Origin of the sequence: Chryseobacterium gleum (assembly GCF_900636535.1) — a bacterium.
In the GTDB taxonomy this organism is placed as follows: Bacteria; Bacteroidota; Bacteroidia; order Flavobacteriales; family Weeksellaceae; genus Chryseobacterium; species Chryseobacterium gleum.
Genome location: NZ_LR134289.1, coordinates 1,326,445 through 1,441,787, shown reverse-complemented (window position 1 = coordinate 1,441,787; position 115,343 = coordinate 1,326,445). Strand labels below are relative to the sequence as shown.

The 115,343-nt window shown below is 36.1% G+C and carries 120 protein-coding genes (1 of these 120 running past the window's edge); 73 read left to right on the top strand and 47 right to left on the bottom strand.

Annotation, left to right across the window (positions count from 1 at the left end; genetic code table 11):
* The 4 genes from EL165_RS06565 to EL165_RS06550 all read left to right on the top strand — a co-directional run.
* Nucleotides 1–204 carry the final stretch of a cation efflux transmembrane domain-containing protein gene (locus EL165_RS06565; RefSeq protein WP_002978521.1) on the top strand. Its footprint begins 591 nt before the window's first position, so only the last 204 of its 795 coding nucleotides appear in the window; its start codon lies off the left edge, out of view; it ends in the stop codon at nucleotides 202–204.
* 160 nt (nucleotides 205–364) lie between these two features.
* A complete protein-coding gene (locus EL165_RS06560; RefSeq protein WP_002978523.1) occupies nucleotides 365–676 on the top strand; it encodes a helix-turn-helix domain-containing protein in 312 nt (103 codons plus the stop codon).
* The gene (locus tag EL165_RS06555) at nucleotides 657–956 is read left to right on the top strand and encodes a helix-turn-helix domain-containing protein (RefSeq protein ID WP_002978525.1); all 300 of its coding nucleotides are present in this window, start codon (nucleotides 657–659) and stop codon (nucleotides 954–956) included. The genes EL165_RS06560 and EL165_RS06555 overlap by 20 nt, the downstream gene beginning before the upstream one ends.
* Before the next feature lie 274 nt (nucleotides 957–1,230).
* A complete protein-coding gene (locus EL165_RS06550) occupies nucleotides 1,231–1,680 on the top strand; it encodes an ANTAR domain-containing protein (protein WP_034722103.1) in 450 nt (149 codons plus the stop codon).
* Here the strand turns inward: EL165_RS06550 and EL165_RS06545 are convergent.
* The 8 genes from EL165_RS06545 to EL165_RS06510 all read right to left on the bottom strand — a co-directional run bounded on the left by EL165_RS06545 (nucleotide 1,677) and on the right by EL165_RS06510 (nucleotide 8,859).
* A complete protein-coding gene (locus EL165_RS06545) occupies nucleotides 1,677–2,657 on the bottom strand; it encodes a bacteriophage abortive infection AbiH family protein (RefSeq protein ID WP_002978529.1) in 981 nt (326 codons plus the stop codon). The genes EL165_RS06550 and EL165_RS06545 overlap by 4 nt on opposite strands.
* 29 nt (nucleotides 2,658–2,686) lie before the next feature.
* Nucleotides 2,687–3,262, bottom strand: a complete 576-nt coding sequence (locus EL165_RS06540; RefSeq protein ID WP_002978531.1) for a hypothetical protein — start codon at nucleotides 3,260–3,262, stop codon at nucleotides 2,687–2,689.
* Nucleotides 3,262–4,413, bottom strand: a complete 1,152-nt coding sequence (locus tag EL165_RS06535) for a HEPN-associated N-terminal domain-containing protein (protein ID WP_002978533.1) — start codon at nucleotides 4,411–4,413, stop codon at nucleotides 3,262–3,264. The genes EL165_RS06540 and EL165_RS06535 overlap by 1 nt, the downstream gene beginning before the upstream one ends.
* Before the next feature lie 402 nt (nucleotides 4,414–4,815).
* Complete coding sequence (locus tag EL165_RS06530; protein ID WP_002978537.1) at nucleotides 4,816–5,010, bottom strand: hypothetical protein; 195 nt, start codon at nucleotides 5,008–5,010, stop codon at nucleotides 4,816–4,818.
* Nucleotides 5,000–5,497 (bottom strand): DUF1281 family ferredoxin-like fold protein, encoded by a 498-nt coding sequence (locus EL165_RS06525; protein WP_002978538.1) that lies wholly within the window; start codon nucleotides 5,495–5,497, stop codon nucleotides 5,000–5,002. Before EL165_RS06525 ends, EL165_RS06530 begins: the two co-directional genes overlap by 11 nt.
* A 2-nt stretch (nucleotides 5,498–5,499) precedes the next feature.
* Nucleotides 5,500–5,907 (bottom strand): hypothetical protein, encoded by a 408-nt coding sequence (locus EL165_RS06520; protein ID WP_002978541.1) that lies wholly within the window; start codon nucleotides 5,905–5,907, stop codon nucleotides 5,500–5,502.
* Nucleotides 5,908–5,958: 51 nt separating this feature from the next.
* Nucleotides 5,959–7,032, bottom strand: a complete 1,074-nt coding sequence (locus EL165_RS06515; protein ID WP_002978543.1) for a DUF932 domain-containing protein — start codon at nucleotides 7,030–7,032, stop codon at nucleotides 5,959–5,961.
* A gap of 576 nt (nucleotides 7,033–7,608) precedes the next feature.
* The gene (locus tag EL165_RS06510; RefSeq protein WP_002978546.1) at nucleotides 7,609–8,859 is read right to left on the bottom strand and encodes a site-specific integrase; all 1,251 of its coding nucleotides are present in this window, start codon (nucleotides 8,857–8,859) and stop codon (nucleotides 7,609–7,611) included.
* Between the two features lie 572 nt (nucleotides 8,860–9,431).
* Between EL165_RS06510 and EL165_RS06505 the strand changes: the two genes are divergently transcribed.
* The 4 genes from EL165_RS06505 (at nucleotide 9,432) to EL165_RS06490 (ending at nucleotide 13,131) form a co-directional block, all read left to right on the top strand.
* Entirely contained in the window at nucleotides 9,432–10,262 is an 831-nt protein-coding gene (locus tag EL165_RS06505; RefSeq protein ID WP_002978549.1) for a GLPGLI family protein, read from the top strand.
* Nucleotides 10,263–10,302: 40 nt separating this feature from the next.
* Nucleotides 10,303–10,974, top strand: a complete 672-nt coding sequence (locus EL165_RS06500; protein ID WP_002978551.1) for a serine hydrolase domain-containing protein — start codon at nucleotides 10,303–10,305, stop codon at nucleotides 10,972–10,974.
* On the top strand, nucleotides 10,947–11,426 hold the full coding sequence (locus EL165_RS06495; RefSeq protein ID WP_002978553.1) for a hypothetical protein: 480 nt from the start codon (nucleotides 10,947–10,949) through the stop codon (nucleotides 11,424–11,426). Before EL165_RS06500 ends, EL165_RS06495 begins: the two co-directional genes overlap by 28 nt.
* Before the next feature lie 70 nt (nucleotides 11,427–11,496).
* Entirely contained in the window at nucleotides 11,497–13,131 is a 1,635-nt protein-coding gene (locus EL165_RS06490) for a M1 family metallopeptidase (RefSeq protein WP_002978554.1), read from the top strand.
* A gap of 258 nt (nucleotides 13,132–13,389) precedes the next feature.
* Here EL165_RS06490 and EL165_RS26255 read toward each other — a convergent pair whose 3' ends face one another.
* Nucleotides 13,390–13,968, bottom strand: coding sequence for an ImmA/IrrE family metallo-endopeptidase (locus EL165_RS26255; RefSeq protein ID WP_232529168.1), 579 nt, complete (start codon nucleotides 13,966–13,968; stop codon nucleotides 13,390–13,392).
* A gap of 241 nt (nucleotides 13,969–14,209) precedes the next feature.
* Nucleotides 14,210–14,413 carry a helix-turn-helix domain-containing protein gene (locus EL165_RS26250; protein ID WP_228370517.1) on the bottom strand — a complete coding sequence of 68 codons (204 nt, stop codon included), beginning with the start codon at nucleotides 14,411–14,413 and terminating at the stop codon, nucleotides 14,210–14,212.
* A gap of 127 nt (nucleotides 14,414–14,540) precedes the next feature.
* On the opposite strand from EL165_RS26250, the gene aceB reads away from it, so the two are divergent.
* The 6 genes from aceB to EL165_RS26565 all read left to right on the top strand — a co-directional run bounded on the left by aceB (nucleotide 14,541) and on the right by EL165_RS26565 (nucleotide 22,857).
* Nucleotides 14,541–16,115, top strand: a complete 1,575-nt coding sequence (gene aceB, locus EL165_RS06480; RefSeq protein WP_002978556.1) for a malate synthase A — start codon at nucleotides 14,541–14,543, stop codon at nucleotides 16,113–16,115.
* Nucleotides 16,116–16,239: 124 nt separating this feature from the next.
* Nucleotides 16,240–17,520: an isocitrate lyase gene (gene aceA, locus EL165_RS06475; RefSeq protein WP_002978557.1), complete on the top strand. Its 1,281-nt coding sequence runs from the start codon at nucleotides 16,240–16,242 to the stop codon at nucleotides 17,518–17,520.
* 407 nt (nucleotides 17,521–17,927) lie between these two features.
* Nucleotides 17,928–18,479, top strand: coding sequence for a hypothetical protein (locus tag EL165_RS06470; protein WP_002978558.1), 552 nt, complete (start codon nucleotides 17,928–17,930; stop codon nucleotides 18,477–18,479).
* Nucleotides 18,480–18,482: 3 nt separating this feature from the next.
* Nucleotides 18,483–19,841 carry a Dyp-type peroxidase gene (locus EL165_RS06465; RefSeq protein WP_002978559.1) on the top strand — a complete coding sequence of 453 codons (1,359 nt, stop codon included), beginning with the start codon at nucleotides 18,483–18,485 and terminating at the stop codon, nucleotides 19,839–19,841.
* A 10-nt stretch (nucleotides 19,842–19,851) separates the two neighbouring features.
* A complete protein-coding gene (locus EL165_RS06460) occupies nucleotides 19,852–20,988 on the top strand; it encodes a catalase family protein (RefSeq protein ID WP_002978560.1) in 1,137 nt (378 codons plus the stop codon).
* Nucleotides 20,989–21,051: 63 nt separating this feature from the next.
* Complete coding sequence (locus tag EL165_RS26565; RefSeq protein WP_002978561.1) at nucleotides 21,052–22,857, top strand: 3-hydroxyacyl-CoA dehydrogenase; 1,806 nt, start codon at nucleotides 21,052–21,054, stop codon at nucleotides 22,855–22,857.
* Nucleotides 22,858–22,964: 107 nt separating this feature from the next.
* On the opposite strand, the gene EL165_RS06450 is transcribed toward EL165_RS26565, so the two are convergent.
* The 15 genes from EL165_RS06450 to EL165_RS06380 form a co-directional block, all read right to left on the bottom strand.
* Nucleotides 22,965–24,734, bottom strand: a complete 1,770-nt coding sequence (locus EL165_RS06450) for an oleate hydratase (RefSeq protein WP_002978562.1) — start codon at nucleotides 24,732–24,734, stop codon at nucleotides 22,965–22,967.
* Nucleotides 24,735–24,860: 126 nt separating this feature from the next.
* On the bottom strand, nucleotides 24,861–25,859 hold the full coding sequence (locus tag EL165_RS06445; RefSeq protein WP_002978563.1) for an MlaD family protein: 999 nt from the start codon (nucleotides 25,857–25,859) through the stop codon (nucleotides 24,861–24,863).
* Nucleotides 25,860–25,862: 3 nt separating this feature from the next.
* Nucleotides 25,863–26,630: an ABC transporter ATP-binding protein gene (locus tag EL165_RS06440; RefSeq protein ID WP_002978564.1), complete on the bottom strand. Its 768-nt coding sequence runs from the start codon at nucleotides 26,628–26,630 to the stop codon at nucleotides 25,863–25,865.
* A 9-nt stretch (nucleotides 26,631–26,639) separates the two neighbouring features.
* Nucleotides 26,640–27,401 carry an MlaE family ABC transporter permease gene (locus EL165_RS06435; RefSeq protein WP_002978565.1) on the bottom strand — a complete coding sequence of 254 codons (762 nt, stop codon included), beginning with the start codon at nucleotides 27,399–27,401 and terminating at the stop codon, nucleotides 26,640–26,642.
* Between the two features lie 36 nt (nucleotides 27,402–27,437).
* Entirely contained in the window at nucleotides 27,438–28,397 is a 960-nt protein-coding gene (locus tag EL165_RS06430) for an alpha/beta fold hydrolase (RefSeq protein WP_002978566.1), read from the bottom strand.
* A 170-nt stretch (nucleotides 28,398–28,567) separates the two neighbouring features.
* The gene (locus tag EL165_RS06425) at nucleotides 28,568–30,157 is read right to left on the bottom strand and encodes an oleate hydratase (RefSeq protein WP_002978567.1); all 1,590 of its coding nucleotides are present in this window, start codon (nucleotides 30,155–30,157) and stop codon (nucleotides 28,568–28,570) included.
* 99 nt (nucleotides 30,158–30,256) lie between these two features.
* The gene (locus EL165_RS06420; RefSeq protein ID WP_002978568.1) at nucleotides 30,257–31,132 is read right to left on the bottom strand and encodes a helix-turn-helix domain-containing protein; all 876 of its coding nucleotides are present in this window, start codon (nucleotides 31,130–31,132) and stop codon (nucleotides 30,257–30,259) included.
* Nucleotides 31,133–31,192: 60 nt separating this feature from the next.
* Nucleotides 31,193–32,353 carry an ABC transporter permease gene (locus EL165_RS06415; protein ID WP_002978569.1) on the bottom strand — a complete coding sequence of 387 codons (1,161 nt, stop codon included), beginning with the start codon at nucleotides 32,351–32,353 and terminating at the stop codon, nucleotides 31,193–31,195.
* 2 nt (nucleotides 32,354–32,355) lie between these two features.
* Complete coding sequence (locus tag EL165_RS06410; RefSeq protein ID WP_002978570.1) at nucleotides 32,356–33,312, bottom strand: HlyD family secretion protein; 957 nt, start codon at nucleotides 33,310–33,312, stop codon at nucleotides 32,356–32,358.
* Nucleotides 33,313–33,317: 5 nt separating this feature from the next.
* On the bottom strand, nucleotides 33,318–34,526 hold the full coding sequence (locus tag EL165_RS06405) for a TolC family protein (RefSeq protein ID WP_488154037.1): 1,209 nt from the start codon (nucleotides 34,524–34,526) through the stop codon (nucleotides 33,318–33,320).
* 171 nt (nucleotides 34,527–34,697) lie between these two features.
* Nucleotides 34,698–35,153 (bottom strand): MarR family winged helix-turn-helix transcriptional regulator, encoded by a 456-nt coding sequence (locus tag EL165_RS06400; protein WP_002978572.1) that lies wholly within the window; start codon nucleotides 35,151–35,153, stop codon nucleotides 34,698–34,700.
* A gap of 227 nt (nucleotides 35,154–35,380) precedes the next feature.
* On the bottom strand, nucleotides 35,381–36,208 hold the full coding sequence (locus EL165_RS06395) for a hypothetical protein (RefSeq protein WP_002978573.1): 828 nt from the start codon (nucleotides 36,206–36,208) through the stop codon (nucleotides 35,381–35,383).
* 21 nt (nucleotides 36,209–36,229) lie between these two features.
* A complete protein-coding gene (locus EL165_RS06390) occupies nucleotides 36,230–36,946 on the bottom strand; it encodes an MIP/aquaporin family protein (protein ID WP_002978574.1) in 717 nt (238 codons plus the stop codon).
* Between the two features lie 86 nt (nucleotides 36,947–37,032).
* Nucleotides 37,033–38,544 carry a glycerol kinase GlpK gene (gene glpK / locus EL165_RS06385; RefSeq protein ID WP_002978575.1) on the bottom strand — a complete coding sequence of 504 codons (1,512 nt, stop codon included), beginning with the start codon at nucleotides 38,542–38,544 and terminating at the stop codon, nucleotides 37,033–37,035.
* Between the two features lie 19 nt (nucleotides 38,545–38,563).
* A complete protein-coding gene (locus EL165_RS06380) occupies nucleotides 38,564–39,100 on the bottom strand; it encodes a glycerol-3-phosphate dehydrogenase C-terminal domain-containing protein (protein ID WP_002978576.1) in 537 nt (178 codons plus the stop codon).
* Between the two features lie 125 nt (nucleotides 39,101–39,225).
* On the opposite strand from EL165_RS06380, the gene EL165_RS06375 reads away from it, so the two are divergent.
* Nucleotides 39,226–39,945, top strand: coding sequence for an IS1 family transposase (locus EL165_RS06375; RefSeq protein ID WP_002978577.1), 720 nt, complete (start codon nucleotides 39,226–39,228; stop codon nucleotides 39,943–39,945).
* 39 nt (nucleotides 39,946–39,984) lie between these two features.
* On the opposite strand, the gene EL165_RS06370 is transcribed toward EL165_RS06375, so the two are convergent.
* Complete coding sequence (locus EL165_RS06370; RefSeq protein WP_002978578.1) at nucleotides 39,985–40,341, bottom strand: winged helix-turn-helix transcriptional regulator; 357 nt, start codon at nucleotides 40,339–40,341, stop codon at nucleotides 39,985–39,987.
* Between the two features lie 109 nt (nucleotides 40,342–40,450).
* Here EL165_RS06370 and EL165_RS26095 point away from each other — a divergent pair, with 109 nt between their 5' ends.
* Both EL165_RS26095 and EL165_RS26090 read left to right on the top strand, forming a co-directional pair.
* On the top strand, nucleotides 40,451–41,017 hold the full coding sequence (locus EL165_RS26095; RefSeq protein WP_002978579.1) for an alcohol dehydrogenase catalytic domain-containing protein: 567 nt from the start codon (nucleotides 40,451–40,453) through the stop codon (nucleotides 41,015–41,017).
* On the top strand, nucleotides 40,989–41,375 hold the full coding sequence (locus EL165_RS26090) for an MDR/zinc-dependent alcohol dehydrogenase-like family protein (protein ID WP_002978580.1): 387 nt from the start codon (nucleotides 40,989–40,991) through the stop codon (nucleotides 41,373–41,375). Before EL165_RS26095 ends, EL165_RS26090 begins: the two co-directional genes overlap by 29 nt.
* Before the next feature lie 205 nt (nucleotides 41,376–41,580).
* On the opposite strand, the gene EL165_RS06360 is transcribed toward EL165_RS26090, so the two are convergent.
* From EL165_RS06360 to EL165_RS06340, 5 genes are all read right to left on the bottom strand, one after another.
* Nucleotides 41,581–42,876, bottom strand: coding sequence for an NRAMP family divalent metal transporter (locus tag EL165_RS06360; protein WP_002978581.1), 1,296 nt, complete (start codon nucleotides 42,874–42,876; stop codon nucleotides 41,581–41,583).
* Between the two features lie 158 nt (nucleotides 42,877–43,034).
* A complete protein-coding gene (locus EL165_RS06355) occupies nucleotides 43,035–44,114 on the bottom strand; it encodes an alpha/beta hydrolase (RefSeq protein WP_002978582.1) in 1,080 nt (359 codons plus the stop codon).
* On the bottom strand, nucleotides 44,111–44,494 hold the full coding sequence (locus EL165_RS06350; RefSeq protein WP_041461718.1) for a DUF4890 domain-containing protein: 384 nt from the start codon (nucleotides 44,492–44,494) through the stop codon (nucleotides 44,111–44,113). Before EL165_RS06350 ends, EL165_RS06355 begins: the two co-directional genes overlap by 4 nt.
* 98 nt (nucleotides 44,495–44,592) lie before the next feature.
* Nucleotides 44,593–45,372, bottom strand: a complete 780-nt coding sequence (locus EL165_RS06345) for a LytR/AlgR family response regulator transcription factor (RefSeq protein ID WP_002978584.1) — start codon at nucleotides 45,370–45,372, stop codon at nucleotides 44,593–44,595.
* Nucleotides 45,369–46,388, bottom strand: coding sequence for a sensor histidine kinase (locus EL165_RS06340; RefSeq protein WP_002978585.1), 1,020 nt, complete (start codon nucleotides 46,386–46,388; stop codon nucleotides 45,369–45,371). The genes EL165_RS06345 and EL165_RS06340 overlap by 4 nt, the downstream gene beginning before the upstream one ends.
* 327 nt (nucleotides 46,389–46,715) lie before the next feature.
* On the opposite strand from EL165_RS06340, the gene EL165_RS06335 reads away from it, so the two are divergent.
* From EL165_RS06335 to EL165_RS06275, 13 genes are all read left to right on the top strand, one after another.
* Nucleotides 46,716–47,102 carry a hypothetical protein gene (locus tag EL165_RS06335; protein ID WP_041461445.1) on the top strand — a complete coding sequence of 129 codons (387 nt, stop codon included), beginning with the start codon at nucleotides 46,716–46,718 and terminating at the stop codon, nucleotides 47,100–47,102.
* Between the two features lie 139 nt (nucleotides 47,103–47,241).
* Entirely contained in the window at nucleotides 47,242–51,585 is a 4,344-nt protein-coding gene (locus tag EL165_RS06330) for a CusA/CzcA family heavy metal efflux RND transporter (RefSeq protein WP_002978587.1), read from the top strand.
* 2 nt (nucleotides 51,586–51,587) lie between these two features.
* Nucleotides 51,588–52,742: an efflux RND transporter periplasmic adaptor subunit gene (locus tag EL165_RS06325; RefSeq protein ID WP_002978588.1), complete on the top strand. Its 1,155-nt coding sequence runs from the start codon at nucleotides 51,588–51,590 to the stop codon at nucleotides 52,740–52,742.
* 28 nt (nucleotides 52,743–52,770) lie between these two features.
* Entirely contained in the window at nucleotides 52,771–53,235 is a 465-nt protein-coding gene (locus EL165_RS06320) for a heme-binding domain-containing protein (RefSeq protein WP_002978589.1), read from the top strand.
* A gap of 71 nt (nucleotides 53,236–53,306) precedes the next feature.
* A complete protein-coding gene (locus EL165_RS06315; protein ID WP_002978590.1) occupies nucleotides 53,307–55,814 on the top strand; it encodes a cation-translocating P-type ATPase in 2,508 nt (835 codons plus the stop codon).
* A 41-nt stretch (nucleotides 55,815–55,855) separates the two neighbouring features.
* A complete protein-coding gene (locus EL165_RS06310; RefSeq protein WP_002978591.1) occupies nucleotides 55,856–56,245 on the top strand; it encodes a hypothetical protein in 390 nt (129 codons plus the stop codon).
* 66 nt (nucleotides 56,246–56,311) lie between these two features.
* Nucleotides 56,312–56,758 carry a thioredoxin family protein gene (locus EL165_RS06305; RefSeq protein WP_002978592.1) on the top strand — a complete coding sequence of 149 codons (447 nt, stop codon included), beginning with the start codon at nucleotides 56,312–56,314 and terminating at the stop codon, nucleotides 56,756–56,758.
* A 6-nt stretch (nucleotides 56,759–56,764) separates the two neighbouring features.
* A complete protein-coding gene (locus EL165_RS06300) occupies nucleotides 56,765–57,691 on the top strand; it encodes an FAD:protein FMN transferase (RefSeq protein WP_002978593.1) in 927 nt (308 codons plus the stop codon).
* A complete protein-coding gene (locus EL165_RS26615; RefSeq protein ID WP_002978594.1) occupies nucleotides 57,688–58,044 on the top strand; it encodes a DUF4266 domain-containing protein in 357 nt (118 codons plus the stop codon). The genes EL165_RS06300 and EL165_RS26615 overlap by 4 nt, the downstream gene beginning before the upstream one ends.
* A 35-nt stretch (nucleotides 58,045–58,079) precedes the next feature.
* Complete coding sequence (locus EL165_RS06290; RefSeq protein ID WP_002978595.1) at nucleotides 58,080–59,270, top strand: DUF3570 domain-containing protein; 1,191 nt, start codon at nucleotides 58,080–58,082, stop codon at nucleotides 59,268–59,270.
* 67 nt (nucleotides 59,271–59,337) lie between these two features.
* Entirely contained in the window at nucleotides 59,338–60,033 is a 696-nt protein-coding gene (locus EL165_RS06285) for a VIT1/CCC1 transporter family protein (RefSeq protein ID WP_002978596.1), read from the top strand.
* A gap of 644 nt (nucleotides 60,034–60,677) precedes the next feature.
* On the top strand, nucleotides 60,678–60,968 hold the full coding sequence (locus EL165_RS06280) for a helix-turn-helix domain-containing protein (protein ID WP_002978597.1): 291 nt from the start codon (nucleotides 60,678–60,680) through the stop codon (nucleotides 60,966–60,968).
* Nucleotides 60,969–61,009: 41 nt separating this feature from the next.
* A complete protein-coding gene (locus EL165_RS06275) occupies nucleotides 61,010–62,194 on the top strand; it encodes a type II toxin-antitoxin system HipA family toxin (protein WP_228370518.1) in 1,185 nt (394 codons plus the stop codon).
* Between the two features lie 550 nt (nucleotides 62,195–62,744).
* Here the strand turns inward: EL165_RS06275 and EL165_RS06270 are convergent.
* The 7 genes from EL165_RS06270 to EL165_RS25770 form a co-directional block, all read right to left on the bottom strand.
* Complete coding sequence (locus tag EL165_RS06270; RefSeq protein ID WP_002978600.1) at nucleotides 62,745–63,026, bottom strand: hypothetical protein; 282 nt, start codon at nucleotides 63,024–63,026, stop codon at nucleotides 62,745–62,747.
* 204 nt (nucleotides 63,027–63,230) lie between these two features.
* A complete protein-coding gene (locus tag EL165_RS26085) occupies nucleotides 63,231–63,773 on the bottom strand; it encodes an MFS transporter (protein ID WP_198418454.1) in 543 nt (180 codons plus the stop codon).
* Nucleotides 63,774–63,784: 11 nt separating this feature from the next.
* Nucleotides 63,785–64,162 carry an MFS transporter gene (locus EL165_RS26560; RefSeq protein WP_237730167.1) on the bottom strand — a complete coding sequence of 126 codons (378 nt, stop codon included), beginning with the start codon at nucleotides 64,160–64,162 and terminating at the stop codon, nucleotides 63,785–63,787.
* Nucleotides 64,047–64,424, bottom strand: coding sequence for an MFS transporter (locus EL165_RS26460; protein WP_002978603.1), 378 nt, complete (start codon nucleotides 64,422–64,424; stop codon nucleotides 64,047–64,049). Before EL165_RS26460 ends, EL165_RS26560 begins: the two co-directional genes overlap by 116 nt.
* A 27-nt stretch (nucleotides 64,425–64,451) precedes the next feature.
* Nucleotides 64,452–65,534 (bottom strand): FAD-dependent oxidoreductase, encoded by a 1,083-nt coding sequence (locus EL165_RS06260; RefSeq protein WP_002978604.1) that lies wholly within the window; start codon nucleotides 65,532–65,534, stop codon nucleotides 64,452–64,454.
* Nucleotides 65,535–65,565: 31 nt separating this feature from the next.
* On the bottom strand, nucleotides 65,566–66,318 hold the full coding sequence (locus EL165_RS06255; RefSeq protein WP_002978605.1) for a helix-turn-helix domain-containing protein: 753 nt from the start codon (nucleotides 66,316–66,318) through the stop codon (nucleotides 65,566–65,568).
* Between the two features lie 1,221 nt (nucleotides 66,319–67,539).
* Nucleotides 67,540–67,710, bottom strand: a complete 171-nt coding sequence (locus EL165_RS25770; protein ID WP_002978607.1) for a hypothetical protein — start codon at nucleotides 67,708–67,710, stop codon at nucleotides 67,540–67,542.
* A gap of 444 nt (nucleotides 67,711–68,154) precedes the next feature.
* On the opposite strand from EL165_RS25770, the gene EL165_RS06245 reads away from it, so the two are divergent.
* From EL165_RS06245 to EL165_RS06220, 6 genes are all read left to right on the top strand, one after another.
* Complete coding sequence (locus EL165_RS06245) at nucleotides 68,155–69,198, top strand: hypothetical protein (RefSeq protein WP_002978608.1); 1,044 nt, start codon at nucleotides 68,155–68,157, stop codon at nucleotides 69,196–69,198.
* Between the two features lie 60 nt (nucleotides 69,199–69,258).
* Nucleotides 69,259–70,353: a putative phage abortive infection protein gene (locus EL165_RS06240; RefSeq protein ID WP_002978609.1), complete on the top strand. Its 1,095-nt coding sequence runs from the start codon at nucleotides 69,259–69,261 to the stop codon at nucleotides 70,351–70,353.
* 149 nt (nucleotides 70,354–70,502) lie between these two features.
* On the top strand, nucleotides 70,503–73,730 hold the full coding sequence (locus EL165_RS06235) for an NACHT domain-containing protein (protein WP_002978610.1): 3,228 nt from the start codon (nucleotides 70,503–70,505) through the stop codon (nucleotides 73,728–73,730).
* Nucleotides 73,731–73,930: 200 nt separating this feature from the next.
* A complete protein-coding gene (locus tag EL165_RS06230; RefSeq protein WP_002978611.1) occupies nucleotides 73,931–74,767 on the top strand; it encodes a hypothetical protein in 837 nt (278 codons plus the stop codon).
* A gap of 122 nt (nucleotides 74,768–74,889) precedes the next feature.
* On the top strand, nucleotides 74,890–76,431 hold the full coding sequence (locus EL165_RS06225) for a hypothetical protein (protein WP_126358598.1): 1,542 nt from the start codon (nucleotides 74,890–74,892) through the stop codon (nucleotides 76,429–76,431).
* A 640-nt stretch (nucleotides 76,432–77,071) separates the two neighbouring features.
* On the top strand, nucleotides 77,072–77,293 hold the full coding sequence (locus EL165_RS06220; RefSeq protein ID WP_002978614.1) for a hypothetical protein: 222 nt from the start codon (nucleotides 77,072–77,074) through the stop codon (nucleotides 77,291–77,293).
* 225 nt (nucleotides 77,294–77,518) lie between these two features.
* On the opposite strand, the gene EL165_RS06215 is transcribed toward EL165_RS06220, so the two are convergent.
* Nucleotides 77,519–78,097, bottom strand: a complete 579-nt coding sequence (locus EL165_RS06215) for a hypothetical protein (RefSeq protein WP_002978616.1) — start codon at nucleotides 78,095–78,097, stop codon at nucleotides 77,519–77,521.
* Nucleotides 78,098–78,632: 535 nt separating this feature from the next.
* Here EL165_RS06215 and EL165_RS06210 point away from each other — a divergent pair.
* The 36 genes from EL165_RS06210 (at nucleotide 78,633) to EL165_RS06040 (ending at nucleotide 106,874) form a co-directional block, all read left to right on the top strand.
* Entirely contained in the window at nucleotides 78,633–79,013 is a 381-nt protein-coding gene (locus tag EL165_RS06210; protein WP_126358597.1) for a Crp/Fnr family transcriptional regulator, read from the top strand.
* 41 nt (nucleotides 79,014–79,054) lie between these two features.
* Entirely contained in the window at nucleotides 79,055–79,312 is a 258-nt protein-coding gene (locus EL165_RS06205) for a helix-turn-helix domain-containing protein (RefSeq protein WP_164720328.1), read from the top strand.
* A 278-nt stretch (nucleotides 79,313–79,590) separates the two neighbouring features.
* A complete protein-coding gene (locus EL165_RS06200) occupies nucleotides 79,591–80,646 on the top strand; it encodes a hypothetical protein (protein WP_029292686.1) in 1,056 nt (351 codons plus the stop codon).
* Between the two features lie 13 nt (nucleotides 80,647–80,659).
* Nucleotides 80,660–82,891, top strand: a complete 2,232-nt coding sequence (locus tag EL165_RS06195; RefSeq protein ID WP_002978623.1) for a molybdopterin oxidoreductase family protein — start codon at nucleotides 80,660–80,662, stop codon at nucleotides 82,889–82,891.
* Between the two features lie 13 nt (nucleotides 82,892–82,904).
* Nucleotides 82,905–83,480: a 4Fe-4S dicluster domain-containing protein gene (locus EL165_RS06190; protein WP_002978625.1), complete on the top strand. Its 576-nt coding sequence runs from the start codon at nucleotides 82,905–82,907 to the stop codon at nucleotides 83,478–83,480.
* A 10-nt stretch (nucleotides 83,481–83,490) separates the two neighbouring features.
* Nucleotides 83,491–84,018 (top strand): QcrA and Rieske domain-containing protein, encoded by a 528-nt coding sequence (locus EL165_RS06185; protein ID WP_002978627.1) that lies wholly within the window; start codon nucleotides 83,491–83,493, stop codon nucleotides 84,016–84,018.
* A gap of 166 nt (nucleotides 84,019–84,184) precedes the next feature.
* Nucleotides 84,185–84,469, top strand: a complete 285-nt coding sequence (locus tag EL165_RS06180; RefSeq protein ID WP_002978629.1) for a DUF6755 family protein — start codon at nucleotides 84,185–84,187, stop codon at nucleotides 84,467–84,469.
* Complete coding sequence (gene moaA, locus EL165_RS06175; protein WP_041461448.1) at nucleotides 84,453–85,451, top strand: GTP 3',8-cyclase MoaA; 999 nt, start codon at nucleotides 84,453–84,455, stop codon at nucleotides 85,449–85,451. Before EL165_RS06180 ends, moaA begins: the two co-directional genes overlap by 17 nt.
* A gap of 70 nt (nucleotides 85,452–85,521) precedes the next feature.
* Entirely contained in the window at nucleotides 85,522–86,130 is a 609-nt protein-coding gene (locus EL165_RS06170; protein ID WP_002978633.1) for a molybdopterin-dependent oxidoreductase, read from the top strand.
* Between the two features lie 71 nt (nucleotides 86,131–86,201).
* Nucleotides 86,202–87,398 (top strand): molybdopterin molybdotransferase MoeA, encoded by a 1,197-nt coding sequence (locus EL165_RS06165; protein ID WP_002978635.1) that lies wholly within the window; start codon nucleotides 86,202–86,204, stop codon nucleotides 87,396–87,398.
* Nucleotides 87,386–87,520: a hypothetical protein gene (locus EL165_RS26455; protein WP_002978637.1), complete on the top strand. Its 135-nt coding sequence runs from the start codon at nucleotides 87,386–87,388 to the stop codon at nucleotides 87,518–87,520. The genes EL165_RS06165 and EL165_RS26455 overlap by 13 nt, the downstream gene beginning before the upstream one ends.
* Before the next feature lie 27 nt (nucleotides 87,521–87,547).
* The gene (locus EL165_RS26230; protein WP_002978639.1) at nucleotides 87,548–87,712 is read left to right on the top strand and encodes a hypothetical protein; all 165 of its coding nucleotides are present in this window, start codon (nucleotides 87,548–87,550) and stop codon (nucleotides 87,710–87,712) included.
* 30 nt (nucleotides 87,713–87,742) lie between these two features.
* Nucleotides 87,743–88,306: a molybdenum cofactor guanylyltransferase gene (locus EL165_RS06155; RefSeq protein ID WP_002978641.1), complete on the top strand. Its 564-nt coding sequence runs from the start codon at nucleotides 87,743–87,745 to the stop codon at nucleotides 88,304–88,306.
* A 2-nt stretch (nucleotides 88,307–88,308) separates the two neighbouring features.
* Nucleotides 88,309–88,794 (top strand): Plug domain-containing protein, encoded by a 486-nt coding sequence (locus EL165_RS26225; RefSeq protein ID WP_002978642.1) that lies wholly within the window; start codon nucleotides 88,309–88,311, stop codon nucleotides 88,792–88,794.
* Nucleotides 88,751–89,173: a TonB-dependent receptor gene (locus EL165_RS26220; RefSeq protein WP_164465341.1), complete on the top strand. Its 423-nt coding sequence runs from the start codon at nucleotides 88,751–88,753 to the stop codon at nucleotides 89,171–89,173. Before EL165_RS26225 ends, EL165_RS26220 begins: the two co-directional genes overlap by 44 nt.
* Before the next feature lie 11 nt (nucleotides 89,174–89,184).
* A complete protein-coding gene (locus tag EL165_RS06140; protein ID WP_002978646.1) occupies nucleotides 89,185–89,418 on the top strand; it encodes a MoaD/ThiS family protein in 234 nt (77 codons plus the stop codon).
* 12 nt (nucleotides 89,419–89,430) lie between these two features.
* Nucleotides 89,431–90,516: a HesA/MoeB/ThiF family protein gene (locus EL165_RS06135; RefSeq protein ID WP_002978648.1), complete on the top strand. Its 1,086-nt coding sequence runs from the start codon at nucleotides 89,431–89,433 to the stop codon at nucleotides 90,514–90,516.
* Entirely contained in the window at nucleotides 90,513–90,953 is a 441-nt protein-coding gene (locus tag EL165_RS06130) for a molybdenum cofactor biosynthesis protein MoaE (protein ID WP_002978650.1), read from the top strand. Before EL165_RS06135 ends, EL165_RS06130 begins: the two co-directional genes overlap by 4 nt.
* A 4-nt stretch (nucleotides 90,954–90,957) precedes the next feature.
* Nucleotides 90,958–91,863 (top strand): bifunctional molybdenum cofactor biosynthesis protein MoaC/MoaB, encoded by a 906-nt coding sequence (gene moaCB / locus EL165_RS06125; protein ID WP_002978652.1) that lies wholly within the window; start codon nucleotides 90,958–90,960, stop codon nucleotides 91,861–91,863.
* A 168-nt stretch (nucleotides 91,864–92,031) separates the two neighbouring features.
* Nucleotides 92,032–92,988: a DUF438 domain-containing protein gene (locus tag EL165_RS06120; RefSeq protein WP_002978654.1), complete on the top strand. Its 957-nt coding sequence runs from the start codon at nucleotides 92,032–92,034 to the stop codon at nucleotides 92,986–92,988.
* Nucleotides 92,989–93,066: 78 nt separating this feature from the next.
* Nucleotides 93,067–93,498 (top strand): RrF2 family transcriptional regulator, encoded by a 432-nt coding sequence (locus EL165_RS06115; protein WP_002978656.1) that lies wholly within the window; start codon nucleotides 93,067–93,069, stop codon nucleotides 93,496–93,498.
* Nucleotides 93,499–93,581: 83 nt separating this feature from the next.
* Entirely contained in the window at nucleotides 93,582–94,619 is a 1,038-nt protein-coding gene (gene nirK / locus EL165_RS06110; protein WP_002978658.1) for a copper-containing nitrite reductase, read from the top strand.
* A 41-nt stretch (nucleotides 94,620–94,660) separates the two neighbouring features.
* Entirely contained in the window at nucleotides 94,661–95,497 is an 837-nt protein-coding gene (locus tag EL165_RS06105) for a formylglycine-generating enzyme family protein (protein WP_002978660.1), read from the top strand.
* Nucleotides 95,498–95,502: 5 nt separating this feature from the next.
* Nucleotides 95,503–96,066, top strand: coding sequence for an SCO family protein (locus tag EL165_RS06100; RefSeq protein WP_002978662.1), 564 nt, complete (start codon nucleotides 95,503–95,505; stop codon nucleotides 96,064–96,066).
* A gap of 19 nt (nucleotides 96,067–96,085) precedes the next feature.
* The gene (locus tag EL165_RS06095; RefSeq protein WP_002978663.1) at nucleotides 96,086–96,511 is read left to right on the top strand and encodes a c-type cytochrome; all 426 of its coding nucleotides are present in this window, start codon (nucleotides 96,086–96,088) and stop codon (nucleotides 96,509–96,511) included.
* Nucleotides 96,512–96,762: 251 nt separating this feature from the next.
* Nucleotides 96,763–97,488: an iron-sulfur cluster repair di-iron protein gene (gene ric / locus EL165_RS06090; protein WP_002978664.1), complete on the top strand. Its 726-nt coding sequence runs from the start codon at nucleotides 96,763–96,765 to the stop codon at nucleotides 97,486–97,488.
* A gap of 18 nt (nucleotides 97,489–97,506) precedes the next feature.
* Nucleotides 97,507–99,756: a nitric-oxide reductase large subunit gene (locus EL165_RS06085; RefSeq protein WP_002978665.1), complete on the top strand. Its 2,250-nt coding sequence runs from the start codon at nucleotides 97,507–97,509 to the stop codon at nucleotides 99,754–99,756.
* A gap of 141 nt (nucleotides 99,757–99,897) precedes the next feature.
* Entirely contained in the window at nucleotides 99,898–100,299 is a 402-nt protein-coding gene (locus EL165_RS06080; protein WP_164720327.1) for a hemerythrin domain-containing protein, read from the top strand.
* A gap of 24 nt (nucleotides 100,300–100,323) precedes the next feature.
* Nucleotides 100,324–100,692 carry a DUF488 domain-containing protein gene (locus EL165_RS06075; RefSeq protein WP_002978667.1) on the top strand — a complete coding sequence of 123 codons (369 nt, stop codon included), beginning with the start codon at nucleotides 100,324–100,326 and terminating at the stop codon, nucleotides 100,690–100,692.
* Between the two features lie 51 nt (nucleotides 100,693–100,743).
* A complete protein-coding gene (locus tag EL165_RS06070; RefSeq protein WP_002978668.1) occupies nucleotides 100,744–100,956 on the top strand; it encodes a hypothetical protein in 213 nt (70 codons plus the stop codon).
* A gap of 120 nt (nucleotides 100,957–101,076) precedes the next feature.
* Nucleotides 101,077–101,844, top strand: a complete 768-nt coding sequence (modA, locus tag EL165_RS06065) for a molybdate ABC transporter substrate-binding protein (protein ID WP_123899438.1) — start codon at nucleotides 101,077–101,079, stop codon at nucleotides 101,842–101,844.
* An 18-nt stretch (nucleotides 101,845–101,862) separates the two neighbouring features.
* On the top strand, nucleotides 101,863–102,546 hold the full coding sequence (gene modB, locus EL165_RS06060) for a molybdate ABC transporter permease subunit (RefSeq protein ID WP_002978670.1): 684 nt from the start codon (nucleotides 101,863–101,865) through the stop codon (nucleotides 102,544–102,546).
* Nucleotides 102,543–103,166: an ATP-binding cassette domain-containing protein gene (locus tag EL165_RS06055; protein ID WP_002978671.1), complete on the top strand. Its 624-nt coding sequence runs from the start codon at nucleotides 102,543–102,545 to the stop codon at nucleotides 103,164–103,166. The genes modB and EL165_RS06055 overlap by 4 nt, the downstream gene beginning before the upstream one ends.
* 169 nt (nucleotides 103,167–103,335) lie before the next feature.
* The gene (locus EL165_RS06050; RefSeq protein WP_047096971.1) at nucleotides 103,336–103,602 is read left to right on the top strand and encodes a hypothetical protein; all 267 of its coding nucleotides are present in this window, start codon (nucleotides 103,336–103,338) and stop codon (nucleotides 103,600–103,602) included.
* 87 nt (nucleotides 103,603–103,689) lie between these two features.
* Nucleotides 103,690–104,811, top strand: a complete 1,122-nt coding sequence (locus EL165_RS06045) for a hypothetical protein (protein ID WP_041461449.1) — start codon at nucleotides 103,690–103,692, stop codon at nucleotides 104,809–104,811.
* Between the two features lie 260 nt (nucleotides 104,812–105,071).
* Entirely contained in the window at nucleotides 105,072–106,874 is a 1,803-nt protein-coding gene (locus EL165_RS06040) for a hypothetical protein (protein ID WP_002978674.1), read from the top strand.
* Nucleotides 106,875–106,883: 9 nt separating this feature from the next.
* Here the strand turns inward: EL165_RS06040 and EL165_RS06035 are convergent, their stop codons facing one another.
* The 6 genes from EL165_RS06035 to EL165_RS06010 all read right to left on the bottom strand — a co-directional run bounded on the left by EL165_RS06035 (nucleotide 106,884) and on the right by EL165_RS06010 (nucleotide 112,264).
* Nucleotides 106,884–107,321 carry an RrF2 family transcriptional regulator gene (locus EL165_RS06035; protein ID WP_002978675.1) on the bottom strand — a complete coding sequence of 146 codons (438 nt, stop codon included), beginning with the start codon at nucleotides 107,319–107,321 and terminating at the stop codon, nucleotides 106,884–106,886.
* Nucleotides 107,322–107,618: 297 nt separating this feature from the next.
* Entirely contained in the window at nucleotides 107,619–108,080 is a 462-nt protein-coding gene (locus tag EL165_RS06030) for a hypothetical protein (RefSeq protein WP_126358593.1), read from the bottom strand.
* 38 nt (nucleotides 108,081–108,118) lie between these two features.
* On the bottom strand, nucleotides 108,119–108,904 hold the full coding sequence (locus EL165_RS06025) for an alginate export family protein (RefSeq protein WP_126358592.1): 786 nt from the start codon (nucleotides 108,902–108,904) through the stop codon (nucleotides 108,119–108,121).
* Between the two features lie 7 nt (nucleotides 108,905–108,911).
* On the bottom strand, nucleotides 108,912–109,376 hold the full coding sequence (locus tag EL165_RS06020) for a hypothetical protein (RefSeq protein ID WP_002978677.1): 465 nt from the start codon (nucleotides 109,374–109,376) through the stop codon (nucleotides 108,912–108,914).
* A 39-nt stretch (nucleotides 109,377–109,415) separates the two neighbouring features.
* Complete coding sequence (locus EL165_RS06015) at nucleotides 109,416–110,747, bottom strand: MFS transporter (RefSeq protein WP_002978678.1); 1,332 nt, start codon at nucleotides 110,745–110,747, stop codon at nucleotides 109,416–109,418.
* Between the two features lie 29 nt (nucleotides 110,748–110,776).
* Complete coding sequence (locus EL165_RS06010) at nucleotides 110,777–112,264, bottom strand: MFS transporter (protein WP_002978679.1); 1,488 nt, start codon at nucleotides 112,262–112,264, stop codon at nucleotides 110,777–110,779.
* Nucleotides 112,265–112,445: 181 nt separating this feature from the next.
* Between EL165_RS06010 and EL165_RS26215 the strand changes: the two genes are divergently transcribed.
* A complete protein-coding gene (locus EL165_RS26215) occupies nucleotides 112,446–113,129 on the top strand; it encodes an SMODS-associated NUDIX domain-containing protein (RefSeq protein WP_002978680.1) in 684 nt (227 codons plus the stop codon).
* Between the two features lie 549 nt (nucleotides 113,130–113,678).
* Here EL165_RS26215 and EL165_RS05995 read toward each other — a convergent pair.
* Both EL165_RS05995 and EL165_RS05990 read right to left on the bottom strand, forming a co-directional pair.
* Nucleotides 113,679–113,861, bottom strand: a complete 183-nt coding sequence (locus tag EL165_RS05995; RefSeq protein ID WP_002978681.1) for a hypothetical protein — start codon at nucleotides 113,859–113,861, stop codon at nucleotides 113,679–113,681.
* Complete coding sequence (locus tag EL165_RS05990) at nucleotides 113,848–115,335, bottom strand: recombinase family protein (protein WP_002978682.1); 1,488 nt, start codon at nucleotides 115,333–115,335, stop codon at nucleotides 113,848–113,850. The genes EL165_RS05995 and EL165_RS05990 overlap by 14 nt, the downstream gene beginning before the upstream one ends.
* Nucleotides 115,336–115,343 lie beyond the last annotated feature (8 nt).

The following is a 115,343-nucleotide window of genomic DNA, read 5'->3' as shown; positions in this document are numbered from 1 at the left end:
TTGCAAAAGAACAAAAGCAAAGAAGCACATATGCAGGCTTCGATGATTTTCACGTCAAACGATGTTATAATCAATTCGGGAGTTATCGTTGCAGGTTTTTTGGTTCATTGGCTTAATTCAAACTATCCCGATTTGATTATCGGAGCTATTGTATTTGTGGTTGTGGCAAGGGGAGCGTATAGAATATTGAAATTGGCGAAGTAGAACCGCAATAAATCACAGCCTCGGTTTTTTCGGGGCTTTTTTATACCAATCCCTACTATACAATGCCAAATACTGCCTTTCAAAGCCAATCAATACCACATTTTCCAACCTTGCAATATGCCTTTATAAATTCGACTTCCACAGAAAAATTGAGCAGACTATGGAAGTTATCGCTATACAAAAATCCGCATTGGACGGAATGAAGAATGAGCTAAGGGAACTTTTGGAAATGACCGAAAATGCCACGAGGAAATACACGCCGATTTTCAAAAAGGAGAAATGGCTCGATAACCAGGAAGTGTGTTTGATGATGAACATTACCAAACGGACTTTGCAGACCTATAAGGACAAAGGCTTATTGCCTTATTCCAAACTGAACCGTAAAAATTATTATAAACTCTCGGACATACAGGCTTTGCTCAAAGCCGGGCAGCCCTACAATACAAACGACAATGGACTTATTAACGAATGACACCGAAGAAATCATCGCCCATCAGGAGATGATAATGCAGTTGCGAAACCGTATCGAAGAAATATTAAAAAACTATCGTCCTGTAATGAACGGAGAAATTTATTTGTCGGGCGAAGATGTGTGCGAACTGCTCCATATCAGCAAACGGACTTTACAGCAATACCGTGATGATAATATCCTGCCTTATATACAGATAGGGGGCAAAATAATTTATAAGGAGAGTGATATTCTGACAATCCTGGAACGGAACTATATCTCCAATAATACAAATAACAAATAGCCAATTTTAGTACAGATTAATACTTTCGTATCAGAACGAGTTTAGTATCTTTGCTTTTGAAAATATAGAAATACTTAAAGTGTTTTTGCTTTAAGTCCCACATTGAAAACTGGTAATTTTTAAGACAACGGGACAGATAAGTAGGAACGCTCACGTTATAGGCGTGGGCGCTCGCTTATTCGTTGTCGGGTATACCAGTGCCTCAATGTCGGTAAGTGTGGTTGCCTGCGCTTTCTTTTTTGTGCAGGGCTACACTAACATTAAAACTGGTAGTATGGAAACTGTAAATACCCCTAAAGCAATCGGCATTGCATTTATCAACGATAAACGCCTAATAGTTGATTTAGCCTATAACGACCTTGTCACTTCAGGAATTGACGTATTGTTCCGTTCGGAAGACATTAAAGACGGAATATCTCAACTGTCTGCATTAAAGGAACTTCCCCAAATTTGTATTATTGACCTTGATTTTTACGATAAGAATGTGCTGGCACAGCTTCAAGAACTAAGGACACTATACCCAATCATTAAACTGATTGGGCATAGTGATATTGATGCTGAAAAAGTCGTAAAATCTCTTTTGGAAATGGGTTTTATGGGCTATTTGCTTATTGGTAGCGATGTGTATGATTTTAAGAAAGCCATTGAGGTTGTTACTAATGGTGGTAAATATTTTAGTGTGGGAATAGCAAAATTTGCACAGGAATACTTTACTAATAACTAAGATTGCTTTTTTAAATCTGTAATTTTTATTTGGACAATATTGTTGTTATTTATTCCAAGTTGCAATAGTGTTTCTTTATGTGCTTGCTTCTCAAGCTCACTGTAATACGAAACATTCCAAATTACATTTTCATTTAGTTTGGCTTTTAATACCTCAAAATATTTTAAATCTACTTCTGAAATAGAATGCCCTAAGACAATAACTTTTTCAACTTCAGTAAGATTGGTAAAAAAAACAATATTGTTTTCGATAATTGAAGCCGTATTTTTAAATGCCTTTGTATAATAAGATAGTATTTCTTGTTTGGCACTTTCATAAGAATAGTCATATTCATCAGCCTTTTGCTCACGCCATTCGTATAATTCTTCTTCGCTTAATCCTTGTGGCGGTTCTTCTTCTTTCTCATCAAAATTTGCAGGGTCAGTTCCGTGTCCTAAAATAAGAGTACAATTGTCTATATCTGCTCTGTTATGAATATAGGTTATTCGTTCTTCGGGAATGCCGTAGCTTTCCTGTAGTGTTTTAGTATAATTGAAATTTAAAAAATGGCTATCGTCTTCTAAGTCAATTAGCACATCATCAGAAATACTTTCGTATTTGACTTCAAGAATAAACTTATTAAAGTCGCTAATTAGAGTGGTCGTTAAATCCTTAATGATTTCTTCCATCTCTATCTGATAACTATGCCAATCTCTATCTCGAAAATCTTCAGCACCAGGGCGAGCAATTAAGTCGGAATTATCGTCCAATACCGATAAATAATCCAAGTCAGCTAAGGCTTGCTCAAATCTTGACCATAACGCATACTCTTCATCTGTCAATTCAGGATTTGTAATATCAGGAAGTCCATAATAATTTAATAAGAGTTCATAAACCTCACTATCATTTTCAGCCAAGTAGTTTGCAAAACTTTGATACCTTGTGTCTAATTTATGATGGATGTCAAATCCATTACCAATAACGTATAATGTTTTCATTAATTCAGTTGTTTAATCTATTTTTTGGGTTATAAACCACTTCGTTTTCCAAATATCGGGCTTAACTTATCCCAAAATTGCTGTTCAAGAATTTCGACAATGAAACGTTCAATAATTTCATTGCTTTCTGAAATGACTTCGTATGCAAAAATATTCAAATCGTATTCTAAACAATTGTCCCACTTGCATAAATGCAAACTATAAACCCGATTTCCTTCTGTGCCAAGATGGTTCTTAATTCTTGTCTTGAAATCAGTCGTTGAGCTTCCAACATATAATATATCTGATGAAGTCTTGTTGTACCGGGAAAGGTTAACACGGTCTTTATTCTTTACTTTTAGCTTATTTGCTGATTGATAATCTTCAAAATAATCAATCAGCGTGCTTAAAATTTTCGGGGATTTAATCTGAATAATATAAATGAGTGGATTGTCGCTTTTAGGAATTTTATGCAAATAATTTGAGAGCGTTTTCCTATCTCTATATTCCGATGAATGAAAGGAAATTTCACAGAACGGTCTAACTGTTATTTTTGAAATTTGCTTGGCTATATTCAATGCAAACTCTTCAGATTGCTTTACAATATGTTCACTGTCAATTTTCATTAAATAATTTTCTTTCTTTTTAAGGTGTTCAATTTTACTTTTTCTCTACTTAATTCGTCATCCCAAAAAAACACTGCCGATTGATGATTTCTATTTTGCGATGAGGGATAAATAATCCCCGATATTTTATTCTTCCTATTTTTATTGAATGGATACCTTAAAAATTCAGTCACAACTTGAGTTGGAACGTATTCGGTATGTTCTTTACCATCCTTAATAATTTGTTGCGTTATATCCCTTACAAATGAGTATAGAAATAAAATAAGGTAATATCGTTTCTTGTCCTTAATGCCGAAAATACTTGGAATTTTTGGGAGCTTATTAAAATCAACAACAACCTGATTTTCTAAGGTTTCAAATTCCGCAATCGTTACATACCTTTTGTATTTATCTGTCCTGCTTATTGTTTCTAAAATTGCTGTATCATCATCAAAAGCGGAATAAAACATTGATATTCCTGAAGGGCTAAACCTATTTGGATAAATTGCTTTTTTGTTAGGGGGAGCAGTGATTTCGTTAAAATCTATAATTTTTGTTTTGAAGTCGTGTTGTCTACAACGATAAAGTTTTGTTCCTGCCGGGATAATCCTGATTATATTTAATTTTGATATAAGTTTACCAACCTCTTGTAGTATTTGCAAGGCTTTAGGAAGGCTGCTGTCTGCTGATGAAAAAAGGTAGCGGGATTTATGTTTGATGATTTCTTTAAAGTAATTCCACTGAAATTCTAAATCATCTTTAATATTGTCGTAATACAGGTCAGGTTGAGCCCAAGCAATATCTTCAATTGAATTAACAATATCTTCAATAACCTCAAAAGGTTCAGCATTTAACTCTATGTGTTCTTGTATAAGTTCGTCAGGGGTATAGATTTCTCCAAGATAACCTCCCTCTCTTGAATTGTAACTCATAAAGTTGGCGGCATCTTCATAGAAATTTGAAATACCATCCATAATAAATTCCATTAAATCTTCAAGAGAAACTACTTTTAGTTCCTTAGCGCAATAATCACAATAACCATCGTGATAGTTTTGCCTAATAAAGCGATTAATGCTTTTATCATCAAAATGTTTGATACAAATATTCTTATCTGGAATATTGCTTAAATTTCTACTTTCTAATTCAAGCCATCTCTGTTTAACTCCTCCCATATATTAATTTGCAGTTTTTGCTATAAAACAAATTTAGCAAATTTAAAAAAGTGCATTAACCCAGATTTATGAAAATTCAAAATCAATTAGTCAGTGTCTTTTCTTTGTTCGCTGATTAAGAAAGGAAGTTATTATTATTATTATTATTATTATTATTATTATTATTATTATTATTATTATTATTATTATTATTATTATTATTATTATTATTAACCAATCATTGGGATAATGAATATCCCAAACAATAACGCTGCAACCTGTTTGGTAAAATGGAGAAGAAAAAGGAATTGTGTAGTGGTGCATTTTACTAAAGGGGATTGCTCCCATTTAAAGCAAAAAGACTGCCCGACCATCGGGAGGATCTGTCTTTTTGCCGCCCGACTTTTTGGGTCGTACGGTGTTTTAATTTTTCGGCTTGTTTAACTGTTCTCTTAAAGCTATTAATTTCTTGTGCATATCTGTCCAATATGCCTGCCTTTCCTTGTCGCTTTTCACAGGTGGATTATGCGGATATTCTTTATACCACCCAGTTTGTTGAATAGCTTTTTTAAGGTCAGTAACCTCAATCCAGTTCCCGTTTTTATCTCTAATTTTCATTGTGCTGAATTTTAGCATTAGCCATTTTACGCTCTAACAATGTGTCGAGAATTTCCCACTCGCTGTCATACTCCTTGCCCTCAAAATGGTAGGTATCTGTTTCCTCGTCTAATTCGTAACTGTCAAAGTCCTGGCTATCTAAGCAGGTGTCGTTTAGTATGCCGTTTTCAAATATTGCCTGACCATATACTAAGCATCCTAATTCCTCATAGTCCTGTGTGAAATTCACTTTGAAATGTTCGGCTATCTGCTTTACCGCTTCCGTGTTTGGCGACCATTTTGTTTCATACTGAAACACGCCCGCACTTTCATTATCCTGACTGATATTGTAGAAATAATCTCCGTGCGTGTCCTGTACGAAATCGGGTAATTGCCCGCAGTCGTCTTTATGTTCCTGTTCAGCCATTGATTTGAATAGCTGTGTTATCTGTTCGATTGCTTCGGGTGTTCCCTCAAAAATAACCCAGTTGTTGCACCAATTAGCCATAATTATTTATCGTTTAAGGTTATCTGTAAAAATTTGTCGCTCCCGAAAAGCAGGTGTATCGCCTGTTTTAATTGCGGGTCGCATTGTGCATCATCTGTATATTCAATCAGGCAGTGAATAGCGAAAATTGAATTGTGTCCGTCAAAAAAATGGTCTGTAAACCAGTTCGGGCGTTTCCAAAGAGGTTCATTTTGGGCTGTTCCTTTTTGTGCATTCTGCACAAGCCTGTACCAAAATTCAGCGGTGAAAAATCCCTTTTGATACCAACCCTCACGGAATGCTGTTTCATTTTGCAGGAAGTAGTCGCATTGCGTTTTTATAGCGTTTTGCAGGTTCTCCAGTTCTGCGGGAAAAAGTTTGCACAACAAGCCCGCTTTATCGAGGTTGTCCATTTTATCTAATGCTTTCATATCTTTTATTTTTAGTAGGCGACCACCTTTGCAGGCAGTCGCCTTTGATGATTAATTGAAGTTGAAAATCTCTGCTCCTGAATAGGCAAAGTCTGTACACAGTTCAAAGGCTTTTTGTGTCTTTAGCTGTGCTGTACCGCCCATTACAATGGATTGTAGTTTGGCTTCGCCATCCCTGTAATTGCGTACATTCTGAAAGTAACCTGTAACGGCATTGTAAGTCCCGAATAATGTGCCTTTGGTAGTTGCCATTTGTTGGGTGTCGCTTATCATAGCGTATTCAAAGGCATCATCTACGGTGTTTTTGAACACGGTGGAAACTTCATCTTCCGCACCTTTTTTGAGCAGGTTAAACGTTTCTTTGTTCGGGCAAAGTGCCAACTGGATTAGCTTTCTTACTTCTCGGTCTGTTACCCTTACTTTAGCCCAGTCATTAAAAATGTTCTCTAACTGTGTGCTTAGGGTGTTGGCAAGTCCCATAACCTTGTGAGCGTTTTCAAGGCGTTGTTTTGCTCCTGACGTGTGTTTGATACGCACTACGTTGGTCATACTCCGCAATGAAGCGTTAAGGGTGTTTTGGCATACGATACGGATAGGGGTAAATGCTGCGGTAATACTTCCGCTACCGTCGTGGCTTGTGGTTAAGAAAATGTACTTTTCTGTTACGTCGTCGCCGTTACCTACACGGATATAGTCGGGTAGCTTGGCAGTGATAAAAATGCGTTCCCCGTTGCCCAATGCCCCTGCGGTTTCGTACAATATTCCCTCGCCTCCACCTACAATAGCATCAAAGAAATTAAATGCCTCACGGTTTTGTACGATATGGTAGTCTTTGCCTACTACGCCTAACGGTGTATTGGTGTCGGTGCGAAGTGTGGCGAAACTGTTAGGTACTAAGATGTCGTTGGCTTCAATCAGTTCTCCGCTGTCGCCTATGCTCATTGTTCTGCCCTGTGTAAACAGTGGGGATTTGATAACCTCGTAATCTAAACCTGCGTGTACTATTGCTTCCTCGCTTGTTGGGTACTGCTCTACGATTTGCCCCAAACCGTGCCACGCTTTTTGTTGAACGCTGAAGAATGAATGACGTCCTGTTTGCTCGTTGAAATTGATGTTGTGTGCCATAATGCTAAAATTTTGATGTTTGAAAAATGTTATTTACTCACTCGCTTTCCTCGTTTCCCGCTTCCTGTTGTGGTTTGCTCCGCTTCGCTTCGCATAAATTTTTCCAAAAGAAAAACCGGAAAAAAGAAAGCAGATAATCCAAGCGGGCTAAGCGGAAAACCAAAAGGAAACGGAATAAGTCCCGGAGGGTGGCAAGGCAACACACAGCAATTCGGCGAAGCCAGCATTTTGCCTTGCCATTATGCCGTAGTCTTTTGGTTGGGCGTGTGGGGTGGCTGCCCGCTATAACTTAGCTGCCTTTTTACCGGTTGATTGTGGAAATTTTCTGTTCTAAATTTTTATAGCATTAATGACCAGGCTATGATAGCCTGTAATAGAGATTTGAAAAATGGAATAGCAGGGAGCGTTAGATAAGGGTTTCGTTTTTCAATTTTCTATTTCTGAAGTAGGTAATAAGCTCTTTTACAGCGTTGGATTGCGTAGAGGAAAGTAAATGTGCTTTACCTACACAAAAAGTATAGGCATAAAAAAAGCAGAACCGTTAAGTTCTGCTCATTGTGATTAACTAAAAGCTGATTAGATTGCCATCATAAACGCTTCTTCCATCGCCTTAAATTTAGGGGTAACTAAATCCATATCCTTACTGATTTTTTGGCTTGTGATTTTAGCATAAATCTGTGTAGTGGAAATATTTTTATGCCCCATCATTTTGCTAAGGCTTTCAAGCGGTACGCCCTCGGTCAAAAACATTGTTCCGAAAGTATGCCTTGCTGTGTGAAAGGTTACTTTTTGCTCCGTAATGATTTCTGCTTTTTCAACCAGTTTACCTATGTGCGTATTGCAGGTTGCATTGGTCGGAACTGGAAAGATAAATTCATTCCTTGTCGTACCCTGATATTTCTCAATGATACGTTTAGGTATTTCCATTAACCGAACATTGGAAGCAATATCTGATTTTTTTCTTCTGCTGATAATCCACTGATGACCGTCAAAAAAAGATTGAATGTTGTTCCTTGTCAGTTTCTTAATATCCGCATAAGCAAGTCCTGTAAAGCAACTGAAAATGAATAGGTCTTTTACAAGTTCATATCGTGGGTGCGATGGTGCGCACATCATCAACCTTTCTACATCTTCTTTAAGGATATAACCCCGGTCGGTTTCTTCCATATTGATTTCGTAATCCTGAAACGGATTATCACGTATCAAGCCTTTTTTAATAGCCAGTTCCACCAGACTTAATACAGGCATAGTGTAAACCCAAACCGTATTATGGGAAGATTGTAAATCGTACCGGAGGTAAAAATCAAACTCACGGATAAAATCGGCAGTCAATTCCCGAAAAGCCATATCATCACGATGATAGCGTTCTTTTATAAACGTGGTAAGATGATTGTAAACCGTGATATACTTGTTGTAGGTGCTTTGTGAGCGTTCTGCCTTTTCGACCAATTTTTTAAAACCCTCATTTTGGTCGCTGAAAACTTTAAGAATTGCATCATCCATTACACCTACACCCAAAAACGATAGCTTTACTTTTTGGGCGGTCGCAAAGCCCTCGTGCTTCAGCATATCTTCATAAATCTTGTCGATGCGCCCACGTATATTATCCAGTTTTTTATTGATGCTTAATGCCTGCGCACTTTTTCCCTGAACTCTTCCGTGTTTTAAATCCCAGTTATTGGGGTTTATTTCTAACTTTGTTCCGAAAGTTTTAGGGGTTCCGTCAATGGTAATACGTGCCATAATCGGGGCATTACCGTTCTTTTTCAGTTCGTTCTTTTTCAGGTAGAAAAGTAGTTTGAACGTGGATTTTTTTGTCTGTTCCATAACTCAAATATTTAACGTTTAAAATTAAATTACATTGAGTTACAAGGGAATGTAGAAAAGGGTGCAAAAAGCTGAAATATAATCAGTTAAGCTATGTAGTTACCTTTATCAATCGGTAACGAATTAGTAACTTAACCTTGTCATTTTAAGCCCAAAACCTATCAGACACCGACTTCCGAACTAAGACTACTATTTTTATAAAGCCTTGTATAGCAACGGTTTTAACCGTTTTGCTTATTTTTGCTTTTTACTAATCTTTTTTACTTAAAAAGACTATTCTCAAACACGTTTATTTTATTACTTTATATTTTCTCCTATAAATTCGCAATCGGTTCCTAGTAGATTTTAAATTGCAGCTTGTTGCTGGATGGACAAATTATGGGAAAAGTTTGTTGCTGTAGCAGTTTTACAATAAACGGTCTTTTTTGTTAGTAATAAGCATTTTACTAAAAATAATCGATTGAGTAAGAAATTGACGATGGGTAATTTCGTACGCGTCAAAGCACTTTTTCCTTATTCGGCTTTCTTTAAATAATTATATTTGAATTTGAAACCTTCAAAAACAAATAATTATGAAAATAATCATGTTATTTTGCCTGCTTATCGGAAGTTTTTTCCAGGCTCAAACACACAGGTATATTTATGAATTACAATTGAAAATGGATTCAACTGAAAACGAACATCAGAAATTCTATATGATATTGGATGTTAATAAAAATGAAACCAAATTTTATGGGAGAAATCTATTAATTGCGGATTCTATAAATAAAAAATTTGGAAACATGGATAATAAACATGTTGATATGACGGGACAGATTGTCAAGAGGAGAAACGATTCGTCTGAAAACGAAAATTTCATCAATATCAAATTCGGCTATTATTCTTTCAAAACTAACGATATCATTAATTGGAAAATTGAAAGTGATACAAAAAAATACAATGAATATGATCTTCAGAAAGCAACCGCTGATTTTGGAGGACGGCATTGGATAGCCTGGTTCAACAAGGATATTCCTTTTAATGAAGGTCCGTATAAATTTCGTGGATTACCGGGTTTGATTTTTGAGATTCAGGATGATAAAAATAACTTTATCTATAAGCTCATTAAAAATCAAAACTTTCCCGACAATTTCGCAACAGATGATTTTCTGGAATCAAATTTTGGAAACAAGGCTGTTGTTATCAATGAAAAACAGAAGAAAAAGTTACTAATGGATTTTTACAATGATCCTTTTTCTTTCGAAAGAACCAATTTGAAAAGCAGTCCCAACCTGAATATTAATATCGGAGGAAAACAAATCAGCAATATCGAAGAACTGAATGCACAGGTAAAAAATCTGCAGTCCATTATAAGAAAATATAATAATCCTGTTGAAGTTGATAAAGCTATAAAGTATAATTAATATTGTCAATAAGCTTTAGAACTTTAGTGATACCGTAGACATGATAGAAAGAATATTAAATAGTATTTCCTTCTTTAACACAAATTGCATTTTTAAGCAAATGAAAGTAAAACTTCAATTCATTTTGACCTTCCTGATAGCCTATAGTTTAATTGCCCAAACTATTTCAGATAAGATTGACAGTATCAGAATTAGATACCAAATTCCGGCTTTAGAAATTGCCGTAATATCTTCTGATTCAATCTTAATGAAAGCTTTAGGAACAAATAAAGTTAATTCTAATGTGCAGGTTACTCTACAAAATAGATTTCATCTGGGTTCAAATACTAAGGCAATTACATCATTTATTGCTGCTGATTTGGTATCACAAGGAAAAATTAACTGGAATACTGATTTTTTTCATTTATTTCCGGAATTAAAGGCAAAGCAAAATCAAAGTAAGAGTCTAACATTAATTAATCTTCTGAATTTTAAAGCGCCACTAGCTCCGTTTTCTTATGATACATATATCCCGGAATCTGTGGTAATAACAGGAACAAACCAAGAACAACGATACAATATTGCGAAATACTTACTCACTCAAAAAGCGGTAAAGAAAAATAACGATGATTTGTACTTAACAAACCTTGGCTACGTTTTAGCGGGACTTATGTTAGAAAAAGTTAGCAATAAAATTATTATGAATTGGTCAACGATCTCAAAAAAAAATTAAATATTGATTTCAGATTTGGTAGTCCAAATACCCAAGATGAACAACAGACTTACGGCCATTATGAACAACTAGTCCCACTTATAGAAGAGAATATAAAATTAAATTGGTTGCTGTCAGCGGGTAATATAAACACCACTTTACCCGATTATTCATTATATATTCAAAATTATTTAAAAGGATTAGAAGGAAAAGGAATACCATTTAAGAAAGAAACTTTTGAACAGCTTCTATTTCAATTCCCCATTTTTTCTTTTGGTTGGTTCAAAAAAACAGGAAAAGATGGAAAAAGTTATATTAATAATTTTGGAAATGCCAACGGTTTTATGTCCTCCGTATCAATATTTAAAGAGAAAAAAATTGCTATCATTATTTTCGGCAATTTATCTTCAGAGTCAGCAAATGAAGGAATAGACCTGGTCCTTGAAATGTTAGCGGAAAAATATTGCACTTAGCGTATTATTCTAAAATGTATTGCTATTTAGCTATGTACCTGACTTAATTAATAATCAGATCTGTTCTGATATGAATGTACTAAGATTTATTTTTATATTGTTTGTATCCAACTGGGCTGCTGCACAACAGCCATCTAAAGAAGATTCTTTGGTAGGCTCTTTAACACCGGAGAAAAGATGGTGGGACTTAATGTCATATAACATTACCATTAAACCCGATTACCATACAAAAACGATTACAGGAAATAATAAAATCAGATATAAAGTAATTTCAGAGCAACCATCTGAATTGATGCAGATCGACTTTGTAAAACCATTGATCATTGACAGTGTTACTCAAAATGGTAAAAAGCTAAGCTTTCAAAATAAAGGAAATATCTGGTATGTTTCAGGAGTCAGAAAACATAAAAATAGGAAATACAACATCGCTGTTTATTATTCGGGTAAACCTGTAGAATCTCAATCCCCACCATGGGACGGAGGTTTTGTATGGGGCAAAGATTCTTTAAACCGTCCCTGGATTTCAGTGGCCTGTCAGTACAAAGGAGCCAGCTTATGGTATCCATGCAAAAATATGCTGTATGATGAACCAGATGAGGGTGCTTCTATTTCAATAATTACGCCTGCATCTCTAAATGCGATAGGTAACGGATGTCTGGTAAAACAGCAACGGACATCTGATGGTGACATGCAATATACATGGAAAGTCGTTAATCCGATCAATCATTATGGCATCTCTTTCTACATGGGCAACTACGTTAATATCAAAAAGAATTATACCGGAATCATAGGGAAACTAAGCATGGATTATTGGGTTCTCGACTATAATAAACAAAAGGCTGAAAATCATTTAATACCTGAATCCATTCAGGCAATGAAGTCACTGGAACATTGGTTTGGTCCATATCCGTTCTATGAAGACGGATTTAAGATTGTAGAAGCACCTTATATCGGAATGGAACATCAGAGTGCGATTGCATATGGTAATAATTTTACAAAAGGGACATACAAAGGAAATGATGTGTCAAAAACAGGCTGGGGTAAAAAAACAGACAGAATCGTTATTCATGAGATGTCACATGAATGGTTCGGAAATAGTATTACCGCCGGCGATATTGCTGACCGATGGATCCAGGAAGGATTTGCAGGTCTGGCTGAAGAGCTTGTACTTTCGGATCTGTTTGGAAAAAAAGCAGAGGAGGAGTTTCTTTCAGGCAGATACAGAACCATTGAAAATGATAAACCTATTATTGGCAGATACGGTATTAATGAAGATGGAAGCTCAGACGGATATGTAAAAGGATGGGCGGTCATTCACATGATCAAGACTGTCATCGATAATGACGAAAAATTTTTGCAAATACTACGTGGGCTTAATAAACAGTTCTATCACAAGGTTGTCACAACAAAAGAAATTGAAAATTACATTAATATTCAGTCAGGAATAAACTTTAATGCTGTGTATGATCAGTATCTGAGAACCTCTCAGGTTCCAGTATTGGAATATTTTATAACAGATCATAAACTACAGTATCGATTTACAAACTGTATCAATAATTTTACAATGCCGATTAAGATCATTGGTATTGAAGACTGGATTTCTCCAACTACTTCCTGGCAATCCTATGATCTGAAAAATAATTTTATTAATCAGGTTGATATTGATCCTAATTTTTACATAAAAAGTTATAAAAGCAAAGAATAAATTGGGAAATGTATGGTACTTATTTTAACGTTAAAAATGAAAATTGGGGGGTGTAATGGCAAAATGTAGTAATTATTATAGTTGCAATCGGGAATTGTTAATATGTTGATTTACATTGAAATATAAGGCTGGAGGTGTACAAAAGTAGTATAATTGTACATTTAAATTTATCGTCAAATATTGTAAAATATTAGTTCACAAGTGTTTAATGTGACGAGATGCGTTCGGAAAAGTAGAAAAAAAAGATGTTACAGCATCTTAATTCTGTACCACTTTTGTACACCTTGTATTGAGTAAACTACCATTAATAAACACTTCTTTAGATACTGTTAGGTGATAAAAAGTTTCCGGTGAATTGGTGAATTTCTCAATCAGACTTTCAAAATTTTGGGGGTTCCATTCATTCTGAAAGAAAAATTCTGAAGTTTTTCTAATGATTTTTTGTTTTGAAATCAATAATGCTCCGGCAAAATAAGAAGCATAAAAATTATTTAAAATTTCCTCAAAACTTCCAAAATCCAGCCAGGAGTATGTATTTGGACGATTTTTTAATTCCAAAACATTGAAGCCGATTTCTTTTGATAGAATAAATGTTTTTTGATCCCGTTCCAATTTTTTATTTAAAAGCAATAGTTTTTTTTCAGGAATAAAAAGCGAACGGAGATTGTCTAAAGTTCCATATTCTTCAAAATTTTCTGACTGAATTTTATAATTAAATTTTTCAGATAAGATATTTTCTAAAATATCCGACTGTAGATTTTTATCAATCTCTAATTTATTTTCTTGCGCAAACTGTAATGCTTTATCTTCAATTTCAGGGAAATAATTGTCATACAATTCCTGAAACGAACGAAGAACAGCGAAGTAAAATCGTTCTTTTCCTAAATTATAATTCTGAGAAATTTCGATCAAAGCATTAATGAACGCAGTTACTTTTTTTGGTGCATCGCTGATAATACTTATCAAATTATTTTTATTGATTCCGAAAAGTTCCAAAGGGATTTCTTTGAAAAAATCCGATTGTAAAATTTCATTAAATGGAGCTAAACTTTTATCCAGTTTTGTCGAGACTAAATCATCAAAAGTGCAGTTCAGTGATTCTGAAAGCTGAATAATTTTTATCGTGCTTCGGATATTTTTTGCCATTTTCAATTTCATTGAGGTAAGATTTAGACAATCCGGTCTTTGTAGCGAGATCCTGCAAAGACCAGTTTTTCTTTTGTCTTTGCTGTTTCAGTTTTAGCCCGAAAACCGTCTTGATATAGTCACTTTCAGAATTCATAAGTCAAAGATAAATATTTGGAAGGGTTTTTTCGCATAATAAATTTTAAAATAAATTCGGCGAACGTTCGCTGCATGTGAAAATTTTTATTTAGGTTTGTAATGTTGAATCAGAAAATCAATTGATTATGGAAACAAAGACTCAATTAAGAATTAAAGCTCAGCAACAGTTTGAAGAAATTTTTACTAATGATTTAGTTGATTTTTTGGTTGAGCTTCATCAGAACTTTAATGCTAAAAGATTAGAGCTTTTAGATGAAAGAGAAATTACACAGAAAGATTTCGATAAAGGAATTCTTCCAAAATTTCTTCCAGAAACCGAAGAAATCAGAACAGGAAATTGGGTTTGCAATCCACTTCCTGAAGATTTGCTGGATCGAAGAGTGGAAATTACTGGGCCAGTTGATCGAAAAATGATTATTAATGCTTTGAATTGTGGTGCTTCAACTTTTATGGCGGATTTTGAAGACAGCAATTCTCCAACCTGGAAAAACTGTATGGAAGGTCAAATCAATCTTTCGGATGCAATCAATAGAAGAATTGATTTTACAAATGAGCAGGGAAAATCATACCAATTAAATGAAGAAATGGCTGTTCTGCTAGTTCGTCCAAGAGGTTTGCATTTGAATGAAAAACATATTGAAATCAATGATGAACAAACTTCTGCTTCATTAATAGATTTTGGAATTTATTTTTTCAGAAACATAAAACAATTGATAGAAAACGGAAGTGCAACTTATTTTTATCTCCCCAAATTAGAACATTACAAAGAAGCACGCTGGTGGAATGACGTCTTTGTTTTTGCTCAAAACTATCTCGGAATTCCTCAGGGAACAATTAAAGCAACAGTTTTAATTGAAACTATTACTGCATCTTTTCAAATCGATGAAATTTTATTCGAATTAAAAGAACATAGTTCCGGTTTGAATTGTGGTCGATGGGATTATATTTTTTCATTCATTAAAAAATTCAGAAATCTTCCAGAATTTATTCTCCCTGATCGTGATCAGGTAACAATGACTTCACCTTTTATGAATGCATACTCAAAAAGAGTGATTGAAGTTTGTCATAAAAGAAATGTTCACGCGATTGGTGGAATGGCGGCGCAGATTCCTATTAAAAATGATTATGAAGCCAACAGTCAGGCTTTTGGAAAGGTCAGAAATGATAAAGAGCGTGAAGTGAAAAATGGTCACGATGGAACTTGGGTTGCACATCCCGATTTGGTTTCTGTGGCGAAAGATATTTTCGACCAGTTTATGCCTGAGAAAAATCAAATCGATAAAAAGTTTGATTATCAAATTACAGAAAATGATTTACTGGAAATTCCAAAAGGAGAAATTACCGAACAGGGTGTCCGAAAAAATATCAACGTCGGAATTCTGTATATCGAATCTTGGTTAATGGGAGTAGGTGCAGCTGCGATTTATAATCTGATGGAAGATGCGGCAACTGCTGAAATTTCAAGGACTCAAGTTTGGCAATGGCTGAAAAATGAAGCATTTCTAAATGATGAAAGAAAACTGACCAGGGAAATGATTCTTCAATGGGAATTTGAGGAACTGGAAAGAATTGAAAAATATGTCGGTGAAGAACGTTTCAAAAACGGAAAATTTACTCTGGCAAAAGAACTTTTTAACGAATTGATTTTCTGTGAAAACTTTGTTGAATTTTTAACATTGAAAGCGTATCCGTTTATTTAAAATAGAATTAGAAATTTTTAATAAGAAAAGTTCTCGCACAAAATTTTTCCACATTTCAATTCGAATAGTTTCACTTGAAATCTCAGATCTCGCAACTTGAAGAAAATTTTAAACTCTAAATATTATGAAAACAAAACAGGAAAAAATTCAGGAATTAGAAAAAGACTGGCTGGATAATCCACGTTGGAATAGCGTGAAAAGACCTTACACAGCCGAAGATGTACTGAAACTTCGAGGTTCTTACCAATTAGATTATACGATTGCTACCGAAATGTCAAAGAAATTCTGGACAAAACTCAATTCTCAGGATTTTGTTGCCGGATTAGGAGCTTTAACTGGAAATCAAGCGGTTCAGGAAGTTGATGCGGGACTGGAAGCAATTTATCTTTCAGGTTGGCAAGTTGCAGCAGATGCTAATTTGTCTGGTGAAATGTATCCCGATCAATCTTTGTACCCAGCGAATTCAGTACCTTCTGTTGTGAAGAAAATTAATAATGCATTATTAAGGGCAGATCAAATTCAATCCGTAAACGGAGGTGGAGAAAAAGAATATTTAGTTCCAATAATCGCCGATGCAGAAGCAGGTTTTGGCGGAAATTTAAATGCTTATGAATTAATGAAGCAAATGATTGAGGCGGGAGCGGCAGCAGTACATTTTGAAGATCAGTTATCTTCTGCGAAAAAATGTGGGCATTTGGGTGGAAAAGTTTTGGTTCCGACTCAAGAAGCGGTTAATAAGCTAATATCGGCTCGTTTAGCAGCAGATGTTTTGGGAGTACCGACTGTAATTATTGCTAGAACAGATGCAGATGCGGCAGATTTGTTGACTTCAGATATTGATGACAGGGATAAAAAGTTTGTGACAGGGAAAAGAACTTCCGAAGGTTTCTATGTTGTGAAAAATGGTGTAGAGCAGGGAATTGACAGAGGTTTATCTTATGCTCCTTATGCCGATTTGATCTGGATGGAAACGTCAAATCCGGATCTGAAGATGGCAAGAAAATTTGCAGAAGGAATTCGTACAAAATTTCCAGATAAAATGTTGGCTTATAACTGTTCACCTTCTTTTAATTGGGCTGCAAAATTAAGTGTCGATGAAATGCTGAATTTCCGAGAAGAATTGGGAAAAATGGGTTACAAATTCCAGTTTATTACATTGGCTGGTTTTCATGCTTTGAATACTGCGATGTTTGAATTAGCTTTGGCATATAAAGAAAAAGGAATGGCAGGTTATTCTGAATTGCAGGAACGCGAATTTGCTTTGCAGAAGCAGGGTTTCAGAGCGGTAAAACATCAGTCTTTTGTTGGGACAGGATATTTTGATGAAATTCAAAATATTGTAACCAATGGTTCGGCAGCAACAGTGGCGATGAGAGATTCGACAGAAACAGCACAGTTTCATTAAAAATTTAATATTGGCAAATTTCATTGTATTTTTGCGTTTAACTATTCTTACAAAAAATCCATTATAATTAAATTTAATTGTTGCAATCTTCCTGTTTTGAGGAAGGTTTTTGTTTTGAATGTTCTATTGAGTAAATATTGAGAAATCTCAATTATAAAGATTGATTTTTTATAGTTAAATAGGTTTTATTCTCTCAAAATTACAACAAGATTAAAGATAAGATATTTCCTTTTATCAATTGAAGCTTTTAAAGCAAATAGGTCGGATTAGGGAGTTTCAGTATATAAAATACGAATTTCGGTACATTACGATAGATTGCTATGGCTTTAAATTTGTAATAAACTCTTTAAGATTATTGTTTCATCTTGAAAAATAATGTGAATTAGTATTAATCAAAAATCTTAATTATGAGTTTCATAGACAAAGTAAAATTGGCTGCCGAGCTAGCAAAGGCGAATTTCAGTGAAGGTATTGATGATGGTTATGACCATTCCACTACATCTGCCGGAAGAAAAGGGTTAAGATCCGGCCGTGTATCTGAGTTAACTGCGATGGCAGACCTAAAACCCGGAGGTGCAGAAAATCTCAGAACCATAATGGAAATTGCAGGTGGGGATCTGAAAGGCGCAACCAAAGTAGGAACCCTGCATGACCTTCGTATAGTTTTGTTTGATAACGATACCAAGATTCTTTTCTGCACGGCTTACGATGGCGACTGGGATGCTTATATTGATGATTTCGCCACAAAAATTCCGCAGCTGATGGACATCATTTTTGGGAATGTAGAAGGCTGGCCAGGCATAAAAAACCCGAGCGTAAAACAGTTTATTCTAGACCATCAGATTACCGCGACAGGTTGGTATGTAGGTGTTCCGCATCTTACGGTGAATGATATAAGGAGAAATGATAAAATCATTAAAGGACTGAATAAGGCAATTGACGAAGCAAATAAAATCTAACCTATGGCATTGGAATTTTTAAAGCGGATTTTTAATCCCAATAAAGTAGAAATTGAGCTGAACGAAATACAGGCCTTAATTCTCAGAAGCCGACCTATACCATATTTCGGAACAGTGGCTATTATTGAAATCAAAGATGCTGTGGCAGCCAGACAAATGCTCCAAAAACTTTTGCCGATTGTGAGTTCTGCGGAAGACTGGCATAAGAATGAAGGCGCATCGGTTACTTTAACATTCACTTATAAAGGTCTGGAAAAAATCGGTGTCCCTCAAGAGTCACTCGATACTTTTCCCGAATCCTTCAAGGAGGGAATGGCAGAACGTTCCCGGTTTCTGTATGACATTGGAGTTAATGACCCTAAAAACTGGGAAAAGGTTTTTAAAAGATCACATATTCACATCGCAGCGGCAATTATCGCCAACAATGAAGAGGCGTGGAAAAGCCAGCTGGAGGAATTTCGTTCTAAATTGACGAATAACAGCGGCGTAGAAGTAATAATGAGCCACGATTTCGCCGTATCTGAAGAGGTTAAAAATGTATTCGGATTCAGGGATGGCATCAGCAATCCGGAGATTGAAGGCAGTGGGATAGATTTGCCGCCCGGATTTGACCGTCCGATTAAAGCAGGCGAATTTATAATGGGCTATCCTGGAGAAGCAGGCATCGTAAAGCCATTTCCACAACCTGAAGTTTTAGGAAAGAACGGTTCTTTTATGGTTTTCAGAAAGTACCAAAGTCAGGTAGCAGAATTTAATCAATTCATTAAGGAAAATTCTTCTTCACCGGAAGAGGGAGAACTGTTGGCTGCCAAAATGGTAGGTCGCTGGCGAAGTGGTGCACCTTTGGTTTTAGCTCCCGAAAAAGATGATAAAGCGCTAGGAGATGATATGCAAAAGAACAATGATTTTTCTTTCAAGAATGATGAGTACGGTAAAAAGTGTCCGTTCAGTTCGCATATCCGCAGGATGAACCCAAGAGATTCCAAATCTTTTGTTTTGGAGGATGAACGTTTGCACAGGATCATCAGAAAAAGTGTAACTTTTGGCGACATCGTTCCGCCGGAGGTAACTAAAAATGACGGTAAGGAACGTGGACAGTACTTTATTGGCATTAGTGCCGATGCAATGGGAACACTGGAATTTCTGCAAAAACAATGGGCAAACGATGGTAACGCCCAAAATCTGGGAATAGAAAAAGATCCTATGATCGGTGTCCAGGACGAAGACGCACTGTTTTCTGCACCGGGAGAACCCCTCATCAAAAGATACCGTGGTTTGCAGACCTACAACATTGTGAAAGGCGGCGAATATTGTTTTATACCAAGCATTTCTGCTTTAAAATGGATTAGCGAATTAAAATAAAAAAAGCACTATGGAAGATTACATCAAGTATAGTTACGAAGTGGAAGAAATTCCCGAAAATTTCGATGAGTATATTACCACCATTAATAACGATATCCGCGAATACATCAAAAATACGCCAAAACTAAGCAGGGCGACCCATCATACAAGAGATGCGCACGCCAATGGCTATGCAGTGCTGAAAGCAGAGGTTGAAATTTTGGATAATCTGTCCGAAGAACTGGCGCAGGGCATTTATGCGAAACCCGGAAAACACCAGGCAGCAGTTCGCTTTTCCAATGGTTCTTCCAGAGTTTTACCAGATAAACTTAGCGGTAACGCACAAGGATTTGCTTTAAAGATTTTTGGGATAGATGGCAAAAAATTATCTCCCGGAGAGGAAGATTCTCCCAATGTTGATTTTAACCTGATTAATAATCCGGTGTTTTTCTGTAACTCGGCAGAACATTATGTTTTCATTTCAAAGCTGTTTTTAAAACTAAATGATTTCTTTGAAAAGGGAGCCTTGGGAAAATTGGAATTTGCCACACTTTGGGTCACCGAAAATAAAAAAGCATTTCCAAATTTTGAGGCTTTGAAGGAATTGGGCGCTCTTAAAACTTTTGAAAAAATCCCTTCCATCAACAGTTTTCTTTATGAATTTTACAGTATGGGAGCAGTTCGCCACGGTGATTATATCGCCAAAGTAAGAGTGATCCCAACTGAGCAGACCAAGAACGCCATCACTGAAAAAAATATTGATCTAGACAGCGCAGAATGGCCGTACAGAAAAGGAATTATCAAAGAAATAGCTCAAAAAGACCTTACGTTTGAGTTGCAAATACAACTTTGCAAAGACCTGAAAGAAATGCCTGTGAATGACCTTACAAAAGAATGGTCACAGGAATTATCACCATTCCGTACGGTGGCAAAAATCACAATACCAAAACAAACGGTTCCTGAGGATGGTAATTTTGAAATTATGGAAAATCTGTCGTTTACACCGTTCAGAACCATCGAAGAGAATTCACCGATCGGGAATTTACAGCGTTCACGGCAGTCAGCGTATGTAACATCTTCAACCTCAAGACACGAGCTAAATCAGAAAAAACGTAAAGAACCAAAGAATTTGGAGGAAGCATTCAGTCCAGAGTTTTATCAGTTATAATTGAAAATGAAGATTGCTGAGTCCTAGTTCCGTAAAGTTTATTACCAAAAATCAACCAAAATTATGAGCAAAATAAAAAATGTAACGGTAGCTGGAAGTGGTGTTTTAGGATTCCAAATTGCTTTTCAAACAGCAATTCACGGATTTGAAACCACGGTTTACGATATCAGCGATGAGGTGCTGGAAAAGGCGAAAGCAAAGTTCGAGGGCTTGGCCGAAAGTCATAAAAAGGATCTTGGCGCCACCGAAGAACAAATTACAAAAGCCAGGGAAAGACTGCACTATTCATCTGATTTGGCATTTGCTGTGAAAGATGCCGATCTTTTGATAGAAGCAGTGCCAGAAGATATTAAAATAAAAACGGAATTTTATAAACAACTCTCCGCAATTGCACCGGAGAAAACCATTTTTGTAAGTAATTCATCCACCTTGTTGCCAAGTCAGTTTGCTGAGGTGACAGGAAGGCCGGCTCAATACCTTAACCTGCATTTTGCCAATCAAATATGGTTGCGAAATACGGCGGAAATTATGCCACATCCAGGAACCGACGAAAAAATAACCGAGGAAATAGTCGATTTTTCCAAGGCGATAGGGATGGTGCCTGTTTTGGTAAAAAAAGAAGTTCCAGGATATGTGCTCAATTCTTTATTAAATCCATTTCTGAATGCCGGAATGCAGCTTTGGATTGGCGATTATGCTACGCCAGAAACCATAGACAAAACCTGGATGCTGGGAACTGGTTCGCCTTACGGACCAATGGCTTTGTATGATATTATCGGATTGACGACACCATACAACATTTACAAACTGCAAGTAGAAAAGGGCAAAACAGATGATAAGATTGTGCTGAATAAACTTAAATCAACCTTCATTGACCAAAATAAACTGGGAATTTCTACTGGCGAAGGCTTTTACAAATATCCAAATCCTTCGTGGCAAAGTCCAGATTTTTTGAAAGTGCCGGAAGCCGATTTAACTAAAATCAGTATTAAAAATGTTGTGGTGGCTGGAAGTGGCGTTCTCGGTTTTCAGATTGCGGTGCAGTGCGCTTATTTCGGCTATGAAGTCACGGTTTATGATGTTAATGATGAAGCTTTAAATAAGGCAAAAAACCGTTTTGATGTCTTGGCTGAAGAATATAAGAACTATCTGAAAGCTGATGAAGAAAAAATCGAAAATACCAAAAATAATCTCACTTATTCGACAGATTTGAAAGCTTCTTTACAAGATGCTGATTTATTGATAGAAGCCGTACCGGAAAGCATCGATATCAAAAAAGATTTCTGGGAAAAAGCTTCTGAGCACGCGCCGGAAAAAACCATTTTTGCGAGCAACTCATCCACACTTTTGCCGAGCAGATTAAGCACATTTACCGATCGTCCGGAAAAATTCATCCATCTACATTTTGCCAATCATATAATGGTTCGTAATACGGCAGAAATAATGGGTTCTGATCAAACCGACCCAATGGTTTATAACGAGATTGTAGAGTTTGCAAAATCCATTGCTATGCTGCCCGTGGAACTGAAGAAGGAAAAATCGGGCTACGTTCTCGATTCTTTGTTAATTCCGCTTTTGGTGGCTGGCCTTGCACTGTGGGCGAATGACGTTGCCGATCCTGCAACCATTGATAAAACCTGGAGAATAGCAACAGGTGCTCCTTTTGGACCAATGGCTATTTTAGATTTGAATGGGATGAACACCAATTACAACATCTTAAAAGAAATCCCGGGAGAACTAACACAGAAAATAGCAGAAAAGCTAAAAGCCGAACTTATCGACAAAGGAAAACTTGGTCAGCAATCCGGCGAAGGTTTTTACAAATATCCTAATCCGGAATGGCAAAGCAAGGATTTTTTGAAAGCTTAAAGTATCCTGAATTCTCATCGAAAACAGTGAAAGAAGCCATAAATATAAATACCATAAAAAACTCAGGATTTTTAAAATCCTGAGTTTTTCAAGTATAAAACAACCTCTTATAACAACTTAGCTTCTTTTAAAATCTCTTCAACATAAGTACCTTCTATTTTCTTGACACCATATTTTTCAAGGATTGAAATCAACCAAGGAAATTCAATTTCATTTAGGTTTTTATTGTCATTAAGGTGATAGATGGATTTCAGCAGTACCCTGATGTCATATGAAGAAGCAAAAACTTCTGGGACACCTCTGTCTACATCCAAAAGGGTGTAAACTGCCTCCATTGCTGTACGCACGGAATATTCGGTCGTGAATACGGTGTCTTTTCCAGTTTCGGCAAAATTACCGATAAAAGCAAGGTTCACAGAACCCTCTGGAACCACCAATGGGCGGTCTCCCAATGCACGAGGCATAAAGTAAGATGTGATATAAGGCATACGGCAAGGGATGCTGTTGGCAGCTTGTGCAATTTCTGCAATTTCATTTTCAGGAACACCAATATGGTATAAAAATTCTTTGCAAAGCTCTATCCCCGTGGCTTCCGTAATTTTCTTTTGGATATAATTTCCTGGTTTATGAGAATACAACCCATAAACCCAAACAATTACTTCATTTTTTTTCTGAGCCTTGAAGTGGGGCTGTCTGCTGATGGAAAAGCCATACCACCAGTTAGAATCGTTTATTGTGACAGGTCCGCTAGTCACTATAGAACCGCTTCTTGGGTCTTTTTTTGTTATTTTTTCTATATACGGAATCACTTTTTCGTCGAAGAAGGTAATGCTTCCGGAGATTACCCAGTTGGCTTCGGGAATGTTTTTGTAGAACTTTTCGGGTTTTCCAAAGGCATCATCCTGGTCTGCCAGATTCTGCCAAAGTTGCCAACTTCCGCCAATGCCGTCAGCAACAGGAGCAGGGTTATGATTGTCACCGTATGTACTGCTTTCGGTAATGGAGCCGTTGGTAACAAACACCAGGTCGTTTTCGGTCAGGCTGATGCTTTCTGCATTGCCATCCTTAATATATTCGATTTTCTTCGCTACTTTTTTGCCGTTTTCATTTTCTACAAGTATGTTCTGAACCTGGCTATTATACTGGAAGGTAACACCGTGGGACTCAAGGTAGCTTACCAACGGACGAATCAGTGATTCATATTGGTTGTATTTCGTGAAGCGTAATGAGGACATATCTGCTACGCTGCCAACGTGATGGATGAAACGAAGAACATATCGGCGCATTTCCATCGCACTTGCCCAAGGTTCGAATGCGAACATCGTAGCCCAGTATGTCCAAAAGTTGGATTGGAAAAATTCTTCTGTAAATACCTGGTCTATCTGTACATCCTGTAGTTTTTCTTCAGGAAGAAGAACCAGCGCTATAAGTTCGTGGATGGCTTTCTGGGACAGGGTAAGCTTACCATCCGTGGGCAGTCTTTCTCCACGGTTTTCGATAACACGGGCGTGGGAAAAGCTAGGGTCTTCTTTATTGAGCCAATAATATTCGTCCAGTACGGAAACGCCTTCCGTTTCTAATGAGGGTATCGAGCGGAACAAATCCCAAAGGGTTTCGAAATGTGTTTCCATTTCCCGTCCGCCTCGTATGATGTAGCCTTTCTGCTCATTCCAGATGCCGTCCATACTGCCACCGGGTAAAGCTAATTCTTCCAGAATACGGATTTTGTTTCCTTCCATTTGCGCATCGCGTATCAAAAAAGCTGCAGCAGCCAATGAAGCTAATCCCGAACCGATAAGAACGGCAGATTTCTGTTCAATATTTGCCGGTTTTTTCGGGCGGGCAAATGCTTCGTAATTTCCATTACTGTAATACATAATTAGAATTTTTTAGTTTATAATATATGATAAAATAACCTTGTTTTTATTTAATAAAGTTACACATATTGCTTTCACTTTATATATCCCAAAATTCTAATTGTATATGCTGATATTCCAATAATATTATCTTTGGAGATTCTGTTTTTCGGCTTCCTTTTTCTTTTTTTCCTGCTTGCGGAAGTAACCTCTGAAGAGAAAATTATGCTTCAGAGCCTCCATATTCTGGTTGAAGCCTTCGGTTCCCTTTTCGATATTGTAAAGGCTGTTATTGATGTTTTTTGTAAGAACGGTATCAGTGATAAGGGCATTTATCGGTCCTTTTCCATTTTCTATATTTTTACTGAATGCCTGCAGGTTTTTACCAACTATGATAAGTTCATTGCTTACTGTATTAAGATTATTGCTGGCGGCATTGACGTTATTGAAAGTCTGCTTAAGCTGGGACTCAAAATCTTTGTTGGCAAGGAGAAGCCCAGTTGCTCCTTTTCCTTGGCGTGTAGACGTAATGATGGCTTCTGCAGTACTGCTCAGGTTTTCTATATTTTCCGTGCTTTGGCGTATTTTCAGGATGGATAATTTTAAGTTTTCGGCAAACGCCTTGTCATTAATTAATTTTAAAATCTGGCTGCTGTCAATTTTATGCACAGTGTTTTTAAGAGATTTGGATATATCCTGTATATTGTTGTTGCTTGCCGATAGCGTGTTGAGTATTTCATCCACACCCGGTTTGGTATCTGCCGTGAGATATTCTTTTTCCTGCACTGGTCTGCCCGGCCTACCGTAAGGCAAAATATTGACCACCGCATTGCCGATAATGCCTTCTGTTCCAATCGAGGCTTTGGCATTATTGTCTATATGCTTTGCAATATCTTTGTCTATAAGCATAATGACCTCTATATCATCCCTTCCGGACAATTTTACTGACTTTACAGAACCTGCCTGCATCCCTGAAAATAGCACATTGCTTCCTTCTCTGAGTCCATTGGAGTTTTTGAATCTTGCCCTGAGCTCAAATTTGCTGGTAAAAATGCCTGAACCGCTGCCGATGTAAAAGAAAACAGCCATCATAAGTATAAACCCCGAAATTACAAATAAGCCGAGCTTGATATTATTTTTATTCATATTTTAATCAAAAAATTGTTTAATATTTTCGTCATCAGAACTTTCAAATTCCTGATAAGTACCTTGTGCGTAGCATTTTCCGTCAAGCAGCAAGACTACTCTGTCGGCCGTATTTTTCACACAGTTCATATCGTGTGAGATAATTATAGATGATGTTTTGTATTTTTTATGTATATCCATTATGAGGCTGTCAATTTCTTTTGCTGTTACCGTATCGAGTCCGGTGGTAGGTTCATCATAAAGGATGATTTCCGGCTTAAGGATGACAGTACGTGCCAGAGCTATTCTTTTCAGCATCCCTCCCGACAATTCGGATGGCATAAGGTCTACGGTATGTTTAAGCCCCACACTATCGAGTGCTTCTTCAACCCGTGCGTCAATTTCATCCTGCTTCAGCCGGAACCACCGTCTTCTTAAAGGGAATTCCAGATTTTCGCGGATGGTCATAGAATCATAGATGGCATTTCCCTGAAAAAGAAAACCTATTTTTGAGCGTGCCTTATCCAGCTCTTGATTTTCCAATTGCACAATATCCTGTCCGGAAATCATTATCCTACCGCTATCTGGTGTTAAAAGCCTGACGATACATTTGATAAGAACAGATTTTCCCGTGCCTGATTTTCCGAGAACTACAACATTTTCGTTCTTATTGACCGTTAGGTTAAAACCATTAAGCACTTTTTTTTCACCAAAGCTTTTATAAATATCTTCAATGACGATGGCCGGTCCATTGTCATTATTGTAGTTTGCTGCTGTTTTTGTTTCCGCCATAATGATGATTTAATTATACCCGAGAATGCCTGTTATCTGTACCGCAATCAGGTCCAAGACGAAGATAAGGATAGAGGAGAGTACGACCGCTGAATTGGCGGCGTTCCCCACGCCCCGTGTTCCTTTTACTGCATTATAGCCTTTATAGGCACCCACGATTCCCACTGCAAAACCGAAAAAAAAGCTTTTGATGAAAGCAGGGATGATGTCACTGAAATCCAAGGAGTCAAAAACCTGTGAATAGAAAAGCGACAGGCTTGTCGTCCCGCCAATGTTAACACCTATCCAGGCACCATATAGTGAAATGGCATCCGCCAGAATGATAAGTACGGGGAGCATAAATGTTGTCGCCAGGACACGTGTGGCAACAAGGTATTTAAAAGGGTGCGTACCGCTTACTTCCATCGCATCTATCTGTTCGGTAACCCGCATAGAGCCCAGCTCTGCCCCGATGCTACTTGCAATTTTACCTGCAAAGATGAGAGCGGCGATTACAGGTGCTATTTCACGGATTATGGCGATACCTACCATTACAGGCAGCTGGGATTCCACACCATAGCGTACGAGGCTTGGCCGCAACTGCATCGTAAGGACCAAACCGATAATAAAGCCTGTCATGGAAATAAGCCCCAAAGATTTGTAACCTATGAGATAGCATTGTGCAAGCAGTTCCTTTATTTCATATGGCGGGCGGAAGCCTAATAAAAAGTAATTTTTGGTAAACTGCGCGATATTGCCTGTTTCCTGTAAAAAACTACGTATTTTAATCATTAATAAATTATTTTTTAAAATTAAAATATTTTTAGTCTACTTTTCCAATTGCTGTATTTTTTTATTGAGCCAATCCCTTATATCTTCATATACATATTCTTTAATATCCTCATTAAGTATTTCGTGCCGCATGTCAAGATAGATTTTTGTTTTAACATCTGTAAAACCATCTTCTTGCATTTGCGCTACCGTTTTTTCCACACCTTTTCCGAAGTCTCCTATCGGATCATCAGCTCCGCTTACAAAAAGAAAGGGAAATTCTTTTGGTATTCTTTCTGCCCATTTTCTTTCCGTTGCCTGTTGATTTAGAGAAACTAATGCGTAAAAACCATTATTGGTAAAAGGTACTCCGCATAGGCTGTCCCTGCAAAATGATTCCCGGTTGGATTTGCTGAGGCTCAGCCAACTGGTAAGGTCGCCATCTTTCTCGCCTTTAAAATGTTGATTAATAATTTTTGAAAAAGTTCTGTTGATGAATTTGCTCCGGTGTTTTGGAGTAATAATATTGTTGATGGACAGGAAAAATTTAGCCAAACCGATTCCGTTGATTTTTCCGCCCGTTCCTACGATGACCGCTCCTTTAAAAACATCTTTCTGATTCTGAAGTAAGCATCTTGCAATGAAAGACCCCATAGAATGCCCCAGTAAAAAGTGAGAAATGTTAGGGTAGTTGTTTTCTAAAAATGCTGCCATCGTTGCGGCATCGTCTATCAGTTGCTGCTTGGGATTTTCTTTTTGAAAATAGCCAAGTTCTTCCCGATTTTCCGCCGTTTTTCCGTGTCCGAGATGGTCATATAATAGAACTGCAAAACCGTTCTTCGCCAGATATTCCGCAAAATTTTTATAACGACCGCTATGCTCCTGCATCCCGTGTAGTATAAGGAGTGTAGCCTTTGGAGGTTCATTTATTGGTTCGAATAATTCATAAAAAAGATTGTGCGTACCTGAGTTGGCAATTTTCTTCCTGTTTATATATCCTGATGTTTGTTTTGCCATAGAGTCGGTTGGTTTTGTTTAAAAATAAATATTCTGCCCTTGACAAAAGCAAGAGCAGAATAAAGTTAGATAAATTGGTTATTATAGACAATCTTTTATAGATTAAAGAGAGATATGCCTTTAGCAATAAAGAACTTCGATAAAGTGTAAAGGCAGCTCTTTTTTTATTTTTAATTTCTGTAAGAGGTGTGGATGGCTTTTGCCAACACGTCTGGTTTTTTCCAGTGTTCCGTTACTGGAGTTACTTTTTTATCGAGACCGAGTAGGGTATATACCGCGATGCGTGCTGCACGAACCGAATATTCTTCTGTGAATACCATATCTTCCGGTATTTCTACAAACTGACTAATCATTGCTAGGTTGGTGCTGCCTTCAGGAACAACTGCAGGGCGGTCTTTTTTAGCTCTTGGTTGAAACAACGCATCGATGTAAGGCATCATACACGGAATAACATTGATAACGCTATCTTTTATTTCCTGTTCGTGTTTTTCAAAATGCAAATGATGAATCAACTCTGTCAAAATTTCTTCACCCGTGCAATCAATCATCGGCTTTTTCACATAATCTCCCACTGCATCTGGATATAATCCGTAGCCCCAAAGAATGGTAGTATCATCGCCTTGCGCTTTGAAATGCGGTTGTGCAGCCACCACAATTGACATTCGCCACGATGAATCTTTAAATGTCATCAAAGCTCCGCTGCCCGGCTTGTTGCCAGTGTATTCTTCAATAAGTTTCAGAAATTTATTTCCTTTGAATGTTGGTGTGAAAGAATACCATTTTGTCTCGTCCGGTTTTGTAAAGAACGGGTCTGGGTTACCCAATTTGCCGGGTTTCTTGTTGGCAATTTTACGCCATAGTGCAAAACTTGGCGGATTTAACGGCAAATATTTTGCAGGCGTATTATAATCGCCGTTATTAGAATTGTCTGTAATACATCCGTTGGTAAAGAATACCAAATCGCCTTCCTTCACAGTTATTTTCTCTGTTTTTCCTTCTGCATTGATGCATTCTATTCCCGTTACGGTAATGCCATCATCATCGGCAAAATCCAAATCGGTAACGGTTTTTCTTAATGAAAAGTCCACTTTGTGCTGATCCAAAAATGCCTTCACCGGTAAGATAACGGATTCATATTGGTTGTATGGTGTTCTGGTAACCCCTTCGAGTGTTTCGATTCTTGAAAATTCCAACAGCATACGTTTCATATAGCGTTGAAATTCAAAAATGCTGCTCCATTCCTGCCAGGCGAAAGTGGTTTGCCACATATACCAGAAGTTGGTCGTAAAAAAATGGTCGTCAAACCAATCACGAATGGTAATGTTGTCTAAATCATTTTCATCGGCAAAAAACAATTTCACAAATTTCATCCGGTCCTGAGTGTTGAAACCCATATCCGTTACGGGTAAAATGTTTCCGTTCTTGTCAATCAACCGCGCTTTTGCATTTGTCGGATTCGCGTGGTCAAATGCCAGAATTTCGTCTTTTACGGAAATGTTCGGGACATCCAGAGAAGGAATACGGGATGTTAATTCCCAAAAGTTTTCATAGGTTTCTTCGTTGAGCATACGCCCGCCACGACAAATAAATCCTTTTTCTTTAGTTCCCGCACCATCGTTGCTACCACCCAAAATCGGCAGGGCTTCAATGATGTGAATGTTTTCGCCTTTAAAGTCTCCGTCTTCTAACAGATATACGGCACCGGCAAGACTTGCCAATCCACCTCCGATGAAATATGCATGTTTGTTCGAATTGCTCATATGATATTTTTTTTAGGTTATTTTTATATGATAAAGGTATTGATATACCTTAATTCCTTAGTATCCCTAAATTCGAAAATCATATACGGAATTTCTTTTTTAAAAATGCTGTTGTCTTCGGTACCTTTGGGGCGATATTGACGCATGCTTTTTAAAAAAACGACCGAATGCAGAGGTAGAATTAAAGCCTGTTTCAAATGCAATCTGAGAGATATTTTTTTCTGGATAGCCGAGCAGAACGCATGCTTCTTTTAATAAGGCCTCATCAATAATCTGATGTGGAGTTTTGCCAGTAGCTTTTTTTACAATCAGAATAAGATATTTGTTGGTAATGAATAGCTTGTCTGCATAGTATTGTACGTCCTTATGCTGCAAAATATTTTCTTTTACCAATTCGTTGAATTTAAAAAAAATATTATTATTATCTTTTGGAGTTAGATATGCGTTGTCTTTTCTGTCTTCATCAATTAGGACTGCAACTTCCAACAAAATATTAATAATAATAGTACGAAGAATATCTTCTGTAAAACGACCATTCCTCGTGGTCTGCTGCTGAAGATATTCCAACAAATTGATTAAGTGTTTACTACTTGCTTCGTTGGAAATAACTACATTAAAGGTAGTTTTATTGAATAGAGACAGATTCTCGATAAAAAATGGATTAGAAATGTTCTTAAGCAGGAAATTCTTTTCAAAGAATAGAACCTTCATGCGGAAATCTTTGCTGGTATTTACAAATTTTATAATTGTTGACGGAGCAGATATCAGGAATCCGTTTTGGGATATATTGTAATGGTGATTATCAATTTCTAAATCAATACTACCGGAAACACAGATGCAGAATGCATAAAAATCCATGCGGAACAGTCTTTTTGGGAATTCAAAAATGAGTTTTCCTGAAGATATATAGTAAGGTTCATCACAGTGTACCTGATAAAAAGATAATATTTCTTTAATACTTTCGTAAGCTTTCATGGTTTCTTATTTAATGGATTTATATGGGCATATATAATTTTTAGCTTATGATTTAGCTCACTACAGTTTATCCTTTTTAATTTTTCGGACTTTGTACCATAAAACGCTATAGCTGGCAATGGCGCTTACTGTTCCTATGATTATCATTTTTATAACATAAGGATAGGTGAGGTCTACAGCGCCTTTTTCTATGATAAGTATTCTAAAGGCAGGCAGGAAATGTGTAAGCGGGATGATATTTGCAATGTGCTGAACCCAAACTGGCATTTGGCTGAGCGGCCAGGTAAATCCTGACAGGATAAAGCTGGGTGTGGCAATAACCATAAGGATTTCCGTAGCTTTCAGTTGGTTCGGGACAAGGATACTTACCAAAATTCCTATAAAGCAGACCGAGATTACAAAAACACCCGCTATTAGAGTAAGCGGAAAAATGTTTTCATAAAAAGGAATTCTGAACCACTTGGTAAAACCCCAGTACATCAGCCATATCCCGAAGCTCATTATGAGATAAGGCACGATTTTAACCAATATCAGCATAAATGCAGAACGGCTTTTTTGTACCAGATATTTGAAAGTGCCGTTTTCAAACTCGGAAGCAAAAGAAAGAGCAAGCCCCAATAACAATACCTGCTGAAGCACAGTAGCCAAAACACCAGGCCACAAAAAATACATATAGTTGGTGCTTCTGTTGTTCTTTTTTATAAACGTGGTTTTAAATGGCTCATACTGACTCATTAGCAAATTTTCCGGAACTCCTTGTTTACGTAAGGTTTCGACCTGTGTTCCTGCTTTGAGGGTTCCTAAGACCAGCTGAAGTGCTGATGAAGAATAATTTGCGGTCAATACATTTGCTGTATTGATTATGGTAGTGACTTCAGGATAACGTTTTGTCAGCACATCTTTCTCAAAATCTTTTGGGATAATAACGACGCAGGTTGCATCTTTCTCAATCATCAAACGATTGAGGTTTGTCTCGTCAAACTGCAGCCTTGCAACAGACAAAACTTCGTTGTCATTCATCATTTCGATTGCTTTCCGGCTGAGTGAGCTTTGGTCATAATCTACCACGATGATTGGTAAATCTGTCACTTTCCCTTTGCTGTAAACATATCCCAACAAAACACCGTACATCAAAGGAGCCCCAATAAACAAAATTCTGAGAACCTTGTTGCTCCAGAACAAACCGAACTCCCGTTTGATCAGATTGAGAAATGTTTTCATTATTAAGGTTTTAGCGTTACTGTTGTTTTGCTTAGGATATCGTTTGCTTGTTGGATGTTAATAGGGTCTATCAATATTTCATACAAAGCGTCCTGCACTTCATAATCAGGATATGCTGTAGCAATATTAGCATAGGCGCCTATTTGTTTTATATTTCTGATTTTCCCTTTGATATCCCGATTTTTGTAAGGTATATGCACATTGATTTCTTTTCCTTGTGCATAATTTGCCAATTGGCTTTCAGGAATAGTAAAGCGGAAATATATGGAATTATTAAGAGAACCTTTGAAAAGCGTATATCCTGGTAGTGCCAGTTCCCCCAGCTTCAATGTGATCGATTCTATTTTCATATCCTGTGGTGCAATGATATACCTTTCTTTTTCGGCAACCTGTACTTCTTCCAAAGCTCCTTGAGCACGGTCTTTTTGTCCCAACGCCATTGTTTGCTGTTCTATGCGGACCCCGTTTTTAACATCGGCAATTTCTGCATCTACGGCTATCATTTGTGATTTGGCTCCCTGATACTTTGCGAATACTTCATCATATTGCTGTTGCGGAACCAATGAATCCTTTACCATTGCGTTCATTCTTGCCAGGGATTTTTTTGCAAACTCATATTGCTCTACCAAAGCGGATTTCTTGGCATAGAGCTGTGCCAACTGATTGGCAGTAGCACCGTGTACACTCATCTCATATTGTGCCTGAGCAGATTTTACCGCTCCCTGTGCCTGTGATTTTTTTGCGTCTACTTCTGGGATTTCCAATATCGCCAATGTATCTCCCTTTTTAACAAGAGCTCCCTCGCTGATCAGAATTTTATCTATTCTGCCTGCTATTTTGCCTACTACTGCAATCTCTTCCCGCTCGGTTTTTCCCTGGATGGTTTGTGATACTTTCGGTTTATTCTCACAAGAAGCTAAAATGCCTGCAATGCTTAGTATGTAAATAATTTTTTTCATTTTGCTTAGTTTTGGATTTTAATAAAGTTTGATAATTTTCCCGATGCACGGTAAACTTCAATAGCAGCATTCCGCTGTTCAATCATGGTTTCTACTTTGTTTAAGGATTCTTTGTATATATCATTTTCCGCTCCCAGGCGTTCAGTGACGTTAATAAGTCCTAATCTGTATTGCTTTGATGCTATCTCATTATTATTTTGTGCTATTTTTTCCCTTTGGATCGCAATATCTACCTTATGTAACGTGGTATTGTATTCTACCTTGTTTTTTTCCAATTCCAGGTCTACTTTTTCTTTGGTGTCAGCCAGTTTATTTTCAACCTGGGCGAGTCCTATTTTGGCTTCGTCTATTTTATGTTTACGTTCAAATCCGCTGAAGAGTTCCCATTTCACGGCCACGCCCAACATCCAGTTCGGATGTAGTGTCAATTCATTTAGTTTCAAATTGGCGGTCGTATTTAATTGTTCAATCGGCACTTTTGTATTGGCATTATATAATGATGCATAGCTATATCCCGCAAAAGCCCCAACTGTGGGAAGAAGGCTTCCTTTTTCTTTTTTAAGGGCATATTCGGAGGCTTTTTTGAAAGATTCCAGTGCTTTTACCTCATTTCGTTCGGCTGTGCTCAGGCTGTCCAAAATAATGATGGGCTCCAACTGATGATTGGTTTTAAGAATTTCTTCTTCTGAAAGATTGGTGGACTGTTTTATCTTGAGTATCAGAAGTTTTCTTTTATTTTGAACATCTGCACGTTTGGAAGCCAATTCCAGAGTGGAGAGTTTGATTTTATCGCGGTCATAAGGAATTGCCAACCCTTCGGATATCGCCCTTTCTACTCTTTCTTTTTCCTTATTTAATCTTTTTTCGCTGTTATCGATGAGTTTTTCGGCGGTTTCCAGAAGTTTGAGACGGTCAAAGCTCCCTATGATATCTTTTATCACCTCATCTTTCTGATTTTCCATCATAAACGCTGTGCCTGTATTTTTTTCTTTGAGAGCCTTGGCTCCATTTAGGATTTGTCCGCCACTGAACAATACCGCTTTTGCGGTAATACCTCCATAAAGGATATTCGCATTTGTGCTGAAATCGGAAGATCCCCCAAAAACAGGATATCCTGTGATGGGTAAATTCAGGGTAGCTAGATCTAATTTTGCATCACTGCTGATGTAAGAATATAAACCTGACGCCTCGACCTTCGGGATATATTTGGCCAATATGCTTTTGCGTTCTAATTCTAATTTTTGTAATTCAAGATCTTGATTCCTTATTTCAGTGTTTTTTTTGCAATGCCTTTCCGATAGCATAATCCAAATCCTTACTTACAAGAATCTGTGCGTTGATGATAGTGCCGAATAGGATCAATGTAATGGCTAAGTTTATTTTTTTCATACCATTTCGTTTTGAATGTTGTTTTGAATATGCTGAAAGAAGTTTTTTATCTCCATAATTTGATTTTCTGAAAGTCCTCTGGTTGCTCTTTCGGTTACATTGTTCACAATATACATTACTTTTTCCTCTATCTCCTTTCCTTTATTTGTTAAATATATTAGATTTTGCCTTCTGTCAGTAGGGTGGGACCTTCTTTCTACGTAACCTTCTTTTTCCAATTGATCAATAAGTCTAGTTATGCTGGGTTTATCCCTGTGGGTAAAATCTACTATTGCCTGCTGTGAACATCCCTGTTGTTTCCATAAAGGTACTAGCACCGACCATTGTTCCCGGGTCAAGTTAATATTATTCAATTTGAATTGCTGAACCAAAAAACGGTTGAACAGTAGAGGTACATTGCCGGTAAGCAGATTGTATCGATCTTGTTCAGTTAATATTTTTTCAGCTTTCATATAAAAATTATTATTGAACAAAGTTAATTAAACAATAGTTGTAATAACAACTATTTATGTTAAATTTTTTTTAATCTTAATATCATTGAGATGACATAAGCTTTTGATTTGATTATTGTTAAGATAATTTGTGATTATTGAAAATAAACAATGGTTAAAAATAAATAAAAGCTGTTCGGAATTTCGGACAGCTTTTTGGGGATTAATTTCTTAAAGAAAAATATTTGTCAAAATAAAGTCGTTGCAAACTGTATTCTTGCATATTTGTTGGAAGGATTCCACATAGTGGTAAAAGATAATGGAATATGGGCAGAAAAAACTTTGATGTTTTTACTTGCAGAGAATCCGATATTCACAATATCGAAATCGTTTTTGCCGTTCCCATATAGAAAAGTACCTTGTCCAAGACTTCTTTTTCCGGGATTGAAAGCAAAACCTCCACCCAGAAATCCATTAAGCTTAACAGAACCTTTTGAAATCAATGGATAACTTATCTCTATATAGGTGGAATATTTGTTGCTGTCGTATTCGCTATTTTCATTCAATTTTACTTCTCCTGCATTGGCTCCTCCATAAAGCATGACATCTGCTTCAACTCTTAAAGGGAATTTTTCAGGAAACTGATAAGATGTTCTTAAATCAATGATATGCGTTGTTTTGTCCTTAGAGTAATTAAAAATATCGTCTGATGCAATAAGTTCATTGATATTCCTGGAGTTGAACAAATCCCAGATTCCTATAGAAAATCCTTTATCTGCATATTGGATATAATAATTAATTTCTTTGTAATGGGTTTCATCACTGTCATTGGAGATAGCAGATGCACCCCAGACTCCTAACTGTAATGTTTTCGATTTGTTGAGGTCGTACCACAGTTGTCCGGAAACGATTGGTTTGTCCGTAATAATAAGTCCTCTCCACAAATGGTTTGTTTTTATCCCCGCAGAAAGGTGGAGGTTGTCATTTTCAGCAGAAGCCCCATCATCTTCAGATGTCTGTGCCAGTAATAGTGTTATTGCAAACAAGCTCGTCAGCAATGTTGATATTTTTTTCATGGTAAATTTGATGGAATAGATTTAATGTAATAGATTGAATATAAGAATTGATATTAAAGCTCCTATAACAGGTCCTATTATTGGTATCCAGGCATAACTCCAGTTACTGGAACTTTTTCCTTTTATGGGTAAAATGGCATGCATGATTCTCGGACCGAGGTCTCTTGCAGGATTGATGGCGTATCCTGTTGTTCCTCCAAGCGATAATCCGATTGCCCAAATAAGTGTGGTTATTGGCCATCTTCCTGTGCTTCCCAAGTTTACGGCAGATCCTTGGAAACTCATAGCAACATAGAGCAAAACAAATGTTCCCAATACTTCAGAAAAGAAATTGAGGGGAGTGTTCTTGATTGATGGGGATGTAGAAAAACAAGCAAGCTGTGAGTGTGGTTCTGCAGATGTCTCATCAAAATGGTCTTTATATAGTAACCATACCAAAAATGCTCCTAGCATAGCTCCTGTCAATTCGCCTCCGATGTAAGGCAATAATTGGCTGGTAGTATAAGCTCCGTTTATCCAGCCTGCAATTACAGTGGCTGGATTTAGTTCTCCAGCACTGCCTAGATTGACAGCAACTAAACCTCCGGCGAATACTGCAAATCCCCAGGCAGCTGTAATGGAAATGATACCTCCGCCATTACCTCCTGTTTTTTTGAGAAGGATATTGGCTACGACCCCGTTTCCTAAGAGAATAAGGAACATCGTTCCCATCATCTCTGCAATAAAAATAGTTGACATAATAAATAATGATATAATAGTTTAATTTTCTTAGTTATTTAATGGGCTGTTTAATAATAGCTCAGTTTTGTTGGAGATTTTTGTTTTTATTCTTCCCAGTTTTTGGATCTTCCTACTGCCTTATGCCATCCTTTAATCATTTCGTCCGCTTTTTCACGCTCCATTTTAGGGTCAAATTTTTTATCTACGCTCCATTGTGATTTGATATCGTCAATATTATCCCAGAATCCAACAGCAAGTCCGGCAAGATATGCCGCTCCAAGAGCTGTTGTTTCCAATGTTTTTGGTCTTGTAATAGAAAAACCAAACAAATCAGCTTGTATTTGCATTAATAGGTCAGATGCGGTAGCACCACCATCGACTCTCAGTTCCATGGACTGCATTCCGGAATCTGCTTCCATTGCTTTTACAATATCATATACCTGGTAAGCGATACCTTCCAAGGTTGCTCTTGCGATATGCGCATCGGTTGTTCCTCGGGTAATTCCCACAATAGCGCCACGAGCATACGGATCCCAATAAGGTGCGCCCAAACCTGTTAAGGCGGGAACGAAATATACACCTTCTGTTTCTTTTACAAGATTGGCGAGATTACTAATATCAGGTGCTGTTCTGATGAGTTTTAGCCCGTCTCTGAGCCATTGTATTGCTGCGCCTCCGACAAAAACAGAGCCTTCAAGTGCATAGGTTACTTTCCCATTGATTTTCCATGCGATAGTGGTCAGCAGGTTATTTTTCGAATAAACCGCTTTATCTCCTGTATTCATCAGAAGAAAACATCCTGTTCCATAAGTGTTTTTCACCATCCCTTCCGAGGTGCACATTTGTCCGAAAAGTGCAGCTTGTTGATCGCCAGCAATACCTGCAATAGGAATTTTTGATGCAAATAGTGTTGTAGATGTTTCTCCGTAGATCTCGGAACTTTGCTTAACTTCAGGAAGTATAGCTCTTGGAATATCGAAAAGTTGTAACAGGTCGTCGTCCCATTGCTGGGTATGGATGTTAAGAAGTAGTGTTCTGGAGGCATTGGTTACATCTGTGACGAACATTTTTCCTCTGGTCAATTTCCAAACCAGCCAAGTATCTATAGTGCCGAAACAAAGTTTTCCCTGCTCCGCTTTTTCTCTTGCACCCTCTACATTATCAAGAATCCATTTCAATTTTGTTCCTGAGAAATAGGCATCAAGGATTAGTCCAGTCTTTTCCTTGATAGTTTCTATGTACCCTTCTTTTTGCTTCAGCTCATCACAGTATTTTGCTGTTCTTCTGTCTTGCCAGACAATGGCATTGTAGATAGGCTCTGATGTTTCGCGATCCCAAACAACAGTGGTTTCTCTTTGGTTTGTAATACCTATCGCTGCGATTTCTCTACCTGATACTCCTGCTTTTGCAATGACTTCTGCCGCAACGGATATCTGTGAAGACCATATTTCATTGGGATCGTGCTCTACCCAGCCTCCTTTTGGAAATATTTGGGTGAATGATTTCTGCGATAATTCTTCAATTTCTCCATTTTGATTAAAAAGAATGGCTCTTGATGAGGTTGTCCCTTGGTCAAGGGCCAAAATAAGTTTGTTTAGTTTTTCCGCTGGTGCCATAATTTGATTCTATTAAAGTTTAATTGATAATTTGAGTTTCTTTTTTTGGGGAATGATCTTCCAGTAAGTAGCCTTTTGCAAGCTCAATAAAATTTTTAGTTTCCAGTACTGCCCATTCTTCGGATTTTCCTAATCTCTGCGCCATAAATTGGGCAACATCTTCTGCAATATCAATGGCTGCACGGGCATCCGTAAACAAGAAACGGATTCTTCTGGCCAGTACATCCTCTAGGGTTTCCGCCATTTCGCATTCTATTGCCCATAGTACTTCTGCATAAGTAGCGTCATATTTCGGATGTATTTTTTGTTTCAGTGCAGCATCGCTTTGCTGTAGTTTTTTTATTTCAGGGATGTCAGATCCATAGATGTAAAGGTGGTCGCTCTGATCTGCGTGAGAAGCTGGAATATTTCCGTGAATAGAAAAATGATGCGTTTTACAACTTACTTCTGGCAGGTCTGCAACTTTTGACGCTTCATCAACAATTTCTTCCGCCATCTCTCTATATGTGGTCCATTTTCCGCCAATAACGGTCACAAGTCCTGAATCAGATATCATTATTTTATGGCTTCGGGATACTTCCTTGGTGCTTTGTCCCTCTTTTTCGGGAGCGGCTAATGGTCTTAAACCTGCAAAAACGCTGATGGTTCAGATGTGGAGTTACTAATTTACTTTAAATCATTATGAATAAACGGCGAAATCGATGTATTCACTGTAATTACAGCTACTGTATCAAGGCAGGAATAACATCACAAAATAAGCAGCGCTATCAGTGCAAAAAATGCAAAAAGAAGTTCATTGGGAAATATTCTTATCGTGCATATCAGAAAAGTACTAATCATAATATTCAACAGCTGATAAAAGAAGGAGTTGGTATTAGAGGTATTAGCAGATTACTTAATGTCAGTAAGACGACTGTACTAAAAAAGATTTTAAAAATCGCTTCTAAAGTTGTTAAGCCACCAATCCCTCAGAATATTACAATCGAAATTGATGAATTAAAAACATACACTCAAAGTAAAACCAATGAGCGGTGGGTAGTTGCAGCGTATTGTAGAGAGACAAAGAAAGTAATTGACTATAAACTTGGGAGAAGAACGACCAAGACGCTACAATGTATTATAGATACTTTACTTTATGCAAATCCAAAAAAGATATATAGTGATCGTTTGAATATCTATCCTAAATTAATTCCTAAGCATCTTCACAGCACAAAACGAAGAGAGACCAATCATATTGAGCGGAAGTTCCTTGATCTACGAACTCATATAAAGCGATTAGGAAGGAAGAGTATTAATAAAGCTCAAAGGGATAAATATACAGATGCTATATTGAGGATTTATTTTTGGGGAATTTCTCTCACTGAAAATAAGGAGTCTAAGAGCTTGTCTTATTTGAATTAGATCATGCTTTAAATATAATAATATGTAATCCACATCAATTTAAAGATTGATTGATCCCTCTATGTGTTTATATCCCCATTTCCTCATCTCTTTGATAATTGGATAAATGGTTTCGCCATAATCGGTTAAATAATATTCCACTCTTGGAGGAACCTCTCCAAATGATTTTCGTGTAAGAATTCCGTCTTTTACTAATTCTTCTAATTGCCGAGCCAGCATTCTTTCACTGATTGTGGGAAGAGTTCGCTTTAATTCTCCGAACCTGTTTCTGCCTTTTTTTATGAGAACAATTAAGGTTGTTTTGCATTTACCTTTTATTATTTGTAAAAATACATCGGATGGACATTTATTTTCTGTTTCTCCGATTTCGTCTATTTCAATTTTTTGCAATTCCATACATTTTTTCTTCTGATAGTCAGTAAAACTGTACTTTGTTTCAGTAGCTGAATTGAATGTAAGTACTTGTTTTACAATGTAAAGTTAAATAAATTTACTCAAAAAAGTAATGGATAATACGTTTAAAGCATTAGTTATAAATGAAAGTACAATTGGGTTTACAAAAGAAATTAAGGAAAAAAACTTGTCAGAGCTTCCTAAAAATGACCTTTTGATAAAAGTGAGTTATTCATCGATTAACTTTAAAGACGCATTGTCAGCTTCAGGTAATAAAGGAGTAACTCGTAAGTTTCCGCATATTCCGGGTATTGATGCTGTGGGAACTGTTGCTGAATCTAATTCAAAAAAATTTCCAATTGGAAGTAAGGTTTTGGTTACAGGTTTTGATTTAGGGATGAACACCTGGGGTGGATTTGGTGAATATATCAGTATTCCCGAAAAATGGGCAGTTCATTTACCTGCCGAACTAACAGAGAAAGAGGCAATGAGTTATGGAACAGCAGGTTTGACAGCAGGATTATCCGTTTGTCAAATATTGCAGTCGAGCACTGTTAATTCAGAAAATGGAAAAGTTGTTGTGAGCGGAGCTACTGGAGGAGTTGGAAGTATTGCGGTGTCTATCTTGGCGAAAATAGGGTTTGACGTACTTGCAGTTTCGGGAAAAAAAGAAAAATGAGTATTTAATCAACTCTTTAGGAGCGAAAGAAGTGATCAACAGAAATGATTTCATTGAAATGTATGATAGCAAACCACTTGCTAAACCTACATTTGTTGCAGGAATTGATACCGTTGGCGGAGCGATTCTTTCGGGGATGGTAAAATCTACTCAGTATGGAGGTATTGTTACTTGTTGTGGAATGACAGGATCTACAGAAGTGAATACGTCTATATTTCCATTTATTTTAAGAGGGGTTTATTTGGCAGGAATTGATTCTGTTGAAGCATCTTTATCAGTAAGAAACTTAATTTGGGGAAAATTGTCTAATGAATGGAAACTTTCAAATTTAGAAATATTATTACAGAAATCGGATTAGAGGAATTGCCTGACAAACTAGATGAGATTCTCACAGGAAAGGCAAAAGGAAGATACGTACTTAAACATTAATGTAATTTTAAAATATTCTTACAAAAGTTCCAAATATTCATTAGAGTAATATTGCAGATGTTTTGTTTTTTGATAATCCTGAAAGCGGCAATATTAACATATACGACACAGTCTGTATTATTTTCGGATTTATTTTAGATCGTAAAAAACATTGCAATTGACGCTGTAGCCATAAATATAAAAGTTACCCATAATAAACTTTTTGAAAGCCACCTGCTTTTGAATTCTCCCATAATACTTTCACTTGCAGATATTCTGATGATAAGAAACAAGAGAGGCACAGCAGCTACGCCATTGAGAACAGCTGTGTAAACAAGAGCCTTCACAGGATTAATCCCAATAAAATTCATACACAGACCAATAAGTGTAGAGATAATAATAACCATATAAAATCCTTTTGCTCTTGCAAATTTAAGGTTTAAACTTGCATTCCAGTTGAGGGCTTCGGAAACCGCATATGATGCCGATCCTGAAAGAACGGGTACGGCAAGTAATCCCAACCCAATGATTCCTGTAGCAAATATGATTTTTGATATCAAACCTGAATTTGGAAATGATTGTACCAGGGGTTCTAAAGCTTTTGCTGCATCAGCCGCAGTATTAATATCTGTTATATGAGCGCTATGCAGAACCGTTCCTCCAACCAATATAATACACCATGTTGTAAATTCAGAGATGACCATTCCTATACTATTATCTTTTCTCATTGCATGAATATGGCGCCATCCGATGTTGGGCTTTCCGTCTTGGATAAGACCTCTTTCATTTTCTTCTTCCACTTCCTGGGAAGCCTGCCAAAAGAACATATAAGGTGTAATCGTTGTCCCAAATACTCCGGTGATTATAAAAAGAAAATTGAAAGAAAATTCAAAATGAGGAACAATAGAGGCTTTTAGTATTTCTTTCCACGGCTGATCAATAATAAAAGCTGTAAGAGGGTAGGCAAGAAGTGATAATGCCAGCCATTTAAGAACTTTTGAATATACCCGATAACTGGTGAAGACCTCTAATGTAAGTATACTAACCGTAAAAAACAGCATAAGTATAACAATATCAGCAGGAATAATTAATTGTGCGGCAGCTGCCATGGCTCCAATATCCGCTCCGATATTGATCGTATTGGCAATGACAACCAATCCGACAGAGCTATAGAGTATTTTTTTGGTGTAATGCTCTTTGATAACTCCGGTAAGTCCTTTACCAGTAACCATTCCTATTCTTGCACAGGCTTCCTGCACGGCAGTCATAAATGGGAGCATATAGAGGGCTGTCCATAATTGACCATAGCCAAACTGAGCTCCTGTCTGAGAATAGGTAGCAATGCCTGAAGGATCGTCATCAGCCGCTCCCGTTGTCAGTCCGGGACCTAAAAGACCAAAGAATTTTTTGATTTTTTTTGTTTGATTTTCGACCTGATGTTTGACAGACATTGTTAATTGTTTTTGACCACAATATACTATTAATTGATTATATTTAGAGCTGCTAAAATAAATAGTTTTTGATAATTAAAAAGACCTTCCACATAGCGGGAAACCCTTTTTAATTATTATTTTAAATGTGTTTTATTCAAAGAAAGCTGTCTTTCATATTAATTACAGAAAGAAATTCGTGGATTGGTATTGTCTCCGCATTGAAACTGATATTTGCCTTGCGGATATTTAGGAGTGGGATTATCTGTAACTTCCAATGGAACCATCGATTGTCCGTTATAAGAAGGCATGGTAACCTGAGCCGCGGAACCATTACCTAAAGCAACATTTTTGGCATTGCTGTTTCCGTTGAAGCTGTAATCAATCATGGCATCTAAAAGACGATATACACCATAATAATCTAATGCATCAAAGGCTTTTCGGGAACTTGGCATTGCGTGATCAGTTACATAATTGTATCCATTAATGGTAGATGATTTAAAGTAAATAAAATCTTTTTCAGAGTTAGAAATATTAATGTTTTTAAAAATATCAATTGCCATTCTGTGATCGTTGACATCGTCCTCATCATAGACCTGGGTGATCATTTTGGTATTGGAAGGAAAACTCTGTAATTGCTGTTGGGTAGTTAATGAACTGTTCCAATTAAAGGAATACCACGGAGCCATGGTGAAAAGAAAACGTCCGTTTTGTCCCCAACCTTTTTCCGTAAATGCTTTATAGGCAAGATCAATAGTTGCCCCACCGCCGAAAGAATGTCCCATAAATCCTACTTTCTGAGTATCAATAATATTAGGATAATCTGTGGCAGCTTTTACGAAGCCTTCCCACAGGGTTTGGTAACGGTGATCAACACTGATATCTATGGTGCGATAAGGCACAAATACTACCACATAACCTTTCTTGGCAATAAAGTTATACAGCTCTATATTGTATTCTTTATCCTCACCACCAAAGGGATGTGAAAAAAATATAGTAGGTCTGGGAGAAGTAATTCCTTTAGGATAGAAAATTGAAACCTGTGTTCCAGCGTACTGGGGGTTATTAAAATCAATTTCAGCCACTTCAAAATTTCCGTCTGCACCATATCCTGATGCCGGTTTCTGAATAGGTCCCTGAAAGCTGTTGCCAAGTTTTGGCTGAATAGGATCAGCTTCGTCAGTGTCGTTAGTGCTTTGAGAGCATGCAGAAGTGGTAATAAACAAAATCATTACCCATGGATAGAATAGTTTTTTCATTTTCTTTTGTCTTTAATATGTTGAACCATCTGATCTTTAATTTCCTCATATTTTTTGTATTGTCCTGCATCCAGAATTTGGCTCAGGGCATTGGATTTTTCTTTCTGTAAAGCTTTCAGTTTTTTGAATTTAGCGAGTTTACCTTCATTACTTTGCAGAATCGGGTCGTTCTTTTGGGCATACTGAAGATTAAGAGCAGAGACCTGCTCAACCTGCTTAGTATTTAATGCTAATTTACTTGTCATCCACTCCGTCATCATCTTTGCGCGCTGTTCGGGAGTACTGTCCTTTAACTTTTTTGCCTGTGCCGTTACATTTGCAAATGTCATACATAGAAATGCTGTCACAAGAATGGGCCATTGTTTTTGTTTTAAAATCATCTTGGAAATTTTAATTTTTGGTGAAACAAATGTATCAAGAACGATTATTTCCTTTAAGATAAAAAAGGATGAAGCTGCTAAATTCCGGGGTGAATTCATTATTGATCCAGCCACTTTCTGAAATGCATCGCTTTTGCTTTACTGACAAGGATTTGTTCCTGAGGTAGCGGATGTATTTTGACCAGCAGTCTGCCATTAAAGAAATATTCTACGGCATCTACAGCATTCTTGTTGATAATGAATTGGCGGTTAGCCCTGAAAAATAGAGTAGGATCGAGCTCATGTTCCAGCTGTTCCAGGGTAAATTCCACTACATATTGTCTGCCATCGGCCATATGTGCGTATACGATTTCATTTGCGGTATGGAACCAATTGATTTTAGCCGCGTCAACAGGGATAAGCCTGCCACAGTAATGAATAAGGAAGGATTTTTTATATTGCTTTGTTGTATGTTGTAGCTTCTTTAGCAGAGATTCTGTTTTGTCCTGTCTATTTTTTGAATCATCAGCAATAAGGGTATTGTATTTAAGTAAAGTCCGCTGTATTTCTTCTGTGTCAAAAGGTTTTAAAACATAATCAATGCCGTTGTTACGAAAGGCCTCGATAGCATAATCATTATATGCCGTAACAAAAATAACGGGCTTTCTTATGTTTACCTGTCTGAAGATTTCAAATGATAACCCATCAGAAAGCTTTATGTCCGAAAATATAAGATTATAATCACTATCGTTTAATCTGAACCAATCCATTGCTTCTGCTATACTTGGTAAAGTCTTCACAATTTGGATTGCCGGGTTGATTTCTTTCAGGATATATTCAAGATTTCTTGCGGTTGCAGCTTCATCTTCGATAATGACGATATGTAAATTTTTTTTCATAAGAAGGGAAGCTTTACGATGAAATATTCTTTTGTCTGGAAAATCTCTATTTCTTTATGGAGTTGCAGTTTGTATCTCTCATTCAGGTTGGTAAGACCAAGCCCAGTGCCTTCTGTCTCACTGATGGAGGGCTGGAGATTATTTCGGATAATAAGCCATTTGTCTTCTTCATAAATCTCTACAGTTAAAGGATGTGAAAGGGTGGCTTTGTTATGTTTAACAGCATTTTCCACCAGGGGTTGCAGTGATAAATGAAGAATTTGTTTGTTTATACAATCTTCGCTGATATTGATATGAATCTGAAATGCATTTTCCAGCCGCATTTTTACCAGCTGTATATAGGATTTCAGGTGCTCAAGCTCTTTCTCAAGACTTACCAGATTGTTACCTGAACGAACCAGCGTATATCTGAAGATTTTGGAAAGATGGAGAATATAGTTTTGAGCCAGATTTGGATTTTCCCTTACTATGGCAGAAAGGCTGCTCAATGTATTGAATAGAAAGTGCGGGTTAAGCTGTTCCTGGAGCAATTGCAGTTGTGCCTTAAGGTAAGCGGAATTGAGCTGCTCGTTGATAAGGTCCTTATTTCTGCTTTCACGCATCAGAAGAATAAGTCGGATAACGACTGCAATCATGATACTGCTGAGCAAAAACCGGACAAAATATCCTCTAATTCTTCCTCCCGTAAGTTGGGGAGTCCCAAAGAGCAAAGAATGGATCATACTTCCCAGTATAATTGCTGCCACCAACACCAAGACATTGAATATATAGAGTCTCCAGTATTGTTTGTTTTCTCTAAAGACACTCAGAAACTTACCCTGGGACAGGTTAAGATACAGTAACAAAAGGCAGAATGCCATATTATACAAAAACTGGTAGCCATATTCCCCAATATTGAACTGCCAGTAACGGGCGATAATCCCATCACTGTTAAGGGCCATCAGTTTTGCAGAATTGACCATTAGTGTGATCAAAAAGGCACTGTAAAGATATATTTTTCTTTCATTCTCATTCATTAATACAAAGAAAGCAAAATATTAAAACCGATGATATAATAAATGGTTGAAGCGGTAAAAGTTGGTGGTGAAATAATAAATTCTGAAGACCTTATCGTAAAGATTCATGGGTAGCAATAGACTTAGAATATCACATATATTGGGGAATTGCCAACATTGTTCAAACGCAATTCTTATTCATTGACTTTATAGGTATGAAATAGATTATAGAGACTTTATCAATTTGCTGATTAGAAAGAGTATTATTAAGAAAATATAATAATGAAAAACCAATGATTGGGCTTATTTAAAATCGTTCTTAATGAAATATTTCATAATTTTGTTATAGTGAAAAAGCTGATTTCCATATTGTTGTTATCCCTTTATTTGGTTTCTACAACCGAACTATATCAGCTTTTGAAAATGCCGCTTCTCATTGAGCATTATTTTCAGCACAAAAACCTTAATTCTGAAATGTCGTTTACTGCATTTCTGAAAATGCATTATGATCATCCGGTTAAAGATAATGATTATGATCAGGATCAAAAGCTACCTTTTGTTTCACACGCAAGTCCTCTTTCTGTTGCATTTACCGTTAATCCAATTTTAGATCTTCATTTTACCGAGAAGGTGTACAATTCTATTGAGATCAAAAAGACCTTTTACAAAAGTGCGCTTTACAATAAGGAAATTTTAAATTCTATCTGGGAGCCTCCAAAATTTTATCAATCTTAATCTATTTTTCTCAATCATTCTCTGATTGAGAGTATTCCGCTTTGCCATAAAGTATCTGCAAAAGATGCAGATGTATTCATAGTGTGCTTCAGAATACCTATAACTTATCTCAATAATTAAGATTAATAATCAATCATTTATGCTTACAAAAATCATTGAGTTTTCTGTAAAGAATAAACTCATTATTGCATTGTTGGTATTAGGGCTTATGGGAATTGGTTCCTATCAGGTCACTAAATTACCGATAGATGCGGTACCCGACATTACCAATAATCAGGTACAAGTCATTACGATGGCACCTTCTTTTGGTGCAACAGATATAGAACGGCTTGTTACCTTTCCTATAGAACAGGCCAACAATAATATTTCAGGATTAAAGGAAATCAGAAGCTTTTCCAGATTTGGACTATCGCTGGTTACCATTGTCTTTGAAGATGATGTTGACATCTACTGGGCCAGACAGCAGGTTGCTGAAAGGCTCCAGCAGGTACAGGCTGTTATCCCGCAGGGAATAGGAAATCCCCAACTAGGACCTATTTCTACGGGACTAGGTGAAATCTTTCAGTATGTAATAAGACCTGAAAAAGGATATGAAAAAAAATACAATATCACGGAGCTTCGTACAATTCAGGATTGGATTGTAAGGAGGCAGCTGTTAGGTGTAAAAGGGGTTGCAGAAGTCAGTAGCTTTGGAGGAAAGCTAAAACAATATGAGATTGCAGTCAATCCGGATAGGTTGAATGCTTATGGAATTACCATTAATGATGTTTTCGATGCGCTACAAGCTAATAATCAAAATACAGGAGGTGCTTATATTGAAAAGGGGCCTACGGTTTTATACATTAGAAGTGAAGGTTTGGTCGGAAACATTGAAGAAATTAAAAATATTTCTATTGCTACAAAAACAAACGATGTCCCGCTGTCTATAAGAGATATTGCAGAAGTAAAGCCGGGTTTTGCGACCCGATACGGAGCCATGACCTTTAATGATGAAGGAGAAGTCTCAGGAGCGGTCGTTATGATGCTTAAGGGTGAAAACAGTAACCAGGTGATTAAAAATGTAAAAGAGAAAATCGCTCAGGTTCAGAAGACGCTTCCAAAAGGAGTCGTGATAGAGCCTTTCCTGGATCGAACCAAAATGGTGAATAATGCTATTGGTACTGTTGAAAAAAATCTTACAGAAGGAGCATTGATTGTGGTTTTTGTTCTTGTATTATTCCTTGGGAATATAAGAGCCGGTTTATTGGTGGCTTCAGTGATTCCTCTTGCTATGTTATTTGCAATTTGTATGATGAACCTTTTTGGAGTCAGCGGGAACCTTATGAGCCTTGGGGCTTTGGATTTCGGGCTTATTATTGATGGGGCAGTTATTATTGTGGAATCTGTTCTGCATCAGTTGACCCATAATTCAAAATTCAAAAGAATGTTTTCTGTAGGCAAATCAGAAATGGATGCTGTAGTTATTGATTCTGCCGGAAAGATGATGAACAGTGCTGTTTTTGGACAGATTATTATTCTGATTGTTTATCTGCCAATTCTTACCCTGCAGGGAATTGAAGGGAAAATGTTCAAACCCATGGCACAGACCGTAGCTTTTGCGCTGCTAGGAGCATTTTTACTTTCACTGACCTATATTCCGATGATGAGTGCGGTATTGCTGAGAAAAAGAAGTAATAAACCTACTTTATCAGACAGCATGATGAAAAAGGTAGAGAAGATCTATCTTGAAGTTTTGCTCAAACTTCTCAGAGTACCCAAAATAGTTTTTGGGGTAGTGGCAGTCTTATTTATAACAGCCGTTTTCATTTTATCCAAAATGGGGGGCGAATTTATTCCTTCCCTTGAAGAAGGAGATTTTGCCGTAGACACAAGAGTGCTTCCGGGAAGTAATTTGACCACAACAATTGAAAGTACCCAAAAAGCAGCACATATTCTCAAATCAAGATTTCCCGAGGTGCAGAAGGTCGTTACAAAGATCGGGAGCGGGGAAGTACCTACAGACCCAATGCCGATGGATGCTTCTGATATGATGGTTATCCTGAAAGATAAAAAAGAATGGACCTCTGCCTCTACTTTTCCCGAATTAGCGGATAAAATGGGGAAACAGCTTCAGGAAGTACCCGGAATTACAGCCAGCTTTCAATATCCTGTGCAGATGCGTTTTAATGAATTGATGACCGGAGCAAGACAGGATGTAGTAGTGAAAATTTTTGGTGATGATCTGGATGTTCTTTCCCGGAATGCTCAGAAACTTGGTAAAATTATAGAAACTGTTGAAGGAACACAGAATCTTTACATCGAACCTATTTCCGGGATGCCTCAGGTAATTATAGAATACAACCGCCCTTTAATTGCCCAGTACCACCTATCTGTTGCAGATATTAACAGAATTGTCAATACGGCATTTGCCGGACAAAGTACAGGGCTGGTTTTTGAAGGTGAAAAACGCTTCGATATGGTAGTACGCCTCGATACCAAATACCGGAAAAATGTTACCGATATTAAGAATCTTTTGGTTCCCACACCTTTTGGAAATCAGATTCCGCTGTCTCAGCTTGCCAAAGTGGAAGTGAAGAATGGTCCCAACCAGATTCAGAGAGAAAATGCCCAAAGAAGAATTGTCGTAGGTTTTAATATAAAGGACAGGGATGTACAAAGCATTGTTGAAGAGCTGCAGGGAAAAGTAGATCAGAAAATAAAGCTCCCTACGGGTTACTATATGACCTATGGAGGGTCTTTTGAGAACCTCAACAATGCCAAACAGCGCCTCATGATTGCGGTTCCTATTGCACTTGCCCTTATTTTTGTAATGTTGTTTTTTGCATTTAAATCTGTAAAAGAAAGCTTACTTATTTATACTGCAATTCCTCTTTCCATCATCGGAGGAGTATTTTTTCTGGCCCTGAGAGGAATGCCTTTCAGTATCAGTGCCGGAGTAGGGTTTATTGCACTTTTTGGAGTAGCTGTGCTGAACGGAATTGTTTTAATATCTGAGTTTAACCGTCTTTACAAAAGCGGAATGAGAAATATTGTAAGAATTGTTATTGACGGAGGAGAATCACGTCTCCGCCCGGTCCTTATGACCGCCTTTGTTGCCTCGCTGGGCTTTATCCCGATGGCATTGAGTAACGGGGCCGGAGCCGAAGTACAGCGGCCACTGGCTACAGTTGTTATCGGAGGATTAATAGTGGCAACCTTCCTTACTCTGTTTGTTTTACCATTGCTTTATGTAAATATTGAAAAAGGAATCAAAATGAAAAAAATGAAAAACAGAAATATAGCTTCCGTATTGGTATTTTTATTCTGTTTTATTGGTCTTGAAGTAAAATCCCAAACCCCTGTTACTTTGGAGGAAGCTGTTGATGTCGCTTTGAAAAATAATAGGATTATTAAAAATGAAAAATTAAAATCCGAGTATTCAAAGGCACTTGTCAGATCAGCATCAGATATTCCTCAGACAGGAGTTACGATGGACTATGGGCAAATCAACAGTGCCCTGACAGATATGAAATTCGGTATTTCTCAGAATATAGCATTTCCTACTGTATATAAAAAACAGAAGAATCTTTATACGGAAGAATGGAAAAAGTCTCTGCTTAATGTTTCCCTTAAAGAATATGAGCTAAAGAAAGCCGTAAGCCTTACTTTTTATAATATTCTCTATTGGAAAGAAAAAGAAAAGCTTCTGCAGGAAACATTAAAGCTGTATACCGACTTTCTGGATAAAGCAAGCATTCGTCTGAAAGCAGGAGAAAGTAATATTTTGGAAAAAACAACTGCTTCCAACCAGAAATCTGCTATTGAAATACAGCTGAAGCAGCTGAATCAGGAGCTTTCAGTTTTGAAATATCAGCTGCAATGGCTTTTGAATACTGAAACAGATTTTGTTCCTGAAGATAAGAAGTTATTTAGCAGAGGACTTAAAGAAGAGCTGAGTTCACATCCTGTGATCCAGGTATTGCAGCAGCTGAAAAAAGTTTCCGAACAGCAGACAGCTCTTGAAAAAGCTAAGCTGCTTCCGGGATTGCAGCTTGCTTACAATCTTAACAGTTTTAAAGGAACGGGGGCTGATGACAAAGTGTACGGCTCTGCACCACAATTTCATTCCGTACAGCTGGGTGTTTCGGTTCCTGTTTTTTCAGGCGGACAGAAAGCCAGAATTCAGGCTGCTAAAATTGCAGAATCAGTTGCTGAAAATGATATTGCCAATATGGAATTCAACCTGCAGAATCAGCGTAAAAAAGCATCCGGGATTTATCAGACTAATCTTGACATTGTTTCCCGCTATGAAAGCACAGAACTTAAAAACGCCGATGTTATCACTGAAACAGCTAAAAAACAGTTTCTTGCCGGAGAGATCAATTACCTCGAATTTGTAATATTGGTCAATCAGGCAGTCACCTTAAAAAACAGTTATACCGATGCAGTCTGGAAACTGAATCAGAGTGCTATAGAATTGGAATATCTTACTTTAAACCCATAATAATGAAACGTAAATTTAAAATCATATCATATTCTCTGCAAATAATAGGATTGCTCATGTTTTATGAGTGTAAAGACCATGGAAAAACGGAGCCGGTACCAGCAGTGGTCTCTTCCAAAGATGAAAACGTAGTAACGCTTACTGAAGCCCAATTAAAAAATGCTCCTATAGCGACTACAACCCTTTCTTTACAGAAGATATCGTCGCTTTTAAAGCTTAATGGAATGATTGATGTTCCTCCGCAAAACCTGGTTTCGGTAAGTATTCCACTGGGCGGATATCTCAAATCCAGCAGCCTGTTGCCGGGAAAGCCGGTTTCAAAAGGGCAGGTGATTGCCGTTATTGAAAACCCGCAGTTTATACAGCTTCAGCAGGATTATTTAATGGCAAGGTCCAAAATGCATTTTGCAGAACTGGACTATAACCGTCAGAAAACCCTTAATCAAAGTCAGGCTACCAGTGATAAAGTCATGCAGCAGGCCCAGTCTGAAATGAACAGCCAGAAAATTCTGATGAACTCTCTGGCCCAGCAGCTCCGCCTTATCAATATTAACCCAGCATCGCTGAATTCCGGGAATATTAAAAAAAGCGTTCCGGTTTACAGCAGTATCAATGGGTTTGTGAGTAAGGTAAATGTGAATATCGGAAAATATGTAAATCCTTCGGATGTCCTTTTTGAACTCATCAATCCGGATGATATACATCTTAACCTTAAAGTATACGAAAAAGATCTTGGAAACCTCAAAATGGGACAACGGTTTACGGCCTACACGAATGCGGCTCCTGATAAAAAATATTATGGAGAGATCATTCTGATCAGTAAGGATGTTAACCCGGGAGGTATGGCTGAAGTACACTGTCATTTTGAAAAATATGACCAGAGCCTTGTTCCTGGAATGTATATGAATGCAGAAATAGAAACAAGTACCTCTTTTTCCAATGCAGTTCCTGAAGAAAGCATTATCAATTTTGAAGGGAAAGACTTTGTTTTTGTGGAAGAGAAAACACGTACCTACCGCCTGACTCCTGTAACATTGGGTGAAACAGAGAACGGGTTCATACAGATACTTAATACCGATGATTTTAAAAATAAGAAAATTGTCACCAAGAATGCTTATACCCTTCTCATGAAACTTAAGAACACTGCAGATGAATAATAAAAGAACTTATAGATAAATACAAATTATGAAAACATCATCTTTAATAAAAATAGGAGCAGGCTTTATAGTTCTGTTTCTCATCGTTATCCAATTTTTTGATACTGATAAAAATATATCAGCCACTCCTTCTGAAAATGCAATTGAAAAACATTATCAGGTGTCATCCCACGTACAGGGCTTATTAAAAACAAGCTGTTACGATTGTCATTCTAATAATACAGCTTATCCCTGGTATAGTAATATACAGCCGGTAAAATGGTGGTTGGCAGATCATGTCAATTCAGGAAAAAGACATTTGAATTTTGATGAATTTAATACCTATACTAAAGAAAAAAAATTGAAGAAATTAGATGAAATTGCCGAAACCGTTAAAGAGGGAGAAATGCCGCTTAGCTCGTATACAATAATCCATCATGATGCAAAATTATCTTCTAGGGATAAATCGGAAATAGAAAAATGGGTGGTTCAGGTTAAAAAGAAGATCAATTAAGGATTAAAATCATCAATATTATTCTGTTATGACAAAAACATTCAGTAATTTTAATACTACATCCATTTCACATGAATTACAATATCCCTGAAAATCTCAAAGGTCTTACAGAAGCGGAAGTGGAAGCTTCCCGAAAAAAGTACGGATATAACCGGCTGGAAGCGGTTAAAAAAGAAACATGGGCAGATATGCTTATTGATATTCTGAAAGAACCCATGCTTATTTTATTGATATGTGTTTCCCTTATCTATGTAATCATAGGTGACTATGGTGAGGCATTATTTATGTTGGTCGCGATAATAGGAGTTACGGCTATTTCTTTCTATCAGGATAACCGAAGTAAAAAGGCCCTGGAAGAACTTGAAAAATTGAACGAGCCTTTAAGCACGGTCATAAGAAATTCAAAGATTATTAAAATACCCACTTTTGAAATTACTGTGGGAGATCTCTGTATTACCGAAGAAGGAAATCTGATCAATGCAGATGGTACCATTGTACATAGCAATGATTTTTCCGTTAATCAGTCTTCACTTACAGGGGAGAGCTTCTCTGTTTTTAAAGACAGCAAATCAGAAGATAATAAAGTATATAGCGGAACAATTACTGTTTCCGGACTTGCAGTTTTTGAGGTAGAACAAATAGGAAAAGAAACCAAAGTAGGAAAAATAGGGCAGTCTATACTGGGAATAAAAGAAGAAATATCTCCTTTACAGCTTCAGATCCGGAATTTTGTAAAAGGCATGGCGATTATTGGACTGATAATTTTTTTGGCGGTATGTATTTTTAGTTATATTAAAACGGAAGACTTTGTGACCAGCTTATTAAGCGGTTTGACTTTGGCGATGTCTGTACTTCCCGAGGAAATTCCTGTGGCTTTTACCACCTTTATGGCTTTGGGAGCCTGGAAGCTGATGCGGGAAGGAATTATTATCAAACGAAGCAGTATTGTCGAAACGTTGGGAAGTGTTACAGTGATATGTACAGATAAAACGGGAACAATTACCGAAAATTCAATGCAGCTAAAGCATCTTTATGATTATAAGTCTGATACGATTTATGAACAGGAGAATTTCAAGACAAAAGAGCTGGATGAACTTATTGATTATGCGATGTGGAGCAGTGAGCCAGTTCCGTTTGATCCGATGGAAATAACCTTACATAAGGTGTATGAGCAGACTCAGGATTCTGACGACAGAAAAAATTATAAGTTATTTCATGAATATCCGTTGGAAGGAAAACCTCCTATGATGACCCATCTTTTTGAAAATGAACAAAAAGAGAGAATTATTGCGGCAAAAGGTGCGCCTGAAGCAATCCTTACTGTTTCTGAACTTTCAGAAGATGAAAAAAATAAAATCAGAAATATCGTAAAAGAATTTGGTGAAAAGGGATATCGGGTTCTTGGAGTTGCCAAATCTCATTTCGAAGGAAATAATTTCCCTGAAAACCAGCAGGATTTTAATTTTGAATTTTTAGGATTGACCGCATTTTATGACCCTCCTAAAAAAGAAATAAAAGAAGTGCTTCAGCATATTTATAATGCGGGGATTAAGGTAAAGGTAATTACGGGGGATAATGCGGATACCACAAAGGCTATTGCATTGCAGGCCGGGATTATCAATAATGCTCCTGCCGTTAATGGAAGTGAGGTCACCGCAAGTTCAGAAGATGATTTAATGAAGCTTTCTGAAAAAACGACTCTGTTTACAAGAATGTTTCCTGAAGCAAAGCTTGAAGTGGTGAATGCACTGAAAGCACAAGGGAACGTAGTGGCCATGTTGGGAGATGGAGTGAATGACGGACCTGCATTAAAAGCGGCTCATATAGGAGTCGCAATGGGAAATAAAGGAACCGAAATTGCCAAATCAGCGGCAGCGCTCGTCATTACGAATGATGATCTTGAAAAGCTGGTAGTAGGAATTGCTGCGGGGCGTAGAATTTATGCCAATATCAAAAAAGCTGTTCAGTATATTATTTCTATTCATATTCCCATTATCCTTACGGTTTCTTTGCCTTTATTCCTGGGATGGATATTCCCTCACATATTTACCCCGGTTCACGTTATTTTTCTTGAACTGGTAATGGGACCTACCTGTTCTATTGTATATGAAAATGAGCCTATTGAAAAAGATGCAATGCAAAGACCTCCAAGAGTGCTTACAGATACATTTCTGAACTGGGGAGAGCTTATGGTAAGTATTATTCAGGGATTGGTTATCACAGCAGGAATATTATGGATGTATCAATATTCTGTTCACCTGGGGAATGATGAGCCTACAACAAGAGCTTTGGTGTTCAGCACTTTAATATTTGCGAATATTTTACTGAGTTTGGTAAATCGATCTTTCCATTACAGTATTTTTGAAAGTTTTAAAAATCGCAATTATTTATTAGTAGGGATTTCCGCGTTGGTTCTTGTATTATTGTTTGTTATTCTATACGTAAAGCCGGTATCAGGATTCTTTAGTGTAGCGCCTCTTACAGTAAAAGAATTAGGATTTACATTCCTTACTGCTGCAGTTTCTGTGCTGTGGTTTGAGATCTATAAGCTTCTAAAAAGGCTTTTGGAAAGGAAATAAAAAATAATCATTCTTAATAAAATATTTTATAATTTTGATTTGTGAAAAAATTGATTTCCATACTGTTATTGTCACTGTATTTAATTTCAACAACTGAAGTATATCAGCTGTTGAAAATTCCGACTTTGATAGAACATTATTGGGAACACAAAAAGTTGAATCCGGAAATGTCTCTTACAGCGTTTCTGAAAACCCATTATGAAAATCCCGTTAAAGACGGAGATTATGGTAAAGATCAGAAACTGCCGTTTGTAATTCATTCTGCCCCATTAACTTTGATATTCACGATTCACCCAAGCTTTTATTTTGAAGCAAAAGCTGAAAGCTTCAGACCATTACAATCTCATAAAGTTCCTTCAAAAGATGAAGATTTTTGTTACAAAGGATTTACAGGATCCGTCTGGGAACCACCGAAATCTTTGTCCATATAATCTATTTAATTTGATTGATCTGCAATCAAACAACATCATTATTCTCTAAAAACATTATAAAAATTAATGAAAACACTATTTTCAGCCATATTAATGGTTGTATTCGCTGTTGGCATTCATGCGCAGAGCCGTTGGGAAAGTGCCAAAAAAATGGCGTCCCAAAATAAAGAACTTATTTTACTGAACTTTTCAGGTTCAGATTGGTGTATTCCATGCATCAAACTTCATAAGATTATCATCGAAACCGATGAATTTAAAAAGCTGGAAATAGAAAATATCGCTGTTTACATCAATGCAGATTTTCCAAGAAACAAAAAGAATCAGCTTTCTCCGGAATTGAAAAAAGAAAATGCAGCGCTTGCTGATCAGTACAATAAAAAAGGATTATTTCCTTACACATTGTTGCTGAATTCGGAAGGCAAAATCCTGAAAAGCTGGGAGGGACTTCCATCTGAAAATGCTTTAGCTTTCACCAAAGAAGTACGGGATATTAAAGAAAACCAAAATAAATAAGATCATATGTTGAGAGAGTTCAAAAGACCTCAGAAATTAATGGGGAATGCTTTTGAAATTACCGTTGTAAGCAATGATGAAAATTCTGCAAATCAGCATATTGATGCAGCGATTGACGAAATCAGGAGGATCGAAAAGCTTTTGACGACTTTCAGTGAGGAAAGCCAGACCAATCTCATCAATAAAAACGCAGGCATAAAACCTGTGAAAGTGGATGGGGAAATCTTTGGTTTAATTGAAAGAAGTTTGAGAATCAGTAAAGTTACAGACGGATATTTTGATATTTCTTACGGTGGAATCGACAAAAGCTTCTGGAATTTTGACCGGCAGATGCAACAGCTTCCCAATCCTGAACTGATTAAAGAACATCTGAAACTCGTTAATTATCAGAACATTATTCTTGATCGCGAAAATCAAACCGTTTTCCTCAAAGAAAAAGGAATGCGGATCGGTTTCGGAGGAATCGGGAAGGGCTACGCTGCAGAAATGGCAAAACAAATGCTTCAAAACAGAGGTGTAACTTCCGGAATTGTGAATGCTTCGGGTGATTTAACGACCTGGGGAAATCAAGCAGACGGAAAACCCTGGACTGTCGGAATTGCCGATCCAGACAACGCAAAACAGCCGTTTTCCTACATGAATATCACCAATATGGCGGTTGCAACTTCCGGGAATTATGAAAAATTCGTTATGATTAACGGTAAAAAATATTCTCATACCATTAATCCTAAAACAGGAATGCCTGTTTCGGGCGTGAAAAGTGTTACTATTTTTTGTCCCAACGCAGAAATTGCCGATGCAATGGCGACTCCCGTAAGCATTATGGGAATCGATGCGGCGCTCAATATGATCAACCAGATCAATCATCTGGAATGCATCATTATTGATGACCATGACAAAATTTATTCATCTCAAAACATTAATTTAAAATGAAAAACCTTATAAAAAACAGTCAAAAGCTTGTCGAATATTTGTTTGGGCAGCTTTATCCGTCTTCCACTCCCGCTTTTTTGTTCGTTCCTCACAAAAAGAGCTCCGTTCAAGCCGGGCTGCGAAGATTCAACGCTTTGAATTACAGATCAATTGCTGTTCTTTTGATACTGACAATTCCATTATTGAACTCGTGTACAACTGTAAAAGAGTACGAAAAAAATAAACTGAACGACGCCGAAATGGTTCTGGGAAACAGAACGATTGAAAAGACTGAACTCAGCTTTCAATCTTACAGAGAAGGATCTTCGGGCGCAAATGCCGGAAAAGTTGGCGGTGGTTGCGGATGTAACTAAAAAGAGTAATCGTAAAATTTAATTGTGATTCAAAAATGAAAAAATTGATCGTAAGTGTTATTGCTCTTTTCGGAATTTTCAACGCAAAAGCACAGGAAAACACAAATAATGAACAGCCTAAAAAACTGACTTTTGATGAAGCTAATTTAGTTTCAAGCTATTATAAACAAAACGGAAACAATTCTGCAGTGACGGGAGGAATCGGGACGGAAAAACTGACCGACATTTCCAATACCATCGATGTAACTATGGTAAAATACGACAAGAAAGACAGGAAAAACAAATTCGATCTCAGTGTCGGGATCGATCATTATACTTCCGCTTCGTCGGATATGATCGATCTGAAAGCCAATTCATCCGCTTCCCACGCAGACAACAGAATTTATCCTGCATTAAGCTGGAGCCGTGAGAACACTGAAAAAGGAACGACTTTAATGGCGGGCATTTCTACCTCTTTTGAATTCGATTATGCATCTTACGGTGCAAACATCGGGTTTTCGCAAAAGACCAAAAACAGAATGGGAGAGTTTACCGCAAAATTTCAGGCTTATCTGGATCAGGTAAAACTGATTGCTCCGATTGAGCTCAGAACAAACGGAAGCACCGGAGGAGAACACGAAAACTACGGAACCAGCGGAAGAAATACTTATGCACTGTCTCTATCCTATTCGCAAATCATCAATCAGAATTTTCAGGTTGAATTTTTGGCGGACGGTGTTCAGCAGACAGGATATTTAAGTTTGCCTTTCCACAGGGTTTATTTCAAAGATAATTCAGTTCATCAGGAAGCTTTGCCGGATAAAAGGTTTAAAATTCCTTTGGGAGTAAGAGCTAATTATTTCCTCGGGGACAAAGTGATTCTGAGAGCGTATTATCGTTATTATACCGACGATTGGGGCTTAAAATCTAATACTTTCAGCCTGGAAACGCCGGTGAAAATTTCGCCTTTTGTTTCGGTAAGTCCGTTTTACAGGTATTATTCTCAGACTGCGGCTAAATATTTTGCGCCTTATCAAGAGCATACGGCTTTTGATGACTTTTATACAAGTAATTATGACCTTTCAAAATTCAGCAGTAATTTTTACGGGGCAGGAATCAGGATCAGTCCGAAGAATGGTTTATTTGGTGTCGAAAGGCTGAATATGCTGGAAATCAGATACGGACATTATACGAAATCTGTGGGATTGAAATCTGATATTATTTCCCTGAATTTGAGATTTAAATAAAATCATTTTAAATTTGACTTGCTAAAGATGTTTGGCAAGTCATTTTTTAAACAAAAAAATAAAGCTTATGCATCATCAATTGGAAAAACATTATGTGAATAGGGTCGGCTGGCTTCGTGCAGCGGTTTTAGGTGCAAATGACGGATTATTGTCTACCACAAGCATAGTCATTGGTGTTGCTGCAGCCAATCCCGACAGAAATACCATTATTCTTGCCGCTTTAGCCGGAATGATCGCCGGAGCGATGTCTATGGCAGCAGGAGAATACGTGTCGGTAAGTTCGCAGGAAGACACCGAGAAAGCTGATCTTTTAAGAGAAAAACGCGAGCTTGAAGAAATGCCGGAAGTGGAGTTGAGAGAATTGGCAAAGATCTACGAGAGACGCGGTGTAAGTAAAGAAACCGCTTTGAAAGTTGCCACCGAACTCACAGAGCACGATGCTTTGGCTGCTCACGCTCATGACGAATTGGGAATCAATGAAATAACACAGGCAAAACCTTTGCAGGCTGCGTTTGCATCATTCGGTTCGTTTGCTTTGGGCGCATTGCTGCCTTTTGCGGTTTCACTTTTAGCTCCGATTAAACAGATGGTTTATTTTCAGTATGGATTTTCTATCATTTTCTTAATGATTTTAGGAGCCATTTCAGCAAAAACAGGCGGTTCAAAAATCGGAATTGCTGTTTTAAGAATCTGTTTCTGGGGAACGGTTGCCATGGGAATTACCGCTTTGATTGGACATCTTTTCGGGGTGACGGTTTCTTAAAGTAATAATTGTAGATGAAATTTTGAAATTAAGTATTAATAATGATTAAGTGGTATGGAACAGGGATAAGAAAAGCAGATATCAAAAAAGACTTGTGATTTCATCAATCTCTTTACCAAAGAAGACGCAGTTTAGGTTTGTTGTTTTTGTCGTCTTATTTGGACGGTATCGATGCACGAATCGATGGAACGGGGAAACTTCAGTAGGCAACTGATTGTTGTAGGTAGAAACCATCATTTAAACCATTCCCGATGCTAAAGTCAATGTTCTTGGAAATTTGGGAAAGGATTATGACCTTTCAAAATTCGATAACAAAGACTGAGAAATTACCATTGTAAATTTAGAAGGATTTAATATAACATAGGTTTTTCTTAAGATATTATGTAGGATCTTGCCGCGAAGTTCTCGTATATTTCCGAAAGCGAGCTGCGCAGAGTAAACACCATTCACAACAGAATTTAATAAAAATTTTGACGTCTGGAATGAATTATCAAAATGAAACTAATGAGCAGATCGAAAACAAAATAAAAAGATAATATATTTTAGTTGATTTTATAGCTTACAATTTTTTATATTTGTTATACAATAATGATAATTATTGCTTGTAATTATAGTTAAATAATACAGTTATGTTATTTATATCAATGTCTAAGGCACAAAAGATGATTGCTACTCACGTTCGTGACCGGAGGCTTCTGATGGAGCTTACTCAGGAAGGTCTGGCTGAACGTTCAGGTGTAGCACTTTCCACCCTTAGGAAGTTTGAGCAAAAAGGATTGATTTCGCTGGACTCTTTTCTAAAGATCTTGATGGTGGTTGGAGGATTGGAAGAAATGCTTGATGCTCTTAAGCCAGATAAGCCAGCTTTTACTTCAATAGACGATGTTTTGAAACAAGATGATACTATAATTAAAAAAAGAGGTCGAAGAAAATGATTAAGCCTGTTTCAGAAATAAAAGTAGGGTTAGATTTTGGCATGGCAGTCCAGCATGTTGGACGTCTTGCTATACGTAACGGTGTCATCTATTTCCAATATGATGACAATTTTCTCGACGCAGGAATTGAAATATCTCCTTTCAGACTGCCCTTGAAAAGAGGCCTTAGTGAATTGCCTCTGCATCCATTTGACGGATTGGCCGGGGTATTCAGCGACAGCTTGCCGGATGGCTGGGGAAGATTGCTATTTGACAGGATGATCAGAACCTTTGGATTGATGCCATCAGATGTTTCACCACTGGACCGCCTTGCTCACGTAGGTATGCACGGAATGGGAGCATTGGTCTATGAGCCGGATAATAGTCCTGAAGTGCCGCAAGATAAAGTCGACCTGGATTTGCTGGCTGTACAAACTGAAAAAGTCCTGGAAGGAAGTTCGGAAGAGGTAATTACTGAGCTGTTAGCTTTAAATGGTTCTTCGGCAGGTGCCAGACCAAAAGCACTTATTGGCGTAGATAGCGAACGTAAAAATATTTTATACGGAGCTCAAAACTTAGACGAAAATTTTGAACATTGGTTGGTTAAGTTTTCTAATTCACAGGACGGTCCCGGTTCAGGAGCCATTGAATATGTCTATGCGCTGATGGCTGCAGAAGCTGGTATCTCAATGCCGGACGTGCATTTATTTCCCTCTCAAAATGGGAACGGTTATTTTGGAGTAAAAAGATTCGATAGGGATGGAAATAGAAGATTACATATGCACACTGTAAGTGGTTTGCTGCATAGCAATTTCAGGCTACCTTCGCTTGATTATGAAGATTTACTGAACTTGACCGCAACCCTGACCAAGGATATTCGTGAAGTCGAAAAAATGTATCGACTGGCGGTCTTCAATGTAATGGCTCATAACAGGGATGACCACGCAAAGAACTTTAGCTTTTTAATGGACGAAAACGGCAACTGGAAACTTTCTCCTGCCTACGATTTAACATTTTCGGCAGGTCCTGGCGGAGAGCAGAGTACCATGATTTTAGGAGAAGGCAAAAATGTAACAACAAAACATCTTGTTAAATTAGGAAAGGAGGCTAAACTATCAATAGAATTCATAGAGAATGTTATTGAGCAAACAACATCAGCAATTAGTAAATGGTCAAGACTATCAAAAGATTTTGGAGTCAATAAATCCAACAGAGAATTAATAGGTAGATTAATTAAGACATTTTAATAAAAGCTTAAACGATACTTGTTAGCATTTTAAATTATTTTGTCCTAAAATAAATGAAAATTGAGGTATACAGGCCAAATGTATCATTTATCACTGTTGCATTCGAAAATGTTAATTTTTCAATTTACAGTAATTTATAAGGTTGGAGGTGTAGTAAAATAGTACAATTGCATTTTTAAATTTATCTGTAAAAAAATATAAAACACTGATCTGTAAGTGTTTAATATGGCGGGATTCTTGCGGAAATGTAGAAAAAAAGATGTTGCAACATCTTGATCGTGCACCACTTTTGTACACTTCGATCTATGTAAACAGCCATCAATAAAGACTTCTTTAGATACTGTATCATCTTGCTTGAAAATTTTCGTACAATGCTTTATGTAAAATGCTCTTTAAAATTTCAGAGCTATTTTCTAGTCTCCTAAAGTTTTCAACATTTTTATTAACCTCAATATTTCCAATAACATTTCGATGATCTTTTACATCAAATAATATGTGGAAATTATGACTTACATTATGAATTGTTCTTTGTATTTCCATATTAAAATTTTTAAAAATTACTATCTATTTGAACCTTCCTCACTAGTCCATTTAAAAGACTTTCAAATGCTTCGCTTTGTGATTTTCCACCAGATATTTTAGAAATAAGTTCTTTAAGTTCAAATTTAAAAGCTAGTCCACTTCTTGGGTTGTAAAGTTGTCCAAATTCCCAATTTGTTTTATCAGACATCTGTTTTAAAGCAAAATATATAAGTAATTGCTTTAGATCAACTTTTGTTTGTGAAAAGTCATTTCTAAGATATAAGAAAATTGTAATAGTTCCAGAGTTCATATATCAAAGCTTTCTTGCCATTTTTAACATTTTTGTGAGGTGAATGATGGATATCGTAATCTGCTGTCCGCTGGTTAATTGATAAGCCATTTGAATTGACCCATCTTTGCCAATTTTGGAGTTACCTGATCAATAGATTAAAGGTGGTCAATTGGAGGGATCAAGCTATCGCAGTTTGTGCAAATAGTCTCGTCCAAATTATATTTATTTCCGCTGTTGATTCGAAGAATTATAATTGGTAAACATCACAGCAGCACCAAAGGCTATGAACATTACTGTTGCATATAAAATGGTAGGACTGTAAAAATAAATGGCAGCCACGCCCAACGGAACCAGCACATTGTTTGCCGATTGCAGGCTTTGATTTAAGCCTTGCAACTTTCCTTGTTCGTTTTCCTCGACTGATTTCGATAGTATTCCGTTGTAAATGGGGTCGAATAAACCTTCGCCTGAAATGATGGCAATTACCGCAAGGGAAATAACGACGGCTGAATTTACATAAATACTCGTGAGAATTAAACCTAGGCCGATACCCACGATAATTAATCCTGCTGTTCCAATATTTTTATCCGAAAACAGCTTCAATAACCACGGCAGTAAAATGGCTCTTGTAATAATTTCGCAAATACCCACAAAAGTTAAGATGCTGCCGATAAGTACAGGCGTCCCATGATAAATATCTTTTAAAAAAAGTGTGAAGTTGAACTGAAAAACATTTATCCCCACATAAAACAACAGACCTATCAAAACAAAAAATTTCAAGCCTCTAACAGAAAAATATCTTTGAAGTGCGAAAAGGTATTGAAGCTGTTAAGCGATAAATGTGTTGTTCGCTTTTCCTTTGGTAAAGATTCGGGGAGCAGAAAATAAACCGCAACGGCTGAAAGAAAAATCAAAGCGGCTGTTATAAAAAAAGTGAGCCCTATTGAAATGCTTCCCAATAAACCGCCGAGTGCCGGTCCGCCGATTTTTCCTATTCCCATAACCGCACCTATATAGCCGTACCATTTTGCTCTTTCATCAGCTTCTGTGGAGTCGGCTATGTAATAAAATAGTAATGTTACCTGCGGTAAGCCCGTCAATAATTCTTCCGACAAAAAGAATCCATAATGCACCACCGATACCAAACAATACATAGCCAAATACCGAACCGACTAAACTGATCAGCAGGAGTTTTTTTCTTCCGTACCTGTCGCTCAGCGCACCAAACACAGGTGCAGCAAAAAATGTACAGGCGGCGTATATCGACATCAGCAAACTAATTCCTACAACTATTTGTTGTTGCGGCAAATAGTTTCCAATCAAAAAGGGCAACAACGGAATTACAATCGAAAGTCCAATGGAGTTTAACAACACAATTCCGACTATAATCCATAGATTATATTTCTTCGACTTCATTTGTTGTATAAGGGATATTAAAATGCACTACTCTTTTGGAAAAAGTGCAGCTTCGTTGGATGCGGTTTGTTGTTGTGCCTCCGAAGCATAAGCAAACATCTGTCTTTCATAATCATCAATTGCAGCCTGGATACTTTCAAATTCCCTATTGGTCAAATTTTCTGCCAGATGCAAAGCGTCCAATAAACCTGTATTTACGCCTACGCCTGCATAGGGCGGCATTCCGTGCGCCGCATCGCCCATTAAAGTGATATGGCTATGGTTGTGCCAATTTTCCAAGGGAACCTGATACATCGGCAATAAAGTAAACTCACTTGTTGCTGCAAAAAGTTCTTTGTAAGCACCATCCCATTCATAGCACAGGCTACTTAAAAAAGCAGCTATTTGCTGATTATCATTGAGGTTGAGGTTATGACTTTTTAACCAACTCTCAGGTTGGCGAAAGCAAACATAATAATATAGCTCACCGTTTGTTTTGGGTTGGGAAAGAAAAAAGATGCGGTCATCCTTAGCTATTATTTTATCGTCAGCACATATATTTTTAAAATTGGGGCATTGGGATGCATAGTCAAGCACCTCGCCCGTGATAGTAATGGTTCCTGTATATCTTGCAGGCACTTCGGTCATTTCTTTTCTCAACCTGCTCATAATGCCGTTTGCGCCAACTACCAAATCTGCGGTTTCTGTGATGTCATTTTCAAAATGCAGCAGGAATGTTCCTTCTTTTTTTTCAATGGAGATAAACTTTCTGTCCCAAATGACCGTTTGAGGATGCAGGCTTTCAAGCAGTATCCTTCTCAAATCGTTTCTGTCAATTTCCGGATTGTCAGATATAGGAAGCGTTTGAACTACGTTCCCGTGGATGTCTGCAATTCTTCGTGCTGTTGGCCTTGCGTTATCAAAATAAGCAGCTAATAATCCCGCTTTTTCAAAAACAGCCTGTCCCATATCTTTAAGCAAGTCAAGCGTACCGCCTTTTATCCGGGCGTATTGATTTATGTCGCGTTCATAAACACTTACGTTTACTCCTTCCTGTTGCAGCAATCTTGCAAAGGTTAATCCAACAGGACCTGCACCAATAACAGCGACTTTTTTATCTTGTAACAACATAATTTTTGTGATTAAAATTAATGCTGCAAAATTATTTTGCTGCCGGAACTAAAAATTGTAAAAAACGGTCGTTTTCATTTTTGTGAAGTTCTTTGGGCGAAACGCCCGAAAGTTTTTTAATTTCTTTGATGAAATGGGATTGGTCGGTAAAATTGAGTTGTGGATATAATTCGCCTTTCTTAATATGGGTAAGCGAAGCCTGAAAACGGAGAATATTGCAATACGCTTTTAAAGAAAGTCCGAATTGTTGATTGAAATAACGGTTAATTTGCCGCTCGCTCCAATGCACCTTTTCGGAAAGTTCTTTTACCGAAATTTCTCCGTTGGCAGCAAAAATCAGTTTGAATAATTGGCGTTTGCGTTCATCAATTTTATCAGGTAACACAGATAGGATTTTGTGCGTGGCTTTTTCGCAGAAGGCATCAAAATCGTGTAAATCATTCACCGTAAAATCCCAAAAATGGTTGGGGAGTCCTTTTCCGCTGTTCCTTATATCGGCAATGGAATCCTGCAAAACATACTCTACAGCAAGCGGATTGAAATTCACTGCTAAAAAAGCTGAGACTTTTACATTTGTTATTTTAGGCTTGGTTTCTAATCCTAATAATGCAGTACGCAATTGACCGTTATCTGTAACGGTAAAAATCAAATCAACTTTTCCATTCGGAATAATAATGCCTTCCTCTATATGCGACACGTCCTGTAAAGCTGAAAAACAATAGACAAAATCCGCAAGCGTTTCTTCGGGTTTGATAAGACGGTATTTTATATTGGCATTTGGCATATTTTACATATAAAAATATTACAAACTTAACGAAAAATACGACTTCATTAGTTAAACGACTGTCTAAACTCCAAAGACGAAACGTTTGTCTTCGTCTTGAAAAAGTTTGCTGAATGACTGCAAATGCTCAAAGCTCAACTCGTAGATGATTTCACTAATTGTCTTGTCTGTCGGGGATAATTTTTCTTTGCTTTATCAATCAATTTATAGTGTATGTGTTGCTGTGTTGTTCATCCTGTCAACGTTTTGAGTAACTTCAATAAATAGCTTAGCGAAATGACCAATAAGTTTTCCATGGCCAATATTGCAGTTACATCTTCAAAAAGGTTTGACACTTGCAACTCCCCTCTACTGAAGTTTCATTCAAAGCCTTTTTCTATTTGTTTGCCGTTGGCTTGTGATTGTCAGTGACTTATCTATGTTATTTGTGATTACCAACACTAACTTCTTCAAATCTTCCAATAAAAAGTTCGGGTTCTGTACCAGCAAGTTCATATTTAATTTAAAATCAGCTCTGAGCGATTTTTACTTCTTTTGCTGCTTATCAATAATCCTCTGTCCATTGAATTTCAATTGCGGGTAATGGTTCAGATGTGGAGTTACTAATTTACTTTAAATCATTATGAATAAATGGCGAAATTAATGTATTCACTGTAATTACAGCTACTGTAGGTAATGTTCCAAAATTAGTGATGATTATAATTTTTGATGTCAATTTATTGAAAATCAATTAAAATAAAATGTAAAATTTTAAAATGAGAACAGTATCACCATGCTCTTGTTTATTTTTGAAAAAAAATATATCGCAAATAATTGATGATCATAACAGATGTATCAGATTTAGTGATGAGATTAAAAAGCAAAATTTTACATTTACCAACATAAACACCTCTAAATAAATATTAAATTTTGCTAAGTTATGTCCTTATTTTTACCAACTAGAAATAGATGAAATTTGAGCTGACTTATTTAGAAGTATGTCTTGTTTAGCCCTAAAATTATATGAAATTGAGATGTACAGCTGAAATGTATCAATTATAACTGTCGCATTCGGGAAATGTTAATTGTTTAATTTACAGTAATTTATAAGGTTGGAGGTGTACGGAAGTAGTACAAATGTATTTTTAAATTTATCGTTATTTATTTTAAATTACTGGATTACAAGCATTTAACGTGACGAGATTCGTGCGGAAAAGTAAAAAAAAAAGATGTTGCAGCATCTTAATCGTGTACCACTTTTGTACACCTCGTATTGTGTAAACCACCATTAATAAACACTTCCTTAGATACTGTATCGATAAATTCTTTTACATTTTCGTATTCCAGACTGGTGAATTGGCAGTTCCACAAACCCAAATAATAATCGCTTTGTGCAGAAATCTGCTGAAACATTGCCAAAAAAATTGTTAATAGGAAATCAAACAATGCTTTCCGTTCTCCAGATTATTTTTTGGATTTTTAATTCAAAATTTTCGTAAATTTAGTAGTATAAAAACAACGCCATTAAAAAACCTATTTTGCTAGCATTACGATGCTGTGCGCTCCTTAGTTTTCTGTTTAATTTTACCTCTTATGCATAACAGTACTAACCACAATACTCAACAACTGATAAAAGAATGAGTTGGCACGGAGACAAAAAAAGTAATTGAATATATAGATAGCGAGAAAAAGTAACGAAAGGTCAAAACTACCTATTGAATATGTAAGATATAAGTTTTCCTAATAAGATAACAGTCACCTCTTGCCCTGGATATTAGCAATATTTTGCATCTCGTAATATCAATATTTTTTTTAATGTCCATTTTGTATATTTGAGAATTGCAAACTATAAAACTAATGATCAAACCAAATTGGCAATTAAAATTCAGAGATTTACCTGAAATTCCCCCTTTGAAAAGATGGATAGATGGAGCTCATTACACAAAAGAACAAAATATTTCATTTAGATTATTACAGCATCAGGAAATCTCAAATGATGAACGAAATGACTTTATAAGTCTTTTTAAATTTTACGAAGATCTTGATATTGCTCTCCAAAAATTGGACTATTCATCATTTGATGCTAACGAATTCGACAACTTCAAAAGTTATATAGATTACGCATTTAATTATATTCCCTTAATGTCTAATAAGTTATCAGTAATTCACACATATAGATTGGTGGTTAATGAATGGGTTTCAAAAAAAAATGAAAGACTCAATAATATAAGTTTTTTAAAATATCCACCGATAGACATTGTAAAGAGTATAAATAAATATAATAGAGCAAATACTCCTAATACGACTGTATTATATACAACCGAGAATATTGATTCAGCTTTAAAAGAAATAAAGCCTCCCATTAATAAATTGATTACAGTTGGATTATGGAAGCCTAAAGAACAAAAAGAACTTGTTTCTTATCCAATTTCTCATAGCGATAGAGCAATGTATGTCAATCCAGGAGTGCAGAAGGCAACTGCAGCATTCGAAAAGTATGGAGATAGTCATTCCAAACTTTTAGTTGAATGGTCAAGACATTATTTTAAATTGTTAGGTAGAGAATTTACAAAACCTGTTTCCCATCATTATGAATATTTAATTAGTGCTATCTTTTCTGAAAGAATTCTTAGAACGAGGACTGACCCAAATCCTTCTTTTAATTTTGATTGTATTATTTATCCAAGTGTTGGAAATGATTTTGGGACGGATAATTTGGCTGTACATCCTGATTCTGTTGAAAGTAAATTTGGATTATTTCAAATTACTGAATTTGAAGTTGAGGAATCTTATTACGAAAAGGAATATGTAAGGAATCATCCTGAAGTTATAACTCTCGCAAAAGTTAAAAATAGAGTCAATGCAAAGAATATATTAAGTAACGGGGATATTATTTGGTAGATGTAGATTGCATTGGGACTAATAACTTAATCATATCGAGAACTAATTATGTATTAAATTTTGGAACAGAAAACAAAAGATCGCTTATTAATATTAGGTTTAATCGGGGTAATTGTAGCAATATTTCTATACAAAAACGGACCCGAATTAATTCAATCGAGATACTTCGATAAAGGAAATGTGGGAGATAGAGGTGCAATTGGTGATGCATTCGGAGGTACTGCTGGACCGATAATAGCGTGGATTGCATCTATTTTAACTTTTATGGCTTTTTACATACAGTATGAGGCAAATAAAGAACAAAGAGACCAGTTTGCAAAGCAAGCCGATGATACCGTGATAGAAAGGTTTGAAAACAGGTTCTTTGAGTTAATAAGAATTCACCGAGAAAATGTTGAAGAGCAAAATATACAAAATGTTGTTATTGGTAGAAAAGCTTTTACAACCTATTATTTTGAGTTAAGATATATTTATTTTGTGCTTGAACACAATTATGATAAATCGGATAAAAGTATTGTACTAGATAAAGAACAATTAACCAATTTAGCATATTTGATTTTTTTCTACGGAATTGGGCATGCGAGTGATGGTGTCTTTTCTCATATTGCGCCAAAAATTAATTCTACTGAATTTTTTAAAAATACTCTCAAGAGATTAGAAAGTGAAAAACTCACATACGCTCATTTTTTAAATGATAAGAAAAAATACGAAAATCAAACGGGCTACAAAGTTTTAAAGCTGAAAAATCTTGAAATTACACATAAGGGGAAAAACGCTGTTTTTATACAATACTATGAGCCTTTTACAGGGCATGGTACCAAGATAGGTCATTATTATCGACACTTATTTCAAACAGTGAAGTATGTACATTCTCAAGAAAATGAATTATTTACTGATGATGTAAAATATGATTATGTAAAAATGGTGCGTGCGCAGCTATCAAATTTTGAACAAGTAATTTTATATTATAACTCAATATGTGTTCTTGGTAGTGCTTGGATTACAAATGATTATATTAAAGATTATCACTTGTTGACTAATTTACCTCTTTCATTTGCTGACTTTGGAATACAACCTGAAGAAAAGTTTAAAGCTGAAATATCAGATGATCCTAACTTTTTTGATTGGTTAACGTTAAGGAACTCGCTTGCATAAATTACGTAGGATGGATCCTAGTTCTTGATTTTTTTTTGAATTTTCAAAAAAAAATATTTTATTAATCGGATTGCTTTATTCTTATGAATAATAGTTAGTATGTCTTGCTTTAATTTTAAGATTTGCTAAATTTACACAAACAGATTTTCATGTTAAATAGTACACAGATACGAGTTTTTGTTTCCTGTCCTGGAGATGTAAATGATGAAAAAAATATTATAAAAGAGGTTTGTAAATCTTTAAACCATCAACTCTCTATAAAAGATCGAGGGATTTTTTTTGAAGTTTTAGACTTTAAAGATATTGTGGCTCCCTGGGGAAACAGATCACAAGAGGAAATTAACTTTAGATTTTCAGGGTATGACATTTATATAGGATTATTGTGGATGAAGTATGGTACAGCTTCTGGAGCAGATGATCCGGCAACCGGAAAACCATATGGATCTGGTACAGAAGAGGAGTTTCGGTTAGCTGTCCAAAAGTTTAAAGATGGCCAAAAGATTGCCATTTATTTTTTCTTCAAAGAGCCAAGGAAATCCACCAGTATTAAAGAAACGGAGGATTTGCTCAAGGTCCAGAAATTTAAGACAGAAATTCAAGATAGTGGTTGGGTACATACGTTTCCTGATTTGGCGGATAAGACTAGTTTTGTCAATAAAATCCATCAAGTGCTTAATGATTGGGTATGGGAGGTAGAACAAAAAAAGAGAGTAGAAGAAAAAAATGAATTTTTTAAAGAAAACCAAGTAACCACAGCAACTGCGGAATCTATTGATTTTTCCAATTTTATTATTGGTATAGTGCCCTACAAAAAAGTTATACATCGTACTTTAAGTCCGTATGATTCAAATGCTGATTCTATAGATAGTTTTTTTGATACATCAAATAGAAAAACATTAGCTGAATTAGCTGCAGAAGAAACAAGGATAGTAGTGTTAGGTGGTGCAGGATCCGGAAAGTCTACCGAATTATCTAATCTGGTAGCACACTATTCAGTTCCAAATTCCCCATTTGTTCCTGTTTTTCAAAAGATGAACACCTACGTAAATGAAAATATAGAAGATTTTCTACCAAGAGATTGGAACAAAATACCCGAAAATATTTGTTTAGTAATTCTGGATGGTCTGGATGAGATTGAGCCTGTAAATTTTAATACTGCGGTAAGAAAGATAAGTTCTTTTTCAAGTAAGTTTCCAAGCATTCATATTGTTATCTCTTGTCGAACTAATTTTTATGAATTTCCATCAGACATTTCAGGAGGTACACTTTCCGATTTTGATGTCTACTTATTTGATGATATCGATGTTAAGGACATTCGAACATATGCGCATGAAGAATATCAAATTAACGGGGGTGAATTTATAAAAGAAGCCTATAATAAAGGTTTCAAAGATCTTATCATACAGCCCTTTTTCCTTCAGATTTTGCTGGAAAAATATAAATTAAATGCAGACTTAGAAATTAGTAAGGCCGATTTACTAAATGAATTCATTGAGAAAAGGTTCGACTTTGATCAAATACATTTTAATGGGACAACTAACTTAAAGTTGCAGAAGAATAGGGTGATGGAATTATTGCGAAAAGTTGCCCTAACTATGGAATTTATGGGTAAAAATTATGTTTCTTTTGATCAACTAAGCCAAATTTTACCTGATCCTGCTGATCTAGATTTAATAAGATATTCTACCACGTTTAAAAATTTTGATGATGATCCTGCAGTGTGGGGTTTTGAACATAATAATATTCAGGAATTTTTAGCAGCAAGCTCATTACATGAAATGTCAATTGAAGAAATAAAGGAAACAATTTCTTTTAAAGGTAAGATTATTAAACCCAGTTGGGTAAATACTTTGTTCTTTTTGATGAGCATAATTGATGATAACAAAAGAAAAGGATTAATCGAATGGATACTGAAGATAGAACCGGAAATTTTGGTCAAGATAGAACCAGATAAAATAGATCCGCAGATAAGATTTGAAATTTTTAAAAATATCTTCAATCATTATAAAAAACAAGGGGTATGGCTAAGATCAAACAAGTTCACTGCAATAGAACTTGCACGTTTTGCGCCAATGGAATCTGCTAATGAATTTCTCCTTAAAGAGCTCTTAGATAAAAATAATAGCAGATATACGAGATTGAATGCGCTTCATCTGATCGATGATCAGCATCTTGGAGCTCAAGAAAATGTAAAAACAAAAGAAGCTCTTTTATCTTTTATACTTGAAGAAACTACTGATGTTCATTATTTTAATGCGGCAGCCTATGCACTAGGAACACTTGGGTATGCAAACCGAGCTGTAATTGATGAATTGATGAAAGTTTATGGAAAAAGAAATAATCAATATATCCGTTCGGCTATGTACAGGCTGATACATAAAGCCCAGCTCGAGAGTGAATATGTTGATTATTTAATACAAGGACTGGATATTTCGGAACAAGATAAAGATAGGGATAAGGTCAACTTATTAGATGAAGAGATGCAGCTTACTGAAGTTTTTTCTGCCAATTTTGGAATTGAAGCCCTTAAAAAAATACTAAAATATCTTTCTGACGATACTAATAGTAGAGTGTTGTTTAGGCTAGATAATCGAGAAAAAGTACTTAAAAGTATTATCGATCAATCAGCAGAACTATATAATCAATACCCTGATTTATATGATCTTATTAATAAAGCGTACAAACATAATATTCGTTTAGGTGATGAAAAAAGTTTAGATATTTTAAGTAGCTTTTTTAACAAAACCGAAACTTCGTTAAGAATATTTAAAGAGATTTTTGGCAATAGTGCAATTTTATCATATGAAAGAGCCCATCTTTACAAAAGACTTGTAAATAAAGATGCTATAGATTATGTTATTGGATTGTATAAAGAGCATAATTTAACAAATGAAGACCTGTTATCATTTTACAAAGAAGTGAAGTGGTATGGAAGCCAACAAATTAAGGAAGAATTTAACTATCTGGAACAACAGATCAGGGAAAATTCAAAGGTATTGGACAATGTAAGTGAACCTACTATTGTACAACAAAATAATGAGTGGGCGCAGAAGAACACTGATGTTTTCTTCTCAAAAGAGCTATTCAAACAGGAATTAATTCACTTTTTTGATCAGCATAATATTGAAAAGCTAGATTGGGATTTGCTATATCAGCATAGAAAGTATGATGAAACAGATATTCTTAATGGACCATTCGAGCTTCTTGCAGATTTTACCAGAGGAAATAATGAGGTCACTGTTGAACAGGTTTTAGCTTTTGTTGAGCAAACGGATAAATTTGAAGATTATCTTTTCACAAGTCTGAAAGACAAATTGACAGGTGATCCTAACATAGAATTAAACGAGATGCAGATAAATCAGCTTGCTGATGGGTAAGGGATAGGGTTTCTAAAGCTGATATAAAAAATGCAATTACTGTTAGTAGTTCTGGCAGACAAAGAGCAACATTTGATAGACAAGTTCAAAATCTATGGTATTATATTTCTAGGTTTGAAATAAAAATAGGTAAAGAAAAAATTCTTGATTTTACAACCCACTATGATTTAAATAGAAATTCTGATTCACTAGACTTTAATGTGATAGAAAAACAAGTAGGAAAGGAAGAAGTAGCCAAAAGAGTCATTGAAAATCTTGAGAAAGATATTGATTATGATGCTTCTTGGAAAAATAATGCTATTTATGCTATTGAAAATGGATTGGAGGGCGCTTACCAATTTATTTTTGCTGCTTTGGCTGGTACTACATATGATGAGTATGCTAAAAATGAGGTTCTGCGGACTTTTGATAAATTTGTAGATGATCCTAAAGATTTGCTAACGCTGCTATATGTTGTAGCAAATGATACAATTAGATGGGAAATTATAAATTTAATTCTTTTAAAAGAAAGCTGCAAAAATGAAATCACAGCATTTCTTACGAACATAATTGACAATGATGAAGAACCTGAACAAGAGAAATATCGTGCTTCACAACAGCTAACAAGAGTTGGAGATTTTGATGGGACATTGTATTATCTAAACTATATGTTAAACCATAGTGATGACGATAGCGAAGATGAATTTGATTTTTATTACGATGCAGCATATCTGAAAAATATTAGGGATTTGGTTTATTTGCCAAAAATGATGGACTTACTAAAAATATCTAAAACCCAAAAAGACAGGGATGAATTTGACCGTCTTGAAAACTATGTTACTGAGGTGCTCACAAATATGGCTAGTGAAAGTGAGGAGGGGTTATACAAAGTAACAGAAGCCTTAAATTTATTTATAGTAGAAAACCAAGGAAAAATTGAACATATTAATTTTTTCTATCCATTCATTGAGAGGTTAGAGCATCAATTTTATTTATCCCAGTCTCAAAAAGGAGATTTGAAAACTGCGTTAAGAGAAGTGGCAAAGATTTTACGTTAGTAAGTAGCCATAATTTTGCTTATCAATAATAATCTTAAAATCTCAATAGTTAAAGTATTAATATTTTTGATGTCTAAAGACTTAATATACTTAATTTATTGTTGTTACCACTGAAATCAAAAATGAGAAAATTGAAAAGTCGAAGATACTTAAAATTAGTTGTTGCTCTTGGTTGGAAAGATATTTTTCCAGAAAAAATCGAAAAAAGAAATGTCTTAGACTTTTTAACAGGAATAGATCCTGATGTTTTACTAATAACTGTTTGTGCTATAAATCAATCTCTTGATGAGGGAGAGTCTTTTGAAGATAACCTAATACAGTCATTATCAAATGCTGAGAAAAAGAAATATAGGCACGAAATCAGTAGGATATTAAGTATCTTAGATAAAAAGAACTCTGACTCCAGTATTAATGAAGAAAAATGTATTTTTAATACGAAAGCAAATAGTTTGTTAATCAAAAAAATTGTTGAAAATTATGTTTATCTGAAAGAAAAAGCAGACCCTGACTTTGAGTCATTTCCTTTTATTAAAGCGTATTTACTTTTTAATACAGAAGTTTATCCTGGAAACAAATTTATGGATGATATTCCACCAGCGTATTTTAAAAGTTTATCTCAATTTATTATTACTGCAAAAACCATAGATTTCGATTTTGTATACCATCAGCTCTTTATCTTTGCTAGGTTACGATCTTTATTTGAATACTTGTGCAGAAATTACTCAGGCTTTCTACAGAAGTTTGAAGAAAAATATAATATTAATGGTCTAGATAAATACATTTTTGACCAGCTATCTTTATTAAACTATCTAGACGATAAAAACTATATACGTCTTAATCCAGAAAACTCAAATGAAATTCAAATAAAAGAATTTTGTGAAGAGCTATGTATAAACAGCTTATTCAATAAGAATAAAATTGAGCTCAAATATTTTCCATTGCTTAAAGACTCTGATGATCAGAATGGTTATTTCGTATTAAATAAAGCCTACTTGTTTCTATACTTTTATCATAAGATTAAGTTCAAAGCTTTCCAGTTTTTGACTGAAGAATATAATGCTTTTAATTCTTATAATGATTTCTCCTCCGAATATGCTGAAAAGGGTGGAGAAGAGATATTATTCAGAAACCTTATTCAACAGTCTTTAAAAAATAAATATTACAAAATTATATTTAATGATACTGATAAGTCATTGATAGATGGTATGATATTTAATAATAGGCATATTTTCTTATTTGAATTTAAGGATTATGAAAGTATCAATAAATTGGATTCCATTTATAACTACGATGAGGTTGAGAAAATATTAGATAAAAATTTTGTTGAAAAGAAAGGTGTTTCTCAATTAATTTCAATGATTAAAAGACTCAAAGGTAATAGCTATTTTGATGAATTTATCATCAATAAAAAAATTAAAACCCATACTATTGAAATATACCCAGTTTTGGTTGTTTCAAATGCGTTTTATAATATCCCTTCATTAGAACATTATTTAGGAATTAAAATGTCTGAAAAAATGAAAGAATTAGACACTGGCTTTAAGAAAGTTCATAATTTAACAATGCTTGACTTAAATTCTTTGGTTGAATTAATATATTATAATAACCAGTTTGATTTAGTTAAATGCCTTAAAGAATATGCCTTGAAAAAAAAGCAAATTTAACGAGAATGTTATCGTTCCTAATTATCCTTCTTTTAGAGATACTTTTGTCAAAACTGATGTAGTAAAGAATGGAGATTTTATTACCCAATTTTTAAAGTCTACAAACTTTGATGATAATGAAGATATCAAAGCCATGCCGGATGACTTTTTCAAGCTTAGAGGAAAGGCTTAAACTGTTTCTATATTTGAAAATGCATAAAATACTTAGATATTTTGGCTATTACAGGCTAGGAGTTAAAATATATCAAGTGCCAGCAATTCTGCATAAAATATTCCAGCGTATTTACAATTTTTAACAATATTGGTAATGGGACGTGCAATTAGATAAAATGCTACATCATTTTGGCGACGTTTTGACAATATTAATCCTATAACAACGATAGCTTTAGAGGATTTTTTGTAGCCATAATCTTAGTCTTTCTATATCTAGAATATTATTCTTTATACCAAAATCATCTCTATCAAGACATTGTTATACCATATGAATCTTGAATAATATTTTGATCTTAATGATAGTATTTTCTTTCGGATTTATTGTCGATTTTTATTGAGAATTAAAAGAGAATTGTAAGCTTTTATCAACAACTTTTATAATTGATGGAAAGTAAGTCTCTTTCTTTTAAATAAATAATAATCAATAGTGTCTAACGGCAAAATAAATAAACAATTATTTATCGACAGTTCAAACAAATCTGATCTGTCATCATTTATGAAGTTTCGTGAAATATCCTTGGATCAAGCAATTAAAATACTTAAAGATTCTGGGATAAGTGTCTCAAAAGACGAGGCTTCTGAAATTTTAGAATTTCTTCATGCACTTGCAAAAATTACAATTAGAGATTTTTTATTAGATAAAGATTAATTTCTTAATTTTAAATTTATTCATCATTGAACTTTTAACGGAACTAGCTAAGAATTGTATTTTTTGTCTGCTTAATTAGTTTTTTCAGAAAATCGCTTCGCTCCCTAGTTAGATTATGCAGAGTAGAAATAATATAATTTTTAACTTTGTTCTTTTTGTTACTTTGCTCATTGTAGATTTAATATGGCAAGAGTACTACGAGTTTCGCAATTTCATTTAAATCTTCTACAAAATTTTTTGGAAAATGTACCTTTGAGTCACTTGGCGGGAAAAATTACTTTTAGGAGTGGTTTTTCCTTTTTTTTTACTTCGTAATTGATTGCTAATCAATAGTATTTGAGCTAATGCTGAATTCAATTTAGGTGTTCGAAATGCTGTTTCTTGAAATTCCAATTTTTCAGCCAATATCGAACACAATATCGAACTTTTTGTATAATTATCGCCTTTTATATACAGTTGAGAAAGGTTTGGCAAAATATCCAGTACTTGTTCAAGTTTAACTTTTATATCAGTATTTTTACTTGAAAGTTTTTGATTTTGCAAGGCCATTTCTAAATTATCAATTTTCTGCTTACTTTCATTTTTGATAATCTGATAATCATCAAAATCTAATCGATCTTGTAAATATTTTTCTCTTGCGCTATCTAAACGATTATTCAAATTAACAATCTGCTCAGAAATTTCTTTTTTCTGAAGATCAATATTTTTCTGTATGTATTTAAAATTTGTTAAGATGACTTCTTTTAGTAATTTATTAATTCCATCATGATATTCGTATTTAGGGAGTTCATTTTCAAATGCCAAGTTTACTTTACTGGAACTATGCCTGTAACCACATTTGGAATTACAATGGTAGTAATAATAAACATTTTTCTTTCCTCTTTGTCATTCTGAGCATCTCTGGAATCCAGAAAATGGAAAAATACTAAATCCCGAGACGTTTGAAAAATTACTTTTAAAATATAGTGAAACAATTACATGTGTAATTTTTATGGGTGGAGAATGGAGTTGTTTGGAATTGCTAATTTTAATAAATATCGTAAAAAAAATTTCGTTTAAAAGTCGCTTTGTACACGGGTTTGAATGAAAAACAAATCCAAAGAAAATACCCTGAATCATTAAATATTCTAGATTTCATTAAAACTGGAAAATGGATTTCAAGTTTAGGTGGACTCGATAAGTTAAAAACGAATCAAATATTAAAAGATTTAAGATCTGGAGAAATATTAAACAAATATTTTCTTCACTAATCTTTTAAGCCAAGACGCATTTTAATGTGTTTATTTGTTATTCAAAGTGTATTCATCTACATTTGCAGTACATCCTTCAGTTTTCAACTATGAATAAAAAATTAAGTGAATGTAGTCATACGTGTTTTATGTGTCAAAACATAACGCAGGATTGGTGGCAGATGATTGACCTAAAAAGGTTTTTGATCAAGGTTAAAAAGGGGCAAAAATTCATAGAGGAAGGGAATGAGATGTCAGGAGTTTACTTTATACAGGATGGTTTTGTAAAAGTTCATAAGCATTGGGAAGAGCGTGAAATGATTGTGAGATTTGGTAAAAAAGGCGATATAGTCGGACACCGCGGAATTTCGACGGCTAATTTACTTTCTCCAATTTCTGCCACGGCAATGATAGATTCTGTTCTCTGCTTTGTAGAACTGGATTTTTTTAAAACCTTGTTGAAAACCAATAATACTTTGCTTATGAATTGATGATGTTTTACGCAGAGGAACTGCACTGGTCTGAACAAAAGATGGCAAGTTTATTTCAGTTGTCTGTAAAGAAACGTTTTATCATTAACCTTTTATATCTTATTGATCATTTAGGACTTGATAAAGACAATGTTTTAAAAGCTGAACTAACCAAGACAGATTTGGCGGCATATATAGGAACAACCTATGAAACTATGCACCGGGTAATTTCAGAAATGGTAAACGAAAATATCCTCATATTTTCAGGAAAACGAATAAAGATTGCAGACTTAGAGAAATTGAAGTTAGATTTTGTTTAACTTTTATATTATCATCATTTAACACCTTTTTTGAGGTGTTTTTTTTATAGGAACTAGATTAAAAGGGAAATTTCAACTCATTTTTAAAATATGATGTAAATCATATTAAATACAAGTTATTGTTAATCAATTAGGTATTTTATATTATTTACATCATTTATTTTGAATGATTTTAAATAAGACATCTGTATCTTATTTAAAAATTGGTTATTGTATCTTTGTTTAAGAAAAAAAAGTGGTTCTTGATTGTAAGTGAGTTATCATTTAAAACTTTGCACATGTTCAGTATTTTTACAAATATAAATAAGAAAGCATTTTTCAATGCTATTATTGCAACGTTCGTTGTAATTGCTATCACAGTGATAGGCTCTCTGAATTTACAGAATTTTGACGCAGCCTTGATCATATACTTTTTCGGAACAATAAGTATGACCTTTGGCGTAGTTTACCATCATTCTGTTTGGAAGCAGCGTCCGGCTACACAAAAGTATTGGAAACGCACCTGGGAATTTATCTTCAGTAAAGATTATCCAATCTATATGAAAGAGGTGATTCGTCTTTCTGTACGCAACATTCTCTTTCAAAGGTTTATTATGCCAAGAGGAAGAATGCGATGGCTAGGTCACTTTCTTTTAGCAACGGGATGTTTAATTTCTTTCGGAGTTACTTTCGGGCTCACCTTTGGCTGGATGCACTTTACGTTAAAAGCTGGAACAACGGATATGTATGAAACCCATATGATGGGGATTACAGTAATGACTTTTCCACTTAATACTGTGATGGCACTTATCCTTTTCCATATTTTGGTTTGGACTGCTATTATGGTGATAATAGGTTGCTTAATTATGATGCACAGAAGATTTGTAGACGAGGGATTAATCGCAACACAATGGTTCGAAAGAGATTGGCTTCCATTGATTTTACTCGTTGCAGTTTCCGTCACTGGTTTGGGAATTTGGTTTGATTACTCTTATCTCGAAGGAAAAATGAGCCAGTTTATGGCAATCACACACGCAATTACGGTTGCAATGTTTCTGATGTGGATTCCGTTCGGGAAGTTTTTTCACATTTTTCAAAGACCGGCACAAGTTGGTGCAAATATCTATAAAATAGAAGGAAAGCGCCGTGGAATGCAAACTTGTCCACACACAGGCGACGAATACACAACTTCAATGCACATCGAAGATTTAAAAGAAATAACCCAGGAAATGGGATTCGATTTAGAAAATGAAGAGGGGAAAAGTTATTTAGATTTCAGCCCGGAAGGAAAACGGGCAATGCTTGCAAAAGCACATCTAAAAGCACGACAAGAATCTGGAACTTATTTTGGTTAAAATTTAAAATAAAATGGCAAAATTACCTGTAACAGCCGACGAAATCATCAATGTTTTCGGACCGCACAAACATTATCCAAACAAAGGTACAGTGAGGTCTAATCCTCAAAATCCTGATGCTTTGGTAAAAACGCATTGCTGTTTTTGTGGTTTGCAATGTGGCATTCAATTAAAAGTAAAAGACAAAAAAGTCGTAGGTTTTGAACCTTGGAACGATTTCCCTTTTAATGAGGGTAGACTTTGTCCAAAAGGTGTTCAGCGCTATATGCAGGATAATCATCCGGACCGTTTGCTTTCGCCATACAAAAGAGTAGAAGGTAAAGGTTTTGTGCCGATAGAATGGGATGAAGCGTACGATGTTGTGATTAATGAAATTAAAAGAATACAGGAAAAATACGGAAAAAATTCTTTCGCAATGTTGTCCGGCGTTTCTCTTACCAATGAGAAAAGTTATATGATCGGGAAATTTGCCCGAGTTGCTTTGAAAACCGCAAACCTCGATTACAACGGTCGTCTTTGTATGGTGAGTGCAGGTGCAGGAAACAAAAAAGCCTTTGGAATGGACAGGTCTTCCAACAGTTGGGCAGATTTGGCGCACGCAGAAGTCATCATCATTACCGGAGCAAATGTGAGCGAATGTTTCCCAGTTTTAACCCATAAAATCTGGGAAGCTCGTGATAACGGAGCCAAATTGATTGTCATCGACCCACGTCAGATTCCGATTGCCAGAACTGCCGATATTCATCTGCCATTGAGACCCGGAACCGATTCTGCATTGACGAATACAATGTTGAAAGTTTTAATTGATAATAATTGGCTGGATAACGATTTTATTCATAATTACACTTCAGGATTTGAAGAAACTGCCGAAGCTGTAAAAGATTGCACTTTGGAATGGGGAGAAGAAGTAACCGGAATTCCGAAAGAATTAATTTATAAAGCCGCAGAAATGTGGGGTAAAGCCAAAACAAGTTTTCTGATGCACGCTCGTGGAATCGAACATCATTCTAAAGGCGTTCAAAATGTTTCAAGCTGTATCAATTTAGTTTTAGCAACCGGTAGAATCGGGAAACCTTATTGCGGTTACGGGACGATTACAGGGCAAGGGAACGGACAAGGCGGTCGTGAACACGGTCACAAATGCGACCAACTTCCAGGAAACAGAGACATCGAAAATCCCGAACATCGAAAATTTGTTGCCAATGTCTGGGGAATCAAAGAAGAAGATATGCCCGGAAAAGGTTTAAGTGCTTATGAAATTATTGAAGCTATCAACCGAGGCGAGATTAAAGGTTTACTTTCAATTTGTTTTAATCCTTTGGTTTCTTTGCCAAATAACAGTAACGTTCGTGCAGCATTAGAAAAATTAGAGTTTTACGCCGGAATTGATTTCTTTTTATCAGAAACTTTGCGCCACGCCAACATTATTCTCGCTGGTTCATTGCAGGAAGAGGAAGAAGGAACAACAACTTCTGCAGAAGGTCGCGTTATCAGAATCCGTGCAGTAGTTGATCCACCCGGAAAAGCAAAACGGGACAGCGAAATTTTAATGGAACTCGCCAGAAGATTAGGCGAAGGAGATAAATTTAATTATAAAAACAGCGAAGAAACTTTTAATGAATTAAGAGTTGCATCCAGGGGAAGCGCCGCAGATTATTACGGAATTACTTACGAAAGAGTAGAAAAAAATCTCGGAATTTTCTGGCCTTGTCCTACCGAAGATCATCCCGGAACACCGAGACTTTGGGAAGACAAGGTTTTCAATACCAATGATAAAAAAGCGCATTTCAACCCAACGCCTTATAAAAAACCAACCGAAGAACCAGACGAAGATTATCCGATTGTGTTGACAACGGGTAGAGTTGTAAGCCAATATTTAAGCGGTTCTCAGACAAGAAGAATTGGGAAATTAGTTGATTTGTATCCCGAACCATTATTGGAAATCCATCCAAAACTGGCAGCGAAATATGGCATCGAAGAAAATGATTTAATTAAAGTTTCTACAAGACGAGGAAGCGCATTATTTCCTGCAAATGTGGTGGAGACCATCAGACAAGACACTGTTTTCATTCCTTATCATTGGGGCGGAGTCAATTCTGCAAACCAATTAACGGTCGATGCTTTGGACCCGGTTTCAAAAATTCCCGAGTTTAAAGTTTGTGCCTGCAAAGTGGAAAAAACAGGACGAAAAAAAGGTGAAAATTCAAAAGAATTTGCCAACCAAAGTAGAGATATTCAATATTAAATTTTAAAAAATTATGGCGGAGCAATTTGAAAAATTTAATGATATGGAGTTTTTCGTGGATATGCAGCGATGCATCGGCTGTCACTCGTGCGAGATGGCTTGTGCGGAGTGTGAAACCAACGGAGAAACCTCGATGATTCATATTCATTATGTTGACAGAGCAGAGACGATTCAGACCACAGTTCAGGTTTGTATGCACTGCGAAGACCCGATTTGCGCAAACGTTTGTCCGGCAGACGCAATCACAAAAGACGAATATGGAATCGTACACACGGCAGATACTTCCAAATGCATCGGTTGTGCCAATTGTGTCATCGGTTGTCCGTTCGGAGTTCCACAGATTCCGGACCAAAGCGCAATGCTGATGATGAAATGCAACATGTGCTACGACAGAACAAGTACTGGACTCAAGCCAATGTGTGCAACAGTTTGTCCGAGTGGCGCATTAACCTTTGATACCAGAGAAAATGTTGCGAAGAAAAGACCAAACAGTTCGCCAGTCAACCGCTTTATTTTCGGGAAAGAAGTCGTGAATACCAAAGTGAATATAATGATGCCGAAAGGCAGCGAAGAATTAAAAGTTTTTTAATCATAGTACTATGTCAGAAGATAATAAAAAAATCCCCGCCTGGAAAGCCGATTTCCCCATCAAAAAACGAGAGGCAGCTTACGTTTCCCGCAAAGAATTCATCAAACTCATTACCTTTTTTTCTGGGACTTTAGCATTAGCAAATGTGGCGATTCCGGTGTTTAATTATTTCAAAAAAGAAGAAAAACTCGGCGAATATTTCGTGGGATTGACCACCGACCTTAATATTGGAGGAATGCGGACTTTCTACATCAACGAAGATCACAGAAATCCTTACATGCTTATCAGATTAGCCGAAGACAAATGGAAGGTTTTCGAGCAAAAATGCACGCATCTTTCGTGTTCCGTTCTATACAATCACGATGAAAAAGTAATAGAATGTCCTTGTCATCACGGTTTTTTCAATCCCGACGATGGTTCTGTCATTCAAGGCCCGCCACCAAGACCTCTTCCACAATTAACGGTTGTCATCAAAGATGATAAAATTTTCGTGACAGATTTCATCAAAGAAGCCAAGGAAACGCACGGTCACGGATAGAACGATGATTATTTAGGCAACAATTTCCGTATTTCACTCCCAGACCTACGAAAGTGGTTCGAGGAAGTCAATCTTTTTTGCATAGGCTTTTCTCAACGAAAAAAGGATTACCGTTAAGCCGGGTTGCAACAATTCGACGGTTCAAAATAAATTAAAAAATAACAAAATGTCAATACGAAAGAAACCCATCAAAAAAGTAACATTCCGCGTCAACGAGATGTTGGTTGCCATCATCAGCATTTACATCTTGTTGGTCAGTATGCAGATGTGGCTTTTGTTCGGAACCATTAACAAAGCTTTAGACAAAGAACATATCGATTTTGCTTGGTATTCCGCAATCGGTTCTGTTGTTATATTTCTGTGTACTATTTTCTTTTTGAGATATGTACCCGATATTCCGACTGGACAAATCAAAAATTCAGAAGCTGAAAACGATGACAAAGCCTACTGATTTACTCGATTCCTTCGGACGAAAACATGATTATCTCCGACTCTCGATTACCGATAGTTGCAATTTCCGATGTCTGTATTGTATGCCCGATGAACCGTTCAAAAGCACACCATCCATCGAGTTGATGAACAGTCAGGAAATTTTCGAAATTTCTAAAATTTTTGTACAACAATTTAATATCAATAAGATCAGAATTACAGGTGGTGAACCTTTGGTAAGAAATGATTTTGAGACCATTATTAAACAACTTTCTACATTGGGAGCGAATATTGGGATTACAACCAATGGTGTGCTGCTTCATAAATATTTTGATTTGCTTGCTGAATGTAACATCAAAAATCTCAATATCAGTATCGATTCGCTCGACCGGGAAAAGTTTAAATATATTACAAAAAGAGATCTTTTTCAAACGGTTTGGGACAATATTAAAGAAAGCATAAAACGTGGGTTCAATGTAAAACTAAATGTTGTTGTAATGCGAGGTTTTAATGAAGACGAAATCCCAGAATTTATCGCACTTTCTCATCATTATCCGATTGAGTTGAGGTTTATAGAATTTATGCCTTTCACAGGGAATTCTTGGGAGAAAAATAAAGTCATTCCGATTTCCGAAATGCTCACTTTGGTTTCAGAACATTTCACTTTCGAAAAGGTGGAAGACCATAAAAATGATACGTCAAGAAAATACAGAATTGATGCAGAAAGTAAGGGCGTTTTTGGTTTGATTTCCACAATGAGCAACTCATTTTGTGCTGGTTGTAACCGAATCCGCATCACATCCGACGGAAAAATGAAAAATTGTCTTTTCGGCGCAGATGAATTTGATTTGTTAAAATCTTTCAGAAATAATGAAAGTTTAACTGAACTGATCAAATTGGGAATCATCAAAAAACATAAAGAAAAAGGCGGACAATTCTCCGAAATGGAAAATGTAAACAACCAAAAAATCATCAACAGAAGTATGATAAAAATTGGCGGATAAAAATTTTGCCAACCGATAGGATAAAAAAAACATAACGATAAGATTTCAGACAATTCGTAAATAATTACCAATGAAAATATTATCCAATTTGATTACGATTGTGATGATTGCAGTCACAATGGTACAATGCAAAAAATCTGAAGCAACCAATCCAGCGACGGATAATTCTGCAAAAACTTCTCAAAAACATTCTGAAGAAAAAGAAAACCACAAACACGACGAGAAAGATGATTTAAAATATGTGAGTAAAGAAATAAAAGTAACAGGGGATGTCGTAACACCATTGACTTTAACGGTCGATTCTTTGAAAAAAATGAAAGTCGTAGAACTCAACGATTTCAAAATTGTTTGCCAGACAGGATTGACCAAAGATAGCGTAGAATCTACAAAAGGAGTTTTGCTAACCGACATTTTGGAAAAAGCAAAAATCGCACAACAAGAGCATAAAGACCGCAATTTCTACATCGTTGCAAGAGCTTCAGACGATTACAAAGCCACCTTTTCCTGGGCAGAATTATTCAACAATCCGACTGGCGAAAAAGTATTCGTATTGTTTGAGCAAAACGGAAAACCGCTGAAAGAAAAAGGAGAAATGATTTTAGTAAGTATGACTGATACGAAAACCGGTTCGCGCCACGTAAAATGGCTGAAAAGCATCGAAGTAACCCGAGTGAAATAAGTCGAAATTGTGTAAGAAATTACCTTAAAGACTTCCATCTTCCATCATCAAACATTCAACATTCATCAAAAATGAACCATTTCATCTCCGTTTCTGAAGCTAAAAAAATAATCGAAACACAAATTTTTCGTACAGAAAAAGTGACGCTCTCAATTTTAGAAGCACAAGGTTCTTACACCTCAGAACCGATTTTTGCAACATTAGATGTTCCGTCTTTCGACAATTCTGCGATGGATGGTTATGGATTTCGATTTGATGATTTGGCAGATTTTTCAGAATTAAATGTCACTGAAATTATTCCAGCTGGGATTTCAAAAATCGATTTTGTTTTGAATAGAGGAGAAGCCGTGCGCATTTTTACGGGAGCAAAAATTCCTGATGGTGTCGATACCGTGATTATGCAGGAAAAAACGACCAGAATTGTCGACCGAATTCAATTTAATGATGATGAAATTTCAAAAGGTGAAAATATTCGTTTGAAAGGTTCTCAAACCAAAGTCGGAACAAAAATAATTGAAGAAAATACGTTGGTCAATCACGCAGTCATCGGGTTTTTGGCAGGATTTGGAATTGAGAAAATAGGAGTTTACAAAAAATTAAATATAGGACTTTTGTATACCGGAAATGAGTTAGTAGAAATAGGAAAACCACTTCTGGATGGCGAAATTTACAATTCTAATACGTACACACTTCAATCAGCTTTATCTGAAATCAATCATCAGTTTTCGTTCGTCTATCACGTAGGAGATACTGAAGAAGCAACTTTTTCTGCTATAAAAAATGGCTTAGAAACGGTGGATATTTTATTAATTACCGGTGGGATTTCTGTCGGAGATTATGATTATGTGAAACCGGCTTTGGAAAAAATAGGTGTTTCAGAATTATTTTATAAAATAAGACAGAAACCCGGAAAACCTTTGTACTTCGGAAAACTTGAAGAGAAATTTGTTTTTGCGTTGCCCGGAAATCCCGCTTCTGTTTTCTCCTGCTATCATCAATATGTGAAGCCGTTTTTGCTCGGTTGTTTTGGACGAAAAGAGTTTGATGAAGAACAAGATTTTGCCATTTCGGAATCTTTTGCAAAGAAGAAAAACAAGGATCAAACCCAGTTTCTGAAAGCATTTTACACAAAAGGAAAAGTGCTCATTCTCAACGCACAGGAATCTTATAAAATGGATTCTGTAGCACAAGCCAACTGTTTGGTGGAGTTTCCCGACGGCGCAACTGAAATCAACATCGGAGAAAAAGTCAAAATATGGAAAGTCTGAAAATCAAAGGCAGAATCTGGATTGAAACCGAATCCGGACTGAATATCGGCATCGGAAGAGCCCGACTTTTAGAACAAATTGACGAGTTGGGTTCTATCACAGAAGCCTCAAAAATTTTGTAAATTCCGTATCGAAAGGCGTGGGGAATTGTGCGGGACATCAACGCCAATTCGTCCAAAGAAATCGTCATCAAAGAAGCGGGTGGGAAATCCGGTGGAAAAAGTTCACTCACAGATTACGGAAAAAAAATTGTGGAAAAATTCAAAACAGCCGAGGAATATTTTATGAAATTTTCTGAAGATGAGATTTTTTGATGTTTAAAAATTTTAAATAAAATCAAAAAAATGAAAGCCATCATTATAGCAGGAGGCAAAAGCTCCAGAATGGGACAAGATAAAGCCTCGATGATTTTGGGCAGAAAAACCTTGATACAGCACATTATCGATAATTTGTCTTTTGTTTTTGATGAGATTTTTATTTCAGGAAATCATTCAAATTATCCAATTTCGAAGGGCATTATTAAAGATGTTACAACACAAAAAGGTCCGATGGGTGGAATTCGCTCCGCCTTAGAATTTTGCCAGGAAGATATTTTTGTTTGCAGTTGCGATATGCCCTTCGTTTCTTCGGATTTGATTGAAAATATTCTTCAAAAAAAAGTAGAATACAGAATTAATGTCGTGCGTTTTGGCGAAAAAATATATCCGGTTTTGGGCATTTATCCTTTTTCTATTCTGAATGATTTAAAGAAAACCATCGACAACGGAAACCTCAGAATGACGAGCTTTCTGGAACAACAAAACGCTCATTACATAGATTTCGAAGACAGTTTTGAGCATCAACTTTTAAATATAAATACGCCCGAAAACTTCCGGAATGCAGAAATTATATTCAACAAAAATTTATAGCAATGAATAAGAATTATGCAGTGGCAGGAGCAATTCTGCTATCATTGAACGTGTTCGCACAGGAAAAAACAAAGGTAGATTCTGTAAAGAATTATTACGAAATCCAGGAAGTGAATATCTTTGGAAAAGAGAAAAATGAAGGCCCAATTCATAAGATTGATACGCAGTTGATTCAGGATTTTAATAAAACGAATGTTGTAGATGCGGTCAATCTTTTACCCGGAGTAAGCATTACGCAAATGGATGCAAGAAACGAGGGAAGTATTTTGGTTAGGGGATTCAACTCGCTAAGAACGCCTGTTTTTTTTGATGGCATTCCTATTTACACGCCTTATGATGGCAATTTTGATTTGAGCCGTTTTACGACTTTTGACATTAACAGTATTTCTGTGGAAAAAAGGTTTGGTTTGCGTGCAATACGGATCAAATACGATGGGTGGAGCTGTGAACATAGTATCCAGAAAACCTATCAAAGCTTTGGATATTGATGGTCAATCGGGCGTTGGTTTTGCAGACGGAACGGGTGTGAATTCTTATTTTACGGCGCTCAACATCGGAACCAGACAAGATAAATTTTACATAATGGGTTCTGCTTCTTTATTGAAAGTTGATAATTATCTGATTTCAAGAAAATTTGACAGAACACAGTTGCAACCATCATTAGAAAGAGTGAATTCTGAATCTATGGATGTGAGATTGAGTGCAAAATTCGGATACACGCTTAATGCAAAATTATCGGTAAATATTGTCAAAGAAGTCAACTTCGATTTTGGTGTTAGAAATTTATTCGATCGAAATTATTACCTTTCTTATGGCTATCCAAAAGAGGGCAGAAACTTCATTACAGCAGTGAATTATCATTTTTAAATTTAATTAAAATGAAACTAAAAATATTTGGAAAACTTACGGAGATCTTTAATACCGATGAATATAATTTTTCTTTGGAAAACAATATATCCATCGCTGAGCTGAAATTGATGCTTGATAAAGAATTTCCAAGATTAAAAGAAACTACTTTTTTGGTTGCTGTTGACGGATTAAAAGCAGATAATAACCAACTGATATCTGATACATCTGAAATCGCATTATTACCGCCGTATTCAGGTGGTTAAAATTTAATTAAAATGAATATAAAAAGATATAACAGACAGATCATACTTCCGGGTTTCGGAATTTCTACACAGGAAAAACTTTCAAGATCTTCGGTTTTGGTGGTCGGAGCGGGTGGCCTGGGATGTCCTGTGATGCAGATTTTGGTATCTACGGGAGTAGGAGTGGTTGGAGTAGCGGATTTTGACACCATAGAATTTGAGAATCTTCATCGTCAGTATTTATATAGTGAACAGGATGTAGGAGTGCCTAAGGTTATTGCTGCTGTAGAACATTTAAGTAAAATCAACTCTGAGATCGATATTATAGCATTTCAGGAAATGATAACAAATAAAAATGTTTTGTCGATCATCCATAATTTTGATGTAGTGGTAGACTGTACAGATAATTTTGCCACAAGGTATTTATTGAACGACGCCTGCTATCTGATGAAAAAACCTTTGGTCTATGCATCTCTTTTTCGAGATGAAGGTCAGGTTTCGGTCTTCAATGTGGAGAAGGAAGATCAAATGACCAATTATAGAGATTTATTTCCGGTTCCGCCCAATCAGAGTGAAGTTCCAAATTGTAATGAAGCGGGAGTTTTGCCTACGCATTCGGCTGTTATCGGAACTTTTCAGGCGAATGAAGTCATCAAGTTATTAAGCGGTTCAGCCGAGACTTTGATTCATCAGTTACTGATTTTTAATACCAAAAATTATCAATCAATGAAAATTAAATTTAATGAAAATCAAGAAAAAGCGGGACCAAAAACCATCGAAGAATTTCAAAATTTTGATTATGAAGAATTCTGTAGTCTTAATAAAAATGATGAAATAAATTCATTTTCAGAACTTCAATCGTTTTTAAATCATGACAAAAGCATTTTGATCGATGTAAGAGAAGAGGACGAACAGCCTAAAATTTCAGCAATGAAGATTTTAGAACTTCCATTTGGCACACTTGAAGAAAATTTGGAAAGATTGAATGGCTATACATCGATCTGTTTTGTATGTGTTTCAGGAATCAGGAGTCAGAAAGCGGTAAAACTTTTAAAAAGTCATTTTCCGGATAAAGAAATAAAACATTTTAAATCAGGCATAAAATCAATTTTACAATGAAAAAAATCAAAGATATTTTTATCGAAGGTCCTATCAATCCAATATTCGTTGCTGAAAGCATTACCAAGCATACGGTCAAAACCACGATTGGCGGACACAGTATTTTTCTTGGTCAGATCCGCGAAGATATGATTGACAAGAAAAAAGTTCAAGCAATACATTTTACAGCTTACAAAGAAATGGCTCTTGAAAAGGCACATGAGATCCGTGAAGAGATTATTGCAAAATATGGGTTAACCTGTGCACATATTTACCATTCGTTGGGGGAAATCAAGGTGGGTGAAATCTGCCTCTTCGTTTTCACTTCAGCTGCGCATCGTAAGGAAGCCATCAACGCCTGTGATGAAATGGTTGATAGGATTAAGAAAGAAGTTCCTTTATGGGGCAAAGAAATACTGGAAGATAACTCTCACACTTGGAAAGAAAATAAGCAATAAGTATATGGTTAATATTACTCATAAAAATAATACCCTCAGAAAAGCTATGGCTGAGGCTGTCCTGAGCGTTAGTTCACAAGAAACGATTGATGCGATTGTCAACAATTCTGTTCCGAAGGGCAATGTTTTTGAGATGTCAAAAACGGCGGGATTATTTGCTGCCAAAAAAACCAGTGATGTTATTCCTGATTGTCATCCTATTCCGATAGAATATACTTCCATACAATTTGAGATCAGAGATTTGGAAATTTATATCACATCTGAAATTCATACAATTTATAAAACCGGGGTAGAAGTCGAGGCGATGCATTCAGCTTCTGTTGTGGCACTCACAATGTATGATATGCTGAAACCGATTGATAAAAATATAGAAATCAGAAATATCAGACTGATCGAGAAAAAAGGTGGTAAATCAGACCTCAAGGATTCTGGAGTGGGAATTAACGCTTCCGTAATAGTTTGTTCAGACAGTATTTTTGCAGGGAAAAAAGAAGATAAAGCAGGAAAGGCGATTATTTCAGCATTGGAGAAAAACCTCGTGAGTATTGATGATTATATCATTATTCCTGACGAGATTGTGGAAATTCAAAGCAAAATAAACTTTTACGTCCAAAACGGAATTTCCCTTGTAATGATCACTGGAGGAACAGGACTTTCGAAAAGAGATGTAACACCGGAAGCAGTTCGTCCGCTTTTAGAAAGAGAAATTCCCGGAGTTGCAGAAGCCATTAGAAATTACGGACAATTACGAACTCCTTATTCAATGCTTTCCAGAAGTATTGCCGGAATGATTGGTGAGACATTGGTCATTGCACTTCCTGGTTCTACAAAAGGAGCGGAGGAGTCAATGGATGCGATATTTCCTGGAATTTTACATATCTATAAAATAATAAATGGAGGCAAGCATTAAATCAAATGACATAAATCAGAATAATAAAAGACAAAACACTCTTTTATTTGAAATTCTAATCTTAAATTTGTCGTAATTCTATTATTAAAGAACAAAACGCCTAGTTAGAAAAGTTTTTTTATTTTTAAATAGAAGATAAAAAGATATTAATATTTTATTAAAAAATAAATGGATAAAAATCAATTTAAATCAGGACATCCTGTTCAAACTTATTTGATCGAAGAAGAAATAATTATTTCTTTGTTAGAAGAACTGAACAATACAAATGCAAACGAAGAATTTCAGAAGTTTTACAATCTTTTCAATCAACTGGCAACCGTTGAAAGACGATTTGAAAGAAAAGAAAATCAACTGTTTCCGTTTTTAGAGCAGAAAGGATGGACAGGGCCTTCCAGAAATATGTGGTCTTTCCACGATACAATAAGGGAAATTTTCAGGATCATCAGAAAAAATATCGATGAAAAAGATCTGGATTCTGCGATGGAAAATACAGAGTATGCAGGACAGAATTTGAGGAATCTAATAGCGGTTGAGAAAACAGTTTTGTTTCCTAACGCTTTGGATATTCTTACAGAGGATGAATGGATCAAAATGCGTGAAGGAGAAGATGAGATCGGCTGGATGCTTAGCAAGCCTCCCGCAAAATATCCTGAAGACAATCAATATGTACATCCATCAGAAGATACAGTCGTAAGAACCGATGTCGTTTTTGATGAAAATGCATCACATTTCGACGAAGGATATATGACAATTGAACAAGTGAATCTATTATTTAGAACTTTACCTTTAGATTTGACCTATGTCGATGAAAATGACAGAGTGATCTTCTATAATCGAGGAGAAGAACGTGTTTTCCCCAGAAGTGCGGGGATCATCGGAAGGGAGGTAAAATTCTGCCATCCTCCAAAAAGTGTTGATACAGTATTGAAAATAGTAGAGGCATTTCGGAAAGGAGAACAAAATGAAGCATCATTTTGGTTTAACTATAAAGAGAAGTTGATTTATGTTCGATATTTTGCTGTTCGGGATGCTCAGAAAAATTACCGGGGTGTAATTGAAATGTCTCAGGATATTTCTGAAACGAAAAAAATAGAAGGCGAAAGGAGACTGTTGGAATGGGAATGATAAATATCAATTAAATAAAATACTAATTTGTCTTTTATTTGTCTTAATATTTTTATCTTTGTTTTATAAAAATAACAAATGTTTTCTAAAACCTGTGAATACGCCATACGAGCCTTGATCTTTATTGCGCAGAAATCGAAAGATGGAAGTCGGATAGGCATCAAAGATATTTCATCGGGTATAGATTCTCCGGAATATTTCATTGCAAAAATACTTCAGGATCTCAGTAGAAAAGGTTTTGTGCAATCGGCAAAAGGACCCAACGGTGGTTTCTATATGGATGATGCCAATCTTGAACAGTCTGTAGCTGATATTGTGAGAGAAATAGATGGTGACAAACTATTTTCGGGTTGCGGTCTTGGTCTTAAAGAATGTTCGGAAGATCACCCTTGTCCTATCCATAATGATTTTAAACACATACGACAGGAAATAAAAACAATGTTGGAAGAATCTAGAATTCAACTTTTTGTAGAAAATCTGGATTTAAAACTGACATTCCTAAAACAATAAAAAAAATTATTACAATAAAATACTAAAAGGTGTTTTTATCTTTTTAATTTATTGGTACTAAATGTTACTCAAATATTTCAGTTATGAAAAAGACATTCATCATCGCAACAGTTTTATCAGCTTTCATCAGTCTGAATTCCTGTAAACAAAACAATTCTACAAGCTCTGAAAATAATTCAGATACAGAAAAAATTAAAACAGACGGTTCCGTAGAACAGCAAAAATCTGTAGCACCGCCCAACGTGCCGGCTCCCGTTGGAGATCGTGTAGCAAAGAAAGTTGTCGTTCGTCTGGAAACTATCGAGAAGACCGGCGAATTGGCAGACGGTACGCAATATAATTTCTGGACTTTCAACGGAACGGTTCCGGGAAGTTTTATCCGTGCAAGGGTAGGCGATGAAATCGAACTTCACTTAAAAAATAATGAAAACAATACATTCCCTCACAACATCGACCTCCACGCTGTTAATGGTCCCGGTGGCGGTGCAGAAGCCACTTTCGTAGCGCCGGGAACGGAAAAAGTTTTCAATTTTAAAGCACTGAATCCCGGACTTTATGTTTACCATTGTGCCACAGCTCCTGTAGGAATGCACATTGCCAACGGAATGTACGGTCTCATCCTTATCGAACCGGAAGGCGGACTGCCAAAAGTGGACAAAGAATACTACATTATGCAGGGCGATTTCTACACCAAAGGGAAATTTGGTGACAAAGGTCTTCAGGAATTCGATATGGATAAAGCCATTTCAGAACATCCGGAATATGTTGTATTTAACGGAAAAACCGGAGCTCTTTTGGGCGATGGCGAATTGCAGGCAAAAGTAGGTGAAACTGTACGTTTTTTCGTAGGAAACGGTGGTCCGAACCTTACGTCTTCTTTCCACGTGATCGGGGAAATCTTCGACAGAGTGTATATGGAAGGCGGCAGCAAAATCAATGAAAATGTACAGACCACGGTTATTCCTCCTGGTGGAGCGTCTATTGTAGAGTTCAAAGCAACCGTTCCCGGTGAATATGTGATTGTTGACCACGCAATTTTCAGAGCTTTCAACAAAGGAGCTTTAGGCAAAATTAAAGTTACAGGACCGGATAATCCTGCAGTTTATAAAAAGAATCCATAATTTTTTTTCTTGTTTCATTGAGGTTTAGCAAATACAAAGCAATGAGAGTTTTTATCATCATTTGTGCAGTCATCCTGAATTTGGGTTTAGCTTCCTGTTCACAAACTCCCAAAAGTCATCAGAGTACGTCTATAGCAGATCATCAGTTAGAATTCATTTCCAGTTCAAAAAAAATGATGAAAATAGACAGCGGATCGTACAGAGCTTTTATCGGAAAAGATTCTAACAATATTATTAAAGTAAAATCTTTTTATATTGATAACAGCCCGGTGACCAATGCAGAATATCTCACATTTCTGAAAGCTAATCCTCAATGGACCAGAAGCAAAGTGCTTCGGTTATACGCAGACAGCACTTACCTCAAACATTGGAAAGGCGATTATCAGCTTCCGGAAAAAATAAATCCCGACGCTCCCGTAACCAATGTTTCCTGGTTTGCCGCAGAAGCGTATGCCAAAAGTGTGGGCAAAAGGCTTCCAACAATAGAAGAATGGGAATATGTAGGACTTGCAGACCGCAGTTCTAAAAATGCTTCTGATAAACCTCATTTTACAGATTTTATACTTAGAGAATACCAACAGCGGAAAAGCAATATGAATAAAGTTGTAAGACAAGGTGAACCCAATTTTTACGGCGTTTACGATATGTACGGAATGGTTTGGGAATGGACGTACGATTTCAACTCGGTGATGATGAGCGGAGAATCCAGAAAAGACAATACCACCAACGAGTCTTTGTTTTGTGCCGGTGGCGCCATTACCGCTTCGGATCTTAGAAATTATGCTGCCTTTGTGCGTTATGCACTTCGCGGAAGTATCAAAGCTAACAACTGTCTCAACAATCTCGGTTTCCGATGTGCAAGAGATTTTAAAAATTAAAAAAAATGAAAAACTTACTTTATATTTTGTTGGCAATGGCAAGTTTGTCCTGCAGCAAAAAAAACGAAGAAATAAGTCCGGATTCCATTTATAATGTCAGTTCCAAATGGGAGAAACAGGACGGTAAAACCATTACGTTTTCTGATATGAAAGGGAAAGTTCTGGTTACTGCAATGATTTTTACATCGTGTAAAACCGCTTGCCCGAGACTCACTGCCGAGATGAGAACCATCTCCCAAAAAGTAGGAAAAACCAATCCGGAAGACATCCAGTATGTTTTGATTTCCATTGATCCGAAAAACGATACACCGCAGGTAATGAAAGCTTATCTGGATACCAATAAATTCGATGAAAAACAATGGACATTTATCCGCAGCAATGAAGATGATACGCGGGAACTCGCCAACGTAATGGCTGTTAAATACAAAGAAATCTCCCCGATAGAGTTTTCCCACTCCAATATCATCAGTGTCTATTCCAAAAAAGGAACTTTAGCTTATCAAAAAGAAGGTTTGGACTCCGGCGATGATGACCTTGTAAAAGAAATTAAAAAACAAATAGAATTATAATCCATAAAAATCTTTAGTAATGAAAAACTTATTTTTTACAGCAATTTTGCTCTCTCTTACCATCACTTCTTGCTCAGAAAAAAAAGAACAAGTAGCAGAACAGCAGCCCACAACAGAATCCAATACAATGATGGAGGAACCAAAACCTGCAGCATCTGCTGATACTGCTTCAACAACAGCCGCAGCAAAGCCCGAAGACGAAGGCAAAGCTCTTGTAGAAGGCGCAGACTGCCTGTCTTGTCACAAGGTAGATTCTAAATTGGTGGGACCGGCTTATCAGGACGTAGCAGCAAAATATACCGAAGCCGATATCGACCATCTTGCACAAAAAGTGATTGATGGCGGAAAAGGTGTTTGGGGCGATATCCCGATGACACCGCACGCCGGACTCAGCAAAGAGAACGCTCAGAAAATGGTAAAATATATCCTTTCACTTAAAAAATAGATTAACAACTTATTCAATACTATTTTGTCATTCCGTAGGAATCTCAATTTACTGATGAGGAATTAAGGACTTATTCTGAATGGATTCCTTCGGAATGACAAATAATAGGCTTGAACAAACTAAAAAGCAGAGTTGTTTATAGTAAAATAGGAGATTTATTGATAATGAACTATATCCAATCAGAAAACTAAAAACCAGAAAATCAAAATAAAAAAATTTTAAAATAATAAAAGATAAAAAAGTATTTAATTATGAATATCAAGACAGATTTTATAGGAGAGATTGTAGCTGAAGATTTCAGAACGGCAGCTATTTTCAAAAAAAATGGTATCGATTTTTGCTGCAAAGGCGGAAGAACCATAGAGGTTGCCTGCGAAAACAAAATGCTGGATGCCAATTCAATTTATGCAGAGATTGAAAATCTTCCTCAGGATAATGGTGGCTCCATCGATTTTAAAAGCTGGCCACTGGACTTGCTGGCAGATTATGTAGAGAAAATCCATCACCGCTACGTGTATGAAAAAACGCCTATTTTACAGGCTTTCTTAGACAAACTTTGTAAAGTGCACGGCGGTCGTCATCCGGAATTATTCGAAATTAAAGAATTGTTTGATGCTTCTGCACAGGATCTGGGCGCACATCTGAAAAAAGAGGAACTGATGCTTTTCCCATTCATCAAAAATATGGTGAAAGCCAAGATTGATGGCAGTGCTATTCCGCAGCCGCCTTTCGGAACAGTAGAAAATCCGGTAAATATGATGAAGCACGAACATACCGTGGAAGGGGAACGCCTACGACAAATTGCAGAACTCACAAACGAATATACGCCGCCAGCCGATGCCTGCAACACCTACAAAGTGACATTTGCAATGCTTCAGGATTTCGAGAACGATTTACACCAACATATCCATCTGGAAAATAATATCCTTTTCCCAAAATCTATCGAGTTGGAGAAAGAGTTTTCAGTGGAACATTAAGCATCAAAACAAAAATATATGACACCTAAAAAGTTATGGACGTGGCTTGCAGCCGTTATTATTGGTTCCTTTGCTGTCCTCATTTTCTTCGGCGTGGAGATTTACAGGAAAATTCCGCCCGTTCCCGATAATGTGGTGACCACCGATGGTAAAGTGATAGCTACCGGACAAGACATCAAAGACGGTCAGAATGTTTGGCAATCTATCGGCGGGCAGACTGTCGGTAGTATTTGGGGACACGGAGCCTATATTGCACCCGATTGGAGTGCCGATTATCTCCATCGTGAATCTTTGCTTCTTCTGGAAGAACTGGCTAAAAAAGAGGGGAAAGTCTATAAAGATTTACCGGATGACGAGCAGGCAAAATATCAGGTATTACTGAAAAAAGAACTTCGTAAAAATACCTTAGACGAAGCCACCAATACAATTGTGATTTCTCCTGAAAGAGCAAAAGTACAGGCAGAACTGGCAGATTATTACGCTAAAATATTTATGAATGCTCCGGAAATGGCAAAACTGAGAGATCAGTACGCCATCCCGAAAAATACGGTAAAAACTCCGGAAAGAATGGCAAAAATGAATGCCTTTTTCTCTTGGGCAGCCTGGGTTTGCATCACGGATCGTCCTGGTGACGATGTAACGTACACCAACAACTGGCCACACGATGAACTGATTGGCAATGTACCACCGCCATCGTTACACCTTTGGTCCGGTTTCAGTGTGCTGATGTTGCTGGGTTGTGTAGGTCTGCTGGTATTTTACCACGCCCGAAACAAGGAGGAAGAAATCAATTCAAGCGAGATGCTGCCTTTGGAAGATCCGCTCAGAAATATGAAACCAACACCTTCTATGAGAGCAACGCTGAAATATATTTGGGTAGTGGCATTACTGATTTTGGTTCAGATGCTTGCAGGCGTTATTACTGCCCATTACGGAGTAGAAGGCAGTGCTTTTTACGGTATTCCGTTGGATGAGGTTCTTCCGCAATCCATTTCCAGAAGCTGGCACGTTCAGTTGGCGATTTTCTGGATTGCAACTTCCTGGCTCGCTACTGGTTTATATATTGCTCCTGCCGTTTCGGGTTACGAACCGAAATATCAGGTTTTAGGTGTCAATGTATTGTTCGGAGCGTTGCTGATTGTGGTTTTCGGTTCTTTGGCGGGACAATGGCTTGGCGTGATGCAGAAATTAGGTTATGTAGATAATTTCCTTTGGGGACATTCCGGTTACGAATATGTAGAACTGGGTAGAATTTGGCAGATCTTATTGTTAGTAGGATTAATTCTTTGGTTAATTCTTATGGTAAGAGCACTTTTACCCGCATTGAAAAAGAAAGATGGTGACAGACATTTACTATTATTGTTCACACTTTCCGCAGTAGCAATTGCCCTATTCTATGGAGCCGGATTGATGTACGGAAGACAAACCCATATGGCCATTGCAGAATACTGGAGATGGTGGGTGGTTCACCTTTGGGTAGAAGGATTCTTCGAAGTTTTTGCAACCGTTGTAGCAGCCTTTTTATTTACAAGATTGGGATTATTAAGATTAAAGGCAGCAACTCATGCTGTATTATTTTCAACCATTATTTTCCTAGCGGGAGGTATTTTGGGAACGTTCCACCACTTGTATTTCAGTGCGACGCCAACAGCAGTTTTGGCTTTGGGAGCTACATTCAGCGCACTTGAAATTGTTCCTTTGGTTTTAATTGGGTTTGAAGCTTATCAAAATTATCAGATCAGTAAATCTACCAAATGGATCAAAGCATACAAATGGCCAATCTACTGTTTCATCGCCATGTGTTTTTGGAATTTCCTTGGTGCAGGTATTTTCGGGTTTGCCATCAATCCACCGATTGCATTGTACTATATTCAAGGACTCAATACAACCGCAGTTCACGGCCACGCCGCACTGTTCGGAGTGTATGGAATCTTGGGAATTGGTTTGATGATGTTTATGTTGAGAGGATTATATCCTGACAGAGAATGGAATGATAAACTCATCGGCTGGGCATTTTGGCTAACAAATATCGGATTGTTAGTAATGGTAACCATCAGTTTGTTGCCGATAGGAATTATGCAATCCGTAGCCTCTATTAAAGAAGGATATTGGTACGCTCGTTCCGCAGAATTTATGCAGACCGATATGATGCATACTTTACGTTGGCTACGTGTTCCCGGTGACATTTTACTGGCGCTAGGAGAGATGCTGTTGGTAATTTTCATTATCGGACTGAAAACCGGCTGGTCGCTTAAAGAGAAAAGATAAAATATGATTAAAAGCAGGAACCGTCATCTTATTTTGGCGGTTCTTTTTCATTAATTTTAAAGATAAAATATCAATAAAAATTCAATCCTATGAAAAGAAACGAAAATCTCGTACCCTTATCCCGAGACCCATCATTTTGGTTTGCTTTGTTGCTGGAAAATCCGCCAGGGCATCAAAAAAGAGGTTTCTTACGAACGCATCAAGAATTACATTAATTATTATTGGGAAAAGAATCTTCATAACCATTTCAAGACTGAAGATGATGTGCTTCCAGAATTGTCGAACGAGGGTTTACAGAACCAAATGGAGAAAGAACATCGCGAAATTAGCTGTTTAATTGGAAGTATCAATCAATCAAATAACCAACAGTTGCTATCAGATTTTGCTGATGCTTTATACAAATATATCCGTTTTGAGGAAAGAAGTGTTTTTCCTTATCTTGAAGAACATCTTTCCGATGAACAGATGGATACAATAGGTTTAGAATTAAACCAACATCATCACAAAGAAGATGATGATTATGAGGATGAATTTTGGAAATGATTATCAATTTTAAAAAATAAATCAATGGAAATCGTATTAAAAAGAGTGTACGAAGATGCTTCTCCCGAAGATGGTTACCGTGTTTTGGTAGATCGGATTTGGCCAAGAGGAATCTCAAAAGAAAAAGCCGCTTTGGATGAATGGGACAAAGATCTTGCACCATCAACAGCGCTTCGGGAGTGGTTTCATCACGATCCTTTGCTTTGGGAAGAGTTTTCCCGGAAATATAAAGAAGAACTTTTGGAGCAAAATCCCGGAAAACCTTTCCTGGAAAAAAATGGGCAACAGGAAAAAATAACGCTGGTTTATGCAGCAAGGGATGAAAAACATTGTCATCCTTTGGTTTTGAAAGACTATCTGGAACAATTGCTCAACAACAAATCAAAAAAATAACTTTGATATTAAATTAAAAACTTTGATATTAAATTAAAAACTTTAACTGAAATGAATCATACTTTAGGAGAATATCTTTATCTGGCAATGGGAGAGTGCAACGGGCACAAAGTGGTAATGGGAATTGGATACACCTACGAATATGCCGACAAAAAAGCAAAACAGTTCGAAGAAGCAAGCCAAGGAAAAGTAAAATATATTGATGTTTCAGTCGTAAAATCTGGTGACAAAGAAAAATGCAAGACTTTAGAAAGACAAGTTTAAATCTTCATTTTTCGATCATTTGTTTTTGGATTTTCAATCGATAATCATACCTTTGAAAAGGATAAGAAAGTCTTATTTTGAATCTTTCTTTTCGCATAATTTATGAGCAATTGGATATATTTGAAACTGTTAGTCTGTACAATTTTAATGTCAGTTATGATGTTGAATTGTAAAAAAAAAGAACCAAATTCATCTGAAAAATCCACTCAAAATTCTTTCATTTCCGTTGCGGCGGCAGCTAATCTTAGGGACGTTTTAGAAGATTTAAAACAAATTTACATCAAAGAAAATCCTGATAAAAAAGTAGAAATTACTTTTGGTTCTTCTGGTTTGCTGGTTCAGCAGATCTTAAATGGTGCACCTTTCGATTTGTTTTTATCTGCCGATACTCAATTTCCGGAAAAATTAAAAAGTGCTGGGAAAAATTATGGAAATCCTAAAATTTACGCTTATGGAAAGGTCGTTTTGTGGAGCTTCAAAAAGGACGTTTCTAAAGGTTTGGATTTGTTGCAAAATCCTGAAATAAATAAAATTGCCATCGCAAATCCTGAGCTCGCTCCATATGGAAAAAATACAGTCGAAGCTTTAAAAAAATCAGGATTATATTCCAAAATTGAAAACAAAATCGTTTGGGCAGAAAACATCAGTCAAGTCGCACAATTTGCGTCGACAGGAAACGCAGATGTAGGTTTCATCGCACTTTCCAATGCTAAAAATAAAGAAATGATGAGGCGAGGAAATTTCTATGAATTATCTGAAAAAGAATGCGCGCCGATTGCCCAAAGCGGAATCGTTTTGAAAGGCAAAAGCCAAACTGAATCTCAAGATTTTTTTGATTTCATCAATTCGGAAAAAGCAAATGAAATTTGGAAACGTTACGGTTATTAAACCAAAATTTCAAAATAAATGCTTGACCAAGACTTCATTTACACCTTGCTCCTCACTGGGAAATTAGCGCTAATTACCACGGTAATCCTCATTCTCATTGGAATTCCGGTTGCGTATTGGCTTTCCTATTCTCGGTTTAAACTGAAATTCATTGCAGAAACTTTAATTTCAATGCCGATGGTTTTGCCACCAACAGTGATGGGATATTATCTTTTGGTCGCCTTCAGTCCGGAAAATGCTTTCGGGAATTTTCTTCAAAAATATTGTGATGTTCGGCTCGCTTTTTCGTTCCAGGGAATTGTGATTGCAAGTATCATTGCCAATCTTCCGTTTATGATTCAGCCATTGCAGAACGGGTTTTCGGCTTTGAATGATGATTTGCGACAAGCTTCCTACACAATGGGAAAATCGAAAATAGTTACTTTGTTCAAAGTCCTTATTCCAAATATAAAAAAATCTGTTATCACTGGAATTGCGCTCACTTTTGCCCACTGTATCGGCGAATTTGGCATCGTGATTATGGTTGGCGGAAATATTCCCAAAGAAACCAGGATCGCTTCAGTTGCGATTTACGACCAGGTTCAGGCGCTCAATTTTGAGGCTGCTAACCGTTATGCATTCGTGCTTTTCATCCTTTCCTTTCTTATTTTATTGTTGATTTACAGCATTAACCGAAAAACTAATTTTACCACATTCCGATGATTGAAATTCAGATAAGACATCAAATTTTTACTTCGTCAGGAAATAAATTTCTTGAGGTGAATGAGCGGATTTCAGAAGGAAGTTTTGTGCACGTTTCAGGCGATTCCGGGATTGGAAAAACCACTTTTTTCAAAATACTTTCGGGATTGATTGATCCGGATTTTGGTTTCATTAAATTAAATGATAAAATCTTGCTGGATACTGCCAATAAAATATTTCTACCACCTCAAAAACGAAATATTTCACTGATGTTTCAGAATTACGCCTTGTTCCCAAATATGAATGTGAAACAAAATATCGCTTTCGCACAAACGGAAAAAGACGAAAATATCGTTGATGAATTATTAGAAAATTTTGCCCTCAAAACCTTCGAGAATACATCGCCTTCTAAACTTTCTGGCGGACAACAGCAAAGGGTTGCATTGGCAAGAACTTTAGCCCAAAATGCTGAAATTGTTTTGCTCGATGAACCATTTTCTGCAGTAGATATTGCGATGCGAAAAGTGATGTTAAATGAATTATTGGAGTTTAATAAAAACAATAATTCCACATTATTTGTCATCAGTCATAGTGAAGAGGAATTTGAAAGTTTTTCAACATACAATTTGAATATCATTTAATTAAAATCATAATTTTCAGCTTTAGATTCCATTAAAAACCCAAGGATTTTAACAAAATTAATTGTTAAAAATTAAAATAAGACAAAAATGTCTTATTTTTGATTTCTATCACATCTTTATTTTTATTCAGTATAATAAAAACTATTTCTTTGTAAAAAAATTTATACTTATGAAAGTAAAATCACTTGTAGCTCTTGTATTGGGCTTATTCATTTTTAGTTCTTGTAACAGTAGTGATGATAGAGAAGAAGACATTGCATCAGCAGGAGAAATCAAAACGCATCAGGTTTTAGATGCCAGATCTTATACCAATTGGGTTTATTTTTCATTTTCAAAAAATGAAATTGTAACCGTTACCGATGTTCAAGCTGACAAAAATTGGGACATTATCGCTTACGAATTGGAAAATGGAGAAATTATTTATATCCCTGAGTAATTAATGAAGAATTTTAGTATTTGGTTAAAACTTTGCGTTTTCAATTTCTTTGTTGTGTCGGTTGTCGGCGTGATGATGAGGTACAATATGGCTTTTTCTTTACCAGGATTAACGCACAAATTTACGCAGGAAGCGCACTCGCATTTTGCTTTTTATGGCTGGGTTTCAGCAAGTATTTATCTTTTTGTTACGAAATATTTGAGTGAAATTTCCGAAAAAATAAACTTCAAAAAATACCAATTTTTAATGATTGCTAACCAAATCGGTTCGTATGGAATGTTGTTCACTTTTCTTTATGGAGGCTATTTTTGGTTGTCAATCATATTTGCGTCAATTGCTTTGTTTACGGGATTTGCGTATTTTATATTTTTATTAATTGATACAAAATCAAATAGAAATCCTGAAATAATCTGGTTAAAATCAGGTGCTTTTTTTACCACAATTTCTGCAATTGGAATTTTTGGGTTGGCTTATTTTTCTTCCCGAAAAGATGAATTTGAAGTGCTTTTTAGAGCCTCAACTTATTTTTATCTGCATTATCAGTACAATGGATTTTTTCTGTTTTCGTGTGTCGGTTTGCTTATGATTTCATTAAAAAAGTACGGCATTCAAATCTCAGAAAACTTGAATAAAACTATATTTTTCCTTTTATTCATCGGTTGTTTTTTCGGTTACGGACTTTCAATTTTATGGACAGAAATTCCTGATTTGTTGTATGGATTTTTTACCATAGTTTCACTCATTCAACTTTTAGGAGCGTGGAAACTTTGGAGTTTTGTTTGGAAAAATCGATCGAAATTCTCAGAAAATCATTTCATTCAAAAATTATTATTGGCAGTTGTCGGATTTTCTTTTTTAATGAAGTTTATCTTGCAAATTGCTTCTGCTATCCCGTCTTTAGGCATTTATGCATTCAACAGCATCAATATTGTCATTGCGTATTTGCATTTGGTTTTACTATTGGGAATTAGTCTTTTTCTAATATGGAAAATAGTAGATTTGGACTATTTTAAATTTGATAAAACAGTGAATTGTGGTATTTTATTAATGGTTTTCGGTATTGTTTTAAATGAAATCATCTTGTCATTCGCAGCTATTTTTTCCATCTTTTATATTCCGTTTTTGAGTGCAAAATATTGGTTGCTATTTGCCTCAGTTATCATTATGATTTCAATCGGTTCTTTTATCAAATCTTTAAAAGTAGACTAACTTTTTGGTAATTTCATAATCTTTTGATTCTCATTGATGTTATCGTCAATTTTCTCATATTATTTTTATTGAATTATCGATGGTTTTGATGGTGAAATTAGTATGATATAAATCCTTTTTTTCGTGCTTAAAAAATGTTGCTATTCTTGACATAACAACCTCTGAAAATCTTAAATTTGTTAGGACTTTCAGCACGGTTATTTTCTCTTGTAACTACTATGAAATCTCGGAACTCAAACAATTAATTCAATTTATAAATAATGAACAAAAAACCTGCACACAACTTTTATATTCCTGTGATGGGACTCGCTTACACAATCGATAGTCCAATCCGTGTTGCTCAATTTGGGATTTCATCTGTAGTTTCAATTATAGATGACGAAATTGTTGAGAGAATGCGAGATTTTTACAGTAAAAAATTCAATTTCGATTTTAAAGAAATTTCAATTAAATCTGAAGACCACAGAGCGGAGAGAATCACGGCTTATCTGGATATGATGGATGAAATTGTGACCAAAAAATTTAAAGATTTCAAACATGAAATTTCAAAAAATACAGAAAGTCTCAAACAGTTTATCGGAATGTTGCCAAGTACTTCTGGCTTGAGAGATGGTTTGCAAAATATCCTCAACAAAAAAGATAATCTGGCGGAAAGCATCAAAAATTTCGTTGATAATCATTTAAATCCAGGTGAAATAGATGTGAATATTATGACGAAAGTAGACAAGGATAATTTTGTGAAAAATGTTCAGCTTTCGACTATTTATAATGATGCACACTCTTCTTTGCGAGGTTTTGCCAATAGCAAATTGTCGTCATCCGTCATTTTTTCTGCCGGAATGAATCCAAGATTGTATAGTTATCTGGAAGAGTTTGAAGATTTTTTTCCTAATGAAAATGGCGAATTGAAAAAGAAAATCATTCTTAAAGTCAGCGATTTTCGCTCTGCGATGATTCAGGGGAATTTTCTTGCGAAAAAAGGACTTTGGGTTTCAGAATACAGAATTGAATCTGGACTAAACTGCGGTGGACACGCCTTCGCAACCGACGGACTTCTTATGGGGCCAATTATGGAAGAATTCAAACAAAAGAAAAACGAGCTTCAAGCTTCGGCTTTTGCTCTCTGGAAATCAGCCTTGGAGCAGAAAGGGAAAATGACAACTTCCGAACCTTTGGAAACCGGAATTTCTGTGCAAGGTGGTGTTGGAACTTCTGAAGAACACGAGTTTCTTTTGACCACATATAATGCGGACAGTGTGGGTTGGGGTTCGCCATTTTTGCTGGTTCCAGAGGCAACTTCTGTGGATCAGGAGACCAGGAACCTTTTGATAAATGCAAAAGAAGAAGATTATTACCTGAGCAATATGTCGCCATTGGGAGTTCCGTTTAACACAATCAGAGGCACGAGCAATGATGAAATCAAGGATATGAATATTTCAAATCAAAAATTTGGGAGTTCTTGTCCAAAGAAATTTTTGGCGCTCAGCAAAGAATTTACACCTAAAGGAACTTGTACGGCTTCCAAAAAATATCAGGATATAAAACTGAGTGAATTGAAAACTAACAGGTTAAAATTGACTGATAAACAATACGAGAAACAGAAGCAAAACATTACAGAAAAATCTTGTCTTTGTGTTGGACTTGCAAATTCTGCATATTTGGAGTTAGATATCCTGGTAAAAGGGGAGAAGCAAGTTGTTGTTATTTGTCCGGGACCGAATCTTAGTTTTTTTGATAAAGAGGTTTCACTTTCGAAAATGGTTCGTCATATTTATGGTTATGAGAATGTTTTATCAGATGATCGACGTCCTCATTTATTCATCAATGAATTGAAACTATATGTCGATTATTTTAAGAATGAAATTCTGGAATTCTCTGAAGAAATCACCAAATCTCAGGTGAAAAAGTGGGAGATTTTCAAAGGAAATTTGCTGAAAGGAATTGCTTATTACGAAGAACTTTTTGCCGAAACCAATTATTTCAAACCAAAATTAGATTCTATTTTTTCTGACTTAAAATCTTTCAAACTGAAATTGAATCAAATCAAAATTCCTCAATTATAATAACTGAATTCATAAATCACTTGGCACACCCATCATCTGCATCACGCTTCCAAGATCTTTTAAATCTTTGATTTTGTACTTGAACATAATCAGTACCTTTTCTTTTACAGCAACCGCAAGATGGTGGATAGGGCAAGGGTTATCTCCATTACACTGTTTAAGTCCTAAGAGGCAGGAAGTAAGAACTTCTTTTCCCTCGAAATTTTCATAAATATCTTTGATTGTCAGGTTTTCAAATTGTTCATCAGTCAGAAAAAAACCGCCCCCTTTTCCTTTTCCTGAAGAAATCAATTGTTTTTTGGTCAGCTGCTGCAAAATTTTTGAAGTAAAATAAGTGGGCGTTCCTATTTGTTCTGAAATATCAATAATTCCTATCTTTTTCCTCTCGGTTGCAAGAACTATACAGGCTTTAATTGCGTATTGACAAGTATTGGAAAATATCAACATTGATTTTAATTAATAATTTAATCTAGACCCTCGGATTTATTACTCTGAACAGAATAGAATGTAAAAATACAAAATCTTTATCTATGATTTTCCTGTTTGTTAGATGTGAGTAAAGTTTTAAATCAATTGAACGAATCTTCAGCATGTTTAACATTATTTTAATTCCGCATATAATTTCGATGTTAAGAATGTGATGGTAAATTTATATACGGATCTTAAATCGATACACTAGATAACAAAAAAATCCACCAAAACTTTTGGTCGATTTTTTGTTGAAAGAAAGGAATGTAATAAAGGTTATTTCAGCCTGAAATTCGGTGCAATCTTCAAACCGATCCAAGTCCAGGTTTGTAAGTTTTTTGGTTCCGGAACATTTTTAAGAAACTTCATACTTTCTCCTGAAAACATAAACGAATGTCCTAGATTAGCTGTGATGACTTTCCCAACTTTTTGCGTGAAAACCAAATCTAATTCGGTTCCTAAATAATTGGAATATTTTTCTCCCAAATTATTTAAGCCCAATTTTCCATTGGATGTAAATGCGTGAAAATCGGCTTGAAGATTAGAATTTGAGTTAAATTTATAAGTAGATTTCAGATAATAATCGTTCAAGCCAAAACTGTTGAAATGATTTGTCCCGAAATAAAAATAATCCATAAAACCATTATAAAGATGATTAGTTCCGTACAGAGGACTGAAAGATCTATTCTTGCCGGCTTCCGTATCAAAACTTCTTCCGGAAAGCCATTCTGTTCCCAAAACCACGTTAAATTTCGGTATGATGATGAAGTCTGAATTTACAGAAAATTGATAAGCAGATTTACTTTGAGCGGCTGTATTTTTCCGGTTTGATAATAAGCAGAACCAAAAAAACCGAAATTTTCAAAATATTTTTTTGAGTTAATTCCTACGGTCAACATATCGTAATGTGTACCAGACGGGTTTTGTAAAACCTGGTTCAAAGCGATTGCGGAGAACTGTAACTTGTTTTTTCCTGTGTATTGGTAATGGATGATTTGTAGAGATTTTGTGATTTCTCCGGCTTCTGTAATATTATAAACTTCTTTGTCGGGAAGGTCATTCGCGTCATTGTCGTCATTATTGTAAGTAATAACGGTTTCTAATTTTGAACTCGGAGTTAATTTGAAAATACCTTTTAAAGCATCAAAACTTCGTCCCTGCATTGCCCAATCCAATGCCCCAATTAATCGTTCGTTGTCGTAAGAAAGAATTTGCCGTCCCAATTTTAAGGCAAATCGTTCTGAAAATTGATAATTGGCCCAAGCCTCATTCAGAATAAAATTCTGATTTTTACTTGCAGTAGAAGAGGATTCACCCCAAGTTCTTACGTCTTGTGCAGAAATGTAAACTTCCAGATTTTTATAGTAATAATTAATTCCGAAACGAGCTCTTGATACAACCGTCGTTTCTGCTGATTTTCCTTTTGGGATTAGCGTTCTTGCTCCGTTATCCAGTTCGGCTCTTGTTCTGAGGTCAATGTTCATTTTCAGGCTGTCGACTTGTGCATTTGTGATTCCAAAAGCAAAGACCAGAAAGCTGATGGCGATTTTAGTTTTATACATCTTCTTATTATTCGGTGGTTATTTTATAGGTTTTATGACAAGCAACACAGTTGTTGAGCAATTGATTGAGCTTTTCCTGAGTTAGTTGGCGGTCGTATTTCTTTTTTGCCATTTTTGCCATCACATCAAAAAGTTCGTGAGTTTGAAAGCCCATTTGTTTAAATTCAAACGGTAAAGATTTTACAAGACCTTGTGGCACCGCATCCACTTTGCAGGTTCCGGATTGTTGTCCGACTTTTGCAATGATTTCAGGATCATTTTTAGCAATTCCTTCGTTGATCTTTTGGACGCTTTCCAGAAAACCTCTCATTTCTGCCATAACAAACTCCCGGTTTTCTTTTGCCATTTTGATTTCATATCTTCCCTCTTTTTCAGCAATTACCTTTTCACCCTTGTAAAAAAATTGATAGATCAATCCCGCATTCAGAGCGATAGATATCAACAGTAAAACTGAAGTTATTTTCTTTTGCATTACAATTTTTTAAATTAATAAACGAGCTTAAAGGAAATACTAGCAAGGTCTTTCACATCCTTTTTTTGTATAGAAATGCCAGTTGACGGCGGTTGCACAAACACATCCTACCACCAAAAACCAAAAGAATAATCTGGAATCTCCAGTCAATGCTCTGGATTGTGTGATCAAAATATTAAATACGAAAGGACCAAATGCAGCCACTGCTGCTGTCCAGCCGATAACACCTGCTGCTTTTCTCGGTGATTCTGAAAAAATAACTGGAAACTGTTTGAAAGTCGCTGCATTACCTATACCTGTGAAGAAAAATATGGCTAATACTATGAGAAGAAATCCCTGAAATTGATCCGGTGAAGTTGGGGTCAGGTAACCGCCAAGAATCAATCTGGAAATTAAAATTATCAATGATATTCCTGTAAAATGGGTCAGATATGCTCCACCGATCTTGTCCGCAACTTTTCCAAAAATAACTCTGGATGCTGAACCGATAAGGGGACCGTAGAAAGCGAACTGCAAAGGGTCAATGCTTTTATCCAAAGGCGTGTAAAGATTTTTTATCATCAGGGGGAAGGCCGCAGAAAATCCTGCAAAAATTCCGAAGGTCATTATGTAGGTCATCGTACAATACAAGGTGTGACGGTCTTTGAAAATATCCAGCTGCTCTTTGAAAGAAGCTTTTACGGGAATACTTTTTAATGAAAACCAAGCCCAAATTCCAACGATCAATAAAGGAATCACATAGATAAATGCAGTATTTTCCAGGTAGATCGTTTTTCCGGTTTCCACGATGATTTCACCGCCGCCTAAAAATGAGAACAGTGTAAGACTCATAATCAAAGGAGAGAGTAGCTGTACCAGACTTACCCCAAAATTACCGACACCTGCCTGGATTCCGAGTGCTGTTCCTACCTCCTTTTTAGGGAAAAATAATGAAGTAGACGGCATGAAGGATGAAAAATCTCCACCTCCAATCCCTAATAAGAATCCTATCAGCATAAAATAAGTGAATGATGTTTGGGGATTCATCACAGCAAATCCTAACATTAAAAGAGGAATTATTTTGATCAGTGAACTGATTGAAATAACTTTTCTTGTTCCGTATATGGGAATTAGAAATGTATTGACGATTCTTAGAATACCACCCGCCAGTCCGGGCATAGCGGCCATCCAGAAGAGCTGGTCATCTGTGAATTGAAAACCGATGTGCGGAAGTTTGATAACGATAACACTGTAAAGAAACCAGGTTGCGAAAGAGAAAGTAAGTGCAGCTGTGGTGATGGCCAAAGTTTTCCAAGCTATCTTTTTCCCACTGCGTTTCCAAAATTCTTCATTTGACGGATCGTAGTCCGTTAACCAATTTGACTCGTTCATATTGTAGTAATTTATTCTTTTAGTTTATTTTAATCTTTGTTGTTGTTGACGTGCTCAATTCTGTCTTTAAGATGCGGTGCAGCATTGTTTGTCATTTTTTTAATAACCTGATTCATCCAGAACAATGAGATAGCGGAAATGAGAAATACGAAAATCCATGAACTGGTCCATAACCCTGAAAAATCTAATAAATATCCAAAAAGGATAGGACCAATAAATCCGCCTAGACCACCAATTAATCCAACCATTCCGCCGACAACACCGACTTCATTCGGAAAATATTCAGGGATATGTTTATAAACTGCTGCTTTACCGATTCCCCACATAATGCCGATGAGAATCACCAAGATTGAGAAAACCCAGATGTGTGCTTCAAATTTGATCAATGTGACACCTTGTGCCAAAAGCTGCTTTTTCTGTACGCGCTCGTTTTGTTTTACTAAAATTTCCTGCCATGAAAAGGATTCGGGTAATACTGAAGTTTGTTGGGGAATCTCTGGTTTTGCACTAATAGCAAATTCGGCATTATCAAGAATGATCTTTTCATTTCCAAAACTTTTTACGATTCCTGTTTTTTTTGCTGTGATGCCTTTTCCGGGAGTTAGAATCTCCATTTTCGGAAGCATCAGAAGTCCGCTTAAAATCAGTGAAGAGTATAAGACCCAGTACATCACTTTTCTAGCACCGAATTTATCTGAAAGATAACCGCCAAAAGCGCGGATAACGCCACTGGGTAAGCTGAAGGCTGATGCCAAAAGTCCTCCTAAAACCAATGAGGTTTTGTAGACACTCACATAGTAAGGCATCAACCACTGAGAGAAAGCGACAAATAAGCCGAATACTAAAAAATAATAAAGACCAAATCGCCAGACTCTCATGTTCGAGAGAGGTTCGAGAAGTTGTTTTGTAGACTTGTTTTGTGCGGTAACTTTCTTATTTTTCACAAAGAGTAGAAAGATGCATCCTATGATGACCAATGTAATTCCATAGAGTATGGGAAGCATTCTCCATCCATTCTCTGGGTCTTCGGCAGATAGATAATTAAGTAGAGTGGGGGCAAAAAATGTGGTTAAGGCAGCGCCTGAATTTCCCATCCCAAATATTCCCAAGGCACGTCCCTGCCATTCTTTTGGATACCAAGCTGATGTAAAGGCAATTCCTACGGCAAAACCTGTCCCAATCATTCCGAATAAGGCACTTAGCAGAAAGTAGATCCAATAGGAATCTGCAAAATAGAGTAGGAACAATGGAACACTGCAAAGAAGTAGTAGGGTTGAAAATAGAGGTTTTCCACCGTATTTATCAGTTAAAATTCCCATGGGTAATCTCATAATGGAGCCCGTAAGAATGGGAATTCCGAGCAGCCAGCCAGTTTCGACGACTGACCAATTGAAAATATTATTATCTACGAGATAAGTTACGAGAACTCCGTTCAATGTCCAGCAAGCAAAACAAATGGTAAAAGCCAGTGTATTTAATACTAGAATTTTGTGAGCGGAAGATAAATTTGCATCCATTGATTGTCTTTTTTTAGATGTTTATTATTTCTTCAGCAAAGATATTATAAATAAGACATTTTTGTCTTATTTTGATTTTTTTTTCTATTTTTGTGTCATAAATCATACTGCTCGTTATCCTACAGGAAGCTGATACAGGATTTTGTTTATTGTGTGTAATGTCTCCATTAAAACTTTAAATATGATGCAAATCGTCGGAATCAAAATCATACTATATGTACATGATCAAAAAAGAAGCACAGAATTCTATACTGCCTTATTTCGAAGGAAGCCTCATATTAATGTTCCGGGGATGACAGAATTTATCCTATCTGATCACTGCAAATTAGGATTGATGCCCAATGATGGTATTGTAAAAATTCTGAAGGATTTTATGCCTCATCCTGATAGGGGAAATGGTATTCCACGCTGTGAGCTATACCTGCGAACAAATGGTGTAACTGCCGAGTATGATAACGCTTTACAGATTGAAGCAAAGCTCATCAGTGTTGTTAAAAGTCAGAACTGGGGAGATGATGTCTGTTCGCCTTGGAGAGAATTTTGTGAAGAATTAATTGCAACAGAAATTTTAAACTGGCGGCCTTTTAGATACATCGACTATAGATTTAAGAAAAAAAGTCAATCACCTATAATTGATTTGGATATGGGAGGTAAAGGTCTTTTTATTTATGAAGTTTTTGATTTAGTAATTAATGATGACCAAATGCCATTACTTAAAGATTTAAAGAATAAAACATCTGAAAATTACATCTGGGTTACGGATGAAGTTATTCAAACACTAGGTGATGAGAGGGGTTCGAAATCTTTTCCACATGAAATTGGACCACATACAAAGTATGCACAAAACTTAAAATGGAGTAAATAAAACATCAACTACCATTTACATAGAAAAACCTTTAAATACTTTTATTTAAAGATTTTTCTATGTAACTCTTTTTTTTAACAATTATTGCCGATTTTTATTGAGTATTAAATCGGAACTTTTTATCTATTATTTTTTTAAGTTGGTATCTTCTTTTAGGTAATTATAAATTTATAAAATTGCTAATTAATGTATTTGCAAACAAGTATTATAATGAACTAAAACTTTCATCTAATAATTCTTTATATTTCAATCTGATATGTAATAACCAGAAATGGAATTGTATTTCGTAGATAATATTTTAAGAGATGATTAATGATGAGAGTTTAGCAAGTTTATTCAAATCTTCTACAAAAGTGTTCGGAAAATCAACCGCTGAGTCACTTAAGGAGACAACTATTTATTAGTTATCTCCTTTTTTTATCCGTAAATGCTTAGTTATCAAATTTTTAAAATTTGACCTTTTGTGTTCGATGTTTTAAACGTAAAATACTTAGTCTGTTTGAAATAAACAGTCTGAAAGTGCCACAATAGGCTTGTAATCTACAATCATTAAGATTTCGAATTCTCCTTAAGGTTAGAGCTTTTTTTCTCTTTTGAATTATTGTAGGTTTTTGCTACTAAATATAGCAATTCTAATATATCCTTAGCTTCTTTCTCATTTACCTGAACACCATTCTTGGCCAGAATAATAATCGCTTGTTCTACTGAAACAGTTCTATCAATGAAATTCATTTTTCCTATTGTTTTTTCGATTACTTTTTTTTGACAATATTTTTGAAAATGCTGGCTTAAATTCTAATGAAAGGTCTCCAGTTTTATAATCAATATCAATAGGAGGAATAAGATTCACAAGATGCTTTTTATCTGAAGTATCAAACTCGACAAATTTTTGGAAAATCTCACGAAATGTCTTATTTTCCATTTGATTCATTTTATCGATTACTCTTAAATTAAGAGTAATGTCACGCTCTTCTTTCTTCAGATTTTTTGTGTTGATTTGACTTTCTTGTTTTAATTCATTATAATCATCGATCTTTAATATTCCTGCTATAAATAATTTCCTTCCTCGAGAAAGCGTTAATTTTTCCTCTTTTATCTTTCTGTCTACTAATTGTTGAGCATACAAATAATTCGCTTTCTGAGTCTTTATATTCTGATTTTCCAAAATATTCTTAAACAACTCCATCGTGTTATCTGCTAGTATTAATTCTTGAAGTTTATTTTGATAACTGTCATTAAGTAAAACTGCACCAATTCTAATTTTGCAACGATTGTCGCAATGGTAATAGGGATATCTATTCTGCTTACCTTTTGAAAAACTTCCGGTAAGTTTTCGACCACAAACAGGACAAGTCAAAAAGCCTCGAAGAAAAAACATTTCTTTTAAATCATCTCTTTTAGCTGTCATTTTTCTTTTTGTATTAATGACAGATTGAACTTGATCAAATAATGCCTCAGATATTAATGGTTCATGTAATCCCTTTATCATCTGTCTTTCATTAGAATTAAGTTTAACTGATATGATTCCACAATAAATTGGATTGCGCAAAATCCGGAAAAAGTATGATCGTGAGCATATCAATCCTTTCTCATTAGCTATTTTACTGATTTCAGATATTTTGTGATGATTTTGAACAGCTTGACTGAAAGCCCATTTTATAATTTCAGCTTCCGGTTCTTTAGGTACAATAGCTTTTTTACCATCAATTAAAGTTACGTTGATAAATCCTATGGGAGCTTTATTTGGATATCTACCCATTAACTTAGCTCGACGAATACCATTAGAAGTATTTTGAGCTCTTCGAGTATTTTCTGCCTCTGGAACGGCTAAATATACAGCCAACATAACAGTACTTTCAGGCACGGAGAAATCAATAGGTTGATCGATAGCCATTGCGGTTGTCTTATACTTCCGAAGCTTTCCAATCATTTCGTAAGCATATTCGACATTGCGACTAAATCGATCCCATTTAACAAATAATATATTTTTATCTTCTGATGACTTCTTTTTAATTTCGGAGAATAATTCTTTCCACTCTGGACGATTGAAATTTTTAGCAGAATAGTCTTCACGATAAATTCCTTTAACTTCGATATTGTTGTATTTACAATATTTCAATAATCTGTCTTCCTGCTCCGGTAGGGAGTAACCTTTTCTTTTTTGTTCGTCAGTACTTACTCTGACGTATAAGTAAGCTGTTTTCATAAATGTGA

Coding starts and splice junctions, on each gene's coding strand:
- EL165_RS06560 (WP_002978523.1), top strand. CDS start 365: ATGGAAGTTATCGCTATACAAAAATCCGCATTGGACGGAATGAAGAAT.
- EL165_RS06555 (WP_002978525.1), top strand. CDS start 657: ATGGACTTATTAACGAATGACACCGAAGAAATCATCGCCCATCAGGAG.
- EL165_RS06550 (WP_034722103.1), top strand. CDS start 1,231: ATGGAAACTGTAAATACCCCTAAAGCAATCGGCATTGCATTTATCAAC.
- EL165_RS06545 (WP_002978529.1), bottom strand. CDS start 2,657: ATGAAAACATTATACGTTATTGGTAATGGATTTGACATCCATCATAAA.
- EL165_RS06540 (WP_002978531.1), bottom strand. CDS start 3,262: ATGAAAATTGACAGTGAACATATTGTAAAGCAATCTGAAGAGTTTGCA.
- EL165_RS06535 (WP_002978533.1), bottom strand. CDS start 4,413: ATGGGAGGAGTTAAACAGAGATGGCTTGAATTAGAAAGTAGAAATTTA.
- EL165_RS06530 (WP_002978537.1), bottom strand. CDS start 5,010: ATGAAAATTAGAGATAAAAACGGGAACTGGATTGAGGTTACTGACCTT.
- EL165_RS06525 (WP_002978538.1), bottom strand. CDS start 5,497: ATGGCTAATTGGTGCAACAACTGGGTTATTTTTGAGGGAACACCCGAA.
- EL165_RS06520 (WP_002978541.1), bottom strand. CDS start 5,907: ATGAAAGCATTAGATAAAATGGACAACCTCGATAAAGCGGGCTTGTTG.
- EL165_RS06515 (WP_002978543.1), bottom strand. CDS start 7,032: ATGGCACACAACATCAATTTCAACGAGCAAACAGGACGTCATTCATTC.
- EL165_RS06510 (WP_002978546.1), bottom strand. CDS start 8,859: ATGGAACAGACAAAAAAATCCACGTTCAAACTACTTTTCTACCTGAAA.
- EL165_RS06505 (WP_002978549.1), top strand. CDS start 9,432: ATGAAAATAATCATGTTATTTTGCCTGCTTATCGGAAGTTTTTTCCAG.
- EL165_RS06500 (WP_002978551.1), top strand. CDS start 10,303: ATGATAGAAAGAATATTAAATAGTATTTCCTTCTTTAACACAAATTGC.
- EL165_RS06490 (WP_002978554.1), top strand. CDS start 11,497: ATGAATGTACTAAGATTTATTTTTATATTGTTTGTATCCAACTGGGCT.
- EL165_RS26250 (WP_228370517.1), bottom strand. CDS start 14,413: ATGAATTCTGAAAGTGACTATATCAAGACGGTTTTCGGGCTAAAACTG.
- aceB (WP_002978556.1), top strand. CDS start 14,541: ATGGAAACAAAGACTCAATTAAGAATTAAAGCTCAGCAACAGTTTGAA.
- aceA (WP_002978557.1), top strand. CDS start 16,240: ATGAAAACAAAACAGGAAAAAATTCAGGAATTAGAAAAAGACTGGCTG.
- EL165_RS06470 (WP_002978558.1), top strand. CDS start 17,928: ATGAGTTTCATAGACAAAGTAAAATTGGCTGCCGAGCTAGCAAAGGCG.
- EL165_RS06465 (WP_002978559.1), top strand. CDS start 18,483: ATGGCATTGGAATTTTTAAAGCGGATTTTTAATCCCAATAAAGTAGAA.
- EL165_RS06460 (WP_002978560.1), top strand. CDS start 19,852: ATGGAAGATTACATCAAGTATAGTTACGAAGTGGAAGAAATTCCCGAA.
- EL165_RS26565 (WP_002978561.1), top strand. CDS start 21,052: ATGAGCAAAATAAAAAATGTAACGGTAGCTGGAAGTGGTGTTTTAGGA.
- EL165_RS06450 (WP_002978562.1), bottom strand. CDS start 24,734: ATGTATTACAGTAATGGAAATTACGAAGCATTTGCCCGCCCGAAAAAA.
- EL165_RS06445 (WP_002978563.1), bottom strand. CDS start 25,859: ATGAATAAAAATAATATCAAGCTCGGCTTATTTGTAATTTCGGGGTTT.
- EL165_RS06440 (WP_002978564.1), bottom strand. CDS start 26,630: ATGGCGGAAACAAAAACAGCAGCAAACTACAATAATGACAATGGACCG.
- EL165_RS06435 (WP_002978565.1), bottom strand. CDS start 27,401: ATGATTAAAATACGTAGTTTTTTACAGGAAACAGGCAATATCGCGCAG.
- EL165_RS06430 (WP_002978566.1), bottom strand. CDS start 28,397: ATGGCAAAACAAACATCAGGATATATAAACAGGAAGAAAATTGCCAAC.
- EL165_RS06425 (WP_002978567.1), bottom strand. CDS start 30,157: ATGAGCAATTCGAACAAACATGCATATTTCATCGGAGGTGGATTGGCA.
- EL165_RS06420 (WP_002978568.1), bottom strand. CDS start 31,132: ATGAAAGCTTACGAAAGTATTAAAGAAATATTATCTTTTTATCAGGTA.
- EL165_RS06415 (WP_002978569.1), bottom strand. CDS start 32,353: ATGAAAACATTTCTCAATCTGATCAAACGGGAGTTCGGTTTGTTCTGG.
- EL165_RS06410 (WP_002978570.1), bottom strand. CDS start 33,312: ATGAAAAAAATTATTTACATACTAAGCATTGCAGGCATTTTAGCTTCT.
- EL165_RS06400 (WP_002978572.1), bottom strand. CDS start 35,153: ATGAAAGCTGAAAAAATATTAACTGAACAAGATCGATACAATCTGCTT.
- EL165_RS06395 (WP_002978573.1), bottom strand. CDS start 36,208: ATGAAAAAAATATCAACATTGCTGACGAGCTTGTTTGCAATAACACTA.
- EL165_RS06390 (WP_002978574.1), bottom strand. CDS start 36,946: ATGTCAACTATTTTTATTGCAGAGATGATGGGAACGATGTTCCTTATT.
- glpK (WP_002978575.1), bottom strand. CDS start 38,544: ATGGCACCAGCGGAAAAACTAAACAAACTTATTTTGGCCCTTGACCAA.
- EL165_RS06380 (WP_002978576.1), bottom strand. CDS start 39,100: ATGATATCTGATTCAGGACTTGTGACCGTTATTGGCGGAAAATGGACC.
- EL165_RS06375 (WP_002978577.1), top strand. CDS start 39,226: ATGAATAAACGGCGAAATCGATGTATTCACTGTAATTACAGCTACTGT.
- EL165_RS06370 (WP_002978578.1), bottom strand. CDS start 40,341: ATGGAATTGCAAAAAATTGAAATAGACGAAATCGGAGAAACAGAAAAT.
- EL165_RS26095 (WP_002978579.1), top strand. CDS start 40,451: ATGGATAATACGTTTAAAGCATTAGTTATAAATGAAAGTACAATTGGG.
- EL165_RS06360 (WP_002978581.1), bottom strand. CDS start 42,876: ATGTCTGTCAAACATCAGGTCGAAAATCAAACAAAAAAAATCAAAAAA.
- EL165_RS06355 (WP_002978582.1), bottom strand. CDS start 44,114: ATGAAAAAACTATTCTATCCATGGGTAATGATTTTGTTTATTACCACT.
- EL165_RS06350 (WP_041461718.1), bottom strand. CDS start 44,494: ATGATTTTAAAACAAAAACAATGGCCCATTCTTGTGACAGCATTTCTA.
- EL165_RS06345 (WP_002978584.1), bottom strand. CDS start 45,372: ATGAAAAAAAATTTACATATCGTCATTATCGAAGATGAAGCTGCAACC.
- EL165_RS06340 (WP_002978585.1), bottom strand. CDS start 46,388: ATGAATGAGAATGAAAGAAAAATATATCTTTACAGTGCCTTTTTGATC.
- EL165_RS06330 (WP_002978587.1), top strand. CDS start 47,242: ATGCTTACAAAAATCATTGAGTTTTCTGTAAAGAATAAACTCATTATT.
- EL165_RS06325 (WP_002978588.1), top strand. CDS start 51,588: ATGAAACGTAAATTTAAAATCATATCATATTCTCTGCAAATAATAGGA.
- EL165_RS06320 (WP_002978589.1), top strand. CDS start 52,771: ATGAAAACATCATCTTTAATAAAAATAGGAGCAGGCTTTATAGTTCTG.
- EL165_RS06315 (WP_002978590.1), top strand. CDS start 53,307: ATGAATTACAATATCCCTGAAAATCTCAAAGGTCTTACAGAAGCGGAA.
- EL165_RS06305 (WP_002978592.1), top strand. CDS start 56,312: ATGAAAACACTATTTTCAGCCATATTAATGGTTGTATTCGCTGTTGGC.
- EL165_RS06300 (WP_002978593.1), top strand. CDS start 56,765: ATGTTGAGAGAGTTCAAAAGACCTCAGAAATTAATGGGGAATGCTTTT.
- EL165_RS26615 (WP_002978594.1), top strand. CDS start 57,688: ATGAAAAACCTTATAAAAAACAGTCAAAAGCTTGTCGAATATTTGTTT.
- EL165_RS06290 (WP_002978595.1), top strand. CDS start 58,080: ATGAAAAAATTGATCGTAAGTGTTATTGCTCTTTTCGGAATTTTCAAC.
- EL165_RS06285 (WP_002978596.1), top strand. CDS start 59,338: ATGCATCATCAATTGGAAAAACATTATGTGAATAGGGTCGGCTGGCTT.
- EL165_RS06280 (WP_002978597.1), top strand. CDS start 60,678: ATGTCTAAGGCACAAAAGATGATTGCTACTCACGTTCGTGACCGGAGG.
- EL165_RS06275 (WP_228370518.1), top strand. CDS start 61,010: ATGGCAGTCCAGCATGTTGGACGTCTTGCTATACGTAACGGTGTCATC.
- EL165_RS06270 (WP_002978600.1), bottom strand. CDS start 63,026: ATGAACTCTGGAACTATTACAATTTTCTTATATCTTAGAAATGACTTT.
- EL165_RS26560 (WP_237730167.1), bottom strand. CDS start 64,162: ATGTATTGTTTGGTATCGGTGGTGCATTATGGATTCTTTTTGTCGGAA.
- EL165_RS26460 (WP_002978603.1), bottom strand. CDS start 64,424: ATGAAGTCGAAGAAATATAATCTATGGATTATAGTCGGAATTGTGTTG.
- EL165_RS06260 (WP_002978604.1), bottom strand. CDS start 65,534: ATGTTGTTACAAGATAAAAAAGTCGCTGTTATTGGTGCAGGTCCTGTT.
- EL165_RS06255 (WP_002978605.1), bottom strand. CDS start 66,318: ATGCCAAATGCCAATATAAAATACCGTCTTATCAAACCCGAAGAAACG.
- EL165_RS25770 (WP_002978607.1), bottom strand. CDS start 67,710: ATGTTTCAGCAGATTTCTGCACAAAGCGATTATTATTTGGGTTTGTGG.
- EL165_RS06245 (WP_002978608.1), top strand. CDS start 68,155: ATGATCAAACCAAATTGGCAATTAAAATTCAGAGATTTACCTGAAATT.
- EL165_RS06235 (WP_002978610.1), top strand. CDS start 70,503: ATGTTAAATAGTACACAGATACGAGTTTTTGTTTCCTGTCCTGGAGAT.
- EL165_RS06225 (WP_126358598.1), top strand. CDS start 74,890: ATGAGAAAATTGAAAAGTCGAAGATACTTAAAATTAGTTGTTGCTCTT.
- EL165_RS06210 (WP_126358597.1), top strand. CDS start 78,633: ATGAATAAAAAATTAAGTGAATGTAGTCATACGTGTTTTATGTGTCAA.
- EL165_RS06205 (WP_164720328.1), top strand. CDS start 79,055: ATGGCAAGTTTATTTCAGTTGTCTGTAAAGAAACGTTTTATCATTAAC.
- EL165_RS06200 (WP_029292686.1), top strand. CDS start 79,591: ATGTTCAGTATTTTTACAAATATAAATAAGAAAGCATTTTTCAATGCT.
- EL165_RS06195 (WP_002978623.1), top strand. CDS start 80,660: ATGGCAAAATTACCTGTAACAGCCGACGAAATCATCAATGTTTTCGGA.
- EL165_RS06190 (WP_002978625.1), top strand. CDS start 82,905: ATGGCGGAGCAATTTGAAAAATTTAATGATATGGAGTTTTTCGTGGAT.
- EL165_RS06185 (WP_002978627.1), top strand. CDS start 83,491: ATGTCAGAAGATAATAAAAAAATCCCCGCCTGGAAAGCCGATTTCCCC.
- EL165_RS06180 (WP_002978629.1), top strand. CDS start 84,185: ATGTCAATACGAAAGAAACCCATCAAAAAAGTAACATTCCGCGTCAAC.
- moaA (WP_041461448.1), top strand. CDS start 84,453: ATGACAAAGCCTACTGATTTACTCGATTCCTTCGGACGAAAACATGAT.
- EL165_RS06170 (WP_002978633.1), top strand. CDS start 85,522: ATGAAAATATTATCCAATTTGATTACGATTGTGATGATTGCAGTCACA.
- EL165_RS06165 (WP_002978635.1), top strand. CDS start 86,202: ATGAACCATTTCATCTCCGTTTCTGAAGCTAAAAAAATAATCGAAACA.
- EL165_RS26455 (WP_002978637.1), top strand. CDS start 87,386: ATGGAAAGTCTGAAAATCAAAGGCAGAATCTGGATTGAAACCGAATCC.
- EL165_RS06155 (WP_002978641.1), top strand. CDS start 87,743: ATGAAAGCCATCATTATAGCAGGAGGCAAAAGCTCCAGAATGGGACAA.
- EL165_RS26225 (WP_002978642.1), top strand. CDS start 88,309: ATGAATAAGAATTATGCAGTGGCAGGAGCAATTCTGCTATCATTGAAC.
- EL165_RS06140 (WP_002978646.1), top strand. CDS start 89,185: ATGAAACTAAAAATATTTGGAAAACTTACGGAGATCTTTAATACCGAT.
- EL165_RS06135 (WP_002978648.1), top strand. CDS start 89,431: ATGAATATAAAAAGATATAACAGACAGATCATACTTCCGGGTTTCGGA.
- EL165_RS06130 (WP_002978650.1), top strand. CDS start 90,513: ATGAAAAAAATCAAAGATATTTTTATCGAAGGTCCTATCAATCCAATA.
- moaCB (WP_002978652.1), top strand. CDS start 90,958: ATGGTTAATATTACTCATAAAAATAATACCCTCAGAAAAGCTATGGCT.
- EL165_RS06120 (WP_002978654.1), top strand. CDS start 92,032: ATGGATAAAAATCAATTTAAATCAGGACATCCTGTTCAAACTTATTTG.
- EL165_RS06115 (WP_002978656.1), top strand. CDS start 93,067: ATGTTTTCTAAAACCTGTGAATACGCCATACGAGCCTTGATCTTTATT.
- nirK (WP_002978658.1), top strand. CDS start 93,582: ATGAAAAAGACATTCATCATCGCAACAGTTTTATCAGCTTTCATCAGT.
- EL165_RS06105 (WP_002978660.1), top strand. CDS start 94,661: ATGAGAGTTTTTATCATCATTTGTGCAGTCATCCTGAATTTGGGTTTA.
- EL165_RS06100 (WP_002978662.1), top strand. CDS start 95,503: ATGAAAAACTTACTTTATATTTTGTTGGCAATGGCAAGTTTGTCCTGC.
- EL165_RS06095 (WP_002978663.1), top strand. CDS start 96,086: ATGAAAAACTTATTTTTTACAGCAATTTTGCTCTCTCTTACCATCACT.
- ric (WP_002978664.1), top strand. CDS start 96,763: ATGAATATCAAGACAGATTTTATAGGAGAGATTGTAGCTGAAGATTTC.
- EL165_RS06085 (WP_002978665.1), top strand. CDS start 97,507: ATGACACCTAAAAAGTTATGGACGTGGCTTGCAGCCGTTATTATTGGT.
- EL165_RS06075 (WP_002978667.1), top strand. CDS start 100,324: ATGGAAATCGTATTAAAAAGAGTGTACGAAGATGCTTCTCCCGAAGAT.
- EL165_RS06070 (WP_002978668.1), top strand. CDS start 100,744: ATGAATCATACTTTAGGAGAATATCTTTATCTGGCAATGGGAGAGTGC.
- modB (WP_002978670.1), top strand. CDS start 101,863: ATGCTTGACCAAGACTTCATTTACACCTTGCTCCTCACTGGGAAATTA.
- EL165_RS06055 (WP_002978671.1), top strand. CDS start 102,543: ATGATTGAAATTCAGATAAGACATCAAATTTTTACTTCGTCAGGAAAT.
- EL165_RS06050 (WP_047096971.1), top strand. CDS start 103,336: ATGAAAGTAAAATCACTTGTAGCTCTTGTATTGGGCTTATTCATTTTT.
- EL165_RS06045 (WP_041461449.1), top strand. CDS start 103,690: ATGGCTTTTTCTTTACCAGGATTAACGCACAAATTTACGCAGGAAGCG.
- EL165_RS06040 (WP_002978674.1), top strand. CDS start 105,072: ATGAACAAAAAACCTGCACACAACTTTTATATTCCTGTGATGGGACTC.
- EL165_RS06035 (WP_002978675.1), bottom strand. CDS start 107,321: ATGTTGATATTTTCCAATACTTGTCAATACGCAATTAAAGCCTGTATA.
- EL165_RS06025 (WP_126358592.1), bottom strand. CDS start 108,904: ATGTATAAAACTAAAATCGCCATCAGCTTTCTGGTCTTTGCTTTTGGA.
- EL165_RS06020 (WP_002978677.1), bottom strand. CDS start 109,376: ATGCAAAAGAAAATAACTTCAGTTTTACTGTTGATATCTATCGCTCTG.
- EL165_RS06015 (WP_002978678.1), bottom strand. CDS start 110,747: ATGAACGAGTCAAATTGGTTAACGGACTACGATCCGTCAAATGAAGAA.
- EL165_RS06010 (WP_002978679.1), bottom strand. CDS start 112,264: ATGGATGCAAATTTATCTTCCGCTCACAAAATTCTAGTATTAAATACA.
- EL165_RS26215 (WP_002978680.1), top strand. CDS start 112,446: ATGATGCAAATCGTCGGAATCAAAATCATACTATATGTACATGATCAA.
- EL165_RS05995 (WP_002978681.1), bottom strand. CDS start 113,861: ATGAATTTCATTGATAGAACTGTTTCAGTAGAACAAGCGATTATTATT.
- EL165_RS05990 (WP_002978682.1), bottom strand. CDS start 115,335: ATGAAAACAGCTTACTTATACGTCAGAGTAAGTACTGACGAACAAAAA.